Annotated in this window: 91 protein-coding genes and 5 pseudogenes; 36 read left to right on the top strand and 60 right to left on the bottom strand. The window is 71.2% G+C overall.

The genetic code is table 11. From position 1 onward, the window contains the following. Positions 1-154: 154 nt before the first annotated feature. Positions 155-964: an ABC transporter permease gene (locus ACWGJB_RS22965; protein WP_453381990.1), complete on the bottom strand. Its 810-nt coding sequence runs from the start codon at positions 962-964 to the stop codon at positions 155-157. Then, a complete protein-coding gene (locus tag ACWGJB_RS22970) occupies positions 961-1,977 on the bottom strand; it encodes an ATP-binding cassette domain-containing protein (RefSeq protein WP_453381991.1) in 1,017 nt (338 codons plus the stop codon). Before ACWGJB_RS22970 ends, ACWGJB_RS22965 begins: the two co-directional genes overlap by 4 nt. A gap of 213 nt (positions 1,978-2,190) precedes the next feature. Here ACWGJB_RS22970 and ACWGJB_RS22975 point away from each other — a divergent pair, with 213 nt between their 5' ends. The 4 genes and pseudogenes from ACWGJB_RS22975 (at position 2,191) to ACWGJB_RS22990 (ending at position 5,587) form a co-directional block, all read left to right on the top strand. Beyond that, complete coding sequence (locus ACWGJB_RS22975) at positions 2,191-3,138, top strand: sulfite exporter TauE/SafE family protein (RefSeq protein WP_453381992.1); 948 nt, start codon at positions 2,191-2,193, stop codon at positions 3,136-3,138. 149 nt (positions 3,139-3,287) lie between these two features. Continuing rightward, positions 3,288-3,656 (top strand): peptidoglycan-binding domain-containing protein, encoded by a 369-nt coding sequence (locus ACWGJB_RS22980; RefSeq protein WP_453381993.1) that lies wholly within the window; start codon positions 3,288-3,290, stop codon positions 3,654-3,656. Between the two features lie 212 nt (positions 3,657-3,868). Continuing rightward, positions 3,869-4,339 carry a cation:proton antiporter regulatory subunit gene (locus ACWGJB_RS22985; RefSeq protein ID WP_453382235.1) on the top strand — a complete coding sequence of 157 codons (471 nt, stop codon included), beginning with the start codon at positions 3,869-3,871 and terminating at the stop codon, positions 4,337-4,339. Between the two features lie 7 nt (positions 4,340-4,346). Next, positions 4,347-5,587, top strand: a pseudogene (locus ACWGJB_RS22990) (cation:proton antiporter). 30 nt (positions 5,588-5,617) lie between these two features. Here ACWGJB_RS22990 and ACWGJB_RS22995 read toward each other — a convergent pair. Next, positions 5,618-6,511 (bottom strand): helix-turn-helix transcriptional regulator, encoded by an 894-nt coding sequence (locus ACWGJB_RS22995; protein ID WP_453381994.1) that lies wholly within the window; start codon positions 6,509-6,511, stop codon positions 5,618-5,620. 102 nt (positions 6,512-6,613) lie between these two features. Between ACWGJB_RS22995 and ACWGJB_RS23000 the strand changes: the two genes are divergently transcribed. After that, complete coding sequence (locus ACWGJB_RS23000) at positions 6,614-7,513, top strand: alpha/beta hydrolase (protein ID WP_453381995.1); 900 nt, start codon at positions 6,614-6,616, stop codon at positions 7,511-7,513. Between the two features lie 3 nt (positions 7,514-7,516). On the opposite strand, the gene ACWGJB_RS23005 is transcribed toward ACWGJB_RS23000, so the two are convergent. From ACWGJB_RS23005 to ACWGJB_RS23015, 3 genes are all read right to left on the bottom strand, one after another. Beyond that, complete coding sequence (locus ACWGJB_RS23005) at positions 7,517-9,265, bottom strand: hypothetical protein (protein ID WP_453381996.1); 1,749 nt, start codon at positions 9,263-9,265, stop codon at positions 7,517-7,519. A gap of 120 nt (positions 9,266-9,385) precedes the next feature. Next, complete coding sequence (locus tag ACWGJB_RS23010) at positions 9,386-10,111, bottom strand: TIGR03943 family putative permease subunit (protein WP_453381997.1); 726 nt, start codon at positions 10,109-10,111, stop codon at positions 9,386-9,388. Continuing rightward, the gene (locus ACWGJB_RS23015) at positions 10,108-11,148 is read right to left on the bottom strand and encodes a permease (RefSeq protein WP_453381998.1); all 1,041 of its coding nucleotides are present in this window, start codon (positions 11,146-11,148) and stop codon (positions 10,108-10,110) included. The genes ACWGJB_RS23010 and ACWGJB_RS23015 overlap by 4 nt, the downstream gene beginning before the upstream one ends. A gap of 171 nt (positions 11,149-11,319) precedes the next feature. On the opposite strand from ACWGJB_RS23015, the gene ACWGJB_RS23020 reads away from it, so the two are divergent. Next, positions 11,320-13,209, top strand: a complete 1,890-nt coding sequence (locus tag ACWGJB_RS23020; protein ID WP_453382236.1) for an NAD-binding protein — start codon at positions 11,320-11,322, stop codon at positions 13,207-13,209. A gap of 28 nt (positions 13,210-13,237) precedes the next feature. Here the strand turns inward: ACWGJB_RS23020 and ACWGJB_RS23025 are convergent, their stop codons facing one another. Continuing rightward, positions 13,238-15,046, bottom strand: coding sequence for a prolyl oligopeptidase family serine peptidase (locus tag ACWGJB_RS23025; protein WP_453381999.1), 1,809 nt, complete (start codon positions 15,044-15,046; stop codon positions 13,238-13,240). Positions 15,047-15,192: 146 nt separating this feature from the next. Here ACWGJB_RS23025 and ACWGJB_RS23030 point away from each other — a divergent pair, with 146 nt between their 5' ends. Continuing rightward, entirely contained in the window at positions 15,193-15,987 is a 795-nt protein-coding gene (locus ACWGJB_RS23030; protein WP_453382000.1) for an SURF1 family protein, read from the top strand. Positions 15,988-16,020: 33 nt separating this feature from the next. On the opposite strand, the gene ACWGJB_RS23035 is transcribed toward ACWGJB_RS23030, so the two are convergent. The 5 genes from ACWGJB_RS23035 to ACWGJB_RS23055 all read right to left on the bottom strand — a co-directional run bounded on the left by ACWGJB_RS23035 (position 16,021) and on the right by ACWGJB_RS23055 (position 21,224). After that, the gene (locus ACWGJB_RS23035) at positions 16,021-17,112 is read right to left on the bottom strand and encodes a hypothetical protein (RefSeq protein ID WP_453382001.1); all 1,092 of its coding nucleotides are present in this window, start codon (positions 17,110-17,112) and stop codon (positions 16,021-16,023) included. Positions 17,113-17,372: 260 nt separating this feature from the next. After that, positions 17,373-18,047: a SigE family RNA polymerase sigma factor gene (locus tag ACWGJB_RS23040; RefSeq protein WP_453382002.1), complete on the bottom strand. Its 675-nt coding sequence runs from the start codon at positions 18,045-18,047 to the stop codon at positions 17,373-17,375. Positions 18,048-18,519: 472 nt separating this feature from the next. Beyond that, the gene (locus ACWGJB_RS23045; protein ID WP_453382003.1) at positions 18,520-19,599 is read right to left on the bottom strand and encodes an aspartate-semialdehyde dehydrogenase; all 1,080 of its coding nucleotides are present in this window, start codon (positions 19,597-19,599) and stop codon (positions 18,520-18,522) included. Beyond that, complete coding sequence (locus ACWGJB_RS23050; protein ID WP_351317465.1) at positions 19,596-20,867, bottom strand: aspartate kinase; 1,272 nt, start codon at positions 20,865-20,867, stop codon at positions 19,596-19,598. Before ACWGJB_RS23050 ends, ACWGJB_RS23045 begins: the two co-directional genes overlap by 4 nt. A gap of 189 nt (positions 20,868-21,056) precedes the next feature. Further along, entirely contained in the window at positions 21,057-21,224 is a 168-nt protein-coding gene (locus ACWGJB_RS23055; RefSeq protein WP_453382004.1) for a hypothetical protein, read from the bottom strand. A 119-nt stretch (positions 21,225-21,343) separates the two neighbouring features. On the opposite strand from ACWGJB_RS23055, the gene ACWGJB_RS23060 reads away from it, so the two are divergent. Next, positions 21,344-22,072, top strand: coding sequence for a sulfite exporter TauE/SafE family protein (locus tag ACWGJB_RS23060; RefSeq protein WP_453382005.1), 729 nt, complete (start codon positions 21,344-21,346; stop codon positions 22,070-22,072). 18 nt (positions 22,073-22,090) lie between these two features. On the opposite strand, the gene ACWGJB_RS23065 is transcribed toward ACWGJB_RS23060, so the two are convergent. From ACWGJB_RS23065 to ACWGJB_RS23085, 5 genes are all read right to left on the bottom strand, one after another. Then, complete coding sequence (locus tag ACWGJB_RS23065; RefSeq protein ID WP_453382006.1) at positions 22,091-22,669, bottom strand: Uma2 family endonuclease; 579 nt, start codon at positions 22,667-22,669, stop codon at positions 22,091-22,093. Between the two features lie 175 nt (positions 22,670-22,844). Further along, entirely contained in the window at positions 22,845-23,813 is a 969-nt protein-coding gene (locus ACWGJB_RS23070) for a hypothetical protein (RefSeq protein ID WP_453382007.1), read from the bottom strand. Positions 23,814-24,111: 298 nt separating this feature from the next. Beyond that, positions 24,112-24,294: a DUF397 domain-containing protein gene (locus ACWGJB_RS23075; RefSeq protein ID WP_453382008.1), complete on the bottom strand. Its 183-nt coding sequence runs from the start codon at positions 24,292-24,294 to the stop codon at positions 24,112-24,114. Further along, positions 24,287-25,108 (bottom strand): helix-turn-helix domain-containing protein, encoded by an 822-nt coding sequence (locus ACWGJB_RS23080; protein WP_453382009.1) that lies wholly within the window; start codon positions 25,106-25,108, stop codon positions 24,287-24,289. The genes ACWGJB_RS23075 and ACWGJB_RS23080 overlap by 8 nt, the downstream gene beginning before the upstream one ends. Before the next feature lie 50 nt (positions 25,109-25,158). After that, positions 25,159-25,743 carry a VOC family protein gene (locus tag ACWGJB_RS23085; RefSeq protein ID WP_453382010.1) on the bottom strand — a complete coding sequence of 195 codons (585 nt, stop codon included), beginning with the start codon at positions 25,741-25,743 and terminating at the stop codon, positions 25,159-25,161. A gap of 369 nt (positions 25,744-26,112) precedes the next feature. On the opposite strand from ACWGJB_RS23085, the gene ACWGJB_RS23090 reads away from it, so the two are divergent. Genes ACWGJB_RS23090 through ACWGJB_RS23100 form a run of 3 tightly spaced genes read left to right on the top strand, consistent with a single transcriptional unit; the run spans position 26,113 to position 28,326 of the window. Further along, positions 26,113-26,571 carry a hypothetical protein gene (locus ACWGJB_RS23090; protein ID WP_453382011.1) on the top strand — a complete coding sequence of 153 codons (459 nt, stop codon included), beginning with the start codon at positions 26,113-26,115 and terminating at the stop codon, positions 26,569-26,571. 1 nt (position 26,572) lies between these two features. Further along, complete coding sequence (locus ACWGJB_RS23095) at positions 26,573-27,673, top strand: hypothetical protein (RefSeq protein WP_453382012.1); 1,101 nt, start codon at positions 26,573-26,575, stop codon at positions 27,671-27,673. Beyond that, a complete protein-coding gene (locus ACWGJB_RS23100; RefSeq protein WP_453382013.1) occupies positions 27,673-28,326 on the top strand; it encodes a response regulator in 654 nt (217 codons plus the stop codon). Before ACWGJB_RS23095 ends, ACWGJB_RS23100 begins: the two co-directional genes overlap by 1 nt. Here the strand turns inward: ACWGJB_RS23100 and ACWGJB_RS23105 are convergent. The 3 genes from ACWGJB_RS23105 to ACWGJB_RS23115 all read right to left on the bottom strand — a co-directional run bounded on the left by ACWGJB_RS23105 (position 28,319) and on the right by ACWGJB_RS23115 (position 30,053). After that, positions 28,319-28,981 (bottom strand): DUF5063 domain-containing protein, encoded by a 663-nt coding sequence (locus ACWGJB_RS23105; RefSeq protein WP_453382014.1) that lies wholly within the window; start codon positions 28,979-28,981, stop codon positions 28,319-28,321. The two genes, ACWGJB_RS23100 and ACWGJB_RS23105, sit on opposite strands and share 8 nt — an antisense overlap. Continuing rightward, positions 28,974-29,573 (bottom strand): recombination mediator RecR, encoded by a 600-nt coding sequence (recR, locus tag ACWGJB_RS23110; RefSeq protein WP_189263277.1) that lies wholly within the window; start codon positions 29,571-29,573, stop codon positions 28,974-28,976. Before recR ends, ACWGJB_RS23105 begins: the two co-directional genes overlap by 8 nt. A gap of 135 nt (positions 29,574-29,708) precedes the next feature. After that, complete coding sequence (locus tag ACWGJB_RS23115; protein ID WP_351317457.1) at positions 29,709-30,053, bottom strand: YbaB/EbfC family nucleoid-associated protein; 345 nt, start codon at positions 30,051-30,053, stop codon at positions 29,709-29,711. A 300-nt stretch (positions 30,054-30,353) separates the two neighbouring features. Here ACWGJB_RS23115 and ACWGJB_RS23120 point away from each other — a divergent pair, with 300 nt between their 5' ends. Next, positions 30,354-31,106, top strand: a complete 753-nt coding sequence (locus ACWGJB_RS23120; RefSeq protein ID WP_360495862.1) for an SLATT domain-containing protein — start codon at positions 30,354-30,356, stop codon at positions 31,104-31,106. A gap of 217 nt (positions 31,107-31,323) precedes the next feature. Continuing rightward, on the top strand, positions 31,324-32,478 hold the full coding sequence (locus tag ACWGJB_RS23125) for a Gfo/Idh/MocA family protein (protein WP_453382015.1): 1,155 nt from the start codon (positions 31,324-31,326) through the stop codon (positions 32,476-32,478). A gap of 20 nt (positions 32,479-32,498) precedes the next feature. Here ACWGJB_RS23125 and ACWGJB_RS23130 read toward each other — a convergent pair. Then, positions 32,499-34,060: pseudogene (locus ACWGJB_RS23130) on the bottom strand (substrate-binding domain-containing protein). 135 nt (positions 34,061-34,195) lie between these two features. Continuing rightward, on the bottom strand, positions 34,196-35,995 hold the full coding sequence (locus ACWGJB_RS23135; RefSeq protein ID WP_453382016.1) for a protein kinase domain-containing protein: 1,800 nt from the start codon (positions 35,993-35,995) through the stop codon (positions 34,196-34,198). A 210-nt stretch (positions 35,996-36,205) separates the two neighbouring features. Here ACWGJB_RS23135 and ACWGJB_RS23140 point away from each other — a divergent pair, with 210 nt between their 5' ends. The 4 genes from ACWGJB_RS23140 to ACWGJB_RS23155 all read left to right on the top strand — a co-directional run bounded on the left by ACWGJB_RS23140 (position 36,206) and on the right by ACWGJB_RS23155 (position 41,578). Next, a complete protein-coding gene (locus ACWGJB_RS23140; RefSeq protein ID WP_453382017.1) occupies positions 36,206-37,561 on the top strand; it encodes an aminotransferase class III-fold pyridoxal phosphate-dependent enzyme in 1,356 nt (451 codons plus the stop codon). A gap of 158 nt (positions 37,562-37,719) precedes the next feature. Further along, positions 37,720-38,418 carry a GntR family transcriptional regulator gene (locus ACWGJB_RS23145; protein WP_453382018.1) on the top strand — a complete coding sequence of 233 codons (699 nt, stop codon included), beginning with the start codon at positions 37,720-37,722 and terminating at the stop codon, positions 38,416-38,418. Next, entirely contained in the window at positions 38,415-40,838 is a 2,424-nt protein-coding gene (locus tag ACWGJB_RS23150; protein ID WP_453382019.1) for a dolichyl-phosphate beta-glucosyltransferase, read from the top strand. The genes ACWGJB_RS23145 and ACWGJB_RS23150 overlap by 4 nt, the downstream gene beginning before the upstream one ends. An 89-nt stretch (positions 40,839-40,927) precedes the next feature. Continuing rightward, entirely contained in the window at positions 40,928-41,578 is a 651-nt protein-coding gene (locus ACWGJB_RS23155; protein WP_453382020.1) for a hypothetical protein, read from the top strand. A 25-nt stretch (positions 41,579-41,603) separates the two neighbouring features. Here ACWGJB_RS23155 and ACWGJB_RS23160 read toward each other — a convergent pair whose 3' ends face one another. The 3 genes from ACWGJB_RS23160 to ACWGJB_RS23170 are packed head-to-tail and all read right to left on the bottom strand — an operon-like array spanning position 41,604 to position 42,228. Next, positions 41,604-41,891, bottom strand: coding sequence for a hypothetical protein (locus ACWGJB_RS23160; RefSeq protein WP_453382021.1), 288 nt, complete (start codon positions 41,889-41,891; stop codon positions 41,604-41,606). Next, entirely contained in the window at positions 41,888-42,037 is a 150-nt protein-coding gene (locus ACWGJB_RS23165; RefSeq protein WP_453382022.1) for a hypothetical protein, read from the bottom strand. The genes ACWGJB_RS23160 and ACWGJB_RS23165 overlap by 4 nt, the downstream gene beginning before the upstream one ends. After that, positions 42,034-42,228, bottom strand: a complete 195-nt coding sequence (locus tag ACWGJB_RS23170; RefSeq protein ID WP_453382023.1) for a hypothetical protein — start codon at positions 42,226-42,228, stop codon at positions 42,034-42,036. Before ACWGJB_RS23170 ends, ACWGJB_RS23165 begins: the two co-directional genes overlap by 4 nt. Before the next feature lie 279 nt (positions 42,229-42,507). Between ACWGJB_RS23170 and ACWGJB_RS23175 the strand changes: the two genes are divergently transcribed. Further along, positions 42,508-44,238 (top strand): hypothetical protein, encoded by a 1,731-nt coding sequence (locus ACWGJB_RS23175; protein ID WP_453382024.1) that lies wholly within the window; start codon positions 42,508-42,510, stop codon positions 44,236-44,238. A 67-nt stretch (positions 44,239-44,305) separates the two neighbouring features. Here the strand turns inward: ACWGJB_RS23175 and ACWGJB_RS23180 are convergent, their stop codons facing one another. The 3 genes from ACWGJB_RS23180 to ACWGJB_RS23190 form a co-directional block, all read right to left on the bottom strand. Beyond that, positions 44,306-44,647 carry a YbhB/YbcL family Raf kinase inhibitor-like protein gene (locus tag ACWGJB_RS23180; RefSeq protein ID WP_453382237.1) on the bottom strand — a complete coding sequence of 114 codons (342 nt, stop codon included), beginning with the start codon at positions 44,645-44,647 and terminating at the stop codon, positions 44,306-44,308. 25 nt (positions 44,648-44,672) lie between these two features. Next, a complete protein-coding gene (locus ACWGJB_RS23185) occupies positions 44,673-46,505 on the bottom strand; it encodes a bifunctional metallophosphatase/5'-nucleotidase (protein ID WP_453382025.1) in 1,833 nt (610 codons plus the stop codon). A 163-nt stretch (positions 46,506-46,668) separates the two neighbouring features. Further along, positions 46,669-47,952 carry an adenylosuccinate synthase gene (locus ACWGJB_RS23190; protein WP_453382026.1) on the bottom strand — a complete coding sequence of 428 codons (1,284 nt, stop codon included), beginning with the start codon at positions 47,950-47,952 and terminating at the stop codon, positions 46,669-46,671. 197 nt (positions 47,953-48,149) lie between these two features. Here ACWGJB_RS23190 and ACWGJB_RS23195 point away from each other — a divergent pair, with 197 nt between their 5' ends. Next, the gene (locus tag ACWGJB_RS23195) at positions 48,150-48,989 is read left to right on the top strand and encodes a diacylglycerol kinase family protein (RefSeq protein ID WP_453382027.1); all 840 of its coding nucleotides are present in this window, start codon (positions 48,150-48,152) and stop codon (positions 48,987-48,989) included. A gap of 115 nt (positions 48,990-49,104) precedes the next feature. On the opposite strand, the gene eutC is transcribed toward ACWGJB_RS23195, so the two are convergent. Further along, positions 49,105-49,881, bottom strand: coding sequence for an ethanolamine ammonia-lyase subunit EutC (gene eutC / locus ACWGJB_RS23200; protein ID WP_453382028.1), 777 nt, complete (start codon positions 49,879-49,881; stop codon positions 49,105-49,107). Continuing rightward, positions 49,878-51,260, bottom strand: a complete 1,383-nt coding sequence (locus tag ACWGJB_RS23205; protein ID WP_453382029.1) for an ethanolamine ammonia-lyase subunit EutB — start codon at positions 51,258-51,260, stop codon at positions 49,878-49,880. The genes eutC and ACWGJB_RS23205 overlap by 4 nt, the downstream gene beginning before the upstream one ends. A gap of 150 nt (positions 51,261-51,410) precedes the next feature. Between ACWGJB_RS23205 and ACWGJB_RS23210 the strand changes: the two genes are divergently transcribed. The 3 genes from ACWGJB_RS23210 to ACWGJB_RS23220 all read left to right on the top strand — a co-directional run bounded on the left by ACWGJB_RS23210 (position 51,411) and on the right by ACWGJB_RS23220 (position 56,125). Continuing rightward, complete coding sequence (locus ACWGJB_RS23210) at positions 51,411-52,922, top strand: APC family permease (protein WP_453382030.1); 1,512 nt, start codon at positions 51,411-51,413, stop codon at positions 52,920-52,922. A gap of 157 nt (positions 52,923-53,079) precedes the next feature. After that, the gene (locus tag ACWGJB_RS23215; RefSeq protein ID WP_453382031.1) at positions 53,080-54,057 is read left to right on the top strand and encodes a DUF6801 domain-containing protein; all 978 of its coding nucleotides are present in this window, start codon (positions 53,080-53,082) and stop codon (positions 54,055-54,057) included. Further along, the gene (locus ACWGJB_RS23220) at positions 54,050-56,125 is read left to right on the top strand and encodes an NACHT domain-containing protein (RefSeq protein ID WP_453382032.1); all 2,076 of its coding nucleotides are present in this window, start codon (positions 54,050-54,052) and stop codon (positions 56,123-56,125) included. Before ACWGJB_RS23215 ends, ACWGJB_RS23220 begins: the two co-directional genes overlap by 8 nt. Positions 56,126-56,141: 16 nt before the next feature. On the opposite strand, the gene ACWGJB_RS23225 is transcribed toward ACWGJB_RS23220, so the two are convergent. After that, complete coding sequence (locus ACWGJB_RS23225) at positions 56,142-56,636, bottom strand: GbsR/MarR family transcriptional regulator (protein WP_453382033.1); 495 nt, start codon at positions 56,634-56,636, stop codon at positions 56,142-56,144. A 74-nt stretch (positions 56,637-56,710) separates the two neighbouring features. Here ACWGJB_RS23225 and ACWGJB_RS23230 point away from each other — a divergent pair, with 74 nt between their 5' ends. Next, positions 56,711-57,610: an ABC transporter ATP-binding protein gene (locus tag ACWGJB_RS23230; protein WP_453382034.1), complete on the top strand. Its 900-nt coding sequence runs from the start codon at positions 56,711-56,713 to the stop codon at positions 57,608-57,610. Further along, positions 57,607-59,205 carry an ABC transporter permease gene (locus ACWGJB_RS23235; RefSeq protein WP_453382035.1) on the top strand — a complete coding sequence of 533 codons (1,599 nt, stop codon included), beginning with the start codon at positions 57,607-57,609 and terminating at the stop codon, positions 59,203-59,205. The genes ACWGJB_RS23230 and ACWGJB_RS23235 overlap by 4 nt, the downstream gene beginning before the upstream one ends. A gap of 10 nt (positions 59,206-59,215) precedes the next feature. Here ACWGJB_RS23235 and ACWGJB_RS23240 read toward each other — a convergent pair whose 3' ends face one another. The 3 genes from ACWGJB_RS23240 to ACWGJB_RS23250 all read right to left on the bottom strand — a co-directional run bounded on the left by ACWGJB_RS23240 (position 59,216) and on the right by ACWGJB_RS23250 (position 61,625). Continuing rightward, on the bottom strand, positions 59,216-59,809 hold the full coding sequence (locus tag ACWGJB_RS23240; RefSeq protein WP_453382036.1) for a Uma2 family endonuclease: 594 nt from the start codon (positions 59,807-59,809) through the stop codon (positions 59,216-59,218). An 87-nt stretch (positions 59,810-59,896) separates the two neighbouring features. Further along, positions 59,897-61,102: a cytochrome P450 gene (locus tag ACWGJB_RS23245; protein ID WP_453382037.1), complete on the bottom strand. Its 1,206-nt coding sequence runs from the start codon at positions 61,100-61,102 to the stop codon at positions 59,897-59,899. 52 nt (positions 61,103-61,154) lie between these two features. Beyond that, a complete protein-coding gene (locus ACWGJB_RS23250) occupies positions 61,155-61,625 on the bottom strand; it encodes an RICIN domain-containing protein (protein WP_453382038.1) in 471 nt (156 codons plus the stop codon). A gap of 193 nt (positions 61,626-61,818) precedes the next feature. Between ACWGJB_RS23250 and ACWGJB_RS23255 the strand changes: the two genes are divergently transcribed. Both ACWGJB_RS23255 and ACWGJB_RS23260 read left to right on the top strand, forming a co-directional pair. Continuing rightward, positions 61,819-62,559 (top strand): GntR family transcriptional regulator, encoded by a 741-nt coding sequence (locus ACWGJB_RS23255; RefSeq protein ID WP_453382039.1) that lies wholly within the window; start codon positions 61,819-61,821, stop codon positions 62,557-62,559. Between the two features lie 3 nt (positions 62,560-62,562). Continuing rightward, positions 62,563-63,786 carry an MFS transporter gene (locus tag ACWGJB_RS23260; protein ID WP_453382040.1) on the top strand — a complete coding sequence of 408 codons (1,224 nt, stop codon included), beginning with the start codon at positions 62,563-62,565 and terminating at the stop codon, positions 63,784-63,786. On the opposite strand, the gene ACWGJB_RS23265 is transcribed toward ACWGJB_RS23260, so the two are convergent. After that, complete coding sequence (locus ACWGJB_RS23265) at positions 63,764-63,946, bottom strand: DUF397 domain-containing protein (RefSeq protein ID WP_453382041.1); 183 nt, start codon at positions 63,944-63,946, stop codon at positions 63,764-63,766. The genes ACWGJB_RS23260 and ACWGJB_RS23265 overlap by 23 nt on opposite strands. Next, complete coding sequence (locus ACWGJB_RS23270) at positions 63,946-64,719, bottom strand: DUF5753 domain-containing protein (RefSeq protein ID WP_453382042.1); 774 nt, start codon at positions 64,717-64,719, stop codon at positions 63,946-63,948. Before ACWGJB_RS23270 ends, ACWGJB_RS23265 begins: the two co-directional genes overlap by 1 nt. Positions 64,720-65,021: 302 nt before the next feature. Between ACWGJB_RS23270 and ACWGJB_RS23275 the strand changes: the two genes are divergently transcribed. Beyond that, on the top strand, positions 65,022-65,438 hold the full coding sequence (locus tag ACWGJB_RS23275) for an ATP-binding protein (RefSeq protein ID WP_453382043.1): 417 nt from the start codon (positions 65,022-65,024) through the stop codon (positions 65,436-65,438). 5 nt (positions 65,439-65,443) lie between these two features. On the opposite strand, the gene ACWGJB_RS23280 is transcribed toward ACWGJB_RS23275, so the two are convergent. Beyond that, on the bottom strand, positions 65,444-65,632 hold the full coding sequence (locus ACWGJB_RS23280) for a hypothetical protein (protein ID WP_453382044.1): 189 nt from the start codon (positions 65,630-65,632) through the stop codon (positions 65,444-65,446). Positions 65,633-65,720: 88 nt separating this feature from the next. Between ACWGJB_RS23280 and ACWGJB_RS23285 the strand changes: the two genes are divergently transcribed. Next, positions 65,721-66,251 (top strand): GNAT family N-acetyltransferase, encoded by a 531-nt coding sequence (locus tag ACWGJB_RS23285; RefSeq protein WP_453382045.1) that lies wholly within the window; start codon positions 65,721-65,723, stop codon positions 66,249-66,251. Here the strand turns inward: ACWGJB_RS23285 and ACWGJB_RS23290 are convergent. The 10 genes from ACWGJB_RS23290 to ACWGJB_RS23335 form a co-directional block, all read right to left on the bottom strand. Then, on the bottom strand, positions 66,248-66,913 hold the full coding sequence (locus ACWGJB_RS23290) for a response regulator (protein WP_453382046.1): 666 nt from the start codon (positions 66,911-66,913) through the stop codon (positions 66,248-66,250). The two genes, ACWGJB_RS23285 and ACWGJB_RS23290, sit on opposite strands and share 4 nt — an antisense overlap. Further along, a complete protein-coding gene (locus ACWGJB_RS23295) occupies positions 66,910-68,274 on the bottom strand; it encodes a sensor histidine kinase (protein WP_453382047.1) in 1,365 nt (454 codons plus the stop codon). The genes ACWGJB_RS23290 and ACWGJB_RS23295 overlap by 4 nt, the downstream gene beginning before the upstream one ends. A 130-nt stretch (positions 68,275-68,404) precedes the next feature. Then, positions 68,405-69,094, bottom strand: a complete 690-nt coding sequence (locus ACWGJB_RS23300) for a response regulator (RefSeq protein ID WP_453382048.1) — start codon at positions 69,092-69,094, stop codon at positions 68,405-68,407. Further along, positions 69,091-70,506: a sensor histidine kinase gene (locus ACWGJB_RS23305; protein WP_453382049.1), complete on the bottom strand. Its 1,416-nt coding sequence runs from the start codon at positions 70,504-70,506 to the stop codon at positions 69,091-69,093. The genes ACWGJB_RS23300 and ACWGJB_RS23305 overlap by 4 nt, the downstream gene beginning before the upstream one ends. Next, positions 70,499-71,752: an acyltransferase family protein gene (locus ACWGJB_RS23310; protein ID WP_453382050.1), complete on the bottom strand. Its 1,254-nt coding sequence runs from the start codon at positions 71,750-71,752 to the stop codon at positions 70,499-70,501. Before ACWGJB_RS23310 ends, ACWGJB_RS23305 begins: the two co-directional genes overlap by 8 nt. Further along, positions 71,745-72,755 (bottom strand): alpha/beta hydrolase, encoded by a 1,011-nt coding sequence (locus ACWGJB_RS23315; RefSeq protein WP_453382051.1) that lies wholly within the window; start codon positions 72,753-72,755, stop codon positions 71,745-71,747. The genes ACWGJB_RS23310 and ACWGJB_RS23315 overlap by 8 nt, the downstream gene beginning before the upstream one ends. A 262-nt stretch (positions 72,756-73,017) precedes the next feature. Further along, positions 73,018-73,893 carry an alpha/beta hydrolase gene (locus ACWGJB_RS23320; protein ID WP_453382052.1) on the bottom strand — a complete coding sequence of 292 codons (876 nt, stop codon included), beginning with the start codon at positions 73,891-73,893 and terminating at the stop codon, positions 73,018-73,020. Positions 73,894-74,084: 191 nt separating this feature from the next. Continuing rightward, positions 74,085-75,266 (bottom strand): kynureninase, encoded by a 1,182-nt coding sequence (gene kynU / locus ACWGJB_RS23325; protein ID WP_453382053.1) that lies wholly within the window; start codon positions 75,264-75,266, stop codon positions 74,085-74,087. Continuing rightward, positions 75,259-76,104, bottom strand: coding sequence for a tryptophan 2,3-dioxygenase family protein (locus ACWGJB_RS23330; protein WP_453382054.1), 846 nt, complete (start codon positions 76,102-76,104; stop codon positions 75,259-75,261). The genes kynU and ACWGJB_RS23330 overlap by 8 nt, the downstream gene beginning before the upstream one ends. 200 nt (positions 76,105-76,304) lie before the next feature. Beyond that, positions 76,305-77,492, bottom strand: coding sequence for a M23 family metallopeptidase (locus ACWGJB_RS23335; protein ID WP_453382055.1), 1,188 nt, complete (start codon positions 77,490-77,492; stop codon positions 76,305-76,307). Positions 77,493-77,583: 91 nt separating this feature from the next. On the opposite strand from ACWGJB_RS23335, the gene ACWGJB_RS23340 reads away from it, so the two are divergent. Beyond that, positions 77,584-78,003: a DUF3151 domain-containing protein gene (locus ACWGJB_RS23340; protein WP_453382056.1), complete on the top strand. Its 420-nt coding sequence runs from the start codon at positions 77,584-77,586 to the stop codon at positions 78,001-78,003. A 93-nt stretch (positions 78,004-78,096) separates the two neighbouring features. Here the strand turns inward: ACWGJB_RS23340 and ACWGJB_RS23345 are convergent, their stop codons facing one another. The 10 genes and pseudogenes from ACWGJB_RS23345 to ACWGJB_RS23390 all read right to left on the bottom strand — a co-directional run. Beyond that, positions 78,097-79,566: an MFS transporter gene (locus tag ACWGJB_RS23345; RefSeq protein ID WP_453382057.1), complete on the bottom strand. Its 1,470-nt coding sequence runs from the start codon at positions 79,564-79,566 to the stop codon at positions 78,097-78,099. Between the two features lie 57 nt (positions 79,567-79,623). Continuing rightward, on the bottom strand, positions 79,624-80,646 hold the full coding sequence (gene fbaA, locus ACWGJB_RS23350) for a class II fructose-bisphosphate aldolase (protein WP_453382058.1): 1,023 nt from the start codon (positions 80,644-80,646) through the stop codon (positions 79,624-79,626). Between the two features lie 169 nt (positions 80,647-80,815). Next, positions 80,816-81,364 carry an orotate phosphoribosyltransferase gene (gene pyrE, locus ACWGJB_RS23355; RefSeq protein ID WP_453382059.1) on the bottom strand — a complete coding sequence of 183 codons (549 nt, stop codon included), beginning with the start codon at positions 81,362-81,364 and terminating at the stop codon, positions 80,816-80,818. A 25-nt stretch (positions 81,365-81,389) separates the two neighbouring features. Then, positions 81,390-82,178: an aldose epimerase family protein gene (locus ACWGJB_RS23360; RefSeq protein ID WP_453382060.1), complete on the bottom strand. Its 789-nt coding sequence runs from the start codon at positions 82,176-82,178 to the stop codon at positions 81,390-81,392. 126 nt (positions 82,179-82,304) lie between these two features. After that, entirely contained in the window at positions 82,305-83,027 is a 723-nt protein-coding gene (locus ACWGJB_RS23365; RefSeq protein ID WP_453382061.1) for an SRPBCC family protein, read from the bottom strand. A 93-nt stretch (positions 83,028-83,120) separates the two neighbouring features. Next, on the bottom strand, positions 83,121-84,755 hold the full coding sequence (locus ACWGJB_RS23370) for a polyamine aminopropyltransferase (RefSeq protein WP_453382062.1): 1,635 nt from the start codon (positions 84,753-84,755) through the stop codon (positions 83,121-83,123). Between the two features lie 84 nt (positions 84,756-84,839). Beyond that, positions 84,840-85,370 (bottom strand): DUF2617 family protein, encoded by a 531-nt coding sequence (locus ACWGJB_RS23375; RefSeq protein WP_453382063.1) that lies wholly within the window; start codon positions 85,368-85,370, stop codon positions 84,840-84,842. A gap of 371 nt (positions 85,371-85,741) precedes the next feature. Then, on the bottom strand, positions 85,742-86,014 hold the full coding sequence (locus tag ACWGJB_RS23380; protein WP_453382064.1) for a hypothetical protein: 273 nt from the start codon (positions 86,012-86,014) through the stop codon (positions 85,742-85,744). 302 nt (positions 86,015-86,316) lie between these two features. Then, positions 86,317-86,835 carry a hypothetical protein gene (locus ACWGJB_RS23385; protein WP_453382065.1) on the bottom strand — a complete coding sequence of 173 codons (519 nt, stop codon included), beginning with the start codon at positions 86,833-86,835 and terminating at the stop codon, positions 86,317-86,319. 143 nt (positions 86,836-86,978) lie between these two features. Beyond that, positions 86,979-87,290 (bottom strand): annotated as a pseudogene (locus ACWGJB_RS23390) (DNA methylase); the annotation flags it as partial. 652 nt (positions 87,291-87,942) lie between these two features. Here ACWGJB_RS23390 and ACWGJB_RS23395 point away from each other — a divergent pair. The 3 genes from ACWGJB_RS23395 (at position 87,943) to ACWGJB_RS23405 (ending at position 90,765) form a co-directional block, all read left to right on the top strand. Beyond that, positions 87,943-88,863 (top strand): septum formation family protein, encoded by a 921-nt coding sequence (locus ACWGJB_RS23395; protein WP_453382066.1) that lies wholly within the window; start codon positions 87,943-87,945, stop codon positions 88,861-88,863. A 348-nt stretch (positions 88,864-89,211) separates the two neighbouring features. After that, positions 89,212-89,403: a hypothetical protein gene (locus ACWGJB_RS23400; RefSeq protein ID WP_453289694.1), complete on the top strand. Its 192-nt coding sequence runs from the start codon at positions 89,212-89,214 to the stop codon at positions 89,401-89,403. A 171-nt stretch (positions 89,404-89,574) separates the two neighbouring features. Next, complete coding sequence (locus ACWGJB_RS23405) at positions 89,575-90,765, top strand: pyridoxal phosphate-dependent aminotransferase (protein ID WP_453382067.1); 1,191 nt, start codon at positions 89,575-89,577, stop codon at positions 90,763-90,765. 382 nt (positions 90,766-91,147) lie between these two features. Here ACWGJB_RS23405 and ACWGJB_RS23410 read toward each other — a convergent pair whose 3' ends face one another. Further along, positions 91,148-91,306: a hypothetical protein gene (locus tag ACWGJB_RS23410; protein ID WP_453382068.1), complete on the bottom strand. Its 159-nt coding sequence runs from the start codon at positions 91,304-91,306 to the stop codon at positions 91,148-91,150. Positions 91,307-91,440: 134 nt separating this feature from the next. Here ACWGJB_RS23410 and ACWGJB_RS23415 point away from each other — a divergent pair, with 134 nt between their 5' ends. The 4 genes and pseudogenes from ACWGJB_RS23415 (at position 91,441) to ACWGJB_RS23430 (ending at position 93,588) form a co-directional block, all read left to right on the top strand. Beyond that, the gene (locus ACWGJB_RS23415) at positions 91,441-91,698 is read left to right on the top strand and encodes a type II toxin-antitoxin system Phd/YefM family antitoxin (protein WP_037676836.1); all 258 of its coding nucleotides are present in this window, start codon (positions 91,441-91,443) and stop codon (positions 91,696-91,698) included. Positions 91,699-91,708: 10 nt separating this feature from the next. Continuing rightward, positions 91,709-91,969: a Txe/YoeB family addiction module toxin gene (locus ACWGJB_RS23420; RefSeq protein ID WP_453382069.1), complete on the top strand. Its 261-nt coding sequence runs from the start codon at positions 91,709-91,711 to the stop codon at positions 91,967-91,969. 177 nt (positions 91,970-92,146) lie between these two features. Then, positions 92,147-92,275: pseudogene (locus tag ACWGJB_RS23425) on the top strand (aminotransferase); the annotation flags it as partial. A gap of 125 nt (positions 92,276-92,400) precedes the next feature. After that, positions 92,401-93,588 carry a hypothetical protein gene (locus ACWGJB_RS23430; protein ID WP_453382070.1) on the top strand — a complete coding sequence of 396 codons (1,188 nt, stop codon included), beginning with the start codon at positions 92,401-92,403 and terminating at the stop codon, positions 93,586-93,588. 6 nt (positions 93,589-93,594) lie between these two features. Here ACWGJB_RS23430 and ACWGJB_RS23435 read toward each other — a convergent pair whose 3' ends face one another. Both ACWGJB_RS23435 and clpB read right to left on the bottom strand, forming a co-directional pair. After that, complete coding sequence (locus ACWGJB_RS23435; protein WP_450761793.1) at positions 93,595-94,128, bottom strand: YbjN domain-containing protein; 534 nt, start codon at positions 94,126-94,128, stop codon at positions 93,595-93,597. A gap of 201 nt (positions 94,129-94,329) precedes the next feature. Next, positions 94,330-96,912, bottom strand: a pseudogene (gene clpB, locus ACWGJB_RS23440) (ATP-dependent chaperone ClpB); the annotation flags it as partial. Between the last annotated feature and the right edge of the window lie 659 nt (positions 96,913-97,571).

Below are 97,571 nucleotides of genomic sequence, written 5' to 3' on the forward strand. Positions count from 1 at the left end.
GGGCGTTTTTGTAAACCGCCCCCCCCCCCCCGCCGGCCCGCGCCCGCGCCCGGGGCGGCCCGGCCCAGCCCGGCCGGGCCGCCCCCCGCGCGGCGGGGGGCGGCCCCCGCGGCCCTGGGGCGGGATCAACTGCGGGTCGCGGCCCTGCACGAGCTCACTGCCGGGGCTCGCGGGTGAACCGCGCCCTGGACCACAGGTAGCCCAGTACGGTCAGCCCCAGGCCCCAGGCCAGGGCCAGCACGGCGTTCTTCGTGCCGATCCCGCTGCCCAGCAACAGACCGCGCAGGGTCTCGATGAAGGGCGAGAAGGGCTGGTACTCGGCGAACCAGCGGAACCAGCCCGGCATGGCGTCCACCGGCACGAACGCGCTGGACAGGAACGGCAGCATGACCAGCGGCGTCCCGATGTTGCTGGCCCCCTCGGGGTTGGGGCTGATCAGCCCGATGCCGACCGCCAGCCAGGTCAGCGCGAGGCTGACCAGGGCCATCAGCCCGACCGCCGCGAGCCACTCCACCGGCGTCGCGTCGGGCCGGAAGCCGATGGCCAGTCCGATGCCCAGGACCACCACCAGCGCCATCATCGTCTGGATCACGCTGCCGATCACGTGACCGACCAGCACGGAGGGGCGGGAGATCGCCATGGTGCGGAACCGGGCCATGATGCCCTCGGTCATGTCGGTGCACACGGACACCGCGGTGCCGAGCGAGGTCATCGCCACGGTCAGGAAGAGGATGCCGGGGACGAGGTAGGCGACGTAGTCGGACCGGTCGGCGTGGCCGCCGGTGATGCCGGCGCTCATCACGTTGCCGAAGACGTAGACGAAGAGGAGCAGCAGGATGACCGGGGTGAGCAGGAGGTTCAGGGTGAGGGAGGGGTAGCGGCGGGCGTGCAGGAGGTTTCGCCGCAGCATGGTGAGGTTGTCGCGGAAGGGGTGGGCCCGCAGGGAACGGGGTGCGGTGCTCATCGGACGGTCTCCTTGTCGGTGGCGGCGGCGGTCTTCTTGCCGGTGGAAACGGCGGTCTCCGCGCCGGTGACGGCCTCGGGGTTGCCCGTCAGGGCGAAGAACACGTCGTCCAGGTCGGGGGTGTGCACGGAGAGTTCGTCGGCCTCGATGCCGGCGGCGTCCAGCCAGTCGAGGATGGCGCGCAGTTCGCGCTGGGTGCCGCCGCTGGGGATCTGCAGGGCGAGCGCCTCGTCGTCGCGGGTGGTCTCGCGCAGCGCGGTGGCCGCCTGCTCGTAGGCCACCGGGTCGGAGAACCGCAGCCGTACGTGACCGCCGGGGACGAGCCGCTTGAGTTCCCCGGCGGTGCCCTCCGCGACGAGCTTGCCGCCGTTGAGCACCGCGATGCGGTCGGCGAGCTGGTCGGCCTCGTCCAGGTACTGGGTGGTGAGGAAGACGGTGGTCCCGCCGGAGACCAGCTCGCGGATGATCTGCCACATGGTGTGGCGGGAGCGCGGGTCGAGGCCGGTGGTCGGCTCGTCGAGGAAGATGATCCGCGGGCTGCCGACCAGGGTCATGGCGATGTCGAGCCGGCGCTTCATGCCGCCGGAGTAGGTGGACGCGGGCTTCCGTGCGGCCTCGGTGAGGTCGAAGCGCGCCAGCAGTTCGGCGGTGACCCGGCGCCCCTCGCTCTTGGAGAGGTGGTGCAGGTCGGCCATGAGGAGCATGTTCTCCTCGCCGGTGATCAGGCCGTCCACGGCGGAGAACTGTCCGGTGACCCCGATGGCGGCCCGTACCGACTGGGCCTGCGTGGTGATGTCGTGGCCGGCGATCCGGGCCTGGCCGCCGTCGGCGGAGATCAGGGTGGAGAGGATGTTGACCGCCGTGGTCTTGCCGGCGCCGTTCGGTCCGAGGAGGGAGAAGATCGTGCCGGCCGGTACCCGGATGTCGATGCCGTCGAGGACGGTCTTGTCCCCGTAGGCCTTGCGCAACCCGGTCGCCTCGATGGCGAGTTGTTCGTTGGCTGTCGTCGTCATGCCGCAGAGCTTGCGGCCACGGCGGTTCAGCACGGCTTCAGCCGGGTTTCAGCGCGGGGCGGACGGTTTCAGCGGACGGTTTCAGAGTGCCGGCCGACGGTCTCAGCGGATGGCCTCGCAGGTACCGGCGGACGGTTTCAGCGGACGGCCTCAGGAAAGCGGAACGCATGTTTCCATACCTTTCCCATAGGAATGGTGGTTACGGTCCGCCCCATGGATTCCACCGGCCCGATCATCATCGCGGGAGCCCTGGTCGGCTTCGCCGTGGGTCTCACCGGCATGGGCGGCGGAGCCCTCATGACCCCGATCATGGTCATGGTGTTCGGGGTGAACCCGACGGCGGCCATCGGCAGCGACCTGGCCGCGTCCGTGTTCATGAAGCCCTTCGGAGCGCTGGTGCACCAGCGGGCGGGCACCGTGCGCTGGGACATCGTGCGTTGGCTGCTGCCCACCGCGGTCCCGGCCGCCTTCGGCGGCGTCTTCCTGCTCCGCGCCCTCGGCGACGGCGACGAACTGCAACAACGCGTCAAGTACGTCGTCGGTACGGCGTTGCTGCTCGCCGTCGCCGGCATGCTCACCCGGCTGTGGCTGGACCGCCGCCGCGCCGCCACCGGGGCCGACGCCGAGGACGCCCATGTTCCGGTACGGCCGGTGGCGACGCTGCTCATCGGGCTGGCGGGCGGGACGATCGTGGGGATGACCTCGGTCGGTTCGGGCTCCCTGATCATCGTGATGCTGATGCTGGCCCACCCGCGTCTCAAGGCGAACCATCTCGTCGGTACGGACCTGGTGCAGGCCATCCCCATGGTGGCCGCCGCGGCCCTGGGCCACCTGCTCGTCGGCGACGCCGACCTGGGACTCGCGGCCACCCTCCTGATCGGCGCCGTTCCGGGTGTCCTGCTCGGGTCCGTCATCTCCAGCCGGGTCGCCGGCGGCGCGGTGCGCTGGGCGCTGGTCGTCCTGCTGACCGGGTCGGGGCTGTCGATGCTGAAGGCGTCGTCCACCGTCATCGTGCTCGGCTGCCTGGGGATGGCGCTGCTCGGCGGGATCGCCGGCGTGCGCGACCGTCGTATCGCGCGCCCCCGGGCGGCGGCCGGGACGGCAGGCGAAACGGCGGACGAAACGGCAGCCGAGGCGGTGGGCGTGAGCGGCGGCTCGTAGACACTCCCCGCTTCCGTCCTCCCTCCTCCGGTCCGCCGGCCCTCCCCTCCTCCGGCCCCTGGTCTTCCGGTCCTGCGGCTGCGTGTCCGACTCGCGGAGGTCGCCGCCCGCGCGCGACCATGGCATGAGCCGGCCTTGAAGGAGCGCGCATGCGACGGAACCGACTGCTCACCTCGGCCGCGGCACTGAGCGCGGCCGCCGCACTGGGCCTGGCGGTGCCCCACACCGCCGCGGCCGCCACCGAGCACAGCTGTTCCTACGTGTCGTCGGGCTTCCGGCCCACCCTCACGTACGGCGACACCGGCGCGGCGGTCCAGCAGGCCCAGTGCCTCAGCAACGCGTGGGGCGGCGAGCCACCCCAACTCGATCCCGACGGGGTCTACGGCACCCTCACGCAGAAGAAGATCGAGTGGATCCAGGTCTGCCACGGCCTCCCGGAGAGCGGCGTGATCGAGGGCCGCACCTGGCAGGCCCTCTACCACCCGGCCCTGGACTGTTACGCGCCGTATCCGTCCTGACGGCCGCCCGGCCCCTCGCGGAACCGAGACGCACTCCAGCTCGGTCATGTCCGCCCTGCTCCGGCCCCTGCCCGGACCGCTGATCCCCCGCACCCCTGCGAACCGTTCGCCGGTGTCATGCCGTCGGCCGTTAGGGTGTGATTAAAGAAATCGCAAAGGGATCGCGGAACGGGATAGACGAGACAGGGGAGACAGCCTTGGGGGCACCACGCCTGAGCAGGACGCCGTTGCCGGGAATCGGGGTCCGTTACGACCTCACGACGCGGGAGCAGCGCAGGCTGTCCGTGGTCGCGCACCGTGACGGCTCACGGATTCTCAGCGCCTATCACCAGGACGACCCCGACGCCTGTGCCCTGTCGGTGCGGCTGTCCTCGGGCGAGACGGACGCGCTCATCGGCGCGCTGATGCCGACGCACCACAGCCCGAACCTCCTCTCCACCACCGATCTGGGCCTGGTGGCCGAGCGGATCGAGCTGGGCGCGACGTCGTACTGGAACGGCAGGCTGCTCGGCGAGACCCGGATGCGTACCGAGACGGGCGTGTCCATCGTGGCCGTGCTGCGCCGCGCCGAGGCGGTCCCCTCCCCCGCCCCCGACTTCCGGCTCGCCGGCGGGGACACGCTCATCGTGATCGGCACCCAGGAGGGCGTCGACGCGGCCGCCTCCATACTCGGGCGGGAGTGAGGCCACCGTGCACGACTCCGCCGTCTTCCTGATCGAGTTCGGGGCGATCATCCTCGGCCTGGGCCTGCTCGGCCGGCTCGCCGGACGCTTCCGGTTCTCGCCCATACCCCTCTACCTGCTGGCCGGGCTCGCCTTCGGCAACGGCGGGATCTATCCGCTCGGCACCAGCGAGGAGTTCGTCGCGATCGGCGCCGAGATCGGTGTCGTCCTGCTGCTGCTCATGCTCGGCCTGGAGTACACGGCCAGCGACCTCGTCTCCAACCTCAGGACCCAGTACCCGGCGGGCCTGGTCGACGCCGCGCTGAACGCGCTGCCCGGCGCCGCCATGGCCCTGCTGCTGGGCTGGGGCCCGGTGGCGGCCGTGGTGCTGGCCGGTGTCACCTGGATCTCGTCGTCCGGGGTCATCGCCAAGGTCCTCGGCGACCTGGGGCGGCTCGGCAACCGGGAGACCCCGGTGATACTGAGCATCCTGGTGCTCGAAGACCTGTCCATGGCGGTCTACCTGCCGATCGTCACCGCGCTGCTCGCCGGTGCCGGCCTGGCCGCGGGCAGCCTCACGCTGGCGATCGCCCTCGGGGTGGCAGGGCTGGTGCTGGTGGTGGCGGTGCGCTACGGCAGGCACATCTCCCGGTTCGTCTCCAACGACGACCCGGAGAAGCTGCTCCTCGTGGTGCTGGGCCTGACGCTGCTCGTCGCGGGGATCGCGCAGCAGCTCCAGGTGTCCGCCGCCGTCGGCGCGTTCCTCGTCGGCATAGCGCTCTCCGGCGAGGTGGCGGAGGGCGCCCACCACCTGCTCGCTCCCTGCGTGACCTGTTCGCCGCCGTCTTCTTCGTCTTCTTCGGCCTGCACACCGACCCGGCGAGCATTCCGCCGGTGCTGCTGCCCGCGCTCGCCCTGGCGGTGGTCACCGCACTGACGAAGATCGCCACCGGGTACTGGGCCGCGAAGCGCGCCGGGATCTCCGCCAAGGGCCGCTGGCGGGCCGGCGGCACGCTGGTCGCCCGCGGCGAGTTCTCCATCGTCATCGCGGGCCTCGCCGTCACCGCCGGCATCGAACCCTCCCTGGGCCCGCTGGCCACGGCCTACGTCCTGATCCTGGTCGTCCTCGGCCCCCTCACCGCCCGCTACACCGAGCCCCTGGGCCGCCGCCTCACCCGCGGGTCCTGGACAGCCGAGCCCCTTCCGGCAGAGGACACGGTCCCCGTCCCGGTCGGCGCGGAGGAGCAGGACACGGTCCGCCGGGCGTGAACGGGACCGGCGCGGACCGCCGGACCGCCGTCAACCGTTCCGGCTCTCCCGGACCGGCTGGGCCGGCTGCGACGCCGACCACTGGAGCAGGAAGCGGAGTGCCTCGTACGACGGGGAGTCGGGTTCCGCGGTGTAGGCGATCAGTTGCTGGTCGGGGTGGGTGTCGACCGACAACTGGTGGACGTCGAGGGTGAGCGGGCCCGCGACGGGGTGGTGGTAGGTCTTCAGCAGCCGGCGGGGGCCGCGGACCTGGTGGGTGGACCACCAGGTCCGGAAGTCCCGGTCGTGGGTGGTCAGTTCGGTGATCAGGGCGGTCAGGGCGGGGTCGTGCGGGGTCCGGCCCGCCTCCATGCGCAGCACCGCCACGCATTCGCGGGCCGAGCGCGGCCAGTCCGCGTACAGGGCGCGGAAGGTCTCGTCCAGGAAGGTCAGGCGGATCAGGTTGCGCTCGGCCGGGGGCACCGCCGTGAAGTCGGTCAGCAGGGCCGCCGCCGCGCCGTTCCAGGCCAGTACGTCCATACGGCGGTTGAGGATCATCGCCGGGACGTCGGACATGGTGGACAGGAGCCTGCGCAGGTGCGGGGCGACCTCCGCAGGGCCCGGCCGGCGGGCCGGACGGGTGGGTGCCGTCTCGGCGAGCGTGAAGAGGTAGTCCCGTTCGTCCGGGGCGAGTTGGAGGGCGTCGGCCAGGGCGTCCAGGACCGGGCGGGAGACCCGGTGGGTGCGGCCCTGCTCCAGGCGGACCACGTAGTCGACGCTCACGTGCGCCAGCTGGGCGAGTTCCTCGCGGCGCAGGCCCGGTACGCGGCGCAGCCGGCCGTCGTCCGGCAGACCCGCCCGCTGCGGGCCGAGGGCGGCACGGCGGGCGCGCAGGAACTCGCCCAGTTCGTTTTCGGAGGCGGCGGCACCGGAGCTGCTGGTCATGGGTCCAGTGTCGGCCGGTCGGCCGTCCGGTGCCTGGTACTGGCGTGCATAGGCAGAGTCCTCCCTGGTGGCGGCCGTTCCCGCGGGGCGAATGTGGTGGGCATGAGGACCGACATCACCTTCCCCAGCGCCGGACTGAAGATCGCCGGCCATCTGTACACCCCTGACGAGGCCGCCACCGGGCCGCGGCCCGCCGTCGTCGTCGGGCACCCCGGCACGGGAGTGAAGGAGCAGGCCGCCGGGCTGTACGCGCGGCGGCTCGCCGAACACGGCTTCGTCACCCTGGCCTTCGACGCCGCCCATCAGGGCGAGAGCGAGGGCGAGCCACGGGGTCTGGAGGATCCCGCCCAGCGGGTCGAGGACCTCAGGGCCGCCGTCTCGTTCCTCACCACCCGGGAGGAGGCCGACCCCGACCGCGTCTCGGCGCTCGGGATCTGCGCCTCCGGCGGGTACGCCCTCGCCGCCGCCGCGACCGACCAGCGGATCAGGGCCGTCGCCACCGTCAGCGCCGTCGACATCGCCCGCCAGTTCCGCAACGGCGCCGACGGGACCCAGGATCCCGCCGTCCTCCAGGGCATGCTGGCGGCGGCCGCCACGGCGCGCACGGCCGAGGCCCGGGGCGAGGGGGTGGGGAGCTTCCCGCTCTTCCCCGCCACCGAGGAAGAGGCGCTGGCCGGCGGGGAGCACGTGCACGCCGGGTGGGCGTACTACCGCACGCCCCGCGCCCACCACCCCCGCTCGGCCGAGACCCTGACCTGGAACAGCGTCGACCGGATCGCGTCCTTCGACGCCTTCCGCTCCCTCGACCTGCTCGGCACCCGCCCGCTGCTCATGATCGCCGGACGGGAGGCGGTGACCTCCTGGATGAGCGTGGCGGCCTTCCAGCGGGTCTCCGGCCCCAAGGAACTGTTCTGGATCGACGGCGCGACCCACGTCGACCTCTACGACAGGGACGCGTACGTCACCCCGGCGATCGAGAAGCTGGCCGGCTTTTTCGGGTGAGGCTCACTGGCGCACGGTGAAGTACTGCCATGCTCCCCACGTGCTGAGGTTCCCGGTGTCCTTGGCACTCGGGACGTACTCGGCCCGGATCCGGAATCTGCCGCCCGTCGACATGGTCAGGGCCGTCGACAGGCCGGTGGTGCTCTTCGACGTCAGGGAGTGGCACGCCGAGGTGCTCTCGGTGTGCCACGCGCCGGCCCGGTAGCGCTGAGTCTGGAAGCGGACGCACTGGGCCGGTTTGGCCGGGGCGACCGTGACGGCCAGCTTGGCCTTGGCCGTGTGGTGGTAGACGCGGTAGAGGACGGTGCCGTAGTGGGTCGTCGTGTAGTTGCCGGTCAGGGACTCCGCGACCTTCGCCCGGGACGTCACCGTCTTCGTGGCCGTCGCGGGGGCGTAGTGGTCGTCGCCCTCGAACTCCGCGATGAACACGGTCCGGCGGGTGACCTGGTACGTCGCGGTCAGGTTGCCGTGGCTGTCGGTCTTGGCCGCCTTGACCAGCTTCTTGCTGCCGCCGTACGGCTGGGCGTAGAGGGAAACGGTGCGGTCGTCGTACGTCTTGCCCAGGTGGGCGGTGAGTCGCGCCGTCGCTCCGTAGCCGTAGGAGGCGGCATTCGTGGTCAGGCTCAGCGCCGTGGTTGTGCGGGAGACCTGGACCGTCGCCGACGCGCTCGCCGACTCGTGCGTGGAGTCGCCCGGGTAGGTCACCGTGTAGGTGTCGGCGCCGCCGACCTCCGGGCCGTCGGTGAAGCGCAGCGTGCCGTCGGTGGCCACGGGCGCGTCGGGAAGGGCGACGCCGGCGGGGTGCGCCCGGTCCGTCCTGGTCACGTGCGCGGTCTCGCCGGAGGCGTAGGGGGCCGCCGACAACTGGCCGATGACCGTCAGCGAGGCCGCCCTGTTCGACTTGGCCGGGGCGGTGAGGGCGAGGGTGGGGGTCGCGGGCGGGAGTTGAGACGGGACCGCCATGGGGTAGGCGGCCTGGGAGATGTTGCCCGCGGCGTCGACCGCCCCGACGTAGAGGGTGTGGACACCCCACGGGAGCGTGGTCGTCAGGCTCGCCCTGCCCTGCGCGTCGGCCGCGACCTGGGGCGCGCCGATGCCGGGTGCCTGGTCGAGGCCGTAGACGAAGTGGTCCAGGCCGCTGGTCCGGCAGTCCGGGGCGCCCGCCGACGCGCAGCCCTCGGGCAGCGACTCGGCGGAGGCGAAGGTGAAGGTGGTCGGCTGTCCGGCCGCCTTTGTCGGCGTTCCCGCTCCCATCGGCGGGAAATCCGGGTTCGTGACAGTCGGCGTGACCGGTGCGCTGCTGTCCACCTGGAAGTAGCAGGGGCCGGTCGGGTTCGAGTAGGACGTGCCGTCGTACGTCGAGGCGTGCCAGCCGTAGGCGTGACCGTTCGTCAGCGGCAAGGGCACATAGACGGACTGGGAGAGCACTGGCAGGCCGTCGACCGAACCGTCAGCCGACTGTGCGCCGTCCGCGTCCCAGGCGTGTACGACTCCCTGGTACTTCACTCCGTTCACGGTCGGCCGCGGGACACCGATCGACACACTGAAACCCTCGGGCGGCGGGGTGGAGGCGGTGCGCCACAGCGGGGCGTCCGCGGTGCCGCAGCTCGTGCCGGTCGGCACGGTGGGCGTCGGCAGCGCCGGGTCGACGGGAGTCTCGTCGGCGGACGCCACCGTCGCCGGAAGCGCTGCCACCACCGCGCCTGCCAGCAGCAAAGCCAGCCGGGCGCGTCTGTGCGTGGGGCTGTTCATCGTGTCGTCCTCCCCCTGTGCCGCGGTCCCCGGCCGCGGAGCAGGCGGAGCGTAACACCGGGTTCGAACAGACTTGCTGATTCTTGATCAAGCATTTACTGGAGCCCGTCTCAGGACCCGTCAGTTGTTCCAGGTCTCGTCGTAGGGGTCGGCCGGCGTCGGGATCGGCTTGGCCTCGGTGACCTCCAGGAACGGGATCGGACCGCCGTTCACCGGGTCGCGGGTCTGGCGGGCGGTGTACGTGCCCGTCACCTGGAGCCAGGCGTCCGGCTGGAGGACCGGGGGGATCTTGCCGGTCAGGGCGACCTTCACCGGCTGGGCGTCCGCCGCGCAGCAGTTGAGGGCCATCCGGACCAGGTAGGGGGTGCCCGCACCGTCCACGGCCACGAAGCCGGCGATGCGGACGCTGTGGCCGTCCAGCGACCGGCCGTGGTCGTACACCGCCCGGCCCGCGTAGTCGACCAGGTTGAGCGGGATCGGGTCCCCGGACGGCAACTTCGTGTACCCGTACGGCTGTTGCAGGGCCGTACCCGCGCGCATCGCGCTGTAGGAGCCGAGCGCGGGCGGGGCGATGAGGATCAGGGCCAGGAGGGGGAGGACCAGGAGCCAGGAGATCCGGGGTTCGGGGTGGCTGTGGTCCGTGGCGGCAGCGGGGGTACGACGGCGGCTGCGGCGCCACTCGTACCAGGCCGTCGCCAGGGCCGAGACGATCAGGACCACGCCCGCCGCCAGCAGCAGCGGGCGCAGGCCCGCCTTCACATAGCGCAGATAGAGGTCGGTGGCGCCCGCGTGCAGCAGGGCCGCCCCCACCAGGAACATCACCGCCGCCTGGGCCTGCCGGTTCACAGCAGCACCGCCCCGGTCAGGACCGCGCCGGCGATCGCCGCGGCGAAGGTGGCCGGGGCGAAGCGCAGGGCGAAGCCGCGGCCGAAGGTGCCCGCCTGCATCGCGAAGAGTTTGAGGTCGATCATCGGGCCCACGATCAGGAACGCCAGCTTCGCGGTGAGCGAGAACTGGGTGAGGGACGCCGCCACGAACGCGTCCGCCTCCGAGCAGATGGAGAGGAGTACCGCCAGGATCGACAGGGCGAGGATCGCGATCACCGGGTTGGCGGCGGCCGTGCGCAGCCACTCCGCCGGGGCCACCGCCTTCAGGGTCGCCGCCGCCATCGCGCCGAGGACCAGGAAGCCGCCCGCGTGCACGGTGTCGTGGCGGACCGAGTCCCAGAACGCCTCCGCCCTGGTCTCGCCCTCGTGGTGCGCGTGCGCCGGCAGGCGCAGCCAGTCGGTACGGCCGAGGCGCTGCCACAGCCAGCCCATCCCGCACGCCACCAGCAGGCTGCCGGCGAACCGCGCCAGCACCATCTCGGGGTTGCGCGGGAACGCCACCGCCGTCGCCGTCAGCACGATCGGGTTGATCGCGGGGGCGGAGAGCAGGAAGGCGATGGCCGCGGCCGGGGTGACGCCCCGGCGGACCAGGGCGCCGGCCACCGGGACGGACGCGCACTCGCAGCCCGGCAGTACGGCGCCGGCCAGCCCCGCGACCGGGACGGCCAGGGCGGGGCGGCCGGGCAGGGCGCGGGCGAAGAAGGACGGGGGCACGAAGACCGCGATCGCCGCCGAGAGAAGCACACCGAGGACGAGGAAGGGGAGCGCCTGGACGACCACCGCCACGAACACCGTCATCCAGCTCTGCATCACCGGCGTCGACAGCGCGCCGCGCACCGGGCCCTGGAACACCACGACCAGCAGGAGGAGCAGGGTCAGGGCCAGGGGGGAGCTGAGATGCCAGCCCTCGCGGTCGGGCGGGGTGCGGGTGCCGTCGCCGGGGGTCCCGTCCTCGGACGCGTGGCCGGGCGGGGCGGCTTCTTCGGTGATGGCCACGGCTGGGATACCTCCGGCACTTCGGTCAGATCCGGGATTATGCTCCCTGCCCTTCCCTACGGGCGGTCGGGGGCGGCTGTTCACCTCGTTGCTGGAACCATGCGTCCTGTTGAGGCAGTCTTTTCCCTTGTGGCGAGCGTTCCGTATCAAGGTGGTGGCGCCCCGGCGCACATGGTGGTCTGCGGCGACGACGGGCTCGCGCACCGGCTGGCGGCCGAGTTGCGCGTGGTGTACGGCGAACAGGTCACCCTTGTCGTACCGCCGAACGTGCGGATCGCCAGGCCGCCGGTGGTCGGACGGGCCCGGGCCGCCTCGGCCGCGCTCCTCGACCGGGTGGTCAGCGCCGCCGTCGGACGCGCCAACGGGAACGGCGGCAACGGTGCGGGCGGCGGTACCGGCCCGGCCGCCGGTGAAGGCCCGCGCGGGGAGCGGGTGCTGGAGGCCGTCGAGGCCACCGAGGCCGTGCTCGCCGAGGCGGGCGTGGAGCGGGCCGCCGCGCTCGCGCTGGTGTACGACGACGACGAGACCAACATCCGGGCCGCTCTCACCGCCCGCCGGCTGAACCCCCGGCTGCGGCTGGTGCTGCGGCTGTACAACCGGCGACTGGGGCAGCACATCGAGGAACTCCTGGACCAGGCCGCCGTGTTGGCGGTCGGCGACACGGACGGCGGTGCGGGCGACACGTCCACGACCGTACTCTCCGACGCCGACACCGCCGCGCCCGCGCTCGCCGCCACCGCGCTCGCCGGGACCGGCAAGGTCGTCCAGACGGACGGGCTGGTGCTGCGGGCGGTGGACCTGCCGCCGGGGGCCCTCGCCGGGCAGGACGCCGGCCAGGGGCTGTGCACGCTGGCGCTGTTCTCGGCGAACAACAACGGTCCCGAACCGGTCGAGGGCGCCGGGGAGCAGGGGCCGCGGCTGCTGCCCGACGACGCGGAGGTACGGGCCGCGGGTGAGCGCGGCGTGATGGTGCTGGAGCAGGTGTCCTCGTCCTCCTCCGCGGCGGCGGCGCAGGACCGGCGCCGGGCCGGGTTCGGGGCCGGGGTCGTGCCGCTGCTCGTCTCGCTGTTCTCGCGGCGGCTGCGGTGGTCGCTGGCCGGGGTCGTGGGGTGTGTGATCGCGCTCGCGGTCGCGCTGTCGGTGGTGACGGGCATTCATCCGGTACGGGCCTTCTACTACACGCTCCTCGATCTGTTCGCCATCGACGACCCCGCGATCGGGCAGTCGCTCGGGCGGCAGATCCTTCAACTGCTCTCCGGGTTGATGGGGTTGCTGTTGCTGCCGGTGCTGCTGGCGGCGGTGCTCGAGGCGCTCGGTACCTTCCGGACGGCTTCCGCGCTGCGGAAGCCGCCGCGGGGGCTGAGCGGGCATGTGGTGCTGCTGGGGCTTGGCAAGATCGGGACGCGGGTGCTGACGCGGCTGCGTGAACTGCATGTCCCCGTGGTGTGCGTCGAGTCCGATCCGGAGGCGCGCGGGCTGGCGGTGGCCCGGCGGCTGCGGGTGCCGGTGGTGCTCGGGGATGTCACCCAGGAGGGGGTCCTGGAGGCCGCCAAGATCCATCGGGCGCAGGCGCTGCTCGCGGTGACCAGCGCGGACACGACGAATCTGGAGGCCGTGCTGTACGCACGGGCGGTACGGCCGGACCTGAAGGCGGTGCTGCGGCTGTACGACGACGACTTCGCGACGGCCGTGTACCGGACGCTGCGGGCCGCGCATCCGCGTGCGGTCACCCGGAGCCGGAGTGTGTCCTATCTGGCGGCGCCGTCCTTCGCGGGGGCGATGCTGGGGCGGCAGATCCTCGGGGCGATTCCGGTGGAGCGGAAGGTGTTGCTGGTGGCGGCGGTGGATGTGGGCGGGCATCCGCAATTGGAGGGGCGGACGGTGGACGGGGCGTTCCGGGCGGGGGCGTGGCGGGTGCTGGCGCTCGAGGGGCGCCCGGTCGCCGGAGACTATCTGCTGCGGGCCGGGGACCGGGTGGTGGTCGCGGTCACTCGCAGGGGGCTGGCGGAGTTGTCCGGACGCCGGGTGCCGCCCACCCACCCACCGGACTCGCTCGGCTGAGAGGTGGGGGTGGGTGGGGGCTGGTCCCTCAGTCCGTCGGTGCTGTCGCCGCAGGCGTGAGGTGGGTTTCCGCGAACTCCATCTCCAGTCTCAGCTGCTTGATCCGTTCGTCGACCACCAGAGAGCCGTGACCCGCGTCGTAGCGGTAGACCTCGTGGAGGGCCGAGCGGGCTGCCAGGCGGGTGACGTAGTTGTCGATCTGGCGGATGGGGCAGCGGGGGTCGTTGAGGCCGGCCGAGATGTAGACCGGGGCCTTGACGTCGTCCACGTAGGTCAGGGGCGAACTCGCGGCGAAGCGGTCCGGGACCTCCTCCGGCGTGCCGCCCAGCAGCGTGCGGTCCATCGCTTTCAGGGCCTCCATCTCGTCGTGGTACGCCGTGACGTAGTCGGCGACCGGGACGACCGCGATGCCCACCGCCCAGGAATCGGGCTGGGTGCCCAGGCCCAGCAGGGTCAGGTAGCCGCCCCAGGAGCCGCCGGTCAGGATCAGCCGGTCGGGGTCGGCCAGGCCGGACTGGACCGCCCAGTCCCGTACCGCCGCCACGTCCTCCAGCTCGATCAGGCCCACCCGGTGCTTCAGCGCGTCCGTCCAGGCCCGGCCGTAGCCCGTGGAGCCCCGGTAGTTGATGCGGACCACCGCGTAGCCGTGGTCCACCCAGGCCGCCGGACCCGCCGCGAAGCTGTCGCTGTCGTGCCAGGTCGGGCCGCCGTGCAGGTCGAAGACGGTCGGCAACGGCCCTTCCGCTCCCACCGGCTTCTGGATCAGCGCGTGGATACGGCCGCCGGGGCCCTCCACCCAGGCGTCCGAGACCGGGACGGACGGGGGGCACTTCATGCCCGGCGGGTCCAGGACCACCTCGCCCGTCGTCGAGCGGACCACCGGCGGCTCGGCGGCGGAGGACCAGAGGTACTCGACGCTTCCGTCGGGTCGGGCCGTCGCCCCGGAGACCGAGCCCGCCGGGGTCGGGATCCCGGTCAGCTCGTGCGTCGCGAGGTCGTAGCGGAACAGTTCGCTGCGGGCCTCGTGGCTGTGGGCGATCAGCAGTGCGCTGCCGTCCGGATACCACTCCGCGCTCACGTCGCCCGGCAGGTCCAGGGTCAGGTCCGTCTGTTCGCCGGTCACGACGTCCCAGACCAGCGGCTCCCAGCGGCCGCGTCGCTGGTGGCCGATGAGCAGCCGCGGATCGCCTTCGACCGGGGCGAAGCCCAGCACCTCCAGGCCCAGTTCCTCCGCGCCGCCCCTGGTGTCGTCCAGCTCGGCGACCGGCGTGGCGTCCGGGCGGATCACGCGCAGCGCCGAGTGCATCGCGTCGCCGTGCTCGGTGTGCTCGATGGCGATCAGCGAGCCGTCGTGGGAGAGGTCGCCGACGCCCGCCGACTCATGGTGGCGGTAGATCTCCCGCGGCTTCTCCCCCGCTCTGACCAGGTAGATCGTCGTACCCTCGTCGTCGGTGGAACGGCCCACGACCGCCGTACGGCCGTCCCGGCCCAGGGCCAGGCCCGAGGGGTACGACGGCTCCAGGCCCGGTGTCGCCTCCTCGTCCGCGCCGCCGCCGAAGGGCTGGCGGCGCCAGACGCCGAACTCGTCGCCGTCCTTGTCGTCGAACCACCAGATCCACGCGCCGTCCGGGGAGAGCAGCCCGTCCGTCGTGCCGTTCGGCCGGTTCGTCGCCTGGCGCTGCTCTCCGCTCGCGCGGTCCCAGGCGTACAGCTCATACGTCCCCGTCGCGTTCGAAACGAACAGGGAACGGTCGGGGGCGTCCTCCGCCCAGTCCGGCAGGGAGACCCGAGGGGCGCGGAAGCGCTTCTCCCAGTCCGGCATGTCGCTCTCACTCATGGCCGCAGTCATGGCCCCATAGTGCCCGCACCCACCCACAATGCGCTGGCGGGCGTCCTCGGCCTGTGGATAACTTTGCGAGCGGCCGCCCGCACGGGCCGACCCCACTCCCAAGCCGCCGCAAAGCGCCCCGTACCGTGGAAGGTGTGTACCGCTTTCTGCTGACACCCCGTTGGTGGGGCATCAACGTCTTCGTGCTGCTCGCCATCCCGTTCTGCATCTTCATGGGGTCCTGGCAGCTGAGCCGCTTCGAGTCGCGGGTCGAGGCGCACCGCAGCGCCGACAAGCAGGTCGAGGCCGCCCGGACGGAAGCGGCCCGGCCGCTGGCCGACCTGCTCCCCGTCGACCAGTCGACCTCCGGAAAGCGGGCCACCGTCAGCGGCCGGTACGCCAAGCAGCTGCTGGTGCCCGACCGGCAGCTCGACGGCAGGGACGGCTTCTACGTCCTGACCCTGCTGCGCACCGACTCCGGCCAGGCCCTGCCCGTCGTCCGGGGCTGGCTGCCCGGCAAGGCCGACGCGGCCGAGGCGCCCGCCCCGCCGGCCGGCGAGGTCACCGTCACCGGCGCGCTGCAGGCCTCCGAGACGCCCGGGGACAACGGCGTCAGCGCCCAGGGCGGGCTGCCGTCCGGGCAGACGGCGGCGATCAGCGCGGCCTCGCTGGTGAACCTGGTGCCGTACCGGGTGTACGACGCGTGGATCACGCTGGAGAAGGCCGACTCGGGGATGACGGCCGTCCCGGCGACCGCGCCGGACAACTCGGGGCTCGACCTGAAGGCGTTCCAGAACCTCGGCTACACCGGCGAGTGGTTCGTGTTCGCGGGGTTCACGCTGTTCATGTGGTTCCGGCTGCTGCGCCGCGAGGTGGAGTTCGCCCGGGACGCGGCGCTCGGCCTGGTGCCGGACGAGGAGACCCAGGCCCGGCAGCCGACCGCCGTCTGACGGACGCCGACGGCGCCGCCCCCGCGGCGCCGGTCACACCGCCGGCAGGACCCCGGTCCAGTAGACCGTCCCGGCGCACGCGTTCGTCACCGTCGCGGAGCCGGTCGGGGACCCGGCCTCCGGGGTGTACGAGACCGCGACGCTGCCGTCGGCCGTGCCGTCCTCGGTGAGCAGCTGGGTGGTGGTGCCGTCCGAGCCGGAGGTGGTCGTACCGGTGGTGCCTGTGGGGTCCTCGGAGGGGCTCGGGGAGGGCGTGCTGCCGCCGGTGCCGCCGGTGTCGGTGGAGCCGCCGGTGCTGGAGCCGCTGGTCGGACAGGTCTCCAGGGGGACGAAGCCGAACTTCTCGTCGTAGGCCGCGCCGGGTGCCAGGACCAGGCCGGTCAGCTCCGTGGACGGGTCGGGGAGCCCGGCCGCCGCGTCGCCCGAGACGTGCCGGGCCGTGCCGAGCTTGGTGGCGTCGGCCGCGCCCTGCGGGAGCAGGCCCACGCTGCCGGGGCCGCCGACCGTACAGCTCGTCTTCGAGACGTTCACGACCCGGAAGGTGCCGTAGACGACGCCCGTCGAGTCGGGGGCGTCGACGGTGGCGGTCGGGGTGGCGAGCTGGTCCGAGGTGCAGACCGGGGCCATGGTGTCGGCGCTGGCCGAGGGGACGACCTTGGTGCCGCCGACGGCGCCGGTGGTCTCGTCCTTGCCGCCGTCCTTGGTGCCGCCGGTTTGCTGGCCGGTTGCCTGGCCGCTGGTGCCGCCCGCGGTGCTGGAGCCGCCGTCCGGGTTCTTGCCGCCCGCGGAGCCACCCTGGGCCTCGGAGGCCTGGCCGGCCATGGAGGTGTTGGGGTCGGTGCCGCCGGAGTTGGAGACGTGCACGAGGGCGGGGATCGCGGTGCCGATGAACAGGGCCGCGGCCGCCATGCCGACGGCGGCCTGGCGCTTGCGCGCCCGGCGGGCCGGGACCGCGCGGCGCAGGTGGTCGAGGACGCCGTCGCGCGGTGCGAGATCGTCGACCGCGGAGTGCAGCATCCGGCGCAGGGCCAGTTCGTCGGCACCGAGCCCGTCATGGCCGGCGCCGAGCCCGTCGAAGCCCTGTCCGAGCTCCTCGGGGCCCTTTTCGTCGGGGCCGTGGTTCACAGTTCCGTTCCCAGCGTGCGATTGCGTGTGCTCTTGCTCGTGGTCCCGCGCCGGCTCTCGCCGACCGGACGGCCCATGGTCCCGGGCCGGCGGCTTGCCCGGACCGTGAGAACCGTGCGGCTCCCCCGGACCGTGTGGCTCCCCCGAGCCGTGCGAACCGCGCGGCTCGTGGCCGGCGCGTGGCGCACCGTCCGGTGTCGGCTCGTGCCAGGCGTAGGGCTCGTGGCGATCATGTGAGTCGCCTCCCTCGGGGCTGTCCGTCATGCCGCCGACTCCATCGCCACCCGTAGCGCCGCGATGCCGCGCGATCCGTACGCCTTCACCGATCCCAGCGATATGCCGAGCGTCTCGGCGACCTGGGCCTCGGTCATGTCGGCGAAGTAGCGCAGCACCAGGACCTCGCGCTGGCGGCGCTGCAGGCCCTTCATCGCCTTGATCAGGTCGCGCCGCTCCAGCAGGTCGTAGGCGCCTTCCTCGGCGCTCGCCATGTCGGGCATCGGCTTGGAGAGGAGCTTGAGGCCGAGGATGCGGCGGCGCAGCGCGGAGCGGGAGAGGTTGACGACCGTCTGGCGGAGGTAGGCCAGGGTCTTCTCCGGGTCACGGACGCGTTTGCGGGCCGAGTGGACACGGATGAACGCCTCCTGGACGACGTCCTCGCAGGAGGCGGTGTCGTCGAGGAGGAGCGCGGCGAGGCCGAGCAGCGAACGGTAGTGCGCCCGGTAGGTCTCGGTGAGGTGGTCGACGGTGGTACCGGCCGCCGCCGTCTCCTCGGCGCCGTCGCGCTGGCTGGGTATGCGGGTGGGCCGCGCTGCGGGCATGGGCGCGATCACCGGCATGCCGCCGGCCGCGCCGGGCATGCGGGGGCGCAGGCCCGCGCGGGGCGGCCGCAAGGCCGTCGCGCCGAGGGGCGCACTGAGTTCGAGTACCTCTGCCACGTCAGTTGGACACGTCTACCCCCTTCGGGGTTGTACGTGCCGGGCATCACTTTCGTGTCAGGCGCGCCGGGCGGGGTCGCGCCGGGCATGCCGGGCCGGCCGGCCCGCGCGGTCGAGACCGTTCTCCGCGCGTCCGGCAGTACACCCGACGGTGCCTCACATGCCGTCATGCGTCCCGCTCTTCCCTTGTGTCCCATATGAACGGGCGTCCCCACGCCCTGATCACGGCGTCCCCACGCCAGGATCATGCGTCCCACGACCCGAGGGCCGGCCGCGTAAGCGCCCCGTAAGAGGGCGATCGCAAAGACGCTCCCCGCCGCCCGCGCGGTTGCGGAGGACGGGGAGGAAAATCTTCGAACGCCGAGGGGCCGAGGTTCAAGTGGTTTGGACCATGCTGATGGCCACATTTCTTACCCGGACCCTACTTGTGGGCCCGCTCCCACCCAGGACGTTTCCCGTGGTCACCGGCTGTTCACGCGAACTCCGCCGCGCCTGAACGGCCAGTCAGTTCCGCCGCCACCAGCTCGGCGATCTGCGCGGTGTTCAGGGCGGCACCTTTGCGAAGATTGTCCCCGCAGACGAAGAGTTCCAGCGCGGTCGGGTCGTCGAGCGCCCGCCGTACCCGCCCGACCCAGGTCGGATCGGTGCCCACCACATCGGCCGGGGTCGGGAACTCCCCGGCGGCCGGGTTGTCGAAGAGGACGACACCCGGGGCGGTGTCCAGGATCTCCCGGGCCCCGTCGACCGTGACCTCGCCCTGGAAGCGGGCGTGCACGGTCAGGGAGTGCGTGGTGACCACCGGGACCCGGACGCAGGTCACGGCGACCGGAAGCTTCGGCAGCCCGAGGATCTTGCGGGACTCGTTCCGCACCTTCATCTCCTCCGACGACCAGCCGTCCTCGCGCAGCGACCCGGCCCACGGTACGACGTTCAGCGCGACCGGCTCCGGGAACGGCCCGGTGAGGTCCCCGACGGCCCGCCGTACGTCACCGGGCTTGGTGCCCAGCTCCGTGCCGGCGACCATCGACAGCTGGGCCCGCAGTGTCTCCACGCCGGCCCGCCCGGCCCCGCTCACCGCCTGGTACGACGACACCACCAGCTCGCGCAGCCCGAACTCGGCGTGCAGCGCGCCCAGGGCGACGATCATCGACAGGGTGGTGCAGTTGGGATTGGCGATGATCCCGCGCGGCCGGCTGCGGGCGCAGTGCGAATTGATCTCGGGCACCACCAGGGGCACCTCGGGGTCCATCCGGAAGGCCCCGGAGTTGTCCACGACGACCACGCCCCGGGCGGCGGCGACCGGCGCCCAGTGCGCGGAGATCTCGTCGGGCACGTCGAACATCGCGACGTCGATCCCGTCGAAGGCCTCCTCCGACAGGGCGACGACCTCGACCTCCTCCCCGCGCACGGTCAGCTTGCGGCCGGCCGAGCGCGCGGAGGCGATCAGGCGGATCTCGCCCCAGACGTCCGCCCGCTGGGACAGGATCTGGAGCATGACCGTGCCGACGGCCCCGGTCGCCCCCACGACCGCGAGCGTCGGCTTGGCAGTCATCGGCCGGTGCCTCCGTAGACCACGGCCTCGTCGCTGTCGGAGTCGAGTCCGAAGGCGGTGTGCACGGCGCGCACGGCCTCCGGCACGTCGTCGGCGCGGGTGACGACCGAGATACGGATCTCGGAGGTCGAGATCAGCTCGATGTTCACGCCCGCGTCGGACAGCGCCTCGAAGAACGAGGCGGTGACCCCGGGGTTGGTCTTCATACCCGCGCCGACCAGCGAGATCTTGCCGATCTGGTCGTCGTAGCGCAGCGAGTCGAAGCCGATGCCCGGCCGGTTGCGCTCCAGGGCGTCGATGGCCTTGCGGCCCTCGGTCTTCGGCAGCGTGAAGGAGATGTCCGTCAGGCCGGTGGCCGCGGCGGACACGTTCTGCACGACCATGTCGATGTTGACCTGGGCGTCGGCGATGGTCCGGAAGATCGCGGCGGCCTCACCCGGCTTGTCCGGCACACCGACGACCGTGATCTTGGCCTCGGAGGTGTCGTGCGCGACACCGGAGATGATGGCCTGCTCCACCTTCTTGTCCCCAATCGGCTGACTGCTGACCCACGTGCCCTGAAGTCCGCTGAAGCTGGACCGGACGTGGATCGGGATGTTGTAACGGCGGGCGTACTCCACACAGCGGTGGAGCAGCACCTTGGAACCGGAGGCGGCGAGCTCCAGCATGTCCTCGAAGGAGATCCAGTCGATCTTCCGCGCCTTCTTCACCACGCGCGGGTCGGCGGTGAACACACCGTCGACGTCGGTGTAGATCTCACAGACCTCGGCGTCCAGCGCGGCGGCCAGCGCCACGGCCGTGGTGTCGGACCCGCCGCGCCCCAGCGTGGTGATGTCCTTCTTGTCCGCGCTGACGCCCTGGAACCCGGCCACGATGGCGATGTTGCCCTCGTCCAGCGCCGTCCTGATCCGCCCCGGCGTGACGTCGATGATCCGGGCTTTGTTGTGGACCGAGTCGGTGATGACGCCTGCCTGGCTGCCGGTGAACGACTGGGCCTCGTGGCCCAGGTTTTTGATCGCCATGGCCAGCAGTGCCATGGAGATACGCTCTCCGGCGGTCAGCAGCATGTCGAACTCACGCCCGGCAGGCATCGGGGATACCTGCTCGGCCAGATCGATCAGCTCGTCCGTCGTGTCGCCCATCGCGGAAACGACGACAACCACCTGGTTGCCGTTCTTCTTCGCTTCCACGATTCGCTTGGCGACGCGCTTGATGCCCTCGGCATCGGCAACGGAGGAACCTCCGTACTTCTGCACGACAAGGCCCACGTGCGCTCCTCGCTCGGTTTGTCTGTGTCGGCTCAGTTTAACGAGCGGTCGAGTTCCACCAGCGTGCTCCCGCATGGTGAGACGTCCTGGCGGGGTGTTCCGCCGCTCGCTTCCGGGACGGAACATGCCCAGCGCGCGGCACACCACGCAGGAAAGTGCGGTGGCTCACAGTGACGCCGGTGCGTGCGCTCACCCGCGCAGCAGGCCGACCCCGGCGCCCAGCGAGACGACGCCCATCCCGACGGCGGTCAGCACGCCCTGGGTGCCGTCCACGGCGAAGGGCGCGACGGCGGCGACGACGAGGTTGAAGAGGAAGAGGAACCACAGGACGGGTCGGGAGGAGAGCAGCGGCTTCATGGGAGAGATCCTTTTCTCGGCTTGGCCGGCCGGTTGGCCTGGCGAGATCAACGATTCCGGCTCCCGAGGACCGCGACGAGGGAGTACGCTGCCCGACCGCTGGTGTAGTCAGGTACACCGTGACGGCACCGATCCTTCTCCTCCTTCTCTCCGGCATCGTGCTGCTGGGCGCGAGCGTGCAGTGGCTGACCGGCATGGGCTTCGCGCTGGTCGCCGTACCGGCCCTGATCCTGCTGCTCGGCCCGGCCGAGGGGGTCGCCCTGGCGAACTGCGCGGCCGGCGCGATCAGCGTGGTGGGCCTGGCGGGCGGCTGGCGCAGGGTCCGCCCGGCGGCGATGGTCCCGCTGTGCGCGGCGGCGGCCTGCACGGTCCCGGCGGGCACCTGGCTGACCCACCGACTCCCGCCGCCCGCCCTGCTGCTGACGATGGGTGCCCTGGTGACGGCGGCGGTACTGCTGGTGATGCGGGGCGCCCGGGTCCCCGTACTCCGCGGCAGGGCAGGCGCGTTGACGGCGGGCGCGGTGGGCGGCTTCATGAACTCGGCGGCGGGCGTGGGCGGCCCGCCGGTCTCCCTGTACGCGCTCAACGCGGGCTGGACGGTGCGGGAGTTCGTCCCGAACGCACAGTTCTACGGCGTGATCGTCAACGCGTTCTCGGTGACGGCGAACGGGGTGCCGGGCCTGAGCGCGGCGGAGTGGGCGGCAGTGGCCGGGGCGATGGTGGCGGGCGGGGTGCTCGGAAGGACTGTGGGCGACCGCATGCCCGAACACCACGCCCGCCGACTGGTCCTCCTGCTGGCTCTGACGGGCGGGGTCACAGCAGTGACGAAGGGGCTGTGGACGCTGTGACCTTCGCGGTACGGCGGCTCAGTCCACGAACTCCTTGAGGGGCTCCGTGTCGAGAGCGATGTTCACCGGTTCCGGAAGCTTCACAGCCGCTCCGAACGGCAGTTTCTCCTCGTGCCGGTAGCGGCCGTCCTCCGGCTGGTTGAACACGACGACCGAGCAGTCGTCACGGTCGATGAGGAGATAGACGGGGATGCCGGCGGCGGCGTAGCCGTCGGGCTTCTCGACGCGGTCGCGCTGGTTGGTGTCGGAATCGTACGAGGTGATCTCCACAGCCATCAGGGCACCCTCCGATTCGGACCACTCACCGTGCCCCTTGAGACCGCCCACCTTGACGAGCACCCCGTCAGCACGAGCGCGCCCCTTGCGGTATCGCTCCGTCTTCAGGCCGCTCTCGCCGTGCAGCCACAGATCCGGACGATGCTGCATGCACGCTCGTTGCAGCCACGCGATCATCTCGCGATGATTGCCGTCCCCCATGGGCTTGACCACGACCTTTCCGTTGATGAACTCCAGCCACACGGTCTCCGGGGCATGGCGTTCCAACTCCTCGAACTCCTCGACGGACATCTGCGGCTGGGGCTCGGTCCTGGGGGTCATGGCGTCGCCTCCTCGACTCCATACTGCCTTGACCGGCACCTCCTGCACGCTCATACGTCCCTCCCATCCGGCTGCCCCTCACTCGGAGAGCCGTCCTGCTCGTGGTTCGCACGCGTTCCGAGGTACTCCTCCGCGCCGAGGTGTACGGACAGACACACGGGCTCGTCCGGCCCGGTCACGCTGTACTCCCGAGCCTCGGGCGCAGGCCCCCCGCCGCCCGTACCTCCGCCGCCCGGCGGGCCACGTCCACGACGTCCGGGCCCGGCAGGAAGGTGTCGGGGACGTATCCGAGGGGCGGCTCGCCGGCTTCCTCCGCCTCCATCTCCGCACGGCACTCGGGGCACAGACCGTTGACAATCTCCGTCGTCAGTTCGTCCGCGTCACAGGTGACGCAGCACATGATCACGCGGGTGACACGGGCGCGGCGCGGGGCGGCCTTCTGCCGTACCTTCGCCTTCTTCGGGGGCATCTTGTCCTCCAGTCGTCTGCGGGCGAGTCCGCCCGGGTTGGTGACGTCGGACGGGAGTCCGTCCGTCAGGGCGCGGATGATTTCCTGAGGCGTCGACCCACGTGACAGCCACTCGGCGGTGAGGGATTCGAGGGACCGGCAGTCGGACTCGGACAGCGGCATCCGGGGGTCCTCGTCGCGGAGTCCGGCGAGGATCCGGTACGCCGTGCTGCTCGCCGGTTCGGCGTCGGACCCGGAGGCGGGCGCGGTGTCCGGCGCGGCCTGCTCCGCCGCGTCTTCCTCCTCGGCACGAGCCAGGCCAGGCCGGTAGTACTCGTCGACGATCCTGCCGCCGCGCTCGCGCGCGAACTCCGCCCACCACTCCGGTGACCTGGGCGCACGCGACCAGTACGTCCGCGTGACCCAGCGCATCGAGTTGTCCTCGACGGTGATGTGCTCCCTGATCTGCTTCAGGTGACCGGCGTCGCTCAGCCGCCGCAGCGAAGTACGCACGGCCTGCTGGCCGTAGCGGGGGTGCTCTGCCGCGATCGCCTTGTAGCCCATCGCGTGGCCGTCGTCGAGGTGGTCGACGAAGACGGCGATCTCGCGGTCACGGGGGATCAGATGTGCGAAGTCCGGCTCCGCGTGCGGGACTTCGTCACCCGCGGAACGCTTTCCATACCCCGTTTTGGCCAACGGGTGCGACGGGGACGGCAGGGCAGGGCTAGGGTGGGCGCAAGCCACCATCGAAGTCTCGATTCGATGAGTAGGTCGAGGCCCCGGAGCCGGTGTTCCAGCACCGACCGGGGCCGATCTATTGCCGCGAACCTAGAGCGCCTTTACGTTCCGACGCAAGCCGATCACGGAACGTCACTCTTTCGAGGTAGGCGGGCTCAACTCACGTTCAGACTTGGTTGGTTGGGTTGGTTTTCAACCATCCCGAAACCCGGAAACCAATGGAGGAGCTCGAAGCCCGAGGCTCGGAGCCCGGGGCTCAAGCTCCGGGCTGAAGTGCGGAAACGAAGGCCACCCAGGCAGGGGCGGCCACGCGGACTTCGAGGCCTGCCGGAACCTTGGAGTCGCGAACGTGGACGGCGGTGGAGAGGGCGACTTCGACGCAGGCGCCGCCCTCGTTATCGCTGTAGCTCGACTTGAACCACTTCAGCCGGTCACTCACGCTGATCCACCATCCGCTCGACGAAACGGGCCGACCCGTCGGGATCGAGAGCCTGTGTGCGGATCATGCTAAGCCGCTCGGTCACGCGACTGACAACCCCCGGATCGGCCGAAAGCTCGCTGGTGAACGGACCTTCTGTGAAAGCGAATCGCTCGTGGTCACGAGTCTCCAGCAGCATCATGGGCCCCATGAGCGCGTCACTGAAGGCCTGTTCGAAGGGAAGCACCTGCACCACGACGTTCCGCAGCCGCGACACCTCCAGCAGGCGGCGCAACTGTTCGTCGTCCACCAGCGGGCAGCGCAGTACGGCCTCGTAGAGAATGAAACTCGAGCCGACCGGGGGCTTCCGCTCGGTGAGGACGGCCTGTCGGTCCATGCGCGCGGCGATCCGCTCCTCCACCGTCTCCTCGTCCAGGGGCGGGATCCGGTTGTCAATGAGCGCCCGCGCATACCCCTTCGTCTGCAACAGCCCAGGAACGAGCGAGACTTCGTACCACCAGAGGCTCGTCGCCTCCTTCTCCCGCTCCATGAAATCCCGCGCCCGCGCCGGGAACCGCTCCCGGTCCAGATACTCCTTCGCGGCACTCAGCATCCCCTTCGCACCGCACAGCTCGTCCGCCACGTCCAGCACCCGCGAGGTCGGCCTGCGCACCCCGCGCTCCATGGAGGCGATGGTCTCCGTGGAGTAGTTGGCGGCGGAGGCCAGCTTCTCCCGGGTGACGTCGGCCCTCGTGCGCCAGCGCTTCAGCTGGTCGCCGCTGTAGCGCCAGGCAGCGGGCGGCTGGTTGTTGTTATCGCCGGACACGGCACCCACCTCCGCTACTCAATGTAGCCAGATGTCGCCGCCGCGTGACCGCGAACAGCTCAATCGACCTGTAGGGGGGCGCTGCTTCGGCCCTGCCGGCGGCCGCTGAATTCGGCGTCGAGCGTCTCCTGAGTGACCCGCATGGCCTCGGCGTACCCGGGGTCCCGCAGCCGTGTCCACATCTCCTCCTCGGAGACGTCCTCGACGTGGCCGACCACCCACCAGATGTTGCCGAAGGGGTCCTTGACGCGCCCGCCGCGCTGCCCGAAGGCGTCGTCGGCCAGGTCCGTGACGACCCGCCCGCCGACCGCGAGGGCCCGGGCGAAGGCGTCGTCGGCGTCGGCGTCGGCGTCGGCGTCGGCGTCGGCGACGAACACGCGCAGCAGGCTCGGCAGGACGGGCCAGTCGGCGTGCCGGTCGAAGGCCAGCACGACGGTGTCACCGACCCAGATCTCACCATGCCCGATCAGACCGTCCTCCGTGCGCGCCCGCGCCAGCTCCTCGCCCCCGAACGCCTGGGTGACGAAGTCCAGGAACGCCCCGGTGTCGTCGGTGACGACCCAGGGCGCGACCGTGGTGTAGCCCTCCGGTGTGGCGCTGGTCTGCTCGTGCCTCGCGGTCCCCTCGCTGGTGTCGGGTGTCACCGACGACCGTAGGCACCGCTTAGGACTGTTGCTGTCCTAAAGGCTGACGGGCGCGGGAGTCGGGCCTCGCGCAACTCGTCGGCGTCCGGAATGGGCGGCGAGCAAGGAGATCGGCGGAATATGACCCAAACTCCCCTGCCGATGCGATGAGTTGCCCTACGCTGACGGGTCCGGCACGCGCGTGGCATCGGGGGACGAGCAGTGATCGTGCAGTGGTGTGTCAAGGGGATGTCGCTCCCTGGCGACGACGTCGCAAGGGGACTGATCGACCACAGGATCGGAATCACCTGCCGCTGGTGGGGACGGAACGATCCCCTGCCGAGCAACGAGATCGCCTCGAAACTGACCGCGCGGAACCTCAATCTGCACGTGAACCATTTCGAGAGCATCGATCCGACCACGGGGCTGCCGTTCTGCGAGGAGACCCCGTTCATCTCGCTCTCGTGCGGGACGGTGGAGCGGGACACGGCGGCGAAGACCAACTTCGTGCACACCGCCCGGCACACGGCCCTGTGGTTCGGAACCGGCTTCGGCCGGGAGCCGGTCGCCTATCTCTACTTCTGCTGGGTCATCCTGGCCCCCCGTTCCGCGGTGGCCGTGGAGGGCGTCGCCGAGGAGGTCCGGGACCTGAACACCTACCGAAGGTACTCGCCGTACCAGACCGAGGGCGAGGTGGCCGCGAAGATCCACCTGCCCGCGAACCAGATCAACCGGTGCGAGAAATGGGAGTGGGACCGCGGGAGCAAGACGATCCGGCGGGCCTGGACCCACCTCAACTCCGGTTTCGTGCCGCCCGAAGCGCTGAGCAACGTCAGGGAGATGCTCTGAGATGACCTCCCCACCGCTCGACCCGCTGCGACTCGACGCCGACCAGGTGAGGAGCACGGCGGACTTCCACGAGGCATACGGGCGCCTCGTGCAGCCCGACGCGGAGGATGACAGTGACTTCGCGGCCCTCGTCGAGGCCGCGTCGGCTTTCCGTCTCGCGGGCCAGTGGCGGTTGCTGGTCGACCCGGACGCCGGAGTCGACCTGCTGCTCCACGCCGCCTCGCTGCTCTCCCGAGCCGGACTCACGTACGGCGCCTACCTCAGAGCCTCGCTGGCACCGGACAGCTGTCGCGACCAGCTCGATTCCTGGACGGACCGGCTTCTGCGCACTGTCGGGCAGCCGCACGGCGAAAGCGAGCTCGGGTTCGAGGAGCGCCGGCCGGACGAGATCCTCGACCACGTCCAGCAGCAGACCTATCTGCTGCTGGCCTGCGCCCGGCTCACCACGCCCGGGAGCGAACAGGCGGCAGAACTCAGGTCCTTCGCGACCGAGTCACCGCACCGGGACGGCGTCGTCCCCGTGGGGTCGATGGCCATGCCGGTGCGGACGTTCTGGGGCCTGGCGCTGGACATGCTCTCCCCCGATGACGAACCGGCCGCTCAGTCGTACGCCGGCACGCTCACCGAACTGTCCCGCGCCTACGCCAGGACAGTAGACCTCGCCATGGCCAACACCCTGACCTGGTTCAACGCCGCGGCCCCGATCGACGTGGCGGACCTGGACGTGATCGGCACGATGGCGATGGGCGTACAGCACTTCGGCCCGGACCGGATGAGGGACCTGCTGACCACGGAAACCGCCGAACTGCCCGCAGTCGTCCTGGTACCGCTGAATCTCGGCATGAGGGTGATACACGAGGGACCGATTGGACCGGACCCGCGCGGACCGGGCGACACCGGACCCGACCTGCCCGGCCCGGGCAACTCCGAACCGAACCCGCGCGGGCCGGGCAACATCGAACCGAACTCGCCCAGGCCGGATCACCTGACCGAGTGGGATGACTCGCCCGGTCCGGGTGACCCGCCCGATCCGAGTGACCCGCCCAGGCCGGGTGGCCCGGGGAGCCGGGGAGGACCGGACGGCGGACTGGGAGGATTTTAATGAAGGACGCGACGGAGTTGATCCGGGCGCTGACCGGGCTGGCCTGGCCCTTCTTCGCTGCCTGGGTGGTGGGGAAGCTGCTTCCGGAGATCCAGCACATCATGAAGAAGCGGGACTTCAGCCTCAAGGTCGGCAACAACGAACTGACGGTCCAGCAGTTCACCGACAAGGTCGTGGAGACCACCGCGGAACTCCAGCAGCAGGTCGCGGCCCAGGCCGGTCAGGGCCGGGCGGGGCACAACCCGCCACCGCAGCAGCGCGTCCTGCACAGGATCCTGTGGGTCGACGACGTACCCTCCAACAACGCCTACGAAGCCGGGCAGTTGCAGGCGATGGGGGTGGAGGTCGTACAGGCCGAGTCCACGGAAGAGGGCCTGCGAGCCCTGCAGGGGGCACCGCGGCCCTTCGACGCCGTGATCTCCGACATGGGCCGCGCCGAGGCCGGCGGGTTCGACCCCGACGCCGGGCTCAAGCTGATCCGGAAGATCCGCGAGACCGACGACGCGACACCAGTGTTCGTCTACGGAGGCGCCGGTGCGGCGGCCCGCCGGGACCAGGTGGCCGACGCCGGGGGCACCGGCGTCACACAGTCCCCGACGGAGCTGTTCGTCCTGCTGGGACAGGTGGGCCGGTTCCCGAGGACGGCTACTTGACCGGTCCCAGGCCCAGCGCCCCGCCGATCTCCTCCTGCATGACCTGGCCCGCCTCGAACTCCAGCGTCTCGTCGCCCATCGTGTCCTGGTCCGTGTCCAGGCCGTCCAGCTCGTCCAGGGGCTGGTTCAGGCGGACGTGGATCAGGATGGACTGGAGTGCCCGGAGGACCGCGGAGGCGGTCGGGCCCCAGTTGGAGAAGTAGGAGAACTGCCACCACCACAGGGCCTCCGTGGTGCGGCCGGCCCGGTAGTGGGCCATGCCGTGGCGGAGGTCGGTGATGATGTCGGCCAGGTCGTCCGAGAGACGGGCCGGGACGGGGGCCTTGCGGGGCTCGTACGGGTCGAAGACCTCGGAGTAGACGTCGATGGGCTCCAGGAGGCGCGCGAAGTTCTCGCGGAGCTGGTCGACGTCCGGCTCGAGGCCCAGATCGGGCTCGTAGCGCTCGTCCGGGACGATGTCCTCGTGCGCGCCGAGGCGGCCGCCGGCCAGCAGCAGCTGGGAGACCTCCAGAAGGAGGAAGGGGACCGCCGAGTCCGGCTCGTCGCCCTTGGCCACCTCCGTGACGGCCACCAGGAAGCTCTCCACCTGGTCCGCGATCTGGACCGAGAAGTCGTCCGGATTCAGCGTCGTGTCGTGCAGCGTGGCGTCAGACATCTAGGAGTCGTCTCCCCTCGAAGGCGCGGCCGAGGGTGACCTCGTCCGCGTATTCCAGGTCGCCACCCACCGGGAGGCCGCTGGCCAGGCGGGTGACCTTCAGGCCCATGGGTTTGATCATGCGGGCGAGGTAGGTGGCGGTCGCCTCGCCCTCCAGGTTCGGGTCCGTGGCCAGGATGAGCTCGGTGACCGTGCCGTCGGCCAGCCGGGCGAGCAGCTCCCTGATCCGCAGATCGTCGGGGCCGACGCCCTCGATCGGGCTGATCGCGCCGCCGAGCACGTGGTAACGGCCGCGGAACTCACGGGTGCGCTCGACGGCGACCACGTCCTTGGGCTCCTCGACCACGCAGATCACCGTCGGGTCGCGGCGCGTGTCACGGCAGATGTTGCACAGCTCCTCCTGCGCCACGTTGCCGCAGGTCGCGCAGAACCGGACCTTCGCCTTGACCTCCAGGAGGGCCTGGGCGAGCCGCCGTACGTCCGTCGGCTCGGCCTGCAGGATGTGGAAGGCGATCCGCTGCGCGCTCTTCGGACCGACGCCGGGCAACCGCCCCAGCTCGTCGATGAGGTCCTGGACCACGCCTTCGTACAACGGACTGCCCTTCCTGGAGTCTTTCGGTACGTACCGTAGTTGGCTGCCGCCTGTCCTAGGAAGGCGGTGCGGGTGTCGCGCGGGCGACGAACATCAGAACGGCGAGATCAGAGCGGTGGCGGAAACGGCCGGGGATCAGAACGGCAGACCGGGGATACCGCTGCCGCCGCCCAGTCCCTGCGCCAGCGGGCCGAGCTTCTGCTGCTGGAGTGCCTGGGCGTTCGCGTTGGCCGCCTGGACGGCGGCGACGACCAGGTCGGCGAGGGTCTCGGTGTCCTCCGGGTCCACCGCCTTCGGGTCGATCTTCAGCGTGCGCAGCTCGCCGGCGCCGGTCACGGTGGCCGTCACCAGGCCGCCGCCCGCCTGCCCGTCGACCTCCGTGTTCGCCAGCTCCTCCTGGGCCCGTGCCAGGTCCTCCTGCATCTTCTGGGCCTGCTGGAGCAGCTGCTGCATGTTGGGCTGGCCACCACCGGGGATCACGATCAGCTCCTGGGTCCGCATCCGTGTCTGGTTCTGCTCTGCTGTGGATGAGCCTACGTGGTCGACGCAGCCATCGCCCCGCCACTCTTTCGAGTGAGAATCCTGGCGGCCCTATACCTGATCAAGGCCCACTTCCGAGCGGAAAAGAGGCGAAAGCAAGGCCTTCGCCACCCATTGGGCGGTAGGAAGGGTTCCCGTTGTCAGCATCCATTGTCACGTCCAGTGTCATGGCCGACGCCATGCGCAATGACGGTCCGATGTCACGGAACGTGATCGGTTGTGATCAGTAGGGAGTGCCGGGTGGGCCAGCCGGAGATGCAGCCCGAGGGACCGCCTCAGGACGGGCGGGGCGAGGGTGCGGCGGGACTGCGGCCGGGTGACCTGACCGGGCGGCCGTTCCCGCTCGGGGACTGGGGTGAACCGGCCGAGCGGCTCGACGAGCTGTACCGGTGGGTGGAGCGCGGGGCGCTGCAGACCGCCGCGTGGTATTTGGCGGACCGGGTGTGGAAGCGGCGGGGGGCGCGGGCGCTGCGGTGCGGAGCGGCCGTGGGCGCGGTGCTGGGCGCCGCGCTGCCGCTCCTCGACCTCACCGGGGTGGTCGGCGGGGTCGCGCCCTGGGGGTATCTCGCGCTGCTGCTGGCGGTGGCGTGCGTCGGCGTCGACCGGTTCTTCGGGGTGACCTCCGGCTGGATAAGGGACATGGCGACCGCGCAGGCCGTGCAGCGGCGGCTCCAGGTGCTCCAGTTCGACTGGGCGTCGGAGAGCGTCCGGGAGGTGCTGGGACCGGCTGAGGGCACGGCGAGCGAGGCGGCCGAGCGGTGCCTTGCGGTGCTGCGGCGGTTCTCGGAGGACGTGACCGAGCTGGTCCGCACGGAGACGGCCGACTGGATGGTGGAGTTCCGGACCGGACCGGCGCCGCTCGGCATGCAGGCGACGGTGACGGCGGGGCCGCGCGCGGACGCGGGACATCTGAACGGCCGCTTCCCACTGCCCCCGGGCACGAACGGAACCCGCCCGAACATGCCCAGACAACGGCCACCGGAGCCCCGGTGAGGCCCCGGTGAGGCCCCTGCCAGACCTCGGCGAGGTCCCGGCGAGGTTCCGGCGAGACCCCGGCGAGGTTCCGGCAAGACCCCAGCCCGGTTCCGGCAAGACCCCAGCCCGGTTCCGGTGAGCAGATTTGTCACGACGGCCTAATGTCTTGACATCGACGGAAGCGGCCCCGCATCGTGAGCGGACAGTCCGCGGAACGGTCCGAAGAGGGGCAGCCATGGTGCGTACGCTCGGCGTCGCCGTCGTCGGGTTCGGCTGGATGGGGCGGGTGCACACCCAGGCCTACCAGCGGGTCCCCCACCACTTCCCGCAGCTGTCCGTACGCCCCGAGCTGGTGACCGTCGCCGAGGAGGTGCCCGGCCGGGCCGAGGAGGCCGCCGCACAGTTCGGGTTCGCGTCCACCACCCGCGACTGGCGTGACGTCGTCGCCGACCCGCGCGTGCACGCCGTCAGCATCACCGCGCCGAACTTCCTGCACCGGGAGATCGGCGTCGCCATGGCCGAGGCCGGCAAGCACATCTGGATCGAGAAGCCGGTCGGGCTGACCGCGGAGGACGCCGGCGCGGTCGCCGACGCCGTCACGAAGGCGGGCGTCCAGGGCACGGTCGGCTTCAACTACCGCAACGCGCCCGCCGTCGCCTACGCCCGTGACCTCATCGCCTCCGGCGACCTGGGCACCGTCACGCACGTCCGCGTCCGCCTCTTCAGCGACTACGCGGCCCACCCGGACGGCGCCCTGACCTGGCGCTACGAGCGGGCCCGCGGCGGCACGGGGGTCCTCGGCGACCTCGCCTCGCACGGCGTCGACCTGGCCCGCTTCCTGCTCGGCGAGATCACCGCGCTCGCCGCCGACACCGCCGTCTTCATCCCGGAGCGCGCCCGCCCCACCGGCGCCACCGCCGGCCACACCCTGGCCACCGGCGGCGTACTCGGCCCGGTCGAGAACGAGGACTACGTCAACTGCCTGCTGCGCTTCGCCTCCGGCGCCCGGGGCGTCCTGGAGGCCTGCCGGGTCTCGGTCGGCGAGCAGAACAACTACGGCTTCGAGGTGCACGGCACCAAGGGCGCCGTCTTCTGGGACTACCGGCGGATGGGCGAACTCGGCATCAGCCGCGGCACCTCCTACCAGGACCAGCCCGTCAGCACGGTCCACGTCGGCCCCGGGCACGGCGAGTACGGCGCCTTCCAGCCCGGCGCGGCCAACGCCATGGGCTACGACGACCTCAAGGTCGTCGAGGCCCGCAACTTCCTGCGCTCCATAGCCGAGGACACCCCGTACGGCCCGACCCTGCGGGACGCCGTGCACAGCGCGACCGCCCTCGACGCGATGAGCCGCTCGGCCGCCGGGGGCACCTGGGTGAGCCTCGACTGAACCGCCGCGCCTCACCGGCCTCACCGGCAGAGCTTCATTCCCACCGGGGTGTAACAGGGCACATGCCCGTGCGTGCGGATCACGTCCTCGCCGCTGCCCTTGACGACGTACGACAGGAAGCTCGACGCCAGGGTGTCGGCCGCGGGCCGGCCGTAGGTGTACGCGTACTCGATCTCGCGGTACGGGTACGGGCTGAGGCCGCTCTCGATCGCCTCCACGGACGGGGCGTCGTGGTCCAGGGAGAGAATGTGCAGGCCCTTCGCCCCGGCCGCCACGTTCAGCTCGGCGTAGCCGACCGCCCCCTTCAGCTGGGCCACCTCCGACAGCACCTGGTCGGTCGAGTCCAGCTCGCAGCGGATCACCTTCGCCGTCGGGTCGTCCTTGTGCACGCAGTCGACGGAGGAGTTGGCGATCTCGCCACGCTTCAGCACCCGCCGCTGGAAGACCTGCCGGGTCCCGGAGTTGGCGTCCCGGCTGACCAGCTTCACCGGCAGGTCGGGGCCGCCCAGCTGCTTCCAGTTGGTGATCTCGCCCCGGTACAGCCGGCGTACGTCGGCAGTGGCGAGGTCCGCCAGCTTCACGTCGTCGTTCACGACCAGGGCGAAGACCACCAGGGCGACCCGGTTCTCGCGCAGTTCGGGCTTGCCGGGCGGCTTGGGGCCGTCCGAGAGCGCCACGACCGAGGGGGAGCCCTTCGCTTTCCCGTCGGCTCCCGCGCTGTCCAGGTCCCTGATCCCGGCCGTCGACCCGTGCGCGTCGACGCGGATGGACGCCCCCTCACAGTCCCTTTCGTACTTCTCCGCCGCGTCCGTGATCACCGGCGCGAACGCCGTCGAGCCGTAGACCTTCAACGAGCCCTTCGCGCAGCCGATCGGCGGCGGACTGTCGTCGCGGGCCACGACGATCGTGGCCAGGGTGACGACACTGAGCGTCAGCATGGTGGTGATCAGCCGGGAGGCGCGGCTGAACAGCGGGGTCGCGTCGTCCAGGGTGGCGCTGCGGTTGGGGTGCACCTCGCCGTCGTGGATACCGCCGATGAGCCTGATCTCCCGGCCGACGTCGCCGCCGGACAGCAGCACGAGCAGTTTGAAGTGCTCACCGTGGTTGAGCGGGACACGCGGGATGCGCAGGGAGTTGCCCGAGTAGCCGAAGCCGCGCTCCGGGGTGAAGTGCGGCATGAGGTGGTGGCTGTCGGTCGGCTGGGTGACCGAGACACCGCGGATCGTCCGGTCGCTGAACACCGCGGTGAGACCGTGCAGTTCCGGGCTGGTGTAGTCGTCGCGGCCGATGCCCTGCGAGCCGTCGTTCTCGATGCGCAGCAGGACGAGGGTGGCGTCGGCCATGTCCGGGGCCTCGTCGAAGAGGCCGAGGCGCCGGCCGAGCCGGCCCGAACGGACGTCGTCGCCGATCGGGTTGTCCATCTGCACGCGGTAGCCGATGCTCCCCCACTGCCTTAAGGGCGTGGGAGGTGCCCCCACCGGCGCGGGACGCGCCGCTCGAACCAGAAGATGGCCGCCGACGCGACGATGCCCGCCACCGCGGTGCCGACGGCCACGATGTTCTCCGCGCTCAGCCACTCCATGTGGGTGCCCCCGCCACTCCCCGGAGTCGAATGGTGCGGTCACCGTAAGGGGTACGGAGGGGGCCGGGACGGGATAATTCGGACACCTGGACGAATGTTCTCCGAACGTTCAACTACCCCAGGAGCCGCGGGAGTTCACTGCTTGCTGTACGTAAGACTCTCCTCGCCGTCCTTCCTCTCCCGCTTCAGCCTGCCGTCCGACAGCAGGGTCACCTCGGTGGCCTCTCCGGCGCTGCACGACGAACGGGGCTTGCCCGTCGTGACCGTGGAAGGACCGATCTCCAACGGGCCGCCCGAGCCGGGTTTCCCGGCGAGCTTCGCGTCGAACTCGCAGTGGTAGCCGGGGCCGTCCGCGACCAGGGTGAGGACCGTGTCGCCCACGGCGCCCTGGCGGATGGTCAGTTCGCGGGTGTTGTGGCCGGTGGAGTTGTCTATCACCGTGGCCCAGGTGCCGAGGAAGGCGGTGGGCACAGTGCCGGTGGAGGAGGCCGAGGAGGAGGGCGACTCGCTGGGCGTCGGTTCCCCGGAGGAGGTCTGGGCGGTCGCCGAGGGGGTGGGGGTGCCGCCCGCCTTGTCGTCGTCGCCGCCGCTGTTCATGAGCGCGTACACGGAGCCGCCGGCGGCCAGCATCACGACCGCGGCGACGGTGACGAGAAGCGCGGTGGAGCGGCGGGTACGGCGCGACTCGCCGTCGGGGGTGGGGTCGTACGGCGGGGGCGTGTAGAGCGGCGGCTGGGTGGGCTCGGGGGTGGCGACGGTGGTGCGGGGGGTTTTGTAGGGGTTGCTGTAGGGGTTGTACGGCTGCGGGTGCTGGTGGGGTTGGTTCGGGTAGCCGTAGGCCGGGTGCGAGGCCGGGGCGTGTTCGGGGGAGGCTGGGCCGGGTGTCGGCTGCGGGTGGGTTGCGGCTGGTCGCGCTCCCCCGCCGGCAGCCGTGGATTCAGCACCTCCCCGCGCCCCCTGGCCGGCCGGCCCCTGCGCCCATTCCCCTGCCGGGGTCTGCCGAGGCCCCTGCACCGTCGGGTCCTCCACCTCCAGCAATTCGACCGCGTGGCGGCCCAGTTGGGCCACCAGGGAACCCGGTAGCCAGGGGTCCCGGGAGCGGCCCTCCTCGACCGTGTCGACCGCTCCCGTGCTCGCCAGGATCGCGTCCAGGGAGGGGCGGGCCGCCGGGTCCTTGCGGAGGCAGCCGCGGACCACGTCGGCGATGCCCTCGGGGAGCCCGGACAGGTCCGGCTCCTCCTGGGCGATGCGGAACATCTGCGCGTGTGCGCCGCCCTCGGTCGAGCCGAAGGGGAGCCGGCCGGTGGCCGCGTAGGCGAGCACCGAGCCGAGGCTGAAGACGTCGGAGGCCGGGGTAATCCGGTCGCCGCGCACCTGCTCGGGGGCCATGAAGCCCGGCGAGCCGACGAGTGACCCGGTCTGGGTGATGCCCTCGCCGGGGAGGGTCTCCAGCGCCCGCGCGATCCCGAAGTCGATGACCCGGGGTCCCTCTATGGTGAGCATCACGTTGGACGGCTTGAGGTCGCGGTGGACGATCCCGGCGGCGTGGATGTTGGTGAGCGCGTGCGCCAGCCCGGCGGCCAGGATGCGCACCGACCGCTCGGGCAGTGGCCCGTGGTCGTGCTCGACGACCCGCTGGAGGCTCGGCCCGGCGACATAGCCGGTGGCCACCCAGGGCACGGCGGCCTCGGTGTCGGCGTCTAGGACGGGCGCGGTCCAGAACCCGCCGACCCGCTGGGCGTTGCGCACCTCCTGCCGGAAGCGGGCCCGGAAGTCCTCCTGGGCGGCGAGTTCCGCCCGCACCAGCTTCACGGCGACGGTACGGCCGCGCTCCGACCGGGCGAGATACACGTGCCCCATGCCGCCCGCGCCCAGCCGCGCCAGCAGCCGGTACTTCCCGATGTGCTGCGGATCCCCGGGCCCCAGCTTCTCCATGGCAGATCCGCCCCTTCTCCACACTTGTGATCGAGCCGAGAATATTCCGGCAGCTCCGGCGGCCGGGACCCGCCTTGTCTACGGTTCCGTAACAGGTACCGGTCGCTCCGGTGTATCCACGGGCTGTGGACAACCTGTCGCGGAATTTCCCTGGCCATGGAACATGTCGCCGATATCGCGTCCGCACCGGACACTCCTAGGCTCGGCGCCATGACCCCTCAGCCCAATCCCCAGGCCGGAGCCGCCGTCAAGGCGGCCGACCGTGCGCATGTCTTCCACTCCTGGTCCGCGCAGGACCTCATCGACCCGCTGGCCGTGGCCGGCGCCGAAGGGTCGTACTTCTGGGACTACGACGGCAGGCGTTACCTGGATTTCACCAGCGGGCTCGTCTTCACCAACATCGGCTACCAGCATCCGAAGGTCGTCGCCGCGATCCAGGAACAGGCCGCGAAGATGACCACCTTCGCGCCGGCCTTCGCCGTGGAGGCCCGGTCGGAGGCGGCCCGGCTGATCGCCGAGCGGACCCCCGGCGACCTGGACAAGATCTTCTTCACCAACGGCGGCGCGGACGCGATCGAGCACGCCGTGCGCATGGCCCGGCTGCACACCGGCCGCCCGAAGGTGCTGTCCGCCTACCGCTCGTACCACGGCGGTACCCAGCAGGCGATCAACATCACCGGTGACCCGCGCCGCTGGGCCTCCGACGGTGCCGCCGCCGGGGTCGTGCACTTCTGGGCGCCCTTCCTGTACCGCTCCCGCTTCTACGCGGAGACCGAGGAGCAGGAGACCGCGCGGGCGCTGGAGCACCTGGAGACCACGATCGCGTTCGAGGGGCCGGGCACGGTCGCGGCGATCGTCCTGGAGACCATCCCCGGGACCGCCGGGATCATGGTGCCGCCCGCCGGGTACCTGGCCGGTGTCCGGGAGATCTGCGACAAGCACGGGATCGTCTTCGTCCTGGACGAGGTCATGGCCGGGTTCGGGCGCACGGGTGAGTGGTTCGCCGCCGACCTGTTCGGGGTCGTACCCGACCTGATGACCTTCGCCAAGGGCGTGAACAGCGGGTACGTGCCGCTGGGCGGCGTCGCCATCAGCGGGCGGATCGCCGAGACCTTCGCCAGGCGGCCCTACCCCGGCGGGCTGACGTACTCCGGGCATCCGCTGGCCTGTGCCGCCGCCGTCGCCACCATCAACGTGATGGCGGAGGAGGGCGTCGTCGAGAACGCCAAGCGGCTCGGCGCGGACGTCGTCGGGCCCGCCCTGGCCGCGCTCGCCGAGCGGCACCCGAGCGTCGGCGAGGTGCGCGGCACCGGCATGTTCTGGGCGCTGGACCTGGTGAAGAGCCGGGAGACCCGGGAGCCGCTGGTGCCGTACAACGCGGCCGGGGAGGCCAACGCACCGATGGCCGCGTTCACGGCTGCCGCCAAGCAGCAGGGTCTGTGGCCGTTCGTGAACATGAACCGGACGCATGTCGTGCCGCCGTGCAACGTCACCGAGGCCGAGCTGAAGGAGGGCTTCGCCGCGCTCGACGCCGCGCTGAGCGTGGCCGACGAGTACACGGTGTAGGGGCGCCGATTTCGGGTGCGGGTGAGTGGGGGCCGAGCGCGCAGTTCCCCGCGCCCCTGAAGGGGCGCTCATGGAACCCGAACGCGTAAGGTGGCGTGCTCGTAGATGTACACGTAAGCGAGCACGTCACCCGAACGCGTGAGGAGAGGCACCCGACGATGCCCGGCAACGGCGCTGTGACCCGCAGTACGCTGCGCCAGCAGATCGCGGACGCGCTCCGTGACGAGGTGCTCGCGGGGCGCCTCCAGCCGGGCCGGGAGTTCACGGTCAAGGAGATCGCCGAGCAGTACGGGGTCTCCGCCACGCCGGTCCGCGAGGCCCTGGTCGACCTGTCCGCGCAGGGCATCCTCGACGCCGACCAGCACCGCGGTTTCCGGGTCCCGGAGTACACCCTCGCCGACTACCGGGGCATGATCGAGGCCCGCAGCCTGGTCGTCGACGGTATGTTCCACGCCCTCACCGACGGCCGTCACCCCGCCTTCAAGGATCCCGAGGAGCCGCGGGTCGCGGCCGCCCTGGCCGCGGTCCGCCGACGCGGCGAGGAGGCCCAGCGGGCCGCGACCGCCGGCGATCTCACCGTGCTGATCGGCTACGACCTGCGCTTCTGGCGGGAACTGTCCGCGCTGTTCAGCAACCCCTACCTCGGCGACTTCCTGCACCGGCTGCGCGTGCAGTCCTGGGTGTGCGCGGTGCAGCAGCTGCGCCGCCTCCCCGATCTACGCGGGTATCTGTGGTCCCGGCACACCGAGTTGGTCGACGCGCTGTCCCGGCGGGACACCGAGGCCGCCCGGGGGATCGTCGCCGCGTACAACACACACTCCCTCGCCCTCATCGAGCGTCTGTCGGAGAACGGATGACCGCGCCCCCGGAGACCGTCGACCTGTCCGTGGTCATTCCCGCGTACAACGAGGAGGGCCGGCTCGGCCCGACGCTCGACGCCGTCACCCGCTACCTCGCCGACAACGAGTCCCGCTTCGGCACCTGGGAAGTGATCATCTCCGACGACGGTTCCACCGACGGGACGCGCGAGGTCGCGGCCTTAGGGCATCCGCACGTCCGTCTGGTCGCCGCCGACCGCAACCGCGGCAAGGGCAACGCCCTGCGCCTCGGGGTCGCCGCCAGCGGCGGCCGCCGGGTGCTGGTCACCGACGCCGACCTCGCGGCCCCGATCGAGGAGCTGGAGCCGCTCGACAAGGCGCTCAGCGAGGGGTACGCGGCGGCGATCGGCTCGCGCGCGGTGCCGGGCGCGGAGATATCCGACCACCAGCACCGGCTGCGCGAGCTGCTCGGCCGCGCCGGGAATCTGCTGATACGGGCCACCGCGGTGCCCGGCATCAAGGACACCCAGTGCGGTTTCAAGCTGTTCGACGGCGACCGGGCCCGGGAGGCCTTCGCCGACTCCCGTCTCGACGGCTGGGGCATCGACGTCGAGGTCCTCCAGCATCTGCACCGGGACGGCGGATCCATCGCCGAGGTGCCGGTCCGCTGGAGCCACCAGCCCGGCTCCAAGGTCGGCCCACTGGCCTACCCGAAGGTCCTCGCGGACCTGGCCCGCCTCCGGCTGCGCCGCCTGCGCCCGGCCGACCTGCTGGTCCCGGTGCTCTTCCTGGCCCTGTCGATCGCCCTCTACTCGGGCCGCTTCTTCGACCCGGGCCACCGCTATCTCACCGACTCCCTCCAGGACCAGAACCAGTGGGAGTGGTTCTTCGCGGTGACCGCGGACAACCTCGCGCACTTCCGGAACCCGTTCTTCTCCGACCTCCAGAACTTCCCCGACGGCGTCAACCTGATGGCCAACACCGTCATGCTGGGCGTCTCCGTCCCCTTCGCCCCGCTCACGCTGCTCGCCGGACCGGCGGTCTCGCTCAGCGTCTGCATGGCGCTCGGCCTGGCCGCTACCGCCGTCGCCTGGTACTGGCTGATCGTGAAGCGGGTGGTACGGCACCGGGGTGCCGCCTTCCTCGGCGCGGCCCTCGCGGCCTTCGCGCCGCCGATGGTCAGCCACGCCAACGCGCACCCCAACTTCGTGATCCTGTTCATGGTCCCGCTGATCATCGACCGCGCCCTGCGCCTGGCCGCGGGCACCCGGGTCCGGCGGGACGGGATCGTGCTCGGCCTGATGGCGGCCTACCAGGTCTTCCTGGGCGAGGAGCCGTTCCTGCTGGCGGCGCTGGGCATGGCGCTGTTCGCCGTCGCCTACGCGGCCGTACGACCGCAGGTGGCCAAGGAGTCCTGGCGCCCGCTGGGCAAGGGCCTGCTGATCGCCGGAGCGGTCTGTCTGCCGCTCGTGATCTACCCCCTGTACTGGCAGTTCAGCGGCCCGCAGAGCTACCACAGCGTCCTGCACGGCGACAACGCCGGAAACAGCCCGCTCTCGCTCCTCGCCTTCGCCGAGCGCTCGCTGCTCTTCGGGGACGCGGGCCGGGCCAACGAGCTCGCCCTCAACCCCACCGAGCAGAACGCCTTCTACGGCTGGCCGCTGGTCCTGCTCGCCTTCGCGATCGTGGTACGGCTGTGGTCGCGGCCCCTGGTCAAGGCGCTGGCGTTCACGTCCCTGGCCGCGGCGGTCCTGTCCCTGGGCCCGAAGATCCGGATCCCGCTGACGGACACGGTGTATCCGGGCCCCTGGGCGCTGGTGCGGAAGCTGCCGCTCTTCGAGTCGGTGATCGAGGGCCGGGTGGCGATGATCTGCGCCCCGGCGCTGGGCGTGCTGCTCGCGCTCGCGCTCGAGAAGGTGCTGGGCACCCGCCGTATCGGCACCCAGTACTTCGGCCTGCTCGCCATCGCGCTCGCGCTGCTCCCGATCGTCCCCGCCCCCCTCAAGTCCGAGCAGCGGACGGCGGTCCCGGAGTTCATCACGAGCGGGATGTGGAAGTCGTACGTGGGAAAGGGCGAGTCCCTCGTCCCCCTCCCCCTCCCCGATCCCGGGTACGCGGAGGCGCTGCACTGGCAGACGACGGCGGACCTCGGCTTCAAGGTCCCCGGCGGATACTTCAACGGCCCCTACGGCGAGGACCGCATCGGTATCTACGGTGCCGTCCCGCGCTACACCTCCACCATGCTGCGTGACGTCCGCTACACCGGGAAGGTGCCGGTGATCGGCAAGAACTGGCGGGCGCAGGCGGCGAAGGACTTCGCGTACTGGAAGGCGGGCGTCCTGGTGGTCGCCCCGCAGCCCAACGACGACAAGCTGCGGCAGGCGCTCCGGGCTCTGACCGGAAAACCCGGTAAGTGGACCGGTGGGGTCTGGGTATGGGACCTGCACGAGGGGAGCTGACCGGCGCCGCACCGATTACTCTTCCCTGACCACCTAGCTGAACACTTGCCGTGAACGCGCTGATATCGCGCTGATACGAGGAGCCCTCTTTGGCCTGTGACCTCTGGCTGGTACCGCTCGTCGACGTGTTGTGCCACACGCCCGACAACCCGTTCGCCGAGGAACTCGCGCAATACAACAAGGTGCTCGCCGAGGCCGGGCTGCCGCCGGTGCCGGTGTACCAGTACATGCCGGGGCTGTCCGGCGAGGTCGCCCCGGTGGCCGGCTTCGACTACGACGCGCTCCACTTCCTGCGCCGCGTCTATCTCCTCCAGGTCTGCGGTCTGCCCGTCACTCCGGTGGACGACCTGGGCGGCGACTACGAGCAGCTCCTGGAGATGTTCGAGTCGACGGCCCAGCAGTCGCACCTGGTCTGGCACTACGACCACGCGGGCGCGTACGTGCCGGTCGACTTCCCGAACCCGCTCTCCAGCGACGAACTCCTCGCGAGCGGCGGCCCGCTGGGCTCCTCGCAGAGCCTGCTGCGCGAGCTGGAGTACGTCGCCCCGTCGATCGGCATCGACCCGGCGAACCCGCCGGCGGCCCCGCAGGCCCCTTCCGCCCCCACCGACCTGGAGGAACCGGCGAACCCGGCCCCCTACGACCCGAGCCCCTTCGCCCGCGAACGCCACGTCTGGCTCGGCCTGCACGCGGCGGCGACGCGGAGTCTGGCCCAGGGCTCGATGATCGTGTTCAGCTGAGACGAAGGGGGCCGACCTACCTACGTCAGTTCTGCCCGACGATGCGGATGGCGCGGATGCCGGTGCCCCGGTAGCGCGTCGGGGTCCTGGTCAGTACGGCACGGCCGCGCGGCCATTCGACGGTCGGCAGGGCGAGGTGCAGCACATGGGCACCGCTCCAGTCGGGCTCGTCCTTGCCGTCCTCCGCCGCGCGCAGGCGCTTGCCCACGGCGGTGGCCGCCGCGAAGTCGAGCGCTTCGATGTTGACGGACGGCAGGGCTCCGACGTGCTCGGCGACACCGGCCCGCTCCCGCTCGGCAGCGGCCAGGCTCACCGCCGGGATGTAGACCCGCGGCGCTGGGTCCTCTCGGCCTCGACGACGAGCCGCGAGGCCATGCTGTTCCCGGCGCCGGGCGCGAGGGCCGCCGTGTCGTCGAAGATGACGGCACGCGGCAGCGGGTACCGCTCCTCCCCCGTCACTGGACCTCCCCGATACGACCCGACTCGATGTCGGCCCAGAGCTGTTCGCCGGCCCTCTCGTCCTCTTCGGTGTAGGGCCGGCCGAGAAAGTGCTCCTCGACGTACGCCCTCGTCTCCTCGTACCGCTTGCGCAGCTCTTCGTTGGTGGGCGTGGCCCCGGCCAGCTCTGCCACGAGGTCCCGCATGCTCATTCCGCGTTCCGCGGGGTGAACCTTCCGCGGCCCACCCGCCGGTGAGCCAAATTCGCCCCACCTCTCGAATACCTCGCAGACCGGATTGCGGCCCGTTCCATCGCAGGGCAGCTCCTGACACGAAAGCAATACGGTGGCGTTGTGCGGCTGTGCGCCAAGTTTGCCCAGGCGCCGCTCGATCAGGTGAACCAGGCCGATTCCCACGTTCTTACTCATATGTGGAATACATGATCGGTAGCGAGGGATGCGTTCGATGCAATCAAGGGAGGGGACCGGACGGTGGCGCGCAAGCGAGGAAGGAAACATGAGCTGTGCGCGATTGCCGCCCCGTTCACCGTGACTGCGCCGTCGGGGGCGAGAATCCGGGACCGGCTCAAGGACCTGACGGCGACGGATACAGAAGTACTGGTGTTAGTGGGCGAGCACTTGGGCCACCACCAGCGCACCGACCTCGCCACACGTGTCCGGATCGGGAATGTCGCGGCACAGCTGACCGACCGCACCGGGCGGAAGAAGCAGCTGACTGCTGTCTCCTCGTCGCGGTGGGCAGGGGCGATGACCCGCGCGTCGGAGGACCAGTACCAGTTGTCGATGCGCTGCCTAATGAACGAGCGAGCCGGTCTGCGGCGCCGAATCCGGACGATCGAGCAGCGGCTGTCGGTGGCGTGCGGCCACAGGCAGGTACGGGTCCGTGGATACGCGGACCAGGCCGAGCGCTGGCAGAAACAGCGACACCTGAGGAACCTCGAAAGCCGACTGGCGGTAGTGGAACGGCAGATCGAGGAAGGACGCCCGTCGATCACAGTGGGCGGGCACCGACTGGCCAGGGTCCGTCACTACCTCGCCGACGCCGCCATGAGCGAGACCGACTGGCGAAGGCGTTGGGACGCTGCCCGGCTTTTCTTGACCGCCGACGGCGAGTCTGGCGCCCCACACGGCAACTACACCATCACCGTTACCCCCGAAGACGGTTCGGTCACACTGGTGCTGCCGGAGCCACTGCGCCATCTGGCCAACGCCCCACGCGGGCGGTACCGGCTGTCGTGCACGGTCACCTTCCACCACCGACGCCATGAGTGGCTGGACCGGGTGACCGCCCACCGCGCCGTGCGCTACGACATCGTCCACGACGCCGCGCGAGGCCGCTGGTACCTGGACGCATCCTGGTCGGCCGGCAAGAGAGACCTGCTCGGCCCGGAGGAGATTCAGGCGTTCGGAGCGAGGCTACTCGCCGTAGACCTCAACGCCGACCATCTGGCTGCCTATGTCGTCGATGCGCACGGCAACCCTGTCGGTGAACCGCATCGGATTCGGCTGGAGTTGACCGGTCCCACCGCAACCCGGGACGGACGGTTACGCCAAGCCATCACCAATTTGATCGGCATCGCCCGGCAACACGGCTGTGCGGGGATCGCGGTGGAGAACCTTGGCTTTGCCGATGCACGCGACATCGGCCGGGAGACCATGGGCCGCGGACGCCGAGGCAAAATCTTCCGCCGCACTGTGTCCGGGATTCCCACAGCGCGTTTCCGAGAACGGCTGCGTGGCATGGCCTACCACCAAGGTTTGCTTGTCATCGCCGTGGACCCCGCCTACACCTCGATCTGGGGCGAGAAGTACTGGAAGGCCCCACTCCAGCAACAGACCAGGACACACGTCACCCGGCACCATGGCGCCTCGGTGGCGATCGGACGACGCGCCCTCGGGCACCGGGCACGGCGTCGGCCAGGTGTGACCGCTCACCACCAGCGGATGGTGCTGCGGAGAGCTACCGGCCAGACCGTGCACGCCCCGAGGATGTGTGGGACCGCGAGCCCGCCCAGGACAGCGAGCACGCCTCATGCAGGCGGCAAGACTCGACTGCGCCCAGGTGACCAGCTCACGCTGTTCCCCGACCCTCAAGACCGTTCGGAGGGCCACCGGATCGCTGATCCGGTTCACGGAAGTCCGGCCACACGGCCCGACGACGCCAGGAGCGGTGTTGGCGCATTGCGGGGGCAATCTCGTTGACCGTGCCTCCATGAGCCTCGCCGTCTCCCCCACCGCCTGGGCCGGTGCGCACGCCGGGAAGTGACCGTCAGGCGGCTCGGCGGGCCGTTGCCGTGATGGTGGCCGTGCCGAGCACGTGGCTCGACATGGTGAACTCGGTGCTCGCGACCGGCGTCACCGCAGGCAGTTGCAGGCTCGGGGTTTCCAGGGCGTAGACCGTGCTCCGGTAGTGGTGGGTGATGTCGCCGGCCGGCGGGCAGGTGCCCAGGTAGCCGGTCTGGCCGGCGTCGTTCGTGCCGGCCACCGCGCCGGTCAGCAGGGCGGCGCCCAGCTGGGTGTCCGTGGCGGGGATGTCCCAGGTCAGCCAGTGCCACAGGCCGGAGCGGGTTCTCAGGGTGGCCCCACCCGAGAGGTGGGGCCACCACCGGATGAACCGGCGAGGGCTGGAAGAAGCGCTAGAAGACCGGCGTGCCGCCCTGCGTCAGCTTCCAGTTGGTCGCAGCGAACGTCGACGGGTCGATGGTGCCCTTCGCCGTGGCGTAGGCGACCATCAGGTCGCGGACCTGGTTGGTGGAGCTGTAGGCGATCTCCGCGGCGGCGATGTGCGGGTAGCCGGAGCCGCCGTTGGCGCGGTAGTTGTTGACCGCGACGACGAAGACCTGGTCGTCGGCGACCGCGGTGCCGTTGTAGGTCAGGTTCTTGATGCGTGAGCCCTCGGCCGCCGCGATGTCGATCTCGTAGTCGACGCCGGTCGCCATGTCGTACATGTAGTCCCAGAAGCTGTTGGCGTTGGTGAGGGTGGCGGTGTCCACCGCCGTTCCCGCCGGCACCTGGTGGTAGTACTTCGCCGCGTACTCCAGGTAGTCCTTGACCTGGGCGCCGGTGAGCTTCTTGCCGTACAGGGTGTTCTCGTAGACGTACAGGCCCGCCACGTCGCGGATCGTCACGTCACCGGCCGGGATGGTGGCCGTACGGCTGAAGCACGCGGCCACCGAGATCAGCGGGAGCGCGGCGTCCGCCGCCGACAGGCCCGCCTTCACCGCGTCCATCTGGACCTGCTGGATGAAGTCGATGGCGGGGACGTCCTTCCAGCAGGCCTCCGCCGTCGTCATCGCCACGGTGCTGGTACCGATCGCGGTGTTGACGTACTTGACCACCAACTCGTGGTCGGCGGTGAGGAGTTCGGTGATCCGGGGGTCCTCGGCGACCGTGTTGCTGTTCAGGGTGGTGGCGGTCTTCTTGGTGACCTTCCAGGAGCCGTGCACGTGCTCCAGCTCGAAGTCGAAGACCGAGAGGCGGTAGCCGTAGCAGTACGGCTCCGACAGCAGAACGTCCTCGCCCGTCTCCGCGTTCTTCACCGTGTACGTCGGGACGTCGACGTGGGTGTGGCCGACGAGGATCGCGTCGATGCCGGGCACCTGCTCGGCGACCAGGTTCGACGCGTTCTCCACGTAGGGGAGTTCGTCGCCCCACGACGTCGAACCGTCCAGGCCCGAGTGGTCGGTGAGGAAGACGACGTCGCAGCCGAGGGCGCGCAGCCGCGGGACGTACTTCTTCGCCTGCTCGACCAGGCCCGTGAAGGCCATCTTCCCGGAGACGTTGTCCTTGTCCCACAGGGCGATGCCCGGGTTGGTGAGGCCGAGGATGCCGACCTTGATGTCCGGGCCGTGCGGGACCTTGATGTGCTTGACGGTGTAGGGCCGGAAGGCGGGCTTCAGCGTCTTGGCGTCCAGGGCGTTGGCACCGAGCAGCGGGAAGTGACACTGCTTCTCGAAGGTGCGGACGACCTCGATGCCGTAGTTGAACTCGTGGTTGCCGAGGGCGGCCGCGTCGTAGCGCATCTCGTTCATGGCGATCGCCATGGGGTGCTTGGGGCCGCGCTTGCCGTCCTTGCCCGTGATCGGGTCGACGCTCGCGTAGTAGGAGGCGAGGGACGTGCCCTGGATGATGTCGCCGGCGTCGACGAGGAGGACCCGGTCCTCGCCCTTCTCCTTGCGGATGTTCTTCACCAGCGTGGCGATGCGCGCGATGCCGTAGGTGTTGCCCTTGGAGTCCACGGGAGCCGCGTTGGTGTAGTAGTCCCAGTTGAAGACGTGGCTGTGCAGGTCGGTGGTGCCCAGGATGGAGAAGCTCCAGGTCTTGGGCGCTTTCGGCGGCTTGGGGTGACCGTGCCCGGACTCGGCGGCCTGGGCGGTGCCGGCACCGACGGTTCCCGCGACGGCCACGGCGGCGCCGGTGACGGCCGACTTCTGCACGAACTCACGGCGGTTCATGGGATTGACGGGCATTCAGGACTCCTGGAAGGGCGGTGAGGACGGGAGTGGCGTGCGGGGCGCGGCGGGCTACCCGCGTAGATGCTGACCCTCGCCCGTTACCGGCGTAACCACGGAAGACCCAAGGGCCGGTCAAGGATTCCCAAGACCGGCCCAAGTGGACGTGTATAAACACGACTTACAGGAACGAGTTGATCTCGATCGTCTCGTTGCGGCCCGGGCCCACGCCGATCGCGGAGATCGGGGCGCCGGACATCTCCTCCAGGGCCTTGACGTACGCCTGCGCGTTCTTCGGGAGGTCGGAGAAGGACTTGGCCTTGGTGATGTCCTCGGACCAGCCGGGCAGGGTCTCGTAGACCGGCTTCGCGTGGTGGAAGTCGGTCTGGGAGTACGGCAGCTCCTCGACGCGCTTGCCGTCGATCTCGTACGCGACGCAGACCGGGATCTCCTCCCAGCCCGTCAGCACGTCGAGCTTGGTGAGGAAGAAGTCGGTCAGGCCGTTCACGCGGGTCGCGTAACGGGCGATCACCGCGTCGAACCAGCCGCAGCGGCGGTCCCGGCCGGTGGTGACACCCCGCTCGCCGCCGATCCGGCGCAGCGCCTCGCCGTCCGCGTCGAACAGCTCGGTCGGGAACGGACCGGCGCCGACGCGGGTCGTGTACGCCTTCAGGATGCCGATGACCCGGCTGATCTTCGTCGGACCCACGCCGGAGCCGGTGCAGGCACCGCCCGCCGTCGGGTTCGAGGAGGTGACGAAGGGGTACGTGCCGTGGTCGATGTCCAGGAGCGTGCCCTGGCCGCCCTCGAAGAGCACGACCTTGTTCTCCTCCAGGGCCTGGTTGAGGACCAGGACCGTGTCGGCGACGTACGGGGCGAGCTTGTCCGCGTACGTCAGCAGCTCCTCGACGACCTGCTCGATGGCGATCGCGCGCCGGTTGTAGAGCTTGGTGAGGACCTGGTTCTTGACGTCGAGGGCCGCCTCGACCTTCTGGGTCAGGATCGACTCGTCGTAGAGGTCCTGGACCCGGATGCCGACGCGGTTGATCTTGTCCGCGTAGGTCGGCCCGATGCCGCGCCCTGTCGTGCCGATCTTCCGCTTGCCGAGGAAGCGTTCCGTCACCTTGTCGACGGTGACGTTGTACGGCGTGATGATATGTGCGTTACCGCTGATCAGGAGCTTGGACGTGTCGACGCCACGCTCGTTCAGACCGCTCAGCTCGGAGAGCAGGACCGACGGGTCGACGACGACACCGTTGCCGATGACCGGAACACAAGTAGGCGAGAGGATTCCGGAAGGGAGGAGGTGGAGCGCATACTTCTGGTCGCCGACGACGACCGTGTGGCCGGCGTTGTTGCCACCTTGGTAACGCACCACGTAGTCGACGGAGCCGCCTAGCAGATCCGTCGCCTTTCCCTTGCCTTCGTCACCCCACTGAGCACCGAGCAGCACAAGTGCGGGCACGCGCGTACACCCCTTCCGGGCGGGGCATGTCCAAGGTCAGGGGCGTACGCGTAAGGTTCGGCGCCGCGTACCACCGCGACCGTCTTTGGCCGCACAACCGTCGGACCGGATGCCCCGGAATAGACGAAGCCCCTGGCGCAATAGCGCAAGGGGCTCTTGCACAGTGATGCTACCCGAGGAAGCGAGGCACGACCGAGGTGGCGACATTCGCGACGTCCGATCAGCTGCTGGTGATCATCGATCCGGCGGCACTGCAGACGGACGGTGAGTCCGTCCGGATCGCGAAAGACGTGCTCAGCGCGGGTGCGACCACGAAGGTGTGTCTGCCGGACGGGCCCGAGGAATTCGCCCGCGCGCTGGCCCGCAGGGGGTCGCGGCGGCCGGTGGTGGTGGGCGACGACGGCGCGCTGATCCGTGCGGTGACCTTTCTGCACCGGCAGCGGGAGCTGGCCGGATGTGTGCTCTCCGTGGTCCCGGTGGGGGGCACGCTGGGCGTCGCGCACGCGCTGGGGGTGCCCACCGGTGCCGTGGCGGCGGCGCGGGCCGTCCTGGACGGGGTGGAACGGCGTCTGGACCTGCTGGTCGACGACAGCGACGGGGTGGTGCTGGGCGCGCTGCGGATCCCGCCGCTGGCGGCGGTGCCGGTGGCCGCGGTGCCGGCTGCGGCCCGGGGGTGGCTGCGGCCGTACCAGACCCTCGTACGGTCCCTGTCCGCCCGCCCGATACCGGCCGTGCCCCGCCCCGGGCCCGCGCGGCTGCGGGTCGAGGTCGACGGGCAGACGGTGGTGGACCTGGACCAGCCGGTGGAGGGGATCTCGGTGACCCCGGGCGGCCGCGACGGTCTGGCCGAGGTGGAGGTACGACCGCTGTCGGTGGGCGCGGAGGCGACGCCGGTACGGGCCGCCGGGCGGACGGTGACGGTGACGGGCGCGGACTTCCGGTACCGGGCCGACGTGGGGGTGACGGGTCCGGTACGGCGGCGGACCTGGCGGGTGGTGGAGGGCGCCTGGGGGCTCACGGTGCCGGGGGCCCCGTAGCAGCGGGCTCGGCGGCGCGGGCGGCTCACTCCCCGTGCCACCCCACGACGCAGGAGAACTCCCCGTGCCACCCCGCGGCGCGGGAGAACTCCTGGTGGCGTGGGACGGCCGCGGCTCAGTGGGGCCGCTCGGGCACGTTCCCGTGATCGGGTTCGGATTCGTCCTTCAGCGCCACGCCCGTGACCCCCAGCTCCCGCGCCCGCCTCAGCAACGCCGCCAGCTTGCCCGCCGCCACCTCATAGGTCAGCCCCAGCGGCGGCCGGATGTTGCTCAGGCAGTTCCGGTCCGCGTCCGTGGTCACGCCCGGCACCGGCCGGTACGTCAGGTAGGCGCCCAGGGAGTCCGCCGCCGACATCCCGGGTCGTTCGCCGATCAGGACGACCACCAGGGCCGTACCCATCGCGTGGGCGATGTCGTCGCCGAGGGCCACCCGGGCCTGCTCGGCCAGGACGACCGGGGCGATGCGCCGGTCGGGGAGGCGGGCCGCGGTGGCCCGCACCATCGCCGCCGCGTGCTCGTGCACCGCCCGGCTGGACAGCCCGTCGGCGACCACGAAGACGACGTCCCAGTCACCGGCCGGCAGGTGCGCCCGGTCCACGGGGTGCAGCCGGCGGCCCAGGTCGGGGCGCTGGAGGTAGGTCGCCCGGTCGCCGGCCGCGCTGCGGACCCGTACCGTCGCGAGCCCCGCCAGCCCCGCCGCCACCGCGTCCGGGTCGAACGGCGAGTGCACCGCGTCCCGGGCGGCCGCGTGCGCGGACTGGAGGCCCAGCCGGTGCCGGGTGGGGAGCGCGGAACCGGAGCGGCCGAGGCCGATCCTGGCCTGGGTGTGGCGGCGCAGCAGCGGCCACAGGTCGTCGGGTCCGGCGGCGGGCGCCTCGGTCAGGTCGGTCATGCGGCCAGTTCCCTTCCGATCGCCGTCAGCGGATGGCCGCCGACCTCGCGCAGGCCGCCGTCCCCGTCCAGCAGCCCGATCGACTCCAGCCACGCCTCGAACTCCGGCGCCGGGCGCAGGCCGAGCACCTCCCGCAGGTAGAGCGCGTCGTGGTAGGAGGCGGACTGGTAGTTGAGCATGATGTCGTCTCCGCCCGGTGTGCAGATCACGAAGGAGGCGCCCGCGACGGCCAGCATGGTCAGCATGGTGGCGATGTCGTCGTCGTCCGCGTCGGCGTGGTTCGTGTAGCAGATGTCCAGGCCCATGGGCAGGCCGAGGAGTTTGCCGCAGAAGTGGTCCTCCAGGGCGGCCCGCAGGATCTGCCGGCCGTCGTAGAGGTACTCCGGGCCGATGAAGCCCACGACGGTGTTCACCAGGAGGGGCCGGTAGCGGCGGGCCACCGCGTACGCCCGTGCCTCCACCGTCTGCTGGTCCACGCCGTGGTGCGCGTCCGCCGACAGGGCGCTGCCCTGGCCGGTCTCGAAGTACATGACGTGGTCGCCGACCGTGCCCCGCCCCAGCCCGCGGGCCGCCTCGTGCGCCTCGTCCAGCAGGCCGAGGGTCACGCCGAAGGAGGCGTTCGCCGCCTGGGTGCCGGCGATGGACTGGAAGACGAGGTCGACCGGGGCGCCGCGCTCCATCAGGTCCACGCTCGTCGTGACGTGGCAGAGGACGCAGGACTGGGTGGGGATCGAGTAGCGGTCGATCACTCCGGCCAGGAGTTCCAGCAGGTCCCGTACCGCCTTCGGGCTGTCGGTCGCCGGGTTGATGCCGATCACCGCGTCTCCGGAGCCGAGCAGCAGACCGTCCAGGAGGGCGGCCGCCACTCCGGCCGGGTCGTCGGTGGGGTGGTTGGGCTGGAGGCGGGTGGCGAGGCGGCCGGGCAGGCCGATCGTCGAGCGGAAGGCGGTGACCACCCGCACCTTGCGGGCGACGGCCACCAGGTCCGCGTTCCCCATCAGCTTGGACACGGCGGCGGCCATCTCCGGCGTGACCCCGGGCGCCAGCGCGGCGAGGGCCCTGGTGTCGGCGGCCAGCAGCCACTCCCGGAACTCGCCGACCGTCAGCCCGGCCACCGGCGCGAAGGCCGCCGCGTCGTGCGTGTCGAGGATCAGCCGGGTCACGTCGTCGGTCTCGTAGGGGATCACCGGCTCGGTCAGGAAGGTGGCGAGCGGCACCTCCGCCAGCGCCCAGCGGGCCGCGACCCGCTCCCGCGCGCTCGCGGCGGCGAGGCCGGCCAGCCGGTCGCCGGAGCGTTCCGGACTCGCGGCGGCCAGCAGGCGGGCCAGGGAGTCGAAGCGGTGGCGTTCGCCGCCGAGGGTGGCCGTGTACGTGCTCATGGCGGCGACCGTACGGGCCGGGTGTTGCGGCCGGATTTCTAAAGGTCTGGTTGACAAACATTTAACGCACCGAGACCCTCTACCGACTCATTCGGGCTACAGAGTTCCGGTCCAGTACAGCCAGCGATCAGCAGGAGAGGGGCCACCCCGATGGCAGTGGACGAGGGAGTCGCCCCAGCGGCGAAGACAGACGGGGACGGCACGGTCCACCGGCTGAAGCCCAACGCGATCGGCCTGCTCGGGGTGGTCTTCATGGCCGTCGCGACCGCCGCGCCGATCACCGCGATGACCGGCAACGTGCCCTTCATGGTGTCGTCCGGCAACGGCATCGGCGCCCCGGCGAGCTACCTCGTCGCAATGGTCGTCCTGGCAATCTTTTCCGTCGGTTTCACGTCGATGGCGAAGCACATCACATCGACGGGCGCCTTCTACGGCTTCATCTCCTACGGTCTCGGCCGCACCGCGGGCCTGGCGTCGGGGCTGCTCGCCACCTTCGCCTACGCCGTCTTCGAGCCGGCGCTGATCGGCATCTTCTCGGTCTTCGCCAACACAACCCTGAAGGACCAGACCGGACTTGACGTCCCGTGGTGGGCGTTCGCGATCCTGATGCTCGCCATCAACGCGACCGGCACCTGGTTCGGCGTCAGCGTCGCCGAGAAGCTCCTCGTCGTCCTCCTCGGCACCGAGGTGACCGTCCTCGCCGCGATGGCGATCTCGGTCGCCCTGCACGGCGGCGGCCCGCACGGCTTCACCTTCGGCCCGGTCAACCCGGTCAACGCCTTCAAGGGCACGTCCGCGGGGCTCGGTCTCTTCTTCGCCTTCTGGTCGTGGGTCGGCTTCGAGTCCACGGCGATGTACGGCGAGGAGTCCCGCGACCCGAAGAAGATCATCCCCAAGGCGACGATGATCTCGGTCCTCGGCGTCGGCGTCTTCTACGTCTTCGTCTCCTGGATGGCCATCATCGGCAACGGCGAGACGGAGGCCGTCAAGGCCGCCTCCTCCGCGAACCCGCTCGCCCTCTTCTTCAACCCCACCGAGCACTACGTCGGCCACTGGGCGGTCGTCCTCATGCAGTGGCTGATGGTCACCGGCTCACTGGCCTGCGGCATGGCCTTCCACAACTGCGCCGCCCGCTACATGTACGCGCTGGGCCGGGAAGGGGTCCTCCCCTCGCTCCAGAACACCGTCGGCCGCACCCACACCCGGCACGGCTCCCCGCACATCGCGGGCCTGGTCCAGACGGTGATCTCGGCCGTCCTGATCGGGGCGTTCTGGGCCGCGGGCAAGGACCCGTACAACGCCCTCTACGTCCTCCTCGCCATCCTCGGCACGATGGCGATCCTGGTCGTGCAGGCCGTGTGCTCGTTCGCGGTGCTGGTCTACTTCCGGAAGAACCACCCCGAGAGCCGGCACTGGTTCAGGACCTTCGCCGCACCGCTCATCGGCGGCGTCGCGATGCTCGCCGTGGTCGTCCTGCTGGTGTCCAACATGGGCGTCGCGGCCGGCACCGAGTCCGGCTCGCTGCTGCTGAAGGCGACGCCGTGGCTGGTGGCACTGGTGGCGGCGACGGGCGTCGGCTACGCGCAGTACCTCAAGCACCGGTCGCCGGAGCGGTACGCGCTGCTGGGACGGACGGTGCTGGAGGAGACGAAGGAGCGGTAGGGGGCGCGTGCGCCCGACGGTTCGTGGAAGCGGAGTGAAGGTCCCACCGTCCGGGCAGACGCCCTCGCATCCGCGTCCGTAAGGTGCGCACATGTCAGGTGAATTACGAGCGGGGCATACGGTCGCCGCATTAGCCGGACGTACGGTCGCCGCATGGGTGGCCGGTGTCCTCCTCGCCGTCACACCGGGGGCCGCGAGCGCGGCACCCGCTCCCCGCACCTTCCAGTACACCTGCGACTTCGGGATCCTCAGCGGCCAGTCGATGACGGCCTCGGTCGTGTGGAACGTCTCGGACACCCATGTGGTCGGCCGGCCCACTCCCCGACTGCCGGTGACCGCGTCGGCGACGGTCGGGGCGCTCATCCCGCAAGGGCTGCGGGTGGCCGGCGCGACGAGCCTCGAGGGCACGGCGAAGGTGACCGCCGTCGTGGCCGCACCGCAGGGGAACGTCCCCGTCTCCATGGCGATGGACGTGCCCGTGACCCAGATCCCGTCCTCCGGATCCATGACGGTCCCGGCGAACGGGACCGCGCCGTCGCTGACCTTCACCAAGGCGGGCATCGCGAGCATCGTCGTCGGCGCGATCAACCTGAGCGTCACGCCGAGGCGGGCGGACGGCAGCACGACCCCGCTGGGCACGGTGAACGCGTCGTGCAGCGTGGACTCGGACCAGGACAAGGTTCTGGCGTCGTTCCGGATCCTGCCCAAAGCGCAGCGACAGCCGTCCCCCACGGCGTCGGGGACGGGGACAGGGACAGGGGGCGGGGGCCGTGGCTCGGGATTCGGGTCAGGGTCGGGGGCCGGGGCGGGGTCCGGCTCCGGGTCCGGCTCGGGGACGGGGGCGGGGGGTCAGGGAGGTAAGGGGACCTCAGGGACTCACCCCGGCGCCTCCCGCAGCCCCGACCCGAGCGGCTCGGTCACCGCGAGCGCTACGGCATCGGTGTCGGCGTCGCCCGCCTCGGGCGGCGCTCCGACCTTCGCCGCGCCCAAGGCCCGCTCCGACCTGCGCTCCAGCGCGCAGGACCGCACGGCTTTCCCGGTCGCGCTGCGCGCGGCGGCCGGCGTGCTGATCGTGGCCCTGGCCGCGGTGGGCAGCGCGATGTGGTTCCGGCGACGCCGGGGTGACGATGGCTGAGGGCACGGCGGGCGGGAAGGAGCAGCCGCCGCGCAGCATGAATGCGAACCAGTACGGCGACGGCACGCAGATCGTCGCCGGATCCATCGGGGTGCAGAACAACAATTACACCTACACCGAGCGACCTCAGAGCGGACTGCTCGCGAAAGCCGACCAGTTGGCCGAGTTCGTCCGGCAACGCCGGCAAGAAGAGGAGACACAGCTCGGTATCAGGGATCCCCAGCTGCTGCCCGTGCGCTGGGAGCCTCCGAACGACGAGACGTTGGCGAGGGATCACCCGGAACTCATCTGGGAAGACCGGGGCGAGGGGAACCTGAGCGGAGGTCTGAACGGGATCGCGGAGTTCTACGAGAGCATCCCGTCCGGCCGCCTGGTGGTGCTGGGCAGGGCCGGTTCGGGAAAGAGCGTGCTGGCCATGCAGTTCGTGCTGCAGTGGCTCAGGAAACGCCCCGCCGGCGCACCCGTGCCGGAGATCTTCAGTCTCGCCTCGTGGAACCCGGAGGAGGAACCGCTGAACGACCGGCTGAGTCACCAGCTGAGCCGTGACCAGCCCTGGCTGACCGCCGTCGACCCCGACGGGGAGATGACGCTGGCCGAGAAGCTGGTGAGCGTCGGGCTGATCCTGCCCGTCCTGGACGGTTTCGACGAGATCTCCAAAAGCCTCCGCGGGACCGCACTGAAGCAGCTCTCCGAGACCTCCCTGCCGTTGGTCCTCACCAGCCGCTACGGCGAGTACAAGAACGCGGTCAAGGGGAGGGGGCTGCACAAGGCCGCCGTCGTACGACTGGCCGATCTGCCTCCGGCCGACTCGGTGACGTATCTCCGGTTCAGCAGTCCCCCGGACGCCAAGTCGGCGTGGGACCCGGTGCTGGACGACATGGACGCCAACCCAGACGGTCCACTGCGCCGGGCGCTCTCCACACCGCTGATGGTCGCCCTGGCCGCGGCCGTCCACGGCGAGCGCGGCACCAGCGGCCCGGATGCGCTGCTGGACGCCGCGGAGTTCCCGACCCCGGACCGCCTTGAGCGGCACCTTCTCACCGCGTTCCTCCCCTCGGTGTACCGGCGCCCGTCGCAGGCGCGACGCGCCCAACGCTGGCTCACCTACCTCGCCCATGACCTGGAGCAGCGCAAGACCCGCAACCTGGCCTGGTGGGAACTGGGCACCACGCTGCCGCTGCGGCAGCGGACCGCCGTGATCGCGTTCCTCGCCGGGCTGTCCTTCGCCTTCGTCACCGCGGTCGGGAACATCCCCGTCGACCTGGTCGCCACCTCGCACGGGCTCGGCTTCGCCGTCCGGCGCGGGCTGGTCGTCGGCTCCCTGCACGGGCTGCTGATCGGAGCGGCGTTCGGCTTCATCTACCACCGGGCGAGCGGCAACGACCTGCTGAAACCGTCACCGATCGAGATCACCTTCCGCCGTGATGCCCAACGGCGGCTGGGGGAGAAGTTGTTGAGCAGGATCACCATCGGTTCACTGGTCGCTCTGGCGGGCGCGGTCGCCATCGTCGGTGTCGACCGCTCCGTCGTGCCGTGGCTCGGACTCGACGACGGGCTCGGCGGCGGGCTGGTGTCCGCGGCCCAGTTCCCGCTCATCGTGGGTCTCGGGACCGGGCTGGTGCTCGGCATCACGGCGTGGCTGGAGGCAACGGTCGACCTGGACAAGTCCGTGAGCTGCGTCGGCCTGTTGCGGGTGAACCGGCGGAACGTCCACGCCCACATCCTCGTCTGGGCGATCGTGTTCGGCTTCATCGCCTGGTTCGCAGGCAGCTTCACCGAGACCCCGCTCCGCAGCCTCCAGCAGGGCCTCGTCTTCGGCATCGAGGGCGCGTTCGCCGGCGGCCTCGGGTACGGGCTCTGTCTGACCGCATGGGGGCAGTGGATCGCACTCGCCCGCGTCTGGCTGCCGCTGACGGGCCGGCTGCCCTGGCGGCTGGTCACGTTCCTCGAGGACGCGTGCGACCGAAGGGCATTGCGGCGGGCCGGAGCGGTGTACCAGTTCCGGCACGGACGGTTGCGGGAGCAGCTGACGGCACCGCCCGAGGGGCCGTCGGACGGCACCACCTGACGGCTGACGGGGCGTTTCACTCCCGCCCGAAGAGCTCGTCCCGGTGCACCCGCCAGCGCTCCATCATCGCCGCGATCTCCCCGTCCACGAACTCGAAGAACGCGAGCGTCTCGGCCATCCGCCGCCCCGCCGGGGTGTCGGCGCCGAGGCTGCCCACGCCCTCCCGCAGCGCGCCCTCCCACCGCTTGATCACGGCTTCCCGGCTGGTGAGGGCCTCGTACCACTGGTTGCTGTGCACCCGGTACCGCTCCCGCCGGGACCCCGGCTCCCGCTCGCGCGCGACCATGTGCTGCTGGGCCAGATAGCGCACCCCGCCGGACACCGCCGCCGGGCTGACCTGCAACTGCTCCCCCAGTTCCGCCGAGGTCAGGGTGCCCGAGTCGGACGACAACAGGGCCGCGAAGATCCGGGCCGGCATGCGCTGCATCCCGGCCTCGACGAGCTGTGCCGCGAAGCTCTCGACGAACTTCGAGACGGCCTCCTGATCGCGCCCCATCGCATCCGTAGTCATGGTCACCAGCCTAGCGGGGGTTTCTACACTTCCTTAACTTCACAATTTTCTGAAGACAGCGTACGTTCTGAACCATGACGAAGGCAATCACGGTCGCCGGGCTCCACAAGTCCTTCGGCCGCACCCACGCCCTGGACGGCCTCGACCTGGACGTCGAGGCCGGCGAGGTGCACGGCTTCCTCGGCCCCAACGGCGCCGGGAAGTCCACCACCATCCGGGTCCTGCTCGGCCTGCTGCGCCCCGACTCCGGCGCCGCGCAGATCCTCGGCCGCGACCCCTGGAAGGACGCCGTGGCGGTGCACCGCAGGATCGCCTACGTCCCCGGAGACGTGACCCTCTGGCGCAACCTCTCGGGCGGCGAGGTCATCGACCTCTACGGCCGGCTGCGCGGCGGCAGCCTCGACGCCCGCCGCCGGGCCGATCTGCTCGAGCGCTTCGAACTGGACCCCACCAAGAAGGGCCGCACCTACAGCAAGGGCAACCGGCAGAAGGTCGCCCTGGTCGCCGCGTTCGCCTCGGACGTGGACCTGCTGATCCTGGACGAGCCGACCTCCGGCCTGGACCCCCTGATGGAGGAGGTCTTCCGGCGCTGCGTGGAGGAGGAGCGCGACCGCGGCCGTACGATCCTGCTCTCCTCCCACATCCTGAGCGAGGTCGAGGAACTCTGCGACCGCGTCAGCATCATCCGTAACGGCCGTACGGTCGAGTCCGGTTCACTCGCCGACCTGCGCCATCTCACCCGGACCAGCGTGACCGCCGAACTCGCCGGCCCGCCCGACGGGTTGGCCCGTCTCCCCGGCGTGCACGACCTCGACATCCAGGGCCACCGGATCCGCCTCCAGGTCGACACCGAGCAACTCACCGCCGTGCTGCGCTCGTTGAGCGAGACCGGCGTACGCTCCCTGACCTCCACCCCGCCCACCCTGGAAGAACTCTTCATGCGCCACTACCAGGACGAGGCGGCCGCCCGATGACCACCCTCACGGGCACCGGCACCCTGCTGCGCTTCGCGCTGCGCCGCGACCGCGTGACGACACCGGTCTGGATCGCGGTGAACGCGCTGATGGTCCTCTCCATGCCGAACACGCTGAAGACCCTGTACGGCACGGAGTCCGAACGCACCCACCTCGTCAGCCAGTTGCAGACCAACGCCTCCTTCCGCGCCCTGATCGGCCCGCTCTACGACACCTCGCTCGGCGGTCTGACGGCATGGCGGGTGGGCGTGTACGCCGGTGCCCTCGCGGCCGTCACCAGCCTGCTCGTCGTCGTACGCCACACCCGCGAGGAGGAGGAGACCGGCCGCGCCGAGCTGATGGCGTCCGGCGCGGTGGGCCGCCGGGCGTCGCTGACGGCGGCCCTGCTGGCGGCGGCCGTGGCGAACGGGGTGCTGGCCCTGCTGATCACGGCGGGCCTGGCGGGACAGGGGGTCGCCGGGGCGCTGTCCTTCGGGCTCGGCCTGGCCGGCACCGGCATGGTCTTCGCGACGGCGGCGGCGATCGCGGCGCAGCTGACCGAGAGCGCGCGGCTGGCCAGGGGCCTGACGTCGGCGGTGCTGGGAGCGGCCTTCGTGCTGCGCGCGGCGGGCGACTCGGCGAGCGGCGGGGGTACCTCCCAGGCCTCCAGCACGGGGGGAGGGTCGTCACCGCTGACCTGGCTGTCGCCGCTGGGCTGGCTGGAGAATCTGCGGCCCTTCGCCGCCGAACGCTGGTGGGTGCTGGCGCTGTTCACGGCCGCGGTGCTGGCGCAGGCCGGGGTGGCCTACGTCCTGGCCGGCCGCCGTGACCTGGGGATGAGCTTCTTCCCCGCCCGCCCGGGCCCGGCCACCGGCGGCCTCGGCTCCGCCGCCGCGCTCGCCTGGCGGCTCCAGCGGGGCGGGGTGCTCGGCTGGTCGCTCGGTTTCTTCCTGGCGGGCGTGGTCTTCGGCGGGCTGGCGGAGGGCGCGGCCGATCTGGTCGGCGACAACGAGAACGCCCGGGACATCTTCGAGCGGATGGGTGGCCAGAGCGGGGTGACGAACGCGTTCCTCGCCTCGATGGTCGGGATCCTGGGGCTGATCGCCGCGCTGTACGTCGTGGCGTCGGTCCTCCGGCTGAACGGCGAGGAGACCGCGGGCCGCGCCGAACCGCTGCTGGCCTGTGCGGTGGGCCGGCTGCGCTGGGCGGCCGGCCACCTCACGATCGCCTTCGGCGGCTCGGCCCTGATCATGCTGCTGGCAGGACTGGGCTTCGCGGTCGGCTACGGCAGGGAGGCGAGCCCGGTGCTGGGCGCCTGCCTGGTCCAGCTCCCGGCGGTCTGGGTGATCGGCGGACTGGCGCTGCTGCTGTACGGGGTAGCGCCCCGGCTGGCCCCGGCGGCCTGGGGAGTGGCGGTGGCGGTCCTGCTGGTCGGCTGGGTGGGCCCGGCCCTGAACGCCCCCCGACTCGTCCTGGACCTCTCCCCCTTCGGCCACCTGCCGAAGCTGCCGGGCGGGGGGATGGAGTGGGGGCCGGTACTGATCCTGCTCGGGCTGGCCGTGGTCTTGGCGTCCGCCGGGCTGGCGGGGCTGAGACGCCGGGACATGACCGGCTGACAGCAGCCTCTCAGTCGACGTACTGCTTGAGTTCCTCGGTGTCGAGGTCGATACCGACGGGGTCGGGAAGAGTGACCTTGCCCCCGAGCTTCACCACGTGGATGTCCCGGTATCCGTCCTCCGGGTCGGGGTTGCTGTGCACGAGGACCGAGAGGTTGTCGCGGTCGATGAGCAAGTAGACCGGGATACCTGCCTCGGCGTAGGCGCGGGGTTTCTCGACCCGGTCCCGGTTGTGCGTGTCCGAGTCGTACGACGTGACCTCGACGACCATCAACACCCCCCGGGTTTCAGCCCAGTCCCCCTGCCCCGCGAAGTGCCCCACGGGTGCGAGGGCCCCATCGGGCCGGGCCCGGCCCCGGCGGTACGCCTCCACTTTCAGCCCCTGCGTCGGGTTGAGATCGAGCTCCGGCCGAGCCTGCATGCACTGGCGGATCAACCACATGATGATCGAGCCGTGGTCGCCGTTCGTCACCTTCTTGACCCCGATCCGTCCGTCGATGAATTCGAGCCTGACGGTGTCGTCCACGCGCTCGGCGAATTCTGCGATTCGATCGAACACGTCCACCGACATCTGGGACGAGGTGCGCTCTGCCATAACCGTCATGGTGCCTCCCTTCGCAGGCAGGCACCAGCTTGACCCGACACTCGCGACCGGCCGTCGGAATCGGTCAGTGATCAGCCGAACGGGTGATCACTCGACGCTGACGCTCAACCCTTCCAACCCCCTGATCACGAAGTTCGGCTTCCGGTGCGACTCCGCGGCCAGGCTCAGCGTCGGGGCCTTCTCCAGCAGGGCCGTCATCGAGGCCGCCAGCTCGATGCGGGCCAGCGGGGCGCCGATGCAGTAGTGGATGCCGGCGCTGAAGGAGATGTGGGGATTGTCGCGGCGGGTCAGGTCGAGTTCCCCGGGGTGGTCGAACACGTCGGGGTCGTGGTTGGCGGAGCCGAAGAGCATCGCGATCTCCGCGCCCCTCGGGATCGTCGTGCCGTCGATCTCGACCTCGTCCAGCACCCAGCGTTCGAAGAGCTGGAGCGGGGTGTCGTAGCGCATCAGCTCCTCGACGGCGGTGGGGACCAGGGAGTGGTCGGCGCGGAGGGCGGCGAGCTCGGCGGGGTTGCGGAAGAGGGCGTACCAGCCGTTGACCGTGGCGTTGACGGTCGCCTCGTGGCCGGCGTTGAGGAGCAGGACGGCCGTGGAGATCATCTCCTGCTCGGTGAGCCGGTCGCCCTCGTCGTGCGCCGCGATCAGCCCGGAGATCAGGTCCTCGCCCGGCTCCGTGCGCCGCTCGGCGATCAGCCCGCGCAGGTAGTCGGAGAACTCCACCGAGGCCCGGACGGCCTTCGCGGCCGTGTCCTGCGAGGGGTTCAGCTCGTACATTCCGCAGATGTCCGCCGACCAGGGCCGCAGCGGGGCCCGGTCCGCATCCGGGATGCCCAGCATCTCGGCGATGACGGCGACCGGCAGCGGTTCGGCGACGTCGGCGAGCAGGTCGCCGCCGCCCCGGTGGACCAGGTCGTCGACGAGTTCGCCGGCGAGTTTCGCCACGTACGGTTTGAGCCGCTCGACGGTGCGCGGGGTGAACGCCTTCGACACCAGGCGGCGGATGCGGGTGTGGTCCGGGGGTTCCAGGTCGAGCATGCCGTGGTCGTTGAGCGTGTGGAACGGCTCGTGCTCCGGCGGCGGTGCGGTCCGCCCGAAGTCCTCGTGGCTGAACCGGTGCTGGTACGCCCGCCCCAGCCGCCGGTCCCGCAGCAGCGCCGAGACGTCGGCGTGATGCGGGACCAGCCACTGGTCGGTGGGCTCGTAGTACTGCACCCGGCCCCGGGAGCGGAGCTCGGCGTAGGCGGGGTACGGGTCGGCGAGGAAGTCCGGGTCCCAGGGGTCGAAGGCTGCCATGGACGGACGTTAGACCGCCGGTCCCCCTCCTGACCAGGGGTCTCTCAGGGGCCTACGGGTTGGGCAGGGTCCACCACTGCCAGGTGTTGGAGCCGCAGTCGCGGAGGTTGATCCCCGCGTGCTCGCGCTGGTCGCCGTTGTTCTGGATGCTCAGGCACTGGCTGTTGACGTCCGTGCGCAGCCAGCCGCCGTCCTTGTACCAGCGCTGGTTGGCCAGTCCGTGGCAGTCGCCGACGACCTGGGCCGCGGCGTTGACCTCGCCGTTCCTCACGTCGAGACAGTGCTGCTCGGCGCCGTTGACGAGCTTCTTGCCCGCCCAGTACCAGAGCTGGTTGCCGGTACCCGCGTTGCAGGTCTGCACCTCGACGTTGTCGCCGTTGGAGGCCAGGCACTTGCCGTTCAGCTGCGTGGTGATCTGGAAGTACTGCGGCACCGCGGTCGCCCGGACCGGCAGAGCGGTGACGAGGAGGGGGACGGCGGTCAGCGCGAGCGCGGTCAGGCCGTGCTCCAGGGGCTTGATCATGTCTCTTGATGTAGCCGGATCCGGTCCCACGCCGACAGGCCCTGAGCAGCGGCTTCACCCGACTGGCGGAGCGGTTTCACCGGCCTTGAGGTGATCGTCGCGGGGGCCACCGAGCGTGGTGCTGCTCCAGTAGCCTGCGGCGCGGGCAGTAGCTTGCCGACTCCGTCCGGAACGAGCAGCGGAGGAGCCGCGCATGCCCCGAGAGGCGCCCTATTTGACCACGGCCGAGGCGCTGCGCGCACGGCTCGCCGCGGGTGAGTGGCAGGTCGGACAGCGCCTGCCGTCGCGGGCGCGGCTCGCCGAGGAGTACGGCGTCGGGCGCAACGTCGTACAGCGGTCGGTGGACCTGCTGATCGCCGACGGGCTGCTGGAGGGGCGCGCGGGTTCGGGGACGTTCGTCCGGGTGCCGCGGGAGCGCCTGCGGATGGTCCGGGCCCGGCGCCGCGAACGCTCGCTCGCCGCCGTGACGGAGCGGGGCCGGGCCCGTGCCTGGGACGCGCACAGCGACGTACGGGTCCCGGCCCCCGAGGACATCGCGGAGCGGCTGGCCGTCTCCCCCGGCGATCTCTGCGTCCGAACCCACTACGAGTTCCTCGCCGACGGCCGGCCCGTCCAGCTCTCCGAGTCCTGGGAGCCGCTGGCCCTCACGGGCGGCACCCCGATCGTGCTGCCCGAGCAGGGGCCGCTGGCGGGCAAGGGGGTGGTCGAGCGGATGCGGTCGATCGGCGTGGACGTCGAGACGGTGGTGGAACTGCCGCGCCCGGCCCGGGCCGACCGCACGCAGGCGAACCTGCTCGGCATCGGCGTCGGCGACCTCGTGCTCCGGATCGAGCGAACCATCTACGACACGGGCGGGCGGCCGGTGGAGACCGCCGACATCGTCGTCCCGGACATCCGCCGTGAGGTCGTCTACGAGTTCGCGGTCGAGCGGTAGTCGATGAGTCTCATATCCGCCCGGCTCGGGCTGCTGCGTGACCCGGACTTCGGCCGCCTCTTCGCCGCCACCGCCCTCGGCCAACTCGGCGATCGCATCGTCTTCCTGGCCCTGCCGCTGGTCGCGATCGTGGCGCTGGACGCCGACGAGTTCCAGGTCGGCCTGCTGACCGCGACGACCACGGCCGGCTCCCTGCTCGTCGGGCTGCCGGCGGGGGCGTGGCTGGACCGGGTGCGGAAGCGGCCGGTGATGATCGGTGCCGACCTCGCGCGGGCGCTGGTCCTGCTGACGGTCCCGGCGGCCTGGTGGGCGGACCTGCTCACCTTCTGGTGGCTGTGCGCGGTCGCACTGGTCCACGGCGTGCTGACCGTCTTCTTCGACGTCGCCTACGTCAGTTACCTCCCGCACCTGGTGGGCCGCGACCGCCTGGTCGAGGGGAACGCGAAGCTCTCGGCGATCCGCTCGGTGACCGGCATCGGCGGGCCCGCGGTGGCCGGTCCCCTGGTCGGCGCGGTCGGCGCCCCCGCCACGCTGGTGGCGAGTGCGGCCGGGATGGCCCTGTCAGGGCTCGTCGCGAGCGGTGTCCGGCGGCGGGAACAGCGGCCGCGGGCGGGCGAACGCCCCCGGCTGGGGCGGGACATCGCAGACGGCCTGCGGTTCGTTCTCGGGCATCCCACCCTGCGCGCCCTCGTCCTCGGCGACGCGATGTTCAACCTCTTCCTGGTCATGTACCAGGCCATGCTGCTGGTCCGGCTGGAGCGGGCGATCGGGCTCTCGCCCTTCGGTATCGGCCTCGTGCTGTCGGGCATGGGATGCGGTGCGCTGCTGGGCGCGCTGCTGGCGACCAGGGTCTCGGCCCGGCTCGGGCAGGGCCCGGTCATCCGGCTCGCGCCGCTGGTCACGTGTCCGCCGACCGGGCTGATGGAGTTGGCGCGCCCCGGCTGGAGCGTATGGGTGGCCGCGGTCGGGCTCGCGGCGCTGTCCCTGGGCGGGGTCGTCCGTGTGGTGGCGCAGTCGAGCCTCCAGCAGGCCCTGACCCCGGACGGGCTGCTGGGCCGGATGAACGCGACCGCCCGCTTCGTGTCCTGGGGCGGCGTTCCGCTGGGCGGCCTCCTGGGCGGCGCCTCGGGCTCGCTGTTCGGAGCGGCGCCCACGCTGTGGATCGGCACGGCCGGAATGACACTGAGCGCCCTGCCGAACCTGCTCAACCGTCCGACGGGGCCTTGAGGTACTCGATGAGGGCGGCGAAGGCCGGGGCCGGGAAGGAGAGGGTCGCGCGGGTGGGGGCTTTGGAGTCGCGGACGGCTATGTGGGTGGGAGTGGCCGCAATTTCGACACAGGCGTCGCCGTCGCCTCCGCCGGAGTAGGTGGACTTCCGCCAGCTCATCACAGCTCCTTGGCCAGTCGGTGGATGAAGTCACGCGACGCGGTGGGGTCCAGCGACGCTGACCGCACCCTACGGAAGAGCGTACGAAGCTGCTCCAGTCGCGGCTGCTCATCGATATACCGCGCGCCTGTGGGGGCATCCCTGAGGGCTGTGTCCAACTGGTGTACCGGACCGCCCAGGTACAGCATCGAGGCCCCGGCGCCCGCGAAGTGTTCGCGCTCCACGGGGATGACACGCACAGTCACCTGGCCCGCCTCGATCTTGTCCAGGATGAACCGGAGTTGAGTCAGCGATGCCTGGCGGTCGGACACATGCACCCGCAAGGCGAACTCGTGGACGATCGTCTCGTACGGGGTCGGGCCATCGCGCTCGATGACAGCGCGGCGCTGCATACGGTGCTCCGCCCTGAGGGCCACCTCTTCCTCGGACAGGCCCGGATTCGTGTAGCCGAACACCGAGCGGGCGTATTCGGCGGTCTGCAGCAGCCCCGGGACGTAGTGGATCACAACCTCGTGCAAGTACGCCGCATGATGCTCGGCCTCGGCTCCGTCGAGGAATGTCTGGGGAAGGACATCCCGGTAGTCCTCCCACCAGCCGCGCGTGCGGTCGGTCGCCATTGCGACCAACGCCTCGATGAGGGGCTCGTCCGTGCAGGCGTAGTTGGCGGCGAGGCGGCGCACACGCTTGGCGCTCACCCCTACGACGCCGGACTCGATCTGGCTCATCTGGACGGCGTCTGCCTCCAGCAGGCCGGCCGCCTCCTTGGCCGTCATGCCCGTAGCCTCGCGCAGTTTTCGCAGCTCGGCGCCCAGCCTCACCCTTCGGGCCGTGAGATGCCTCTTCGGCGGCAACCGGCGCCTCCTCGTTCCAACTTCCCCGTGGACATACCTCGTTCGAGGGCCAGAATACGGCAGCGGGTTGCACTTTCCTAAGTCTAGGAAATACCGTCGGTGATGCGACGCACACGCTGCGATACCCCGGGACCCCGGAAGCGCACCGCTCCGCCCTGCCACGGCGGCTGCGGCAATGCCACCGCCCGACGACCGCACCCCCCACCACCAAACGGAGTTCACGCATGCCCGAAGGCGACTCCTGGGAGTACTCCCTCTACGTCCCCAGCGACCCCCGATCCGTCACGGTCTGCCGCCGTACCCTCCGCCTGATCCTCACCCTGCACGGCCTGATCACACTGGTCGACACAGCCGAACTCCTCGCGACGGAACTGGTCTCCAACGCCGTACGGCACACAAAGGGTCCGGTGGCCCTGAGGGTGCGCTACGCGGGCGGGGTGCTGCGAGTCGGCGCGTGGGACGCGGATCCTGAACCCCCCGTCTTCCCGGGCGGATCCGAGGCCTTTGCCGATCCCGCCGAAGAAGACGGCGGCAGAGGACTCGCCCTCGTCCGGGCCTGCTCCGACTTGTGGGGCTGGCAGCCGCTGTCCAGGTTCGGCAACCGGGGCAAGTACGTGTGGTGCGAACTCGGCTCGGCGTGAGCCGCCTACGCGGCGCTCAGGAAGTGAAACGCCGAGTCGGCACGGGTTCCGGGTGCTCGGCGGGCTGCCAGTCGCGCCGGCCGCCCACGGCCGAACATGACGATCGCTCCGGCCATCACGAGGGCGGCCCCGACGGTCGCCCACACCGCGCTGATCGACACCGCCGCCCAGCGCGCGGCGGTCGCGGCGAGCACGGCGAGCGTGCTTATGGCATGTGCGTCCCGGTTCGGCCCCGGAGAAAAGGGATTGCTCCGGGAACAGAGGTCACGTTGGCTGGGCAGCGTGACCGAACTGCGTACCGATATCCTCGTCCTGCGCCGATGGCGTGACTCCGACCTCGAACCGTGGGCGGCGATGAACGCCGACCCCGAGGTGCGGGAGCACTTGGGTGACCTGCTCACCCGCGAACAGAGCGATGCCTCCGTGGCGAGGTTCCAGGCCGAGTTCGACCGGCGGGGCTACGGATGGTGGGCGGTCGAGGTGCGGGCAACCGGCGAGTTCATCGGCTTCGCGGGCCTGGACGAAGTGGACGACGACATGCCGTTCACAGGGGTGGAGATCGGCTGGCGGCTCGCCCGTCCTGCCTGGGGCCACGGCTACGCCACCGAGGCCGCGCTGACCGTCCTGGCCCACGGCTTCGACACCCTTGCGCTTCCCGAGATCCTCGCCGTCACCACGGCCACCAACCTCCGTTCGCAGGCGGTGATGCGCCGGATCGGCATGACCCGGGACCCCGCCGACGACTTCGACGACCCCACCGAGCCCGACGGGCCACTGCGTCCGAACGTGCTGTACCGCATCGCCCCGCGCTAGCCCGGTGTCACCAGCCGTGCCTCGTAGGCGAAGACCGCCGCCTGGGTGCGGTCCCTGAGGCCCAGCTTCACCAGGATGCGGCTGACATGGGTCTTGATGGTCGACTCGGCCACCACCAGGCGTTCGGCGATCTCCGCGTTCGAGAGGCCCTGGGCGATGAGGACCAGGACCTCCGTCTCGCGGTCGGTGAGGTCACCGTAGGCCGCATGGGCCGTGGGCATCAGACGCGGGGTGCCGGAGAGCTTGGAGAACTCCGTGATCAGGCGCTTGGTGACCGAGGGGGCGAGCAGGGCCTCGCCCGCCGCCACCACCCGCACTCCGTCCGCCAGTTGCCTGGCCGAGGCGTCCTTCAGGAGGAAGCCGGAGGCTCCGGCGCGCAGGGCCTGGTAGACGTACTCGTCCAGGTCGAAGGTGGTCAGGACCAGGACCTTGGCCGTGCTGTCGACGGCCACGATCTCCCTCGTCGCCTCGATGCCGTTCAGCTCGGGCATCCGGATGTCCATCAGGACCACGTCGGGGGCGAGTTCACGGACGCGGTCCACCGCCTCACGGCCGTTGACCGCCTCGCCGACGACCTCGATGTCCGGCATCGCGTTCAGCAGGACCGAGAAGCCCTCGCGCACCATCATCTGGTCGTCCGCGATCACTACGCGGATGGTCATGCGTCACCTTCGGTAGGGGGGACGGCCGGCAGGAAGACCGTCACCTCGTAGCCTCCCTCGGCCGTCGGGGCCGCTGTCATCTCGCCGTTCAGCATCGACACGCGCTCCCGCATGCCCGTGATGCCGTGGCCGGCGCCGGGAGAGGGCTTCAGGAGGGCCGGCTGGGGCGGAGGCCCGTTGACTATGCGCAGGCCGAGGCCGCCGATGACGTATCCGATCTCCACCCGGGCGGGAGCACCCGGCGCGTGGCGCAGGGTGTTGCTGAGAGCCTCCTGGACGATCCGGTAAGCCGACAGCTCCACGCCCTGCGGGAGTTCACGGACCGCGCCGGTCACCCCCTTGTCGACGGTCAGGCCCGCCTCCCGCACGTTGGCGAGCAGCGCGTCCAGGTCGGCGAGGGTGGGCTGCGGGGCGTCGGGGGCCTCGTAGTCCTCGGCGCGGACCACACCCAGGACGCGGCGCAGCTCGGTGAGCGCCGCCACCGCGTTCTCCCGGATCGTGACGAACGCCTTCTCCAGCTCCGGCGGCGGGTTCTCGACCCGGTACGGGGCCGCTTCCGCCTGAATGGCCACGACGGACATGTGGTGGGCCACCACGTCGTGCAGTTCGCGGGCGATCGTGGTGCGCTCTTCGAGGAGCGTGCGCCGGGACCGCTCGTGCGCCGTCTCCGACTGCTGTGCGGTCACCGTCTGTTCGGCCTCCCGGCGGATCTGCCGGACGGTGACGGTCAGCAGGGCTATCGCGGAGACGACCAGCATCGAGCCGACGTCGTTGGTGTAGTGGCCCCCGCCTAGAACCGAGACGAACGAGAAGCCGTAGGCCGCGGTGATCGCCCACATCCAGGCCGCCGTGCGCGGACGGGTGCGGACCGCGACGACCGTGAGCACCACCAGGTGGGAGATGAAGTTGCCCGTTGTCCACGGCCAGTCGTCCCAGGAATTGTCCAGCAGGGTGCCGGCCCAGCTCGCGACGAGCGACAGCCAGAAGGCGGCGACCGGTCGCGCCAGCGTGAGCAGCACCGGCGCCACCACGATCAGGCCCGCCAGCAGGCCCCCGGCCGATCCCAGCGGGCGGTCCGCGACGGCCGCCAGCAGCGCCACCGCGCCCGCCGCGGCCACCGCGAGATGCGGGGTCCAGACCGCGTACTCCCGCATGCGGCCGGACAGGCGGCGGATGCGCGGACCGTCGCTGCTCAGCGGGGGCAACGGCCGGTAGGCGAAGGCGTCGTGGAACAGGTCCTGCCGCAGCCTGCGCAGGGCGTCCATCGCGGCCCGGATCTCCGGGCTGCGCGGCTTGTACGGCTCGAACGCGCCGTCCGGTGGCTCCGATGGCATCGTGTGCGTCTGGGTCGTCTCGGTCACGTACACGACGGTATGCGGCGGGCAGGGTCGCCGTCGTCACCAGTGAGACGGGTCCTGCGGCATCATTCTCAGGTACTACGAGGGTCACTGCAGGGCTCCGACCGGAACGTCACCACAGGGTTCCGGGCCGTCAGTATCCCGACGGCCGTACCAGCCCCGACTCGTAGGCGAACACCGCTGCCTGGGTGCGGTCCCTGAGGCCCAGCTTCACCAGGATGCGGCCCACATGGGTCTTCACGGTCTGCTCGGCGACGACCAGCCGCTCGGCGATCTCCGCGTTCGACAGCCCCTGCGCGATCAGCGCGAGGACCTCCGTCTCGCGCTCGGTCAGATCGCCGACGCGCGTCTTCAGCGGGGCACGCACCCCGCCGCCGTCCAGCTGGGAGAACTGGGCGATCAGCCGACGGGTGACGCCGGGCGCGAGCAGCGCGTCGCCGGCCGCCACCACCCGGACCGCCTCGGCGAGCTGGTCCGCGGACGCGTCCTTGAGCAGGAACCCGGACGCCCCGGCCCGCAACGCCTCGTACACGTACTCGTCCAGGTCGAAGGTGGTCAGCACCAGCACCTTGATGTCGGGGCGTTCGCCGACGATCCGGCGGGTGGCCTCGATGCCGTCGAGCTCGGGCATGCGGATGTCCATGAGGACGACGTCCGGCGTGAGTTCGGCGACCTTCACCACGGCTTCCAGCCCGTCCACGGCCTGGCCGACCACCTCGATGCCGGGCTGGGCGTTCAGCAGCACGGTGAAGCCCTGCCGGACCATCTGCTGGTCGTCGGCGATGACCACGCGGATGGGGCTGCTGCCATTGCTGCTCGTCATGCGCGGCCGTCCTTCGAATCAAGGGCAGGGATGGTGCCGGTGCGATCGGTGGCACCGGGCAGGATGCCGGGGGTGCGGCGGGGCGCCAGGGCCGCGTCGGTACCGGCCGGGAGCCGTGCGAAGACCTGGTAGCCGCCGTCCGGCCGGGGTTCCGCCGTCAGCGCGCCGCCCAGCATCGCCGCCCGCTCCCGCATGCCGAGCAGTCCGTGCCCGGCACCCGGCGACGGCGGAGCGGGCCGGGTCGGCCGGGTGTTGCCGACCCCCACCAGCAGTCCGTACGACATGTACTCGATCTCTACATGGGCGGTGGCCCCCGGCGCGTGCCGCAGGACGTTGCTCAGGGCCTCCTGCACGATCCGGTACGCCGACAGCTCCACGCCCGGCGGCAGCGGGCGGCTGTCGCCGACGATCCGCGCGGTGACCGTCAGACCAGCCGCCCTGGTGTTCTCGACCAGCGCGTCCAGCCGGTCCAGGGTCGGCTGCGGGCTGTGCGGGCCGACGCCGGCGCCGTCGGGCACGCCCTCGTCGGGGCTCTCCGCGCGCAGGACGCCCAGGACTCTGCGCAGTTCGGTCAGTGCCTCCAGGGCGTTGTGCCGGATGCCGTCGAGGTTCTCGCGCAGTTCGTCCGACGGGTTCTCCACCAGGTGGGGGGCGACCTGGGCCTGGATGGAGATGACGGACATGTGGTGGGCCACCACGTCGTGCAGTTCGCGCGCGATACGGCTGCGCTCCTCCAGCAGGGTGCGCCGGGCCCGCTCCTCGGCGGTCAGCGTGGCCTGGTGGCTGAGCTCCGCGCGTGCCTCGCGGCGGCCGCGCAGCGCCGCCCCGAACGGGATGACCAGCGCGGACAGGGCGATGGTCACCACCGCGGTGGACACGTGCGGTCGCGCGCCCAGCTGTCCCTCCAGGAAGAAGGTGACGAGCGCGGTCAGCACCAGCGCCTCGACGGCCACCCGGAACCGGACCCGTAGCGCGAGGAGCAGCAGGACCAGCAACTGCGCGATGATCCCGGACACCGTCCACGGCCAGGCGAACCGCATTCCCGGCGGCGTGTCCAGCCGGTCGAGCAACGCGACGGCGCCCACCAGCATGCCGCCCGTCGACAGCCACCACGCCGGGATCGGCCGCGACATGGCGAGGACGACCGCGCCGCCCTGCGAGAGCGCGATCAGGAAGGCGCCGCCGAAGCCCAGACGCCCGTGGTTCTGCAGCTCGGCGAGGCCGCCGAACGTGATGCCGACCGCCGCCAGCCACAGCACCCCGTGCGGCAGCCAGCGCAGCCACACCGAGGGGGGCAGAGGGTCCGCCCGGACGGTCCACAGGTCGTCGCGCAGGATCCGCAGCCCGAGCAGGACGCGGCCCGCGAACGCCCGCCGGCTCCCCGTTTCCGTCTCGCCGGCCAGCCTAGACACGACGGGCTCCGATCGGTGTCGCCTGATCGGACGAGTGGTGGTCCGTGACGATGTGCGGGCGGGTGGTGCCCGGCCGGGAGACGGCGACACGCGAGCGGGTGCGGGAGCGGTGTGGCGGGCCAGGACGCTCGTACGTGTGGAACGCCGCCCAGCAGACGCCGAGGGTCAAGGCGAAGACCGGGAGCCACATCAGGCGGGCCGCGGCCCAGGCGAGGTGGTCGGGGGGCGTGTGGAGGCCGGGAAGCGTGCCGAACAGGAGGCCGGTGGCGGTGGTCGCCATCAGGGCCGTCTGGTGCCAGAGGAAGATCGTCATCGCGGAGAGGTTCACCAGGGCCACCGCCGCCCAGGCGAGCGGGCGGCGCATCGTACGACGCAGCCGCTCGCGCAGGAGCAGGGCCAGGCCGCACTGGGCCAGGCCGAAGGTGACGGCGGCCAGCGTGGGCGGGTTGAGGTTGGAGACGGACGCGCCGGGGACGCCGACCATCGAGGCCGGATAGCCCGCGCACGCGACGAGCCCGGCCGTCGCCGCCGTACCGCCGACGAGCAGGACCCAGCCGGCGCGTGGCCGGTCCAGTTCACCGCGGGTCCAGGCGGCGCCCAGGGTGTACGGCACCAGCCAGCCCGCCGCCAGGTTCACCCAGCCGAGGGCGGCCGGAGCGCCGAAGCCGAAACGGAGAAGGTCCACATGAAGGACGACGGCCAGCGGCCACAGGGGGTTGAGCCGGGCGACCAGCGGAGTGGCCGCCGTGAGCGCCGCGAAGACCACCAGGAACCAGAGCGGGGACAGGGCGAGTTTGACGAGGGTGTGGACGGTGGTGACGTCGGTGCCGGAGAGCAGGAGGGCGGTGGTCGCGATCGTCCAGAGGGTCAGGACCGCGGCGACCGGCTTGAAGAGACGGGACAGCCGGGACTTCAGCCAACGGTGGTAGGGGGTGCCGTCGGCCTGGGCGGTGATGTGGCTGCGGGTTGCCACATGACCGCCGACCAGGAAGAACACCGCCAGGGTCTGGAAGATCCAGGAGATCGGGGCCAGCCAGGGCAGTTGCTGGAGGGGGCTGCTGGTGTGCAGCCTGCCGCCGTCCGCCACCAGCGCCGTGACCAGCCAGTGGCCGAGCACCACACCGAGGATGGCGAACGCGCGGAGGGCGTCCACGGCGCGGTCCCGGTCGGGTGGGGTGGCGGTGTCGATGCGGTGGGCGAGAAGGCGTATACGGTTCGGGAGGCGGGGTGGCGGTGACTCAGGCACGGGTGACCTCCGTGGTCTCGCCGAGGACGATCCGGGCGAGGTTGGCCAGAGAGACCGAGCCCGGGGTGAAGTAGTCGCTGTGGCCGCCGGGGCCCGCCGCGAAGACGCGGGCGCCGAAGGCCGGGGACACGGGGTCGGTGCCGAAGCCGACGGTCGTGCCGAAGAGGTCGGCGGTGACGTGCGGAACCTCGGCTATCCAGTCGCCGGCGCCTCGGGCCGCCCAGACGCGGGCGGACGTGCGCAGGGCTCTGACCGAGTCGGCGCCGGTGCCGGGACTGCCGATCAGCGCGATGTCGGTGACACCGAGGCCGGTGAGGGCGGGGGCGGTGCGCGCGCAGACCACCGTGCCGTAGGAGTGGCAGAGGAGGGAGATCGCCGCCGGCCCGGGGGCGGTGAGGGTGTGCAGTTCACGGATGAACTCGCGCAGGTGCGGGGCGGCCTGGTCGGCCCGGCCCGGAGTGAGGACGGTGGTGCTGATCGTGGCGGGGGTCCGGTAGCCGAGCCAGGCGACGACGGCGGTCCGGGTCCGTGGGTGCCCGTGGGCGAGGCGCCGGTAGAGGGACTCGGCCGCGCTGTGGAAGCGGGCGTAGGTGTCGAGGGTGGTGTCGGAGCCGGGGACGAGGACGGCGACGCGGCCCGCGTGCGCCAGGTCGCCGAAGACCTCGGTGGCCTGGCCGGTGCCGCGGGCGTCGAAGCGGAGGAGACGGCGGGAGGGGGAGGCGAGGGCGCGGTCGGCGGCGGCGCGGGAGAGGTCGCCGTGGGCGGCGGCCATGCGGGCGGCTTCGGCGGCGTTCTCGCGGTTGGCCTGGTAGGCGGTGGTGACGGCGCCCGGGGTGAGGGGTGCGGAGAGGGCGGCCGGTGCCGGAGCCGGGATCCGGGGCTGGGTGGCCGCCGAGAGGGGCAGGACCACGGCCGCGGTGAGGAGGGCGGCGAGCGTGGTGCGGCGCAGCCTGTGACGCCAGTCCCCGCACCCCCGGACAGACCTCTCCCGCTCCCCTGTCATGGTCGGCCCCTCCCCGTTCAGTTCGCCCGGCCGTCGGGCTTGTCTGATCGGGAAATTACGGAGCGGGCGACGTCGTTCGCGTCCCGCCAGAGAACTCACCTGGCGGGTAGCTCTCAGGTACTACGGGTATGTGGGGGAGACTCAGGAGCAGGTCGTCACGAGGCCTGCCGAGCCCGGCAGTTCGGCCCGACACAGGAGGTCGACCGAGCCCGGCAGGTCAGCCGAGGCCGGCAGGTCAGCCCGAACACGGGGTCGGCCGGGTTCAGTACGCCAGTTGGGCGATCTCCTCCGCCACCACCGCGCACGCGTCCGCCGCCGGGTCGATGAGCGGGAAGTGGCCGACGTCCTCCAGCAGCGTCAGGCCCGCCACCTCGCCCGCCTTCGCCGACGCCTCGGCGTAGGCCTCGGCGACCGCCTGCGGGACGACGTTGTCCGTGCGGCCCTGGACCAGGGTGGTCGCGATGCCGGTGGGGAGCAGCAGCGCCGGGTCGGCATAGCGCTGCCGGTCGGTGAACTGGTCGCTTCCGCCGAGGAGTTGGAGCGCCGCATGACCGCAGACCTCAAGCTTCTCCGCCACCGCGAAGTCCGCGATCGGGGCCAGCGCCACCACGCCCCGCAGCGGCGCCGGGCCGGACGTGCGCCATGCGGCGTCCGCCGGGAGGACGTGCCGGGCCGCGGCCCACAGCGCCAGGTGGCCGCCGGCCGAGTGACCGGTGAGGACGGTGCGGCGCAGGTCCGCCTGGGGCAGGGCCTCGCGGGCCAGCGCGGGCAGGGCGTCCAGCGCCGCCGCGATGTCGTCGAAGGTGTCCGGCCAGCGGCCGGCCACCGGGGCCGAGCCGCCCTGCTCGGGAAGGACCGCGCCGCGCCGGTACTCGACGTTGGCGACCGCGAAGCCGCGCCGGGCCAGGAAGTCGGCGAAGGGGGTGATGTGGCCGCGGTCGTACGGTGCCCGCCACGCGCCTCCGTGCAGGACCACGACCAGCGGGGCCATGGTCTCGTCACCGCGCGGGACGTAGAAGTCGATGACCTGGTCGGGGTGATCGCCGTAGGCCGCCGTGGCGTCGGGTCCGACGTGCGGGTGCGAGAAGGCCGACTCCTCCTCGGCGGCGGCCCGTTCTGCTGCGGCGTCGTCCGGCATGCTCAACCTCTCAGCGGCGTATTGACATTGGCGGACCAGGTGGGGAAAGCGGCCGTTGGCCGGGACGGTATCAGGCCGATGACGTGCGGCGACACGTGGATGTCACGCACGGTGAGGATTACACGGTTCTGTACCGTCCCGGCCTTTCCCAACCGGGTCGTCGTATCCGTATGTCGACTCGCCGCAGGGTGCTACACGGCCTCCGCGAGCACCCGCGCCGCCCGTTCCGCGTCCGCGAAACCGACGTAGAGCGGGGTGAAGCCGAAGCGGAGGACGTCGGGATGCCGGAAGTCCCCGACCACCCCGCGCTCGATCAGCCGTTTCATCACGTCCCCGGCGTCCGGGCAGCGCAGCGCGATCTGGCTGCCGCGCTCCTCGTGCGCCGGCGGGGTCACGCACTCGACGCGGCCCGCCGGCAGGTACGCCTCGACGCACTCCAGGAAGAAGTCCGTCAGGGCCAGGGACTTGGCGCGTACGGCGGCCACCGGCACCTCGTCCCAGACCTCCAGCGCCGCCTCCAGGGCCAGCATGGAGAGGATGTCCGGGGTGCCGACACGGCCGCGCACCGCGCCCGGGGCCGGGGTGTAGGCCGGGCTCATGCCGAACGGCTCGGCGTGCGAGTTCCAGCCGGGCAGCGGCGAGTCGAAGCGGTCCTGGAGGTCGCGGCGGACGTACAGGTACGCGGGTGAACCCGGGCCGCCGTTCAGGTACTTGTAGGTGCAGCCGACCGCCAGGTCGACGCCGTGCTCGTCGAGGCCGACCGGCAGCGCGCCCGCGCTGTGGCACAGGTCCCAGACGGCCACGGCCCCGGCCGCGTGGATCGCGGCGGTGAGGGACGGCAGGTCGTACAGCCGGCCCGTGCGGTAGTCGACGTGGTTGAGCAGGACGGCGGCCGTACGGTCGCTCAGCGCGGTGCGCACGTCCGCCGGCGCCACCGGACGCAGCGTACGGCCGGTGAGCCTGGCCGCCGACTCGGCGATGTAGCCGTCGGTGGGGAAGGTGGTCGCGTCGACCAGGATCTCCGTACGCCCCTCCCCCGCGAGCCGTACCGCACCCACCAGTGCCTTGAAGACATTGACACTTGTGGAGTCGCCGACCACGATCTGGCCGGCCGCCGCGCCGACCAGCGGGGCGATCCGGTCGCCGATCCGCTCCGGCGCCGTCCACCAGCCGCTCTCGTCCCAGGACCGGATGCGCAGCTCGCCCCACTGCCGCCTGACCACGTCCTCGACCCGGCCGGGGACGTGCGCGGGCAGGGCGCCCAGGGAGTTGCCGTCCAGGTAGACAACCTCGTCGAGGACGAAGCGGGAGCGCACCCCGGCGAGCTCGTCCGCCGCGTCCAGTTTCTCCGCCCGCAGGGCCAGTTCAGACATGGGACCTCGCCGTCCACAGCTCCGGGAACACGTTCTTGCGGGCACGCTTCTCCAGCCAGGCGACCCCGGCCGAGCCGCCGGTGCCGGCCTTGGCGCCCATGGCACGGCGGGTGGCGACCAGGTGGTCGTTGCGCCAGCGCCAGACCAGTTCGGCGACGTCGGTCAACGCCTCTCCGAGCCGGGCGAGTTCGGCGTCCCCGTCGCCCGAGTAGACGGTCGTCCAGGCGGCCTCGACGGCGTCCGAGGCGTCGTACCGCCGGGACACGTCACGCTGGAGCACCGCGTCCGGGACCGGGTGTCCGCGGCGCGCGAGGAGCCGTACCACCTCGTCGTAGAGGCTCGGCTCGTACAGGGCCTTCTCCAGTTCCGCGTGGACGCGGGGGGCTCCGCGGTGCGGGACGAGCATGGACGCGGACTTCTCGCCGAGCAGGAACTCCATCCGCCGGTACATCGCCGACTGGAAGCCGGAGCCCTCGCCGAGGGCCGAGCGGTAGGAGTTGAACTGGGCGGGGGTGAGCTGGCCGAGCGGTTTCCAGGAGGCGTTCAGCGCCTCCAGTTCCCGGGTGGAACGCTTCAGCGCGTTGATCGCGGTGGGGATGTCGTCGCCGCGCAGGGCGGTCGCCGCGGTCTCCCACTCGTGGACGAGGACGGTGAACCACAACTCCATGACCTGGGTCGTGACCAGGAAGACCATCTCTCCGGGATCGTCGGAGAGGGTGTGCTGGAGATGGGTGAGCACGTCCGCCTTGACGTAGTCCTCGTACGGCGTGGTGCCGGCGAAGTCGAGATGCGGGGTCTCGGGCTCCGAAGCCTCGTCGGGCTGAGCCTGAAGGGACATCGCTGTCTCCTGTTTGTGTACTCCGGGTAGCGGTCCGCCCCTGCCGTTCTCGACACGGGGGCCCCGGTCCCCACCCGCATCTTCCGCAACGTACCCCGCACACGGCAAGGCCCGCCCGTTGCCAGACGGGCCACACCGGTCACCACCGGCACGGGATCACCCGGTCGGCCGAGCGCCCCGGGCCGCGGGAACCGGCCGGGCTACGACCGCGCGCGGACCGTCCGCCCCCGGTACAGCCGGCCGGGTACGCCGGTGAACTCCAGGTCCAGGCCGACGCCGTCGCGTTCGGCGTGGATGTGCAGGTGGGGTTCGGTGGTGTTGCCGGTGTTGCCGACCTCGCCGAGCGGCTGGCCCGCCCGGACCGTGTCGCCCTCGGTCACCGTGACCGAGCCGGGACGCAGATGGGCGAGCTTGACGATCTCCCGTCCGGTGTCCAGGAAGACGTGGTTGCCGTAGGGCGGCTGGTAGCGGATCTCGCCGGGGTTCTGGTCCCGGACGGTGTCGGCGGCGGAGACCACCCTGCCGTCGCAGGGGGAGCGCACCGGGCGCCCGTAGGCGGCGTACGCGGTCAGCTCGCGGCCCCGCCGGGTACGGGTGCCGTACGGGCCGAGCGCGACCAGGTCGAGGGCGCCGCGCTGCTCGGGCACCCGGGTGTGGTGGTTCAGCAGGCGCCCGCCGCCCTGTACGACGTACCAGGAGCCCTCCAGCGGGAACAGCAGCGGCCGGGACAACGGTGCCCGCCAGCGGTGCAGCCGGGCGGCGCCGACCGGCCATCCGACGGCGGCAAGGAGCAGTGCGCCGACGGCGAGGCGGAGCACACCCTGTCCGGTGGGCAGGCCGGGCAGCCGCCACGCGGACGCGAGGGCCACGGCGGCGCCCGCCTCGACCGTGCGCCGCAGCAGGCGGGGATGCATCGCCGGTGCACCCCAGCCCTCGACGACCACGGAACAGGCGCCGAGGATCGCCAGGTCACCGGTCCAGGCCACGCGATCGGCGGCGGTCCAGAGGGTCAGGCCGTTCCAGAGGACGACCAGACCCACACAGACCGCCCAGGTCAGCGAGGCGGGCAGGCGCGGGCGGCGGCGGGGCGGGGTGTAGCGGGCGCCTTCGATGCGCAGCGCGGTGAGTTCACCGTCCGGGCCCGCCTGGGCCCAGGCCCGCACCCGGCCCGTGCTGCCGGACACGATCAGCCCGTCCGGGCTGTCCGTGACGGTGCCGAACCCGCCGGTCCGGGCGGCCGTGGCGTGCACGATCCGCTCCAGCGTCGCCATCCCGACCGCCTCCGTCACCCGCGGGGCGAGCCGCGGCCACTGCTCCGGGTCCGCGGTGAGGAACCGGGCCAGGGCATGGGCCTCCGGCGGCTGCCCGCCGGGCTTCTGATCACGCACGTGTGCTCCCCCCTTGCCGTCACGTACGGGGCGGCGGTCTGGAAGACGGCAGGACGCGGGGTGAGGTTGCCGTCGGTGGCAGACTGGCGCCATGACGACGCACACGAACCTGCTCGGTGGCCCGGAGCCGACCTATCTGCCCGAGAACGAAGAGGCGTACCGCCTGCTGGGCGACGAGAAGCTGGCTCCGGTCGAGGTGGCGGCCAAGTTCCCGACCTTCTCGCTGGCCTGGGCGCTGCTCGCCGACGACGCCTTCGAGCGCGGCGCGGTGGTCGAGTCGTATGCCTACGCGCGTACCGGCTACCACCGTGGGCTGGACGCCCTGCGCCGCGCCGGGTGGAAGGGACACGGCCCGGTTCCCTGGGACCACCGGGCCAACCGCGGCTTCCTGCGCTGCCTGGCCGCGCTCGGCCGGGCCGCGGGCGAGATCGGCGAGAAGGACGAGTACGAGCGGTGCTGGCAGTTCCTGAAGGACAGCAGCGCGGAGGCGTACGCCGAGCTGAAGGCATAGCGCGCCGCTAGGCGGAGGGCCCCGGCTACCGGCCCTCCGCCTCCGGTCATCGGCCCTTCCGGTCACCGGCCCTTCCGGTCACCGGCCCTCCGGCTACCGGCTCTCCGCCTCCAGCGGTGGTGAGGTCACGTTTCCGTGGGTGCGGCACTCCGGGCGGACACAGCCCGGGGCCGGCCTGCGGACCAGCGCGAACGCCAGGGCCGACCCCACCACCAGCACACCCGCGCAGATCGGCATGGCCCGGTCGAACGCCGCGTCGAAGGCCGTGGGCGACCGGTAGGCCTCCGGGCCCATCCCCGCGAGCAGCGGCAGGGCCGCCACCGCGATCAGGCTTCCCGCGCGGGCCGCCGCGTTGTTGATGCCGCTGGCGATACCCGCCCGGGCGGTGCCCACGGAGGCGAGGACCGAGGCGGTGAGCGGGGCCACCAGGGTGACCATGCCGGCGCCCATGACCAGGACCGCCGGGAAGACGTCCGTCAGGTAGTTCGCGTGCTCGCCCACCCGCAGCATCAGCATCATCGCCGTGGCGCAGAGCAGGGGTCCGACGGTGAGCGGCAGCCGGGGCCCGATCTTGTCGGCCAGCGCGCCCGAGCGGGCCGAGAAGAGCAGCATCAGCGCGGTGGAGGGCAGCAGGGCCGTGCCGGCGGCCAGCGCCGAGTAACCCGCCACCACCTGGAGTTGGAGCGCGGTGAGGAAGAAGTAGCCGCCGAACGCGCCGTACACGCACAGGGTGACCACGTTCAGCGCGGTGAACTGGCGGGATGCGAAGATACCCAGCGGGAGCATCGGGTCCTGGCGGTGCTTCTCGACGTACACGAAGGCCACGCCGGTCGCGAGGCCCGCGAGGGCGAGCAGCGACGTGGTCCCGGCCTCGATCAGCGCGTAGGTCACGAACCCGAGGGTCAGGGCGGCCAGCACCGCGCCGAGGACGTCGAAGCGGCCGTGCACGCGCCCGCCCCCACTCTCGGCTTCGCTCGAGGTGCCCCCATCGGACTCGGGGACATGACGCAGGGCGACGGGGACGCAGAGCAGGGCCAGCGGGACGTTCAGCAGGAACACCCAGCGCCAGCCGGGGCCGTCCACCAGCCAGCCGCCCAGGAACGGGCCGACGGCCGCCCCGATGCCGCCGAAGCCGGACCAGAGGCCGACCGCCTTCGCCCGGTCGTCCGGATGGAAGGAGGCCTGGATGAGGGCGAGGGAGCCCGGTGTGAGGAGCGCACCGCCGATGCCCTGGAGGGCGCGGGCGGCGATCAGGACGATGTCGTTGGGGGCCAGGCCGCACAGCAGCGAAGCGGCGGCGAACCAGACGACCCCGAGCACGAAGATCTTCCGACGGCCGTACCGGTCGCCGAGCGAGCCGCCGAGCAGGATCAGCCCGGCCAGCGTCAGCATGTACGCGTTGACCGTCCACTGCAGGGCCGCGAGGCCCGTGCCCAGGTCACGGCCGATGCGGGGCAGGGCGACGTTGACGACGGTCGAGTCCAGCAGCACCATGCTGGAACCGAGGACGGTGGTGAACAGGATCCACTTGCCCTGCGAGGAGGCCAGCCGGACGTCGGGCATGGTTCCAGGTATACAGCGGACCCGGTGCCGTAGCACCGGGTCCGTGGAAATGCCCGACTACTTGATCTTGTTGCCGGCCGAGCGCAGGTGCTGCGTGGCCTCGACGACGCGGGCGGCCATGCCCGCCTCGGCCAGCTTGCCCCAGGTGCGCGGGTCGTAGGTCTTCTTGGAGCCGACCTCGCCGTCGACCTTCAGGACGCCGTCGTAGTTCTTGAACATGTGGTCGGCGACCGGGCGGGTGAAGGCGTACTGGGTGTCCGTGTCCAGGTTCATCTTCACGACGCCGTTCTCCAGCGCGGTGGCGATCTCCTGCTCGGAGGAGCCGGAGCCGCCGTGGAAGACGAAGTCGAACGGGGACGCCTTGCCGAACTTCGCGGCCACGCCGTCGGCCAGTTCCTTGAGCAGCTCGGGGCGGAGCACGACGTTGCCCGGCTTGTACACGCCGTGCACGTTGCCGAAGGAGGCGGCGAGCAGGTAGCGGCCCTTCTCGCCCAGGCCCAGCGCCTCGGCGGTGCGGATCGCGTCCTCGACGGTGGTGTAGAGGGAGTCGTTGATCTCGTGCGAGACGCCGTCCTCCTCGCCACCGGTCGGGGTGATCTCGACCTCGAGGATGATGTTGGCCGCGCGGGCCTGCTCCAGCAGCTCCTGCGCGATGGCCAGGTTGTCCGCGAGGGTCTCGGCGGAACCGTCCCACATGTGCGACTGGAACAGCGGGGTCAGACCGGCCTCGACGCGCTTCTTGGAGATCGCGATCAGCGGACGTACGTACCCGTCGAGCTTGTCCTTCGGGCAGTGGTCGGTGTGCAGCGCGATGTTGACCGGGTACTTCTCGGCGATGACGTGCGCGAACTCGGCGAGCGCGACCGCGCCGGTCACCATGTCCTTGCTGTACTGGCCGCCGAGGAACTCGGCACCACCGGTAGAGATCTGGACGATGCCGTCGCTCTCCGCCTCCGCGAAGCCGCGCAGCGCAGCGTTCAGGGTCTGGCTCGAGGTGACGTTGATGGCCGGGTAGGCGAACTTGCCTGCCTTCGCCCGGTCGAGCATCTCGTTGTAGACCTCGGGGGTTGCGATGGGCATCTGTCCGCTCCTTGGGTGTGCGGGTCGGCGTACTGCTGGTTCTCTACGGCCCTGACCTAGACCTTGAGGTACGACGTCATCGTCGTCCCCATCTTTCCAGACATGAACCGATGCTCCGGGCGCCGGGCGCCGGTCGCATCCGGGTCAATCCCACTCGGCGACCGGGGTGTCAGTCCAGCCCCAGTTCATCCTTCGAGAAGGCGAACAGGTACGGCACGCCCGCGCCTTCGCGGATCTTCTCGTCGGCGCCGGTGGCCCGGTCGACGATGGTCGCGACGGCGACGACCTCGGCGCCGGCCTCGCGCACGGCCTCCACGGCGGCGAGCGGGGAGCCGCCGGTGGTGGAGGTGTCCTCCACGACGAGGACCCGCCGGCCCTTGATCTCCGGCCCCTCCACCCGGCGCTGCAGCCCGTGCGCCTTCGCCGCCTTGCGGACGACGAAGGCGTCGAGGCGGCGGCCGCGCGCGGCGGCCGCGTGCAGCATCGCGCCGGCGACCGGGTCGGCGCCCATGGTGAGGCCGCCGACGGCGTCGAACTCCAGGCCGTCGGTCAGGTCGAGCAGCACCTGGCCGACCAGCGGGGCGGCCGTGCCGTCGAGGGTGACGCGGCGGAGGTCGATGTAGTAGTCCGCCTCCAGCCCCGACGACAGGGTCACCCTGCCGTGCACCACGGCCTTGTCCTTGATCTGTTGCAGCAGCTCAGCGCGTACGTCCGTCATGCCGACCAGCTTAGAGGCGGCACGCTCAGAGGCGGCGCCAGGTCCACGTGGTGGTGGCTTCCAGCGGCTCCAGCGGGGTGACGAGACGGGGAAGCGTGTTGAGGCCGTTCGGCGGACCGGTCTGCGGCTCCACGCACACCGCCGCCTCCTGCTCGTCGTAGACCACGACCCACTGCTCACGGCTGGCGACCTTCAGCTCCAGCTGCCCCGGCCAGGTGAGGGTGACGTCGACGCCGTCGGGCATCCCGAAGCAGTCGTCCCAGGGGCCGGGCAGGGGGTCGATGCGGTTGCCGGTGGGCAGGTGGTCCGCGCCGCGCTCCTCCTGCCAGGCGGGGGTGAAGTCGACCTGGGCGTCCTGGCCGCCGAGGTTGCGGTTGAACCAGGGATGCCAGCCGATCTGCGCCGGGAAGGAGTTGTCGTACGTCTCCACGGCCATGGTCAGCGTCAACGAGTCCTCGGCGAGCCGGACCACGTGCGTGACGCGGGCGGGGTGCGGCCAGGGATCGCCGAGTTCGCACGTGATCACGGCCTCGTCCGCCGAGCGGCGGGCGGTGCGCCAGGCGCCGTCGCGGGCGGTGCCGTGGATGGCGTGCGGCGGGGAGTTGAGCGGCATCTGGACGATGTCGGCGCCGTCGCGGAAACGGCCGTCCCGGATACGGCCGCACCAGGGCACCATCGGGAAACAGCCGAAGCGGTCGCCCTGGCGGAGGAGTTCGAGGGAGCCGACTTCTAGTCCGGCGATACGGCCGCCGTTGCCGGGGTGCAGGTGGAGGGTGGCGTCGCCTGCGGTCAGCGTGATGTCTTCGTTACTCACGGGATGACAGTACTGGGGAGGGGCGGTTCGGTTTCGGGTGCGGGTGGGTGGGGGCTGCTCGCGCGCACGCGGCCGAGCCGCACATCGACACCGCCCCGCGCCCCTGAAGGGGCGCTTCCGCAGACGTCAGCGGCGTCTGCGGAGTGCTCTCGTCACCACGATCGCCGACGCCAGGGCCAGGGCCGCCGCCGGTGCGGCCCAGCGCAGTGCCGAAGCCGCCGCCACCGTCTGCGGTGCCGGCACCGGCGCGTAGCGGCCGCGGGGCGGCGCGTGGTCGACCTCCTCCGCGCTGCGGCCGATCATCGTGCGGCGGGCATGGGCCGCCTCGGCGAAGATCTCGGGCAGCGGCTCCTCGACCGGTTCGGGCGCCGGCGAAGGCGGCGGGACCTCCGTCTCGAAGATCGACACCGGTTGGTCCGGGGGCTCGGGCCGTGCCTCCCCCAGGCCCTCCACAAAGCGGTTGAGCAACCGTGTCGCCGCCGACTCCACCGCCTCCGGCGCCAGTTCCGCGACCCGCCCGCCGGCGGAGGCCGTGCCGGTCACCGTGACCTGGCAGCCCTCGTCCGTGTCCGTGAGGCGGAGCGTGAGCGCGAGCTTCACCGTGCCGGCACCGCGCGCCTCGGTGGCGTCGCCGTCCAGCGCGTAGGAACCGTCGGCACGGGCGCTGACGCGCAGGGAGCCCCGGTAGGTGATCGAGTGGCTGCCGATGCGGACCTTGACGCGGCCGGTGCCGGGGGCGGCGCCCGTGTCCTGCTGGAGGCCGGGGAGCGCCCGGGCGACCCGCGCGGGGTCGGCCAGCGCCTCCCTGAGCCGCGAGGCCGGGGCCGGGACGTACACCTGGTGCTCCATGCCGACTGAGCCTACCCAGGAGTCAAGCCGACGTACCCTCCGCGACGCACGGCACGGTGCCGGGGCCCGGGCTCCCCGTGGACGGGCCCGTGCTCAGTACCGCGGATCCACCAACGTGGAGGCCGGCAGTTCCGTCGATGGTGTCGCCAGTGCGTCTTTGCGAAGGTTCCGCCGGGTCAGCGTGTGCAGCCGCGGACCGTCGGCCGACAGCCGCAGCCGGGGCCCGCGCGAACCCTCCGTCGCCAGGACGAAGCCCCAGTCGTGCGGGGCCCTGGACTCGCCCGCCGAACGGTCGGGGCCGGCGGTGAAGCCAGGGTCGCGGCCGAGGACCCGGTAGGGGGTCGTGGCCAGGCCGGCGGCGCGCATGGTCGCCGCCACCGTCCAGAAGTCGCGAGGGCGGGCCCGGACCGGGCCGGCGTGCACGACCAGGCGGCCGCCGGGGGCGAGGGCACGGCGGGCCAGGCCGTAGAACTCCTCGGAGTACAGCTTGGTGCTGGCCGTGATGCCGGGGTCGGGCAGGTCGGCGATCACGACGTCGTACGCGGCGGGCGGCGCGGTCCGGCGCAGCCAGCAGAAGGCATCGGCGGTGACCACGTGGACGTGCGGGTCGTCGTAGACATGCCCGTTGAGCGCGGAGAGGGCGGGGTCGTGGCGGGCGAGACGGACCAGGCCCGCGTCGAGTTCGACGACGTCGACGCGGTCGATGCCGGTGTGCCGGAGCACCTCGCGCGCGGCCATGCCGTCGCCGCCGCCGATGATCAGCACGCGCGCGTGCGGGCCGCTCATCGCCGGGTGGACGAGGGCTTCGTGGTACCGGCGTTCGTCGCGGCCGCCGACGCGCAGCCGGCCGTCGAGGAAGAGATCGAGGGGACGGCCGTGGGTGCCGCCGGTGAGGACTATCTCCTGGACGTCTGTCTGGAGGGCGACCCGGACGTCGTCGCCGTAGACCGCGTGCCGGGCGGCCCGTTCGAAGTCGTCGACGTGGGCGGCGGCGGAGGCGAGGACGCCGAGGACGGCCACGTTGACGGCGAGGAGGGTCCAGCGGGCCCGGCGGGACAGGTCGCGGCGGAACAGGCCGAGGACCAGGGCGCCGCCGGCCACGACGTTGACCGTGCCGGTGAGCAGGGTGCCCGTCAACTGGCCGAGGAAGGGCAGCAGGAGGAAGGGGAAGGCCAGGCCGCCGACCAGCGCGCCGACGTAGTCCGCCGCGAACAGGTCGGCCACCGCGCCGCCCGCGTCCTGGCGGCGGATGCGCTGGATGAGTTCCATCAGCAGCGGCACCTCGGCGCCGATCAGCAGGCCGATGGCGAGGGAGAAGGCGACCAGGAGGCAGCGCGGGCCGTCCGACCACAGGCCGCCCCAGCCGCCGGTCCAGGCGAAGACGGCGTACAGGGCCATGGCGCTGCAGCCGCCGACCAGTGCCAGCGCGGCCTCCACCGCGCCGAATCCGGCCGCCGCGTGCCAGCGCAGCCGCTTTGCGGCCAGTGAGCCGACGCCCATGGCGAAGACCATCACGGACAGCACCACGGAGGCCTGGGTGACCGAGTCGCCGATCAGGTACGAGGCGAGGGCGACGAGTTCGAGTTCGTACACCAGCCCGCAGGCCGCGCAGACGAAGACGCACGCGAGGACCAGGAACCGGCCCGTCCCCGGCCGCACGGGCAGCGGCGCGGGGGCACCCCAGAGCGGCGGTGCGCCGGGAGGGGCGGGTGCGTGCGGATCGATCACTCTGCGACGTTACGTCACTCGCTCGGTACGCTTCGTCACCCACACGTGTGGAAATCGGCCGCCTTGACGGCTCGTAGGTTTATGTCATCCGGGGATGCGTCGGGCCGCCGGAACCCGTACGCCGACCCTCGTCCGGGTTGCCACCAACTGGCCGTCCTGCGGGTACGCGTGCCAGGTCCGCCAGTGCACCTGGCCCTCGTGGCGCTGGGCGAGCAGCGCGGTGAACGCGTGCGGACTGCCCGGGAAGACCCCGGCGAGGCCGTGCGGGTGCTCGGAGACGAGGGCGATCAGTTCCTGGGCGCGGCCGGCGAAGGAGCCCGGTGACAGCACCTCGACGCGGGCCGCGAACTCGTACTCCCAGTCGCCGATGCGCTTGGCGACCCCGAGCGGCAGGGGGGTGCTGGACCCCGGGATGCACGCCACCGTCTCCGAACAACCGCCGCACTCCTCCTCCAGGAGTACCTGGTGGGACGCGCCCAACAGTCTGAGCTGCAGTTTCGCCCCGGACAGTTCCAGGTCGAGGGTGGCCAGGGCAGGCAGTGGCTCGCGACCCAGGGCCCAGGCGAGGTCGGCCGCGCGCGTATCGGTGTAGGTGGTGTTCAGGGTCGTGAGCATGGATCGGCTCCGCTAACACGCAAATGGGGAGGAGGAGGGGGGTCCGGCGCACCTCGGTGGACACCGGGAGATCGGCCCGGTCGGCCCAGCCGGGGGAAGGGTGTCGTCAGGACGTCCGAGGCGCTGCTTTGGTGATTTAGAGGGAATCATGAACTGTGGCGCTGCCACAGCGTTTTTACCCAACTTCGTGCGGTTTCCATCCCTCAGAGGGCTCCACAGCTCAACTGTTCAACCACGTTGTGCGCCCTGTTCCCTCTGGCGCACGCCGGGGCGCCCGGAGAAAGCCACCCACTCACCGTCCGGACGCCCCGCTCCCCTGCTGCCCCGCTCCCCCGTGTCCCCCGTGTCCCCCGTGTCACCGAGGCTCCGGGTCAGCTGCCCCCGCCGCAGCCACCCCCGCCGCCACAGGACGAGCCGCCGCCGCAGGAGGAGTGCCCCCCGCCGCACGAGTGACCTCCGTGGCCTCCGTGGCCTCCGTGCGACGACGACCCCGAGTCCCCGGCCCACCAGCTGCCCGAGCTGTCGCAGGAGGAGGAGCCGCCCCGGCCGGACGCCCCCCTGCCCACCCCGCCCTTGCGGGCCGCGCTCCCGACGATCACCAGGCAGACGATCGCGGCCGCCGCCACGATGAAGACGATGCCCATGGCGTCACCTTCTTTCGGTTCGCGCGGAGCGACCCCCCGTGGGCGCCCCGGCCGCCGCGTGACCGCGGCGTGCCCCGGTGATGCCCGGCCCGCCCGGCGGCCAAAGCGGAGTTGAGGAACTTCTGAGGGTCAACGCACGGCAAAGGCCCCTGACCTGCGCACATGCGCAGCTCAGGGGCCTTCCGGACGTCACCGGGCCGCCTGTGGGCCGTGTTCATCCTCCGTGACGTGCTCAAGCAGTCAGTGGACTACTGCCAGTTGGCAAGCAGAGACGACTGGCAGCACACGAAGCTGACTACCCGTCAGGTCACGCCGTTGTAGCAAACCACCTCGGCGGTGAGTGTCTGAGGCCCACTACCGGTGTTTTTAGCGAACACCGCCCAGCCGGACGGATTCGGGACGATACCCGGCTGAAATTCAGAGCCCGTCACCTGCCAGGAGTCACCCGACGCTGTACTAAAGCCGCCGCCCGTGGGGGTCTTCCCAGCCGGGCAGATCGCCGTCGCAACAGCTACCTCTCCAGGCTGCGCGGTAGCAGACCCGACTTCATAGTCAAACCCCGTCAAACCGTTGCCACTCGGGGGTGGCGTTGCCCCCGTTGCGGAAGCGGACTGGCTGCAGTTGATGCTTTGGTTGCCGGTGAAGGAGTTGCCATGGCCCACCTGCCCCGTTGGGAAACACGCGAGGGTGATGGAGGGCGTATTAAGGAGACCGAGGCCGAGCAACCCCCCATCACTGTCTGCGTAGGCGGTAGTGCCGCCGAGGAACATGGCCGCTGTGACGGCAGCGCAAAGGGTGCTGAATGTCTTGGCTGGCTTCACTCGGTTGTCCTTGCTGGGTGGATGACGTACGCCGCGGCAGCTACTCGCTTGGCGCTTGGGCTACCAGAAAGGATGTCGAGCGGGCTGATCGCGCTCACGCTTGCCACACACTATCCGCGAGGGCTTCGCCCGTTCAGCGTCGACGGTAGCGCCGGATGGCCGAGGCCAGGCTGCCTCACTCCGTCCACTGCGAGCCCTGGTCCTTCCCGGAACTGTGCTGAAACACCATGTCGATGGCGCGGCGCTTGGGGGGTGGCCCAGTGGCCGAATTCGAAGTTGCGGTGGCGCAGCACGTCGAGCCCGAACATCTCCCCGCACAGGGTCAGGTCCTTGCGGATCTCCGCCTTGCCGTTGGGCTGCTCGATCACGTACGGCAGCCCGGAGGCATCGAGGAGTGCGCGGGTGGGTGCGACGAGGTCTTCGTGGGTGCCGCCCCAGCCCTGCGCACTCCTGGAATCCGAGGCTTTGGCTCCCGAGCAGATCCACGATCACCACCTGCGCGCGAAGTCATCCGCGATTTGGTGCAGCTCTCCGAGCCTCGTGTTCCTGAGTCCCTGCGCGGCCTGGCCGAGCGGAGCGCGGTCAGCTAGCGGCTGCGCTCCGCTCCGCCGGGCGCGCTTCCCGGCTCCGCTGCGGGCGCCGCTCCTGCCTCCGGCCCGCTCCCCCGCGCTGCGCCGACGCGCGCCCGCTCATGGATAGGACCGGAGGTCATGAGTCGATCACCGCATAGAGCGGCCCACGGTCAAGACAATGCCTCCGGCGGGGGATCGGCCGGCACCGGGATGGAGGGGCGCCATCGCCGATCGCGGGTCCATCGTGGCGGATACTGGGGGCTCCCATCCCGTACACCATCGACCCAGGCAGAGCCGAGCAGACGCGGCCCATGGCCTCCAGGTCGTTCGTACAGTGGCGCGCTCCACCTGGACGCCATGAACCACGCCCGCTCCACGGTGTGTGGGTCGACGGCGTACGGGATGGGAGCTGGGGAGAGTGTTGGGCTGAGGAAGGTGCTCAACTCGCGCAAGGTGCACGGGGGTGACAGAGACAACTGGTCGTGTGCGAAGATCCGGCTCCGCATACGTGTCTGCCAAGGTCGACCGGAGATCCATGTCCGCCATATCGCTGCCCACGCCGTCTGAGCCCGGCTCCAAGCGCAACCAAAAGGGTCGCCGCCTGGCGATCTCGGGTGTGCTAGTGCTCGGTGGGGTCGCACTGGCAATGAGTCCGATCATAGGAAGAATCTCCGGTAACTCCGACGAAAATCCGGACAAGCGGATGTCCGGCGCAGGCGACCGGCTGGCCATAAGTCTCGCGGTGGGCGACTGCTTCACTAGCTCGCAGAACGGAGAGGTCTACTCCGCGGCACCTGTGCCGTGCTCCCAGCCACACGACGGCGAAGTGTTCGCCACGTTCGCACTCACCGGGTCCACCGGCGCCGACGAGGTCCTCGCAAAACAGTCATACCACCAGTGCAGGGATCGGCTGACCGACTACGTCATGGACGACTGGTCCTTGCCCCACACGACGGGCGTCAACTACTACTACCCGACCCGTAAGATCCAGCAGTCGGGTAACAGGACGGCCACCTGCTTTACGGCAGACACGGACGGTCAGACCACAGGCAGCGTACGCGTCCAGGAGACCAGCCTGACAGCAGACCAGCTTGCCTTCCTCAAGCTGGAGCTGGCCTCCGCGCGCGTCTTCAAGACCTATCCGCACCTGGGCAGCGTGGCCGCCGATCGTGCCTGGTCTGCGAAGATGGCGGCCGCGCTGGACCATGAGGCAGACGGCCTCAAAGCCGCCACCTGGTCTGCCGGCGCCAGGCCCAAGGTCACCGCCTACGTCGGGGAACTTCGAAAGAGCGCCGAGCTCTGGCGCAAGGCCGTGGCGGCACGTTCGGACAACAGTTACTGGGCCCGTTCTGACAACGCCTGGAACCAACCTTCATACAAGTACCAGCGAGACGTGCGGAAGGCTCTGCGGCTGGCTTCGGATCTCCCCGCCACCTCTTTCGGGCCGCCGTTCTAGGGTCGGCACGCCTCGGGCTGCTAGTCGGGCCTGCCTCGACCTCCAACCGCCTCTGCCCAGGACGCCGGGCCACGTGCGCTCCGACCATGGCACGGTCCCGTGGCCATGCCACTCTCGTGCCATAACGGATGGGGACTCACGGGGAACCGGGTCTGCAGAGGTGAGTCGGCCGGACTCTGCCCAAGTATGGAATCCGCAGGTCATGCGCGTGATCGCTGAACCTCGCTCCCAAACTGGTGCTCCAGGATCCGGGCATGCCAGCGCTTGGCTGGTTCATCAAAACTGCCGGCCCGTCACTCCATCGGTCACGTTGGCATGGGTGGACCAGGGATGACATAGGGTCGAAACATGGTGCAAATCAGTGATGTTGCCAAGATCCGACAACGGTGGATCGACGCCGGAAGTCCGGCATGCGAGCGCCATAATCTCGATCAGGAGTTCCACCTGGGAGCACGCGACACCGACTGGGCATGTCTGAACTGCGGCGAGGAGTTCAGCCGACAGGAAGCCCGCGCCATGCGCGAGGCCGACGGCAACTGACGACATGTGGGCCACCCTCGGGCCGTCTCCGGGCCGTCCGAGGGTGGCCGACGACGACCAACGTCGACAGATGACACCAGCCCTCGCCCAGCTCAGAGGGGCCGCATCGGGTATCGCCGCAGACACCACGCCCCGAACGTAAGTTGAGGAACTCCAGAGCTTGGGCGCAGGATGACCGGCATGACCTCCAGCGAACGCCCTCTCCTGAACCGCCGGCTCTCAGAGTTCGGGACCACGATCTTCGCCGAGATGTCCGCCCTGGCTCTGCGCACCGGGTCCATCAACCTGGGGCAGGGCTTCCCGGACACAGACGGCCCCGAAGAGGTCAGGGAGGCGGCCGTGCGGGCGCTGCGCGAGGGGCGCGGCAACCAGTACCCGCCGGGGCCGGGCGTCCCCGAGCTGCGCACCGCGATCGCCGCGCACCAGGAGCGCCGGTACGGGCTGTCGTACGACCCGGACGCGGAGGTGCTGGTCACGGCGGGCGCGACCGAGGCGATCGCGGCCGCCCTGCTCGCCCTCGTGGAGCCGGGTGACGAGGTCGTCGCCCTGGAGCCGTACTACGACTCCTACGCGGCCTGTATCGCGATGGCCGGCGGCACCCGGGTCCCGGTCACCCTCCGCCCGGACGGCGCCGCCTTCCGACTCGACCTCGACGAGTTGCGGGCCGCCGTCACCCCGCGCACCCGGCTCCTGCTGATCAACACCCCGCACAACCCGACCGGCACGGTCCTCACCCGCGCCGAACTGACCGCGATCGCCGAACTGGCGGTCGAACGGGACCTGCTGGTCGTCACCGACGAGGTCTACGAGCACCTGGTCTTCGACAAGACCGGGCACCTCCCCCTCGCGACCTTCCCGGGCATGCGCGAGCGCACGGTCACCATCGGGTCGGCCGGCAAGACGTTCTCCTTCACCGGCTGGAAGGTCGGCTGGGTGACCTCGACGCCGGAGCTGGTCACGGCGGTGCGCTCGGCGAAGCAGTTCCTGACGTATGTCGCCTCCGGGCCCTTCCAGTACGCCGTGGCCGAGGCCCTGCGCCTGCCCGGCTCGTACTTCGAGGCCCTCCGCGCGGACATGCTGGCCAAACGGGACCTGCTCGCGGGGGGCCTGGAGCGGGCGGGCTTCAAGGTCTTCCGCCCGGCCGGCACGTACTTCATCACCACCGACATCCGGCCCCTCGGTGAGAGCGACGGTTTCGCCTTCTGCCGTGCACTGCCGGAGCGCTGCGGGGTGGTCGCAATCCCCAACGCGGTCTTCTACGACCACCGCGAGCAGGGTGCGCCATTCGTACGGTTCGCCTTCTGCAAGCGCACGGGGGTGCTGGAGGAGGCCGCCAGCCGGCTCAAGACGCTGGCCGGGTAACAGCCGACAGCCGTACCGGCAACGGTCCCGGCCTGACTCACGGCGCAGCGCGTAGATGACGCAGGTCGTAGAGCGGCGCGGTGGATGGACGAGCGCGACTGCTGACGCGGAGCTGCACGACCGGGTGGAGCGACAGCCGGTCCACCGACCTCGCCGGCCTCGCTCGGCGGGGCCTGCCGCGCGGCACGCGAGGCGGGTGCGTGAACACGGTGCGGGCCGGGTCACGGCCAACGGCCCGCTCGGCTCCCTCGTCCCGAACGGCGGAGCAGTACCTGACGTACGTCGGCGCCGGCCTCCGCCGCAAGCGTGACCTGCTCGGCAACGGCCTGCGGGCAGCCGGGTTCGAGGTCGACCAGCCCCGTGGCGCGTCTTCCGTCAGCGCTCAGAAGATCCCCTTGTACCCCCGCCACCCGGTGGCGATCTTCGTGCGGGCGCCGAACGCCCCCTTGCCGCTGCCGTTGTTGCGCCGCAGGTTGCCGGAGGTGTCGCGGGACAGGAGGTCGGCCTTGCCGTAGCCGGTGAGGTCGCCGACGCCTCGCATTCCCCGTCGCCCGCCCCGCCCCACCCGCCCGGAACGTCCGCATCGGAGGCCGCATGCTCCCGACCGTCGTACCTGCGCTTGTCGCACCACTGAGCAAGACGTACAATTTCTTGTACGTCGAAGGAGGGTTGATCGTGAAGACCATGACGTATTCCGAGTCCCGCGCGCGGTACGCCGAGGTGCTCAACTCCGTCACCGACGACCGCGAGGAGGTCGTCATCACCCGGGCCGGACATGAGCCGGTCGTCATCGTCTCCCTTGAGGACTACGAGTCCCTGAAGGAGACCGCGTACCTGCTGCGAAGCCCGGCCAACGCCCGACGCCTGCTCGCCTCCATCGACGAGCTGGAGAACGGCGGCGGCACCGTACGCGAGCTGGCGACCGACGAATGAGGGCCCCGAGTTGAAGATCACCTTCTCCTCCCGTGCCTGGGAGGACTACCTGTGGTGGCAGCTACAGGACCGGAAGATCCTCAAGCGCATCAACACGCTTGTCGCGGACATCGCCCGGAACGGCAACGAGGGGATCGGCAAACCGGAACCGCTCAAGCACGGATTCCAGGCGTACTGGTCGCGCCGCATCAACGACGAGCACAGACTGATCTACAAGGCCACCGAGGACGCCGTCCTGATCGCACAGTGCCGCTACCACTACGAGAGCTGACCGGTGAACCGCGGCGATCCACCGGTCCCGACCCATCCGCACGGTGCGTCAGTCGTACGGCCCGGAGCGGCGGGACTTCTCAGCCCGCGCCTCGGTCGGCGACGGCTGACCCTGGTGGGCCCGGTGCGCCACGCGTGAACGGGTGTGCGAACGAGGCGTGGCCTGGGTGACCTCGATGTCGTCGCCATCCCGAACGCGGTCTTCTACGACCACCGGGAGGCGGGGGCCCCGTTCGTGCGGTTCGCGTTCTGCAAGCGTGCGGAGGTGCTCAAGGACGCGGCGGAGCGGCTGCGGCGGATGGGGTAGCCGGGCCCGCGATACCACCCCCGGGCTCGTCGGCGGCCCGCGCCACGCCAGGAGGCGTGCCTCTCCGCTACCCCATCGGGCGCATATTTCTCGCACTTCGCCCCGGTGCCCCGCAGGGTGCGAATGTGAGCCACGCCAGCACCACCGCCAGCACGACCAACGGCACGACCACCGGCACCACCGCTCTCGCCCCGTCCCTCGTCACCGCGGGCGGTGTCGCGGTGGGGCTGTTCGCGGCCGCCCGGCTCACCGGCATGGCCGTGGTCGCGCTGGCCGCCTGGGCGGGCGGCAGGCATCCGCTGACCCTGCTCGGCCGGTCCTGGGACTCGGTCTGGTACCTGGGCATCGCGGCGCACGGCTACGGTCGCACCCTGTACTTCCGCCCCGACGTCATCCACAGCGACCTGGCGTTCTTCCCGCTCTACCCGGCCCTGATCCGGATCCTGACGGCGGTCACCCCGCTGAGCGGGGCGGGCGCCGGCCTGCTGGTGTCCTGGACGGCCGCGGGCGTCGCCGCCGCCGGCATCTACGCGCTGGGCGCCCGGCTGCACGGCCGCGCGGTGGGCACGGCCCTCGTCCTGCTGTGGGGCCTGCTCCCGCACTCCGTGGTGCTGTCCATGGCCTACACGGAACCGGTCCTGACCGCGTTCGCCGCCTGGTCCCTGTACGCGGTCCTGGCCGGAAACTGGCTGTGGGCGGGCAGCCTGGCAGCCCTGGCGGGCCTGTCCCGGCCGAACGGCTTCGCGGTCGCGGTGGCCGTGCTGCTCGCCGCCGTCCGCGAGATTCACCGCTCCCGGGGCCGGGTTGCCCACAGGCTGTGGACGGGCGCGGCACTCGCCCCGCTCGGCTGGCTCGCGTACGTCCTGTGGGTGGGGCGCCGCGCCGGCGGTCCGCCGGGCGGCTACTTCGGCGTGCAGCGCCTGTGGGGGTCGCGCTTCGACTTCGGCCGGGGCTCGCTCCGCTTCGTCCGCGACCTGCTGCTGCGCGGCGACCGCTTCGTCTTCCCGACGGCCCTGGTGATCGTGGCGGCGGCGGTGGTCCTCTTCGCGCTCCTGCTGCTGGACCGGGCGCCGCTCCCGCTCCTCGCCTACACCGCCGTACTCCTGCTGATCACGCTCGGCGGCTCGGGCTTCTTCGAGTCCAAGCCGCGCTTCCTCCTGCCGGCCTTCCCCCTTCTCCTCCCCCTGGCCCGGGCGCTGGTCCGCACGGCGAGAGCCCGGCCCTGGCACGCGTCCGTGGTGGTCGCGGCCCTGGCCGGGCTCTCGTTCGGCTACGGCGCGTACCTGGTCGTCTTCGCCGGCACACCCCTGTAGCGCTGCCTACTCCTCGTCGTCGCCCTCGGGCTGGTCGGCGTCGTTGACGGCCTCCTCCAGGCCGAGCTGCTCGACGAGCCACTTGTCGAACTCGATCGCGGCCCGCACCCAGCTGACCGTGGACGACACGAAGTGGTTGATGTCGACACCCATGCCGATCAGCATCTGCGCCTCACCGATGAGACGGACGGTGCCGTCGTCATGGGTGTGGGTGTAGACCTTGGGCCACAGCGTCCGACGGTTCCAGTCGTCGATGGACTCCAGGAGCTGGGGCTTCTCGTCGATCTTGTGGGGGCGGTCGTAGAACGTCCGCACCGAGAAGACCGACTGCTCGTCCTCGCCGCGGAACATGAAGTACGTACGGAACTGTTCCCACGGCGCCGCGAGGTCGCCCTCGTCGTCGACGACGTACTTCAGCTCCATCTGGTCGAGGAGCTGCTTCACAAGATCCTGATCCGGGACGACGGGGCCCGCCGGTCCTTGGGGCTGCGGCTCGGGCTGGCCCCCGAAGTTCGGAATCGAGGACGGGTCGATGGTCACCGTGATTTTCCCTTCATACGGATCCCGCCATCCTCCCCCATCCGGGGAGGGGGGTGGCAACCCCCGCCCCGGCGGGTTCATCTCCCGTTGGCGGAATTCCGCTCAGAGCGTTTTTCCGGTCTCCTGACCGGTGCTTTCGACGGCTTCCCCGGCCGTTTCACCGGCCGATTCGCCGACCGATTCACCGGCCGCTTCCACCGCCGTCACCGGGCCCACGATCAGGCCCTCGCCGAAGGCGTCCACCCGGATCGTGTCGCCGTCCTTGACCTCGCCGGACAGGATCTCCTTGGCGAGGCGGTCGCCGATGGCGGTCTGGACCAGACGCCGCAGCGGGCGGGCGCCGTACGCCGGGTCGTTGCCCTCCTCGGCGAGCCAGGCCAGGGCCTCCGGGGTGATCTCCAGGCCGAGCCGGCGGTCGGCCAGCCGCTTGGCCAGCCGGTCGATCTGGAGCCGGGCGATCCGGGCCAGCTCGTCCTTGGCCAGAGCGGAGAAGACGACCAGGTCGTCCAGGCGGTTGAGGAACTCCGGCTTGAAGGAGTGCCGGACCGTCTCCAGAACCTGCCGCTTCTTCTCCTCCTCGCCGAGCACCGGGTCGACCAGGTACTGGCTGCCCAGGTTGGACGTGAGCACCAGGATGGTGTTGCGGAAGTCGACCGTGCGGCCCTGGCCGTCGGTGAGCCGGCCGTCGTCCAGCACCTGGAGCAGGATGTCGAAGACCTCGGGGTGGGCCTTCTCCACCTCGTCCAGGAGGACCACGGTGTAGGGACGGCGGCGGACCGCCTCGGTCAGCTGGCCGCCCTCCTCGTAGCCGACGTATCCGGGCGGGGCGCCGACCAGCCGGGCCACGCTGTGCTTCTCGCTGTACTCCGACATGTCGATCCGGACCATCGCCCGCTCGTCGTCGAAGAGGAAGTCGGCGAGCGCCTTGGCCAGTTCGGTCTTTCCGACACCGGTCGGGCCGAGGAAGAGGAAGGAGCCGGTGGGTCGGTCCGGGTCGGCGATACCGGCACGGGACCGTCGTACGGCGTCGGACACCGCGCGTACGGCCTCGGTCTGGCCGATGAGCCGGCGGCCCAGCTCGTCCTCCATGCGGAGCAGCTTCTGGGTCTCGCCCTCCAGGAGACGCCCGGCGGGGATGCCGGTCCAGGCGGCCACCACGTCCGCGATGTCGTCGGAGCCGACCTCGTCCTTGACCATGGTGTCCCGGGAGGTCTCCACCTCGGCCTCGGACGCGGCCTCCAACTCCTTCTCCAGCTGCGGGATCTCGCCGTACAGCAGCTTGGAGGCGGTGTCGAAGTCACCGTCGCGCTGGGCGCGTTCGGCGGTGCCGCGGAGTTCGTCGAGCTTCTCCTTCAGCTCGCCGACCCGGTTCAGGGACTGCTTCTCGCGCTCCCAGCGGGCGTTGAGACCGCGCAGGTCCTCCTCCTTGTCGGCGAGGTCGCGGCGCAGCTTCTCCAGGCGCTCCCGGGAGGCCGGGTCGGTCTCCTTCTCCAGCGCCAGCTCCTCCATCTTCAACCGGTCCACGACACGCTGGAGTTCGTCGATCTCCACGGGCGAGGAGTCGATCTCCATACGGAGCCGGGAGGCCGCCTCGTCGACCAGGTCGATGGCCTTGTCGGGGAGGAAGCGGGAGGTGATGTAGCGGTCGGACAGGGTCGCGGCGGCCACCAGCGCGCTGTCCGCGATCTGCACCTTGTGGTGTGCCTCGTAACGGCCCTTCAGGCCACGGAGGATGGCGATGGTGTCCTCGACGGTCGGCTCCGCCACCAGCACCTGCTGGAAGCGGCGCTCCAGCGCCGGGTCCTTCTCGATCCGCTCCCGGTACTCGTCGAGGGTGGTCGCGCCGACCATGCGCAGCTCGCCGCGGGCCAGCATCGGCTTCAGCATGTTGCCGGCGTCCATGGCGGAGTCACCGCCGGCTCCGGCGCCGACGACCGTGTGCAGCTCGTCGATGAAGGTGATGACCTGCCCGTCGGAGTCCTTGATCTCGGCGAGGACGGTCTTCAGCCGCTCCTCGAACTCACCCCGGTACTTCGCACCCGCGACCATGGCCCCGAGGTCCAGCGCCACCAGCCGCTTGTCCTTCAGCGACTCGGGCACATCGCCCTTGACGATCCGCTGGGCCAGCCCCTCGACCACGGCGGTCTTGCCGACGCCCGGCTCACCGATGAGCACGGGGTTGTTCTTGGTACGGCGGGACAGCACCTGCACGACCCGCCGGATCTCCTGGTCCCGTCCGATGACGGGATCGAGCTTGCCGTCCCGGGCGGCGGCCGTGAAGTCGGTGCCGAACTTCTCCAGCGCCTTGTACTGGCCCTCGGGGTCGGCGGTGGTCACCCGGCGGCCGCCGCGCGCCTTCTGGAAGGCCTCCACCAGCTTCTTCGCGGTGGCCCCCTGCCGGTCGAGCACCTCGCCGGCCGCGCCGCCCTTCGCGGCGATGCCGATGAGCAGGTGCTCGGTGGAGAGGTAGTCGTCACCGAGGTCCCGGGCGCGCTCGCCCGCGTCGGCGAGGACCGCGAGCAGTTCGCGGTTGGGCTGCGGGGGCGCGACCGTGGAGCCGGTCACGCTGGGCAGGGCGGCCAGCACCCGCTCGGCACCCTGCCGTACGACGGCCTGGTCGGCGTCCACGGCCGCGAGCAGGTCGGTGATGTTCTCGTTCTCCTGCCCCGCCAGCAGAGCCAGCAGCAGGTGGGCAGGGGTGAGGTCCGCGTGCCCCTCGGTCACGGCCCGGCTGCTGGCCGCGTTGATCGCGTCCCGGCTCCTGTTGGTCAGCTCGGCGTCCACGTTCGCGTTCTCCTCCTCGGCGTCGTTCGGCTGACTCAGCCAACGTACACAAAGTTGAGTCTATTCCACTCAAGATGGAGACGGGACCCCTTCCGGGGACCAGCTTCGGGGCACGCGGACCCGGCCGACCGAGAGGGTGGGCGCGGAGGGGCAGGTGGCCGGAAGAAGGCGGACCGGGGCGGCCCGGGGGTCGGAAGAAGGCGGACCGGGGCGGCCGGGAGCGGGCGGCGAAAGCACGAGGAGGCGCGCGGAGCGGCACGGGAGAGCGGCCGGGGACGGGGAACGCCCTCCGCGACGGCCGCCGGGGTCACTGTGACGCGGATGCCGGGGCCTGGGAGCGGTATCGAGCCGGTCCCCCGGGGCGGCCGCCCCGTTCTTTCGGCGGTTCTGCGACATGTTTCAGCCACGGTGGACCTTGGCCGAAACCGGCCGATACGCCGAAATGTCCCCCGAAAACTGCAGCGGGGGGGGGGCGGGGGGTGGGGCGGGGGGGCGGCGGGGGCGGGGGGGGGGGGGGGGCGCGCGCCGCGCCCGGGGGGGGGGGGGCTTACACCGGGGGGGGGGGGGCCCCCCCCCCACGGCCCGCTCGGCTCCCTCGTCCCGAACGGCGGAGCAGTACCTGACGTACGTCGGCGCCGGCCTCCGCCGCAAGCGTGACC

The sequence above is a fragment of the Streptomyces sp. NPDC054813 genome (assembly GCF_053611365.1).

What these genes read in the sequence shown, in the direction of transcription:
- ACWGJB_RS22965 (WP_453381990.1), bottom strand. Translation starts at nt 964, where the DNA reads ATGAGCACCGCACCCCGTTCCCTGCGGGCCCACCCCTTCCGCGACAAC.
- ACWGJB_RS22970 (WP_453381991.1), bottom strand. Translation starts at nt 1,977, where the DNA reads ATGACGACGACAGCCAACGAACAACTCGCCATCGAGGCGACCGGGTTG.
- ACWGJB_RS22975 (WP_453381992.1), top strand. Translation starts at nt 2,191, where the DNA reads ATGGATTCCACCGGCCCGATCATCATCGCGGGAGCCCTGGTCGGCTTC.
- ACWGJB_RS22980 (WP_453381993.1), top strand. Translation starts at nt 3,288, where the DNA reads ATGCGACGGAACCGACTGCTCACCTCGGCCGCGGCACTGAGCGCGGCC.
- ACWGJB_RS22995 (WP_453381994.1), bottom strand. Translation starts at nt 6,511, where the DNA reads ATGACCAGCAGCTCCGGTGCCGCCGCCTCCGAAAACGAACTGGGCGAG.
- ACWGJB_RS23000 (WP_453381995.1), top strand. Translation starts at nt 6,614, where the DNA reads ATGAGGACCGACATCACCTTCCCCAGCGCCGGACTGAAGATCGCCGGC.
- ACWGJB_RS23005 (WP_453381996.1), bottom strand. Translation starts at nt 9,265, where the DNA reads ATGAACAGCCCCACGCACAGACGCGCCCGGCTGGCTTTGCTGCTGGCA.
- ACWGJB_RS23020 (WP_453382236.1), top strand. Translation starts at nt 11,320, where the DNA reads ATGGTGGTCTGCGGCGACGACGGGCTCGCGCACCGGCTGGCGGCCGAG.
- ACWGJB_RS23025 (WP_453381999.1), bottom strand. Translation starts at nt 15,046, where the DNA reads ATGAGTGAGAGCGACATGCCGGACTGGGAGAAGCGCTTCCGCGCCCCT.
- ACWGJB_RS23045 (WP_453382003.1), bottom strand. Translation starts at nt 19,599, where the DNA reads ATGACTGCCAAGCCGACGCTCGCGGTCGTGGGGGCGACCGGGGCCGTC.
- ACWGJB_RS23055 (WP_453382004.1), bottom strand. Translation starts at nt 21,224, where the DNA reads ATGAAGCCGCTGCTCTCCTCCCGACCCGTCCTGTGGTTCCTCTTCCTC.
- ACWGJB_RS23065 (WP_453382006.1), bottom strand. Translation starts at nt 22,669, where the DNA reads ATGACCCCCAGGACCGAGCCCCAGCCGCAGATGTCCGTCGAGGAGTTC.
- ACWGJB_RS23095 (WP_453382012.1), top strand. Translation starts at nt 26,573, where the DNA reads ATGACCTCCCCACCGCTCGACCCGCTGCGACTCGACGCCGACCAGGTG.
- ACWGJB_RS23100 (WP_453382013.1), top strand. Translation starts at nt 27,673, where the DNA reads ATGAAGGACGCGACGGAGTTGATCCGGGCGCTGACCGGGCTGGCCTGG.
- ACWGJB_RS23105 (WP_453382014.1), bottom strand. Translation starts at nt 28,981, where the DNA reads ATGTCTGACGCCACGCTGCACGACACGACGCTGAATCCGGACGACTTC.
- ACWGJB_RS23125 (WP_453382015.1), top strand. Translation starts at nt 31,324, where the DNA reads ATGGTGCGTACGCTCGGCGTCGCCGTCGTCGGGTTCGGCTGGATGGGG.
- ACWGJB_RS23135 (WP_453382016.1), bottom strand. Translation starts at nt 35,995, where the DNA reads ATGGAGAAGCTGGGGCCCGGGGATCCGCAGCACATCGGGAAGTACCGG.
- ACWGJB_RS23140 (WP_453382017.1), top strand. Translation starts at nt 36,206, where the DNA reads ATGACCCCTCAGCCCAATCCCCAGGCCGGAGCCGCCGTCAAGGCGGCC.
- ACWGJB_RS23145 (WP_453382018.1), top strand. Translation starts at nt 37,720, where the DNA reads ATGCCCGGCAACGGCGCTGTGACCCGCAGTACGCTGCGCCAGCAGATC.
- ACWGJB_RS23150 (WP_453382019.1), top strand. Translation starts at nt 38,415, where the DNA reads ATGACCGCGCCCCCGGAGACCGTCGACCTGTCCGTGGTCATTCCCGCG.
- ACWGJB_RS23170 (WP_453382023.1), bottom strand. Translation starts at nt 42,228, where the DNA reads ATGAGCATGCGGGACCTCGTGGCAGAGCTGGCCGGGGCCACGCCCACC.
- ACWGJB_RS23185 (WP_453382025.1), bottom strand. Translation starts at nt 46,505, where the DNA reads ATGCCCGTCAATCCCATGAACCGCCGTGAGTTCGTGCAGAAGTCGGCC.
- eutC (WP_453382028.1), bottom strand. Translation starts at nt 49,881, where the DNA reads ATGACCGACCTGACCGAGGCGCCCGCCGCCGGACCCGACGACCTGTGG.
- ACWGJB_RS23205 (WP_453382029.1), bottom strand. Translation starts at nt 51,260, where the DNA reads ATGAGCACGTACACGGCCACCCTCGGCGGCGAACGCCACCGCTTCGAC.
- ACWGJB_RS23210 (WP_453382030.1), top strand. Translation starts at nt 51,411, where the DNA reads ATGGCAGTGGACGAGGGAGTCGCCCCAGCGGCGAAGACAGACGGGGAC.
- ACWGJB_RS23220 (WP_453382032.1), top strand. Translation starts at nt 54,050, where the DNA reads ATGGCTGAGGGCACGGCGGGCGGGAAGGAGCAGCCGCCGCGCAGCATG.
- ACWGJB_RS23225 (WP_453382033.1), bottom strand. Translation starts at nt 56,636, where the DNA reads ATGACTACGGATGCGATGGGGCGCGATCAGGAGGCCGTCTCGAAGTTC.
- ACWGJB_RS23230 (WP_453382034.1), top strand. Translation starts at nt 56,711, where the DNA reads ATGACGAAGGCAATCACGGTCGCCGGGCTCCACAAGTCCTTCGGCCGC.
- ACWGJB_RS23235 (WP_453382035.1), top strand. Translation starts at nt 57,607, where the DNA reads ATGACCACCCTCACGGGCACCGGCACCCTGCTGCGCTTCGCGCTGCGC.
- ACWGJB_RS23240 (WP_453382036.1), bottom strand. Translation starts at nt 59,809, where the DNA reads ATGACGGTTATGGCAGAGCGCACCTCGTCCCAGATGTCGGTGGACGTG.
- ACWGJB_RS23245 (WP_453382037.1), bottom strand. Translation starts at nt 61,102, where the DNA reads ATGGCAGCCTTCGACCCCTGGGACCCGGACTTCCTCGCCGACCCGTAC.
- ACWGJB_RS23250 (WP_453382038.1), bottom strand. Translation starts at nt 61,625, where the DNA reads ATGATCAAGCCCCTGGAGCACGGCCTGACCGCGCTCGCGCTGACCGCC.
- ACWGJB_RS23255 (WP_453382039.1), top strand. Translation starts at nt 61,819, where the DNA reads ATGCCCCGAGAGGCGCCCTATTTGACCACGGCCGAGGCGCTGCGCGCA.
- ACWGJB_RS23260 (WP_453382040.1), top strand. Translation starts at nt 62,563, where the DNA reads ATGAGTCTCATATCCGCCCGGCTCGGGCTGCTGCGTGACCCGGACTTC.
- ACWGJB_RS23265 (WP_453382041.1), bottom strand. Translation starts at nt 63,946, where the DNA reads ATGAGCTGGCGGAAGTCCACCTACTCCGGCGGAGGCGACGGCGACGCC.
- ACWGJB_RS23270 (WP_453382042.1), bottom strand. Translation starts at nt 64,719, where the DNA reads ATGACGGCCAAGGAGGCGGCCGGCCTGCTGGAGGCAGACGCCGTCCAG.
- ACWGJB_RS23275 (WP_453382043.1), top strand. Translation starts at nt 65,022, where the DNA reads ATGCCCGAAGGCGACTCCTGGGAGTACTCCCTCTACGTCCCCAGCGAC.
- ACWGJB_RS23290 (WP_453382046.1), bottom strand. Translation starts at nt 66,913, where the DNA reads ATGACCATCCGCGTAGTGATCGCGGACGACCAGATGATGGTGCGCGAG.
- ACWGJB_RS23300 (WP_453382048.1), bottom strand. Translation starts at nt 69,094, where the DNA reads ATGACGAGCAGCAATGGCAGCAGCCCCATCCGCGTGGTCATCGCCGAC.
- ACWGJB_RS23315 (WP_453382051.1), bottom strand. Translation starts at nt 72,755, where the DNA reads ATGACAGGGGAGCGGGAGAGGTCTGTCCGGGGGTGCGGGGACTGGCGT.
- ACWGJB_RS23320 (WP_453382052.1), bottom strand. Translation starts at nt 73,893, where the DNA reads ATGCCGGACGACGCCGCAGCAGAACGGGCCGCCGCCGAGGAGGAGTCG.
- kynU (WP_453382053.1), bottom strand. Translation starts at nt 75,266, where the DNA reads ATGTCTGAACTGGCCCTGCGGGCGGAGAAACTGGACGCGGCGGACGAG.
- ACWGJB_RS23330 (WP_453382054.1), bottom strand. Translation starts at nt 76,104, where the DNA reads ATGTCCCTTCAGGCTCAGCCCGACGAGGCTTCGGAGCCCGAGACCCCG.
- ACWGJB_RS23340 (WP_453382056.1), top strand. Translation starts at nt 77,584, where the DNA reads ATGACGACGCACACGAACCTGCTCGGTGGCCCGGAGCCGACCTATCTG.
- ACWGJB_RS23345 (WP_453382057.1), bottom strand. Translation starts at nt 79,566, where the DNA reads ATGCCCGACGTCCGGCTGGCCTCCTCGCAGGGCAAGTGGATCCTGTTC.
- fbaA (WP_453382058.1), bottom strand. Translation starts at nt 80,646, where the DNA reads ATGCCCATCGCAACCCCCGAGGTCTACAACGAGATGCTCGACCGGGCG.
- pyrE (WP_453382059.1), bottom strand. Translation starts at nt 81,364, where the DNA reads ATGACGGACGTACGCGCTGAGCTGCTGCAACAGATCAAGGACAAGGCC.
- ACWGJB_RS23365 (WP_453382061.1), bottom strand. Translation starts at nt 83,027, where the DNA reads ATGGAGCACCAGGTGTACGTCCCGGCCCCGGCCTCGCGGCTCAGGGAG.
- ACWGJB_RS23375 (WP_453382063.1), bottom strand. Translation starts at nt 85,370, where the DNA reads ATGCTCACGACCCTGAACACCACCTACACCGATACGCGCGCGGCCGAC.
- ACWGJB_RS23380 (WP_453382064.1), bottom strand. Translation starts at nt 86,014, where the DNA reads ATGGGCATCGTCTTCATCGTGGCGGCGGCCGCGATCGTCTGCCTGGTG.
- ACWGJB_RS23395 (WP_453382066.1), top strand. Translation starts at nt 87,943, where the DNA reads ATGTCCGCCATATCGCTGCCCACGCCGTCTGAGCCCGGCTCCAAGCGC.
- ACWGJB_RS23400 (WP_453289694.1), top strand. Translation starts at nt 89,212, where the DNA reads ATGGTGCAAATCAGTGATGTTGCCAAGATCCGACAACGGTGGATCGAC.
- ACWGJB_RS23405 (WP_453382067.1), top strand. Translation starts at nt 89,575, where the DNA reads ATGACCGGCATGACCTCCAGCGAACGCCCTCTCCTGAACCGCCGGCTC.
- ACWGJB_RS23410 (WP_453382068.1), bottom strand. Translation starts at nt 91,306, where the DNA reads ATGCGAGGCGTCGGCGACCTCACCGGCTACGGCAAGGCCGACCTCCTG.